This is a genomic window from Isoptericola cucumis (genome assembly GCF_014635665.1).
GTDB lineage: Bacteria > Actinomycetota > Actinomycetes > Actinomycetales > Cellulomonadaceae > Isoptericola > Isoptericola cucumis.
The window spans coordinates 1-115,343 of sequence record NZ_BMDG01000015.1; the positions used below are offsets into that span (position 1 = coordinate 1).

A 115,343-nucleotide genomic window follows, 5' to 3' on the forward strand; every position below is an offset into this window, starting at 1 on the left:
GAAAGCTCCTCAGCTCATCAGTGGTTCGGCCGGCCCCCTACGGCCGATCCGTCGTCCGCGACGACCCTAGCGGGCGCCCCGAGCACTCGTCGATGGGGAGTCCTCCCCATCCGCCGTGATACGTGATCCCGACGACGGGCTCCCAGGAGCCTGGGCCAGGCCGGCGGGGACAGCGAGGGATGCGACGCGCGACGTCCGCTGCGTCGTTCGACGAACTCCCGTAGTGTGCGGGCGTCATCGCCCACGAAGCCCGCTGCCGGGCCGAACGAGGAGAACCACCGATGCCCACGCCCCGGAACGGGTCGAGCCCGGCCCGCAGGAAGAAGATCGAGACCCCGGTCCTGGCCGCCACGCTCGTGTGCCTCGTCCTCGCGGGCGTCGGCGCCGTCGCCGGGTTCGAGGTCCTCGGCGGTCTCGGCCCCGTCCCGGTCCTCATCGTCCTGATCGTGCTGGTGTTCGCCGTCGGGGCCGTGATGACGGTCCGACGGATCACCGCCCTCCGGTCGCCGGCTCCCGGCCCGTCGAAGGACTGAGCAGTCCCGCCGGACGGGACGACAGCAGTCGCCCCGCGTCGCCTCAGCGGCCGGACGAACGCCGGAGCCTCGCGTCCCGACGGGCGGTCAGCTCGGCCCGCCGCGCCTTGCGCTCGCTCGGGCTCAGGTCGGTGACCGACCCGCGCTCGGTGGTCGCCGGCTCGCCGTCGAACCGGCGTCGCCACGCACGGCGACCGAGCACGACGCTCCAGGCGACGAGCGCAGCGGCCACGACCAGCAGCACCACCCGCGCGCCCGCGGGGACGTCGCGCGCCAGGCCCACGAGCGCGAGCAGCCACCCTCCCCCGGCAGGGAGCATCGCCAGGAACATGTGTCCGTCCGGCAGCCAGCCGGACACGTAGAACCGCATGAGGAACCGCGTGACCGCGGACTCCCGGACCGGCTGGAGCGACAGCGCGACCCCGCCGACGGTCGGCAGGCCGATCGTCCGACCCCGGCCCACCCGCGTGGTCCTCGACAGCCGTTCCTGCGCGAACCCCGGGCTCAGCGAGCGCCCCACATAGACGTAGGAGAGCAACGCCAGGGGCCAGCTCGCCGCCGGCAGGTACCACAGGACCCCTGGCCCCCACAGCACCACGACCAGGGGGATCACCAGCAGGAACGCGACCATCTCGGACGGCTGCTCGACGAGGCCCGCCCAGATCCCGCCCAGCTCCATGGTCCCGTCGACGGCGACGAACACGAGGATCCCCGGCCCGAGCCCGAGGACGACGAGCGCGATCACGGTCCAGACGAGGCCGACCAGGAGATACCCGAACGGTCGCAGGACGCGCGCGGCCGTCCCCGGCGGGCGCGGCGTGTCGTCGGCCTTCGCGGGCGCGGAGGTCACATCGCCGCCCGCGCCGGCCCTGCCGCGGGGTCGCCCGCCCCGGGGGCGGCGTCCGCGACCGCCTGCTGCCCCTCCTGCTCCTCGCCGTCCTGCTCCATGAACGTGATCGAGTCGAGGATCTCGTCGAAGAGCGTCGCGAAGGGCTCGGCAGACGGGATGCCCGGGACGTTCACCCGCGCCATCAGGAGCCTCGACCCGTCCGGATAGGGGATGTGGTACTCGAGGCGCATGGTCAGCACGTCGTCACCCTCGCCCGTGCTCCCCTGGGTCATCTCCACCACCCGCGCGACGGGGCCGTTGCGCTGGGGCTCGACCTCACCCGTCGGGAATCCGGCGCGCAACGCCGCCGCGCCGTCACCGGCGGCGCGGGCCTCCGCGGACGCCGCGGGCCACTCCTCGTCCATCGCCAGGATCACCGCGGGGAACGGGACTCCCGGGAGCAGCTCGAGGGACATCAGGTACGTGTGGACGCCCGCCGACATCGCCGCCCGGACGTTCCCCACGACCTCCTGGGTGGCCTCGCGGCGCGCGCGGGCCAGGCGGTCCGCCTTGCCGACCTGACGCCGGACGAGGCGCCGCACGTGCTCGACCGCGGTCTCCTCGTCGTCCAGCGGGATGTTGGCCCAGGTCCCCGGCAGGACGATCCGCATCCTGCCCTCACGGAACCGCACGCTGCGTGTCATGCTGCCTCCAGCTCGACGGTCAGGCCTGCGAGCAGGTCGACGACCGCCTGCGGCATGTCGTCGAACACCGAGACCCCGTTGGCGATCACCGTCACCTCGAGCATGTCCGGGCTGTCGGGCGGAAAGACGCCCAGCGCGACCCGCTCCTCCAGGTGCGCGACACCGTCACCGAGGTCGGGGTCGAGGTGACCGATCATCAGGTGGGCCCCGCGGACGTCGCCCGCCGGCACCGTCGCGTCGAGGGACTGGGCGTAGACGTAGGGCGGGTCGTCCGACTCCGCGACGAGCCGATCGAGGTCCGCGGCGAACGCGTCCGCCGACAGCCCCGCCTGCGCGACGACCGTCAGCATGGCGTCGACGTCACCCGACGACGGCTGCCGCACGAGGAACGCGACCGCGAGCGCGACGATCCCGCTGGCCGACGCGGACTGCGCCACGTCCGCGATCCGCGCGGCGAGGGCCTCGACCGGGTCGGCACCCGGCTCGCCGGCCTCGTCCAGTCCGGGCACCGCGACGGCGTGCTCCGTGCCACCACCCCGGGCGTCCGGGGGCACGAGGGCGTCCGCGGTCTCGCGGGCCCACGCCTCGACGTCGTCCAGGCCGTCCGGAACGAGGAGCCATCCCTCGTCCAGGCTCAGCTCGTACCCGGCCACCCTGCGTGTCACGTCGGTCTCCTTGGTTGAGGCTGCGGACCGCGACCATCCTAGGTGCGCCCCGCGAGGGCCCGGCTCCGCGCCGGGCCGCCGGTCAGCCGGGGTTGGGCACCCCGCCGGCCAGGCTGAGGCCGTTGCCGATGATGTTGCCGTACGGCCCGCCGAGGCCGGACGTCCCCAGGCTGACGGCCGGGCTCGACGCGTCGCCGAAGTCGCCGACCCCCAGCTCGCCCGCGAGCGAGACGCTGTTCCGCACGCCGTTGAACACCGTGATGCCGTGCCCGCCGACGGCGGCGATCGCCGACGTCCCCGCGGTGACACCGTCGATGACCATCGTGCCGTTGATGCCGGGGAGCCGGTTGTCGGCCATGTTCATGAACTTGAACATGTCGGTCACGTCGTCGTTGCCGAAGATCGTGCGCATGCCGGTGCCCGTGAACGGGTTCGGGAACATGGTCTTGAGCCCCTGTCCCACGTTCCCGCCGCGGAACAGGCCGGCGACCTGCTTGTCGGTCGCCGAGCGGATGAACGGCGACTTGAGGACCTCGGTGACCCGCTGGCCGTTCGTCTGCGCGAACACCTTGCGCGTGCTCTTGAGGGTGGCGGTGCCGAAGACGCTCTTGGCGTTCTTGGGCGACATGCGCGACGCCGTCTGCACGACCGTGCGCGCCTTGCTGTACTTCGCGAGCACGCTGATCGCCTTGCCGCCGAAGAGGGTGAGCGCGGCCAGTCCCGCTGCGCCGAGCACGCCCCACCAGGAGCCCTGGCCCCTGGCGGCCTTGAAGACCGCGTCCACGACCGCCAGGATCGCGCCCACCGCGGCGAGCACCAGCAGGATCTGACCGAGGATGGGGACCCACGACAGGAAGATCGCCAGGATGCCGGCGATGTCGCAGATGACCTTGACGACCTTGTAGATGCTGTCCCAGACCTCGCCGGCCTTGTCCCAGAAGCCGTCCTCGAGCCCGTGGACCTTGTCGCCGGACACGACCTCGTCGATCTTGTTCTTGGCGGTGGTCGCGGCGCCGTCCTTGTCGCCCTTCGCCTCGGTCCAGCGGCCCTGCCAGTGGCTCAGGCTCGACTCGAGGCTCGACACGCGTGAGTTGGCCGACGTCAGCGTGCTGTTCGCGCTGTCGGCGTCGCCCTCCGGAGCATCCTTCGGCAGGTCGTCGACGTCGGACTGGGCGTTGCTCGCCGTGGTGCGCGCGGACGCCAGGTCGTCCTCGAGGGACGCGATCTGGTTCGCCGCGGTCTCCGACTCGGAGATCGCCGTGTCCAGGGCCGACGCGTAGTCCACGAGGGCGTCACCGGTGTACCGGTACCGCTCGGTGGCCTTGGAGATGTCCTCCTTGACATCAGAGGCCAGGGACTTCGTCTCGTCCATCGACTCCGCGGTGGTGCTCGCGTCGTCGACGATGGCGTCGAGGGTCGTCGTGGCGCGCTCGATGGCGTCGGCGATCTCCTGGTACTTGTGGCCCTTGCTGCGGACGAGGTCGGCGTTCCCGTCCAGCTTCTGCCACTGCGTGTCACCCATGACGATGAATCCCCCTACTTCGCCTTCTCGGCGGCGTCTTCGAGCGCCTTCGCGAGCTCGGTGTCGACCTCGGTGAACGTGTCCGCGATCTGCTGGACGATGCCCTGCAGCTTCTTGACGTTGCCGGTCATCTCTTCGCGCTTGATCCGCCACTTGTCCGCGAAGTCGTTGACCTTGCCGGCCAGCTCGTCGTGGCCGGTCGCGTCCGCGGCGTCCTCCGCGCGGCCGTCGGCGCCCTCGAACTCGTCCTGGATCGTCTTCAGATCCTTGGCAAGAGTGCGCAGCTCTTCCATGTCGATGGACAGGTCGTACCCGGCCACAGCTCCCCCTCGTCCTCACACAGCTCGTCGTCTCGTCGCCGGGCAGCACCGTAGCCGAGGGCGACCGTGCCGGTCGATGGGGAGGACTCCCCATCGACCGGCACCGGTGCGGCCCGCCGGCTCAGTCCTCCGGCTCAGTCCTCCAGGACCAGGGGCAGCTGGACCCGGCGGTGCTTGCCCCGCGCGATCCACGCGCCCCGGCCGACGGGGAACTCGCCCTTGCCGGCGCGCGGCAGGGACGTCTTGAGGATCGTGTCGCCGTCGAGGTTCTCCGGCTGCAGGATGAGCCCGCGACGGCCGTTCTTCACCTCGCCGAGCAGCGGCCAGGTCGCGCCCCACCCGGCCGTCTCCGCCTCGGCCACGAGCAGGTGGTCGCTGTTGCGGATCGCCTTCGTGAGGTCCTGGATCGGCTTGTCCGCGGGCGACTGCAGGTACTCGTTGATGCCCTCGATGACGACCACGATGCCCGGCTCCACGTCCTCGTCCTGCACGGCGGCGAGCAGGTCGGTGGCGAGTGCCTTGACCTTCTCGACCCCGGTCGCGACGTCGGTCCAGGGCAGCTTGTCCGCGATGGCCGAGCGGCCCTGCGCGAACAGGTAGAGCCGCGCGTCGGGGTTCGCGCGCCGCACGGCCCGCGAGATCGCGACGAGCGCGTTGCTGCGGCCCGACCCGGGCGGGCCGGCCACGACCATCGTGCCGGACGGGTCGAAACCGACCGCGTCCAGCGTGATCCCGTCCAGGCCGAGCACCGGCTGGCCCTCGAGGTGGTCCGGCAGCTCCCGGGCGCCGTACTCCGTGGGCAGCACCTGCACCTCGGGCGCGGGGCGCACCCCCGCGGACAGCATGGACTGGCCGAGCTTCTCGGTCGCCGCGGCCTGTGCGGACACCGAGGTGGTGCCGCCGATGACGGCGACCTGCACCTCGAGCCCGTCGAGGATCGCGCGCCCGTTCGGCGAGTCGGGCGTGATGATGTCGCGCGGCGCGTTGAACGCCAGGTACCCGTCGTCGGTCATCCGCAGCAGCAGGTTGCGCTGCACCATCGAGCGCACGTACGTCGGCACGGCGCCGGAGCGGTCGGCGGTGAAGATCACGTGGATCCCCAGCGCGCGGCCGTCGCTCAGGATGTCGCGGAAGACGTCGAACCACTCGGCCCGGCCCGCGCCGACCTCGAAGTCGTCCCGGAAGCCCGGGAACCCGTCGACCAGCAGCAGGATGCGCGGCACGCCGGCGCGGCCGGTGAGCTGGCGGTACTCCGTGACGCTGGAGGCGGAGACGGCGGCGAACGCCTCCCCGCGGCGCTGCAGCTCCTCGCGCAGCATCCGCATCAGCCCCACGACGCGCTCGACGTCGTCCCCGCGCGCGATCGTGCCCACGTGCGGCAGGGCGGACAGCATCCGCAGCGCGCCGGCCGCGAAGTCCAGGCCGTACACGTGCACGGGGCCGCCGCGCGGGGTGATGCCCGCCGCCGCGGCGATGGTGCGCAGGGCCGTGCTCTTGCCCGCGCCGCCCGTGCCGTACACGCCGAGGTGCCCGTCGGTGTCGGGGTTGAAGTACAGCGGGCGCTGCGCCTGCTGCTCCGGGATGTCCGCGACGCCGACGAGCAGCTCGGTGTCGGTGCGCTGGTGCAGCCGGGTGAGGTCGTAGGCGTCGGCCATGGAGTCCAGCCACGGGCGGCGCGGCACCGGCAGCCGGCCGGCCTCGAACGCCGCCGTGATCCGGGCCACGAGGCGCTGCTGGTCGTTGGGGCCGAGGTCCACGTCCTCGTCGACCGACGCCGCCGGGTCGACCGGCTCCTCCCACTTCTCCTCGCGGCCGAAGTGCAGCCCGGCGACCTCGATCGCGGTGTTCTCCGGTGCGCGGGTGCTCCAGGCGCCCGCGTACCCGGACTGGAAGGCCTGCAGCCGGCCGGGGCCCGTCTTCACGACGCCGCGGCCCGGGATCGCCGGGTCGATGTGCGCGGCGTCCTTGATGTCGACGACGTCGCTGGAGTCGGACTCGTCCGCCATCCGCAGCGCGACGCGCAGGTTGGTGTTGGCGCGCAGGTTGTCCTTGATGACGCCGGCCGGGCGCTGGGTGGCCATGATCAGGTGGATGCCCAGCGAGCGGCCGCGCTGCGCGACGTCGACGACGCCGTCGACGAACTCCGGCACGTCGCCCACGAGGGCGGCGAACTCGTCGATGACGATGACGAGCGCCGGCGGGGTCTCCGGGTCGCCGCGCTTCTCCAGCTCGAGCAGGTCCTTGACCTTCTTGCGGTTGAACAGGTGCTCGCGGTGGTGCAGCTCGGCGCGCAGCGACGTCAGCGCACGCAGCACCAGGTGCTGCGACAGGTCGGTGACCAGGCCGACGCAGTGCGGGAGCTGGACGCAGTCCGCGAACGCGGAGCCGCCCTTGTAGTCGACGAAGAGGAACGTCACGCGGTCGGGGCTGTACTCCGCCGCCATGGCGAGCACCCACGCCTGCAGGAACTCCGACTTGCCGGCACCCGTCGTGCCACCCACCAGGGCGTGCGGGCCCTGGCTGCGCAGGTCGAGGTGCTGGGCGTCGAGGCCCGCCGAGCCGACGATCGCGCGCAGCGTCCCCGCCCGCTTGCGGGGCACCGGGTTGACGCGGTCGTAGACCGACAGGTTCTGCCGCCACCGCTCGAGCACCGCGGAGTGGTCCTCGAACAGGTCGTGGCCCAGCAGCGCCGGCATCGTCACGGAGCGCGGCAGGTCCGAGGAGTCGGCGATGATCGCGCCCGCGTCGAACACCGGGGCGAGGCGGCGCCCGTAGTCCAGCGCCGTCGTCGCGTCGATCTCCTCCAGCTCGAGGTCGTCCACCCAGCGCCCGAGGCGCACCATGCCGACGCGTGGGCCGTGCTCCCCCAGGTCGACGAACGTGCGGCACGCCGCCGGCAGGTACGCCGTGTCGGCGGAGATCCACAGCGGGAAGACGCCGGCGTCCGGGCCGTTCTCCGCGAGCTGCACCAGGCGGGCCCGCTCGACGTCGATGTCGTCCGAGATGATCACGACGACCGCGGGGACGGGGGACTTCGTGCCCGTCTCCGCCTTCTTGCCGCCCACCTCGGCGCCCCGCTCGAGGGCGGCGTCGTCCTCGTCGATCGCCCCGCGGCGCTGCGCACCGCCGCGCTGGGCCTTGAGGCGCGTCGTGACGAGCTCCTCGAGCTCCGCCACGAGCCGTGCCGCGCCGCTCGCGGAGTCGGCGAGGTGGTGCCCCTCGACCGGGCTCTGCGGGGACGACGTGTGCGGGATCCAGGTGAGCCACTGCAGGTGCTTCGTCCAAACGGGGCTGACCATGCCCGTGACCACCAGCTCGGACGGCGAGTGCAGGCCCGTGAGCTGCAGGAGCGTCGCGTTGAGGCTGCCCGCGACCTTCCCGGGCGGCCCGGCGAACCCGAGCGCGCCGGCGTCGTACAGGTTCTCGACCACGGGCACGCCCGAGACGGTCGAGTGCTTGTCGATCACGGCGTCCAGGCGCTCCTGGTACTCCTTGATGAGCTGGCCCTTGCCGGCCGCCTTGACCGTGTTGCGCGACGGCATCGTGCCGATGCCGAACCGCACGTTGAGGAAGCTCCAGTGCTCGGGGCGCCGGGTCCACAGCATCGGCCCGTGGCGCATCGCCTCGGCGAACACGTGCGGCGTCGCGGGCGCCTCGCGCAGGCGGACGGAGCGCTCCGTCTCCTCCTCCCCGGACAGGGCGTCGCGCAGCGCGTCGAGCCGCTCCTCGAAGCGGGCGATGTCGCGCTCCTTGCGCTTGCGGTTCTGCATGTTCCGGGTGAGGAAGTTGCCGACCAGCATGATCGGCGACAGCAGGATGAACATCAGCCCCATGGGCCCGCGGCCCATCGCGAGCATGAACCCGCCCATGAGCACCGGCGCCAGCAGGGCGAGGAACGGGAACGGCTGCGGCTCGGTCTCGCTGGGCACGTCGGGCGACTCGAACTCCTCGCCCGAGTAGCGCGCCTCGACGCGCGGCGAGCGGGTGAACGGCACCGGCCCGGCCTTGGGCGCGACCCCCGTGAGCGTCTGCGGCTTGCGCCGCTCGATCGTCATCACCGTGTCGCCCACCGTCACGCGCTGGCTGCCCTCGACGCGCAGCCGCTGCACGTGGTCGCCGTCGACCAGGAGCCCGTTCGCGGAACCGAGGTCGACGACGTCGACGACGTCCGACACGTCCAGCCGCAGGTGCCGCTTGGACACCAGCGGGTCGTTCAGCACGACGTCGCACCCGGCGGCACGGCCGAGCACCCAGCTGCCCTCCGGCAGGTCGATGCTGCTGCCGTCGACGAAGCGGAGCGTGGCGCGCACGTCGTGCGAGCCGGGGTAGTCGAAGCCCGGCCGGTCGAGGTCGACCATCGCGACCTCGGCCCCCGAGCCGATCCACGCCTCGCCGAGCGCGGCGTCGGCGGGCAGCCGCACGGGCCGGTCCTGGCCGGGGAGCCTGGCCTCGAGCGTCCGCGGGCCGCCGCCCGGGGCCCCCGGGCCGGCCGGGTCCACGCGCGTGAGCGTGGCGGCGACCTCGCCGATGGTCGCGCCGGCGTCCGCCGTGATGACGACGTCGTCGTGCGTGGTGTCGGGGCGCCGGAGCGTCACCTTGACGCGCATCGCTCTCCTCGGTTCGTTCCGTCGGGTTCAGGTGGTGGGGCCGGCCGGTCGGGCCGGCGGGCGGGTGGCGGAGCGGGTCAGTGGCCCCCGCCGCGGCGCGAGAACGCCCCGACGAGTGCCGTGACCCCGGCCCCGAGCGCCGCGCTCAGGCCGACGATCCGCCAGGTCACGGGGTCGGTCAGCCCGCGGCCGACCGCCCGCCAGTAGTCGAGCGGGTCGCCCGTGCCGACGCCGTCGCGCAGCAGGCCCACGGCCATGACGATCACGAACGCGATCGCCGCGGCCGCGACCGCCACGACCACGGTGAGCTGCCACAGCGTGGGGCGCTGCCGGCGGCTCATGCGGGGCTCCCCGCGCCCGGGTCGGGGGCGGCGTCGTCCGTGACGTCGGCGTCGAGCAGCGGCAGGTCCTCCGCCGTGACGAGGCGCGACGCGACGGCGTACTCGACCAGCCGCGCCCGCCGGTTGGTGGCCAGGCCGTTGCCGGACCCGCCGCGCAACCCCTTGACGCCCACCCGGTCGAGCTTCTCGCACACGTTGTCGAGCTTGCGGTTGAACCGCGTCGTCGTCCAGCCGAGCCGGGCGGCGGCCTCCGCCGACGACGGGATCTCGGACAGCCCCGTCCCGTCCCGGCGCAGCATCGGCTCGCACAGGGCGACGACGAGCTGCCGCTGGCTGACGGTGAACGGGATCATGCCGATCGTGGTGGCGCCGCTGTCGGGCTCCTCGGAGCGGATCTCCGCGTACGGGGCGGGGCTGAGCCGGGCCAGCAGCTCGTAGGTGGTGGGCCCGGCCGTGAAGACGATGGACGTGGACGGGAACACGATCGGCAGCGAGTTGCCCGGCGAGAGCCAGGACTGCACCCCGCCGGCCGCGTCGCAGACCGTCGCCGACAGCCGCGCGCCCGTGTTGCCCAGCCACCACAGCCCGGCGGAATGGGTGATCTGCAGGAACCGCCGGTGCAGGTACGGGTTGTCGTCGAGCGCGAGGTCGCCCTCGCGCCCGATCTCGAAGACCCCGGCCGGGTCGGGCCGGAACCACTCGCCCGCGAACTCCACCGCCAGATCGCTCATCAGACGCACGCCGCCTTCGGTTCGATGGAGAACGCGCCGGAGCGCACGACCACGACCTCGACGCAGGTCTCGCCGCCCTTGGCCCGCGGGACCGTGACCGTGGTCTGAGAGACCTGCTGGTAGTGCGCCTCGGTGAGCGCCTGCGGCTCGCGCCAGCCGTACGTGTCGCCGTCCTGCGGGTCGGGGTTGGTCCAGGTGAAGACCACCTTGTCGCCCTTCGCCGTGCCCTGCAGCTCGGTCACGGCGGGCACCAGCCCGCCGAGGTTGTCGGTCGGCGGCTCGGGGTCGCCGCCGCCGCCGGTCACGGCGGACGGGGCGGTGCCGCCCGGGTCCTCGGCGCCGTCGTCCGGCCCCAGGGTGAGCACGAGGACGACCGCGAGCACCACCAGGGCGACCACGCCGACGACGAGACCCACCACCAGCCCTCGCCGGGACGGCGCCTCCGGCTGCGGCGGCGCCGCGGCCGGGGCCTCGGCCGGCGCGGGCGCCGCCGGCGCCATCGACCGGTGCACGGTGTCGCCCAGGTCGTCCTCGACGGCGAGCGTGCCCGTCGTCGACGTCGCCACCGGCGCCGCGGCCACCGGCCCCGCGGCGCGTGCCGGGGCGCCGCCCGCGCCGCCGGCGCCGGCCAGGCCCGCACCGCGGGCCGCGGGACCGCGGGGGTCGACCGACACGACCTCGCGCAGCCGGGTGCCGACCTCGTCCTCGTCGCCGCCGTCCTCGGGCTCGCCCTCGTCGCGCAGGTGACCCTGGTCGTCGAGCAGGTCGATGGGCGTGACCGCGAACGACAGCTCGGTCTGCACGGCCTGCAGCGCCCGCGCGAACGCCAGCGCCGTCGGGTACCGCGACGCCGGGTTCTTCGCCATCGCGGTGCTGAGCACCCGCTCCAGCGAGGCGGGCACGTCCTGCCGCCCCGTCGGCTGCAGCGGGGCCGACTCGATCCGCGCGACCAGGTCCGCGCTCGAGTTCGACCCGCCCGGCACCTCGAACGGCGTCCGCGACGCGAGCAGCGAGTAGGTCGTGGCGGCCAGGCCCCACACGTCGGTCGCGACGCCGGTGGTCGGCGGCTCCGCGAACGACTCCGGCGGCGACCACGGGATCGACATGCCCTCGGCGCGGCCGGCGTCGTCGAGCGTGGAGGAGATGCCGAAGTCCGTGAGCGCCGGGTGCCCGTACTCCGTCACGAGGATGTTCGCGGGCTTGACGTCGCGGTGCAGGATCCCGGCCCGGTGGGCGGTCTCCACCGCGCCGGCGACCTGCACGGCCACGCGCAGCACGTCGGGCACGCTCATCCGCTCGCTGCGGTACCGCGCCCCCATGTTGGGGCGCGAGCAGAACTCCATGGCCAGGTACGGGCGCCCGTCGGCCGCGACGTCCGCCTCGTACATGGTGACGATCGACGGGTGCGTCGACAGGGTCGCCATGAGGTCGGCCTCGGCGTCGAACGCCTCGCGCTGCCCCTCGCCCGTCCACTCGTGCAGCAGGACCTTGACGGCCACCCGGCGACGGGGCCGGCGCTGCTGGTACAGGAAGACGTCCGAGAAGCCTCCCGACCCGATGATGGAGACGTACTCGAAGCCGTCGATCTCCGGCGGCGGTGACGGTGGTCGCTTGCGGCTCATGCTTTCAGAGGATCCCTTCGAACGTCAGCGTCACGCCGTCCCCGAGGTCGACCACGTCCTGGGAGACGACCAGCACCGGCTCGCCCGGGTGCAGGCGCAGCGGCGCCTGCCCGGAACGCAGGAGCGTGGTGCCGTTCGTCGTGCTCATGTCGCTGACCAGCACGTGCCAGCCCTCGAGACGGATCTCGACGTGGGAGCGGGAGATGTCCTGCTCCGGGCTGGGCACGGTGATCAGGCGGGGCAGGTCGTCGCCCGCGGACCGCGGCGACCGCGGCTTGCGCCCGATGACGACGGGCCGGTCGAGCGTCACGCGCGGGCCGCTGGAGACGGCCATCGTGCCCAGCGTGGGGCGCGGCACCTGCCGGGCCTCCCCCACGAGGGCCTGCCCGCAGGTGGCGCAGTCGTCGCGCTGCGGCGGGTTCGGGTGCCCGGAGGTGCACGAGCGCGCGAGGATCATCGGCCGGCCCGGCAGCGGGGCGGCGGCGAACGACGGGCCCGGGGGCGCCGCCGCGGGCTGCGTCCCGGGGGCGCCCGGCCCCGCGGGCGCGCCGACCGGCACCGGGGCGGGCTGCACGTCGGCCGGCCCCGGGTCCGCCGTCACCGCCCGCAGGTCGGCGATCGCCGAGGACATCACCGTGCTGCCGTCGATGTCGTCGTCCGCCTGGGCTGGAGCCGACGGGGCGGCAGCGTCGGGGGCGGGCGTGCCCGGCGCGGCCGGTCCGGCGGTGCCCGAGCCGGGCTCCGCCGGCTCGGCGACGGTGGCCTCCGCCGGCCGGTCGTCGCCGGCCGCCGGCGGCGCCGGGACGGGGCCCGGCTCCGGGGCAGGCGACGGCGCGGCGTCGGCCGGACCCGCGGGCCCGGGGGCCTCCCCGTCCTCGTCCTCGTTCTCCGGCTCCGGGCGCACCGCGGCGGCCTCGACGGCGCGGTGCACCGTCGAGCCCCACAGGTGGCCGTAGCCGGTGGTCTCGTCCACCGGGGCCTCGGGCGCCACGACAGCGGGGTCGGCAGCAGGGTCGGCGGCGTCCTGCCCGTCCGCGCCGCGCGCGGCCAGCGGTCCCCCGGTCGCGACGGGTGCGGGCACGTCGTCGGGCGCGGCGTCCTCGGCGTCACCCGCGGGCCGGGGCACGTCGGCGCCGGTGACCGTCAGGCTCGGCACCATCGTCGCCTCGGGGGCGATCGTCGCCTCCGGCGCCGACGCCGGCACGGACCCGACGAGGTCGACGGGCTCGGCACGGTCGGAGCCCGCGGCGGAGCCCGCGGCAGGCTCGGCCGCGGCAGGCGCGGGGTCCGACTCCCACGGCTCGAGGGCGGGCACCGCGCGCGGCGCCGCGGCGGCCGGCGCCGCGTCGTGCGTCAGGCGCACGCCGACGGACGAGACGAGGACGACGCCCGCGTCCAGCGGCAGCGCCCGCTCGTCGAGCAGGTCCTCCGCCGACTCGGTGACGCCGACCTGCACGGCGAGGTCCACGACGTCGGAGAACGTGCGCTCCGCCCACGTGGTCACGCCCTCGCCGGACACGTGGTCACGCCCGTCCGGGCGCGCCACCGTCACGGACGTCGCCCCGCGGGACGCGACCTGCACGCGGCGGCCGTCGGCCACCGCGATCGCGAACGGCGGCAGCGAGGCCAGGCTCGCGCCGAACGACCCGGTGAGCACCTCCAGCACCGGGACCACCCCGGCCTGCTCCCCGAGGACGGTCCACAGCTCCTCGACCAGCTCCGGGGTCACCTTCTCCGGCAGCACGACCACGGCGCCTCCCCGCACCACGGCGTACGCCGGCCCGATCACATACCGCGACGTCACGACATCGTCCCCTTCCACGGCGACCGCCGGGGCACCGTGTCCTCGTCGTCCTCGTGGCGACCTCGCCCGTCCCGGGGGGCCGTGCTCTCCAGGGCACCCGTCAGCCCTGTGGCGTCCACCACGATGACCGTGATGTTATCCCGACCACCGGCGACGAGTGCCTCGCGCACCAGTCTGTCGGCCGCCACCTGCGGGTCCGGCTCCGTGAGCAGCAGGTGCTCGATGCGCTCGTCGGCCAGCTCCCCGGTCAGCCCGTCCGAGCACACCATCAGCCGGTCGCCCGTGTGCACGGGCAGGAGCCAGAAGTCGCCGTCCGGGTCCTCCGGGGCGCCGAGCGCGCGCGTCACGACGTGCCGGCGGGGGTGCGTGGCCGCCTGCGCGCGGGTGATCTGCCCGGCGTCGACGAGCTCCTGCACCTCGGAGTGGTCGACGCTGACCTGCTCGAGCTCGCCGTCGGCCAGCCGGTAGGTCCGCGAGTCGCCGAGGTTCACCACGAGCCAGTACGGCTCGCCGCCCTGCTCGGTGAGGACGACGCCGGTGAGGGTCGTCCCCGCGCCGCGGCCGGGCGCGGTCTCGATCGCCCGGACGGCGTCGTGCGCCTGCCGCAGCCGGCAGCGCACCGCGTCCGCGCCGATGACGTCCGACCCGACGAGCGGGCGCAGCGCCTCGACGGCGGCCGCGCTGGCCACCTCGCCGGCGTCGTGGCCGCCCATCCCGTCGGCGACGAAGAAGACGGAGCCGCTCGCCAGGTAGGAGTCCTCGTTGAGCGTGCGGCGTGCCCCCTGGTGCGTCGACGCACCCCAGAGCAGCCCGAGGCTCACCTCGACGCTCATGCCGCTCCCTCGCTCATGCGCCGTCCGGGCCGACGACGAGGAGCCGCCGGGCGCCGGCCTGCACCGTCCAGCCGGCCGTGACCCGCGCGGGCGTGCCGGCGACGAGCTCGTGCACCGTCCCGTCGGGGGCGATGACGGCGCTGCCGTTGGTGCTGCCGAGGTCGGTCACGCGCAGGCCGTCCGACTCGGGCAGCAGCTCCAGGTGCGTCTTGGAGACCGACCGCGTCGTGTCCTCGAGCCGCAGCGGCATCGCGGGCGCGCCGGCGTCCTGCTGCGGGTTGCGGCCCACGAGCATGCGGCTCGCCACGGTGACGCGCCGCCCGGGGTCGACCTCGACCACGATCCGCGGCGGGGCGGAACCGTCGCCGGCGGCGCGGCGCGACGACACGCTGAACCGCGTGGCCTCGATGTCCTCGAAGTCCTCGGCCTCCGCCGGGCTCTCGGCGGCCGGGGCCGCGGCCGGCTGGACCGGGGCGACCGGCGGCACCGGGGCCTGCTGCACAGGAGCCGGCTGCACAGGTGCCGGCTGCACCGGGGCCGGCTGGACGGGCGGCTGCTGCGCGACGGGCACGGTCGGCGCACCCTGATCGACGGCGGGGTCGACGGTGGGGTCGACGGCCGGCGTCGGTTGCGCGCCCGGCGCGACGGCCGCGCGGTGGACGGTGTGGGACTCGACCGCGGCGTCGGCGGGCCGCGCGTCGGCCGGCGCGGCCCCGGTGCCCGGCGCGCCGGGCACCCCGGTGATGATGCCGCCGGTGCCGCGCTCCGCGGCCGGGAACGACCACGGGTCCTCGACGGCGGCCGACCCGGCCTCGGCGGGGGCCGCGGACGACCCCTCCTCCGGCGCCGCGGGACGCACGCCGCCCGACGCGGGGGCGAAGCTGCGCGGGGGCGCGCCGCGCACGTCGCGGACCACGCTGCGGGCGGCCTTGTCGTGCCAGCCCTGACGACGCCCCGAGGAGTCGAAGGTCGGCGACACCAGCACGAGCACGGTGCCGATCAGGGGCAGCACCCCGCACAGCGCCAGCACGAGCCAGCGCAGCAGCCCGCGGCCCGCGCCGACAGGGGCGTCGGTGCCGAGCGCCGGGTCGGCGGCGTCGGTGCGGATGCCGAGCAGCCGGTTGCCGAGGGTGCGGCCGGTGAGCCCGTCCGCCAGGCCGAGCCCGACCCAGCCGAGCAGGCTCACGAGGCCCATCGCCCCGTAGACCGTGCCGAGCGCCGCGAACGCCTCGCTCGCGGCGGCCGACGCGCCCATGGCCGTCGACGCCTCGCCGACGGCCGCCATCGCGTCGAAGACGCCCGTGGTCAGCGCGACCACGAGGCCGACGGCGCCGGCCACCAGGGAGACGGCGAGCAGGTCGAGGACGTAGGCCCCCGCCCGCCGGCCGACGCCGGCCAGGGGCGCCGTCGGGGGCGCGGCCGTGGCCGCGTCGCTCGCCGCGCGCAGCATCTGCGCCGACGCCCGCCGGGTGCTCTCGCGCATCTCCGGCTCGGTGGTCATCGCCAGCTGGGGGCTCAGGTCCCCCCGGCGCGAGGTCGCCACCGTGGGCGTGCCGCACACGGCGCAGAACGCCCCGGTCTGCTCGGAGGCGCCGCAGGCGCCGCAGGTCGTGGTCATCGGTCCTCCTGCCGCCGCGCTCGTCGCCCGGCCCTTCGTCCAGCCCCTGGTCCAGCACCTGGTCCAGCCCCTGGTCCAGTGCCCGGCCCGGCGTCTCCCGCGCGCCCCTTGCGGCGCCGCGCGCGCGCCATCCTGTCATGCAGCGGCCGGAGCACGCGGCGTCCGGCCGCGCCGAGCGCCGCCACGGCGGACCGGAACCACCCGGTGACGACGGCCCGCAGCGGCGGGGCGTCGGCGCCGCGCACCGAGCGCAGCGAGAGCCTCGCGGCCATCCGCTTTCGCCACGGCAGCCCCTCGTGCAGGGTGCCGACCAGCGAGTCGACCTCGGCCCAGTACTCCTCGACCTCCGCGTCGGTGGGCTCGCCGGAGCCGAAGACGGTCCGGTCGGCCCGGTGCGCCAGCCCCGTCGTGGTGGGCGTCGCGGCCGACGGCAGCTGGTCCACCAGCAGGCGGGCGCCCTCGCGCCGGGTGGCGCCCCGCGGCACCCCCGCGCCGAGGTCGGTCGCGACGTCGACGACCTCCCGCCAGCCGCCGCTGACCCGGTCCACGGGGGCGGGGGCGGCCCGGCGACGGCCACGACGACGGGACTTGAACAGCAGGAGCAGCAGGATCGGCAGCCCGAGGATGGCGAGCGGCACGGCCACCGTGAACACGATGATCGCGACCTGGCGCCAGTCGATCCCCTCGGAGTCCTCGTCCTGGTCCTCGTCCTCGACGTCGCCGGCCTCGGCCTGCGGCGGCTCCTCCGGCGTCTCCGGGGACTCGAGCACCGGCGGCTTGGGCACCTGCTTGGAGCGCGGCAGCGGCTCCACCTTGTTGTCCTCGTCCGGGATGACGTCGAACGGCACCCAGCCGTAGCCCTCGAACGGCACCTCGACCCAGGCGTGCACGTCGGCACCCGTCACGGTGTACGGCGTGCCGGGCTTCCAGGCGTCCTCCTCGGGGTAGAAGCCCATGACGACGCGGGCCGGGATCCCCGCCTGCTGCGCCATGAGGGAGAACGCGACGGCGAACTGCTCGTCGTCCCCGACCATCTCGTCCTGGGCGAGCAGCGCGTCGATGCGCGCGGCGGAGTGCCCCGGCCGGGACGGCGGCTGGTTCTCCAGGCCGCTCGAGTACACGCCGGTGGCGATCAGCGTGTCGCGGATGTTGACGAGCCGCTCGAACGGTTCGGTGGCGTCGGCCGAGAACTGCTGCGCCTTCGACGGCACGGCGTCGGCCACGTCCTGCGGCTGCGGCACGTCGACGTCGAGGATCGGCACCGAGGCCAGGTCCTCCTCGGCCGGCTCCGGCGCGACGATCGCGTCCAGCTCGTACGAGTCGCCCGGGGCGAGGCCCGCGGTGACGACGCCCGTGCCGGAGGTCGCGTTGTAGTAGGTGGACGCGGCGAGCTCGTCCGCCCGCTCCCCGCCGAACCGGACGCCCGCGAGCTCGCCGACGTCGGGCAGCCAGACGCCGGAGTAGCCGGTGACGGTGACCGTCAGGGGCGTGGCGGTACCGGCGGCGACCGTGTCGATGGTCTCCCCCGCGCGGTTGAACACGCCCGAGGCGCCGCCGGAGCTCGCGTCGTAGACCGTGCCCGCGTACGAGTCGAGCGTCGCGAGCCGCACGCGCGACCCCTCCGGCATGCCCTCGACGGTGAACAGCTCCGTCTCGTCGAGGTCCTTGGTGTACGTGCGGAACCCGACCAGCGGGCTCGTGTACTGGTGCAGGTCCAGGGGCGGGGTGACCAGCTCGCGCAGCACGACCCGCTCCCCCTGCCCGAGCAGCGGGGACACGAGGACCGCGGCGAGACCGCCGACCCCGAGCAGCACCGCGCCGCCGCGCACCCGCTGCGCGCGCAGGCGCCGCGTCGCGGACCGGCTCGCCTCCGACAGCAGCTTGTTCGCGCCCATCCGGGTCTCCGCGGCACGCCACGACGCCCACAGGAGGCCCACGACGGCGACGACCAGGCCCTGCACCAGCGGCAGGGCCGGGACGATCGTGCCGAGCAGCGCCACGGCCGCCAGCGACACCACCACGGGCAGCAGCGCCCACGCCGCGAACCGCGACCGCCAGGCGATCGTGCCGGCGAGCAGCCCGGTGAGCAGCATCAGCAGGTACGGGACGACCGCCAGCTCCTCGAAGGAGGCCAGGGGCGGGACGGTCGTGACGAACGACTTCCACCCGTGCGAGGCGCCCACGGCGAGCTCGGACAGCGTGGTGCCCGTCGGCAGCACGCCCGCGAGCGTCGTGCCCGGCAGCGCCAGCACGCCGCCGAGCAGGAAGTACGCGAGGACGGCCGCCGCCGCCGTGAGCAGCACCGACCAGCGCAGCCACGCGCCCAGCCACGCGACGAGCAGGCCGACCAGCGCGCCGCCCGCGGCGGGCAGCAGGTAGCCCGTGGTCCCCCACGCGGGCGCGAAGCCGACGACGACGGCGCCGAGCAGCGCCGCGAGCACCAGGCCGTCCACCAGCCCGGCGACGGTCACCGCGCGCGGCCGCCCCGAGGGGCGGCCCTTGGCCCGGGTCGTCCCCGCGCGCACGGACGTGCGCGACGTGCCGCCGGTACGGCCGGTGTGCCCGGTGCCGGTGCTCCCCGTGTGCCCGGGGTGCGCGGCGTGCGTCGCGTCGGCCGGGCTGGGCTCCGGGGCGCGGGAGTCAGTCATTCGTCCTCCGCAGGGCGTTCGGCAGGTCAGCGAGCTCGCCGAGCGTCAGCACCTGCATGTCGGCGACGCGGCCGCGGCTCACCGAGCTGCCCGGCGAGCAGCGCATGGCCACGAGGCGCGCGTCGACGGGCAGCCGCACGGCCGCGGCACGCAGGTCGGTGGGCGACACCGTGCTGCCGACGGCGAGCACCACGACCGACGCGTCGGTGACGGTCGCCGAGGCGACCCGGGCGATCTCCGCCAGGCTCCGGCGCGCGGGCGCGAGCTCGAGGCGGGTCAGGTCGTCCAGCAGGCGGGTGCGGTGGTCGCCGCGCACCCGGCCCTGCGGCACGAGCACGGCAAGGCCGCCGTCCTCGCGGATGGCCTGGAGGCCGAGCGAGCCGCACGCGGAGACCGCGAGCTCGAACTCGTCGGGGTCGGCGTAGTCCTCCTCGCGCGTCGACAGGATGACGGCGAGGCGCGATCGACGCGTCTCCTCGAACTGGCGGACCATGAGCTGGCCGGTGCGGGCCGTGGACTTCCAGTGGATGTGCCGGCGGTCGTCGCCGGGCACGTAGTCGCGCAGCGCGTGGAACGACACGTCCGAGTCGGAGATGTCGGGGGTCACGCGGCCCTCGAGGTCGTGCAGCAGACCGGTGGACGAGCCCGACAGCGGCAGCGTGCGCGGGTGCACGAAGAGCTCCTCCGGCTCCGTCCACGTCAGCTCGCGCCGCAGCATGCCCAGCGGGTCGGCGCGCACCGAGCGCACCGGGCCGATGGGGATGACGGCGCGGCGGTGGGTCGGCACGGCGAAGAGCTCCTCGTGCTCGCCCTCCGGCCGCAGGCGCGGCAGCGGGAACGAGGCGATGCCCTGCCCCACCTGGAGCTCCATGACCGCCGGCAGCATGGTGCGGGACGAGTCGTTGCGCACCACGAGCCGGCCGACGGCCCGGTCGCCGACGACGACCCGGCGCGACGCGACGTCGAGCACGACCGTGTACCGCAGCCGGCCCAGCACGAAGACCACCGCGCCCAGCAGGGCGACCGTCGTCGTGACGGCGACGATCGTGGACTCCTGCCAGCGCAGGACGAGCCCGGCCCACCACGCCGCGGCGGCGAGCACCAGCACGGCCCAGCCGAACGGGGACACCACCCCCACCACCGGGGCGAGGCGCGCCCAGGCGTGCACGAGCCCGGCGCCGACGGCCTCGCCGGCCGCGCTCCTGGCGTCGGAGAGCACGCGGCGCAGCCGGCGCCGCGGCGTCGCGGCCGGTGCGGGCGCGGCGTCGTCCTGGGCCGCCTCGGGCGCGGCGGCCTCGGGTGCGGCGTCGGGCGCGTTCTCGCGCTCGGTGGTCGTGGTCATGAGGATGCGCTCCGGTAGGGCGTTCGAGCGGTCAGGCGGTCCGGCGTTCCTGCGGCGCGGGCACGTCGGTGAGCAGGCGCGAGATGGTCCCGTCGGCGGTGGCGCCCGCGAACTCGGCCTCGGCGTCGAGCACGAGGCGGTGGGCCCACACCGGCTGCACGAGGTCCTTGACGTCGTCCGGCAGGACGTAGTTGCGCCCGTGCGCGGCGGCCCAGACCTTCATGCAGCGCACGAGGGCGAGCGCGCCTCGCACGGACACCCCGACGTGCACGTCGGCGGCCTCGCGCGACTCCTGCGCCAGGCGGGAGACGTACTCGAGCACCGCCGGGTCGACGTGGGTGGAGGCCGCGAGGGCCGCCATGTCGACGACGGCCTGGCCGGTGATGACGGGCTGCAGCGCGGCGCTGCGGTCGCGCACGGCCGACCCGGCGAGGATCTCGACGGTCGAGGTGAGGTCCGGGTAGCCGATCGACGTCTTCATGAGGAAGCGGTCGAGCTGGGCCTCGGGGAGCTTGTACGTGCCGGCCTGCTCGATCGGGTTCTGCGTGGCCACCACCATGAACGGCGCGCCCACCGGGTGCGGCACGCCGTCGACCGTGACGCGCGCCTCCTCCATGACCTCCAGGAGCGCGGACTGCGTCTTCGGCGAGGCGCGGTTGATCTCGTCCGCGAGCACGATGTTCGCGAAGACGGGGCCCTCGTGGAACTCGAACGTGCCGGTCTTCTGGTCGTAGATCGTGACGCCCGTGACGTCCGACGGCAGCAGGTCGGGCGTGAACTGGATGCGGTGGTTGGTGCCCTGCACGCTCGCGGCCATCGCACGGGCCAGCATCGTCTTGCCCGTGCCCGGGGCGTCCTCGAGCAGCAGGTGGCCCTCGGCCAGCATGCACGTCAGCGCGAGGCGGATCTGGTCGTCCTTGCCCAGGACGGCGCGCGCCACGTTGCCGACGATGCGGTCGAACGTCTGCGCAAACCAGGAGGCCTGCTCGGGGGTCATGGTGCTCATCTCGTCGTTCCCGTCCGTTCGGTGTGCGCCGGTGGCGCGGTCTGCTCGTTGTCCAGGAGGCTCGCGTGGCTCGATGTCCAAGAGCCCCGGGGCGGCCGTTTGTTACCCGCGACTACCACCAGTCGACCTTGTTGCTGGTGAGGTTGAGACCGTCACTGGTGGTGACCCAGACGGTGCCCGTGGTGCCCGTGTAGCACCACAGGTCGCGCGGGCCTGCGTTGCCGTTGCCGTCCGTGCTCGTGACCCCGGCCCGCTTCCAGTTGGTCCCGGCCGTGTTGAACTTCCGGCCGTCGGAGATGCAGTTGTACTTGAACTGCTGGTTCGGCTTCGCGTCGCGGATCGTGATCCGCAGGTACGCGCAGCCGTCGCTGAAGCAATCCCCGTACTGGGTCTCGCCGACCGCGGTCGAGCCGCGCTCGAGCGTCAGCGTCGGCTTCGGCTCCGCCTCGGTGCTCCCGCTCGCGGAGTCGCTGGAACACCCGGCGCTGTTGCAGGCCTGCACGCTCACGGAGTACGACTTCGAGTACCCCCCGTTGACGTTGACCCGCCCGGTGCCGCTGCCCGAGCCCTTCTGGGACCCGGAGAGGGTCCACTTCACCGTCCCGGAGTCGCCGTTCCAGCTGCCCGGGCCGCTCACGGTGAAGTAGCCGTCCGTCGCCGACGTCTTCGTCCAGCGCACGCTCGGCGCGGACGGGACCCGGTAGGCCTTGACCCCGTTGGACGCCGCGCTCGCGCTCGACGCGCCCGCGGCGTTGTGGGCCGTGACCGTGAAGGTGTAGGTGTTCCCGTCCGGCAGCCCGGTGAACTGGGTGTTGGTACCGCTCACCGACTTCGTGGCGCCGTTGGACGCCCGCACCGTGTAGCTGGAGATCGGCGACCCGTTGGGGTCCGCGGCGCCCCAGGAGATCGACGGCACGCCCTTGTTGTCCGACGCCTTGACCCCTGTCGGGGTGCCCGGCTTGCCGTACGGCGTGACGGCGTTCGACCTCGGGCTGGTCGCCCCCTTGCCGGCCTTGTTCTCCGCGGTGACGGTGAACGAGTAGCTCGACTTGGTGTCGAGGCCCTCGAAGTCGTACGACGTGGCCGACGTCGTCGCGGACTCCACCTTCGAGTCGCCCTTGAACACGGCGACGTGGTAGTCCGAGACGGCGTCGCCGTTGTTCGCCGGCGCCTTCCACGTGACGTGCACCTGGCCGCCCAGCGCGGTGTCGACCCGCGACGCGCTCGGCGCGGCCGGGGCGTCCGGCGGCCCCGCGGGCACCATGGACGTCGACCACGCGCCCCAGTCCGACGGGTCGGGCGCCTGGTTCACGGCCTGCACCCGGACCTTGTAGGCGGTGCCGTTGGTCAGGCCCTCCCACACGATCCGCTCGCCCGTGACGCCGACCTTCTGCGCCTCCCCGTTGGCGGGGGCGGGTGAGATCTCCAGGTTCACCGACTCGATCGGCGACCGGTCGGTGTACGACGCGTTCTTCCACGAGACCTCGAGCGACTCGTCACCGAACTCGAGCTGCGGCGCGGCGGGCGGGTCGGGCTTCTCGTCCGGGCGCGCCTCGGCGGAGGCGGGCGACGCGTCGGACGGCCCCACCGCGTTCTCGGCGACCACGGTGAACGTGTACGTGACGTTGTTGGTCAGCGGCTTCAGCGTGCACGTGGTGGCGGCGCAGCTGAACTCGTCGCCCTGGCTGGACGTCACCGTGTAGCCCGTGATCTCCGAGCCGTTGTTCTGCGGCGGGGTCCACGACAGCACGACCGTGCCGGAACGGACCTCCTCGACCACCGGCGTCGACGGCGCCTCCGGGGCGCCGAGCACGTTGACGGTGATGCGGCCCTCGACCTGGCGGTCCGGGTCCTCGGTGGCGTCCTGCACCAGGTAGCGCACCACCATCGTGCCGACGAAGTCCTCCTTCGGGGAGACGACGACCTGGTCGCCGTCCGCCGTCGCGTCGCCGCGGCCCGTCTCCACGACGGGCTGCCCGACGAGCTCGAGCGGGCCCCGGTCGGCGAACGGGTTGGAGTCGTTCGCGAGCACCGGCACCGAGACGGCCTTGCCCTGGTGGGCGTCGTCCACGACGTCGTCCACGGCGCGCGCGAGCGGGCGCGTGGAGGCGACCACGTCGACGGCGAGCTCGCCGTCGACCGGCGGGTGCTCGTCGTCCGTCACCGTGTACGGCACGGTGAAGGAGCTCCCCTTGGGGATCGAGGGCGTGGCCTCGAGCGTGACCCGCGTGCCGGACATGGTGGCCGACAGCCCCTCGGGCAGCCCGCCGAGCTCGAAGCGCAGGTCGTCGTTGTCGGGGTCCTTCGCGAACCGGCCGAGGTCGACGACGCTCTCCTCGCCCGCGGCGACCTTGCCCGACGGCGAGCCGGGCTCCGGCGGCAGGTTCTCCGGCGGCAGCACCGTGATCGGCATCGTCAGCACCGCCGTGCTGCCCTCCGGGTCGTCCGGGCCGTCGCCGTCGGTGACCTCGAACGTCACCGACGCGGGCCCGTCGTAGTCGTCGCGGGGGGTGTAGGACATGGTGGTCTGGCCGGTGACCTCGACCTCGCCCTCCAGGGCGGTCACCTGGTCGGCCGTGGTGAGGCGCGGGCTGCGGCCCTCGACCACCAGCACGTGCTCGGTGATGTCGATGTCGAGCTTCTCCCCCGCGGCGACCTCGAGCGGCGCCTGGCCGGGCTTGAGGATCGGCTGGGTGGACTCCATCCCCGGCACGACGACGAACGCCTTCGCGCTCTGGCCGTCCATGTCGGTGACCGAGTACGTGATGACCTGGCGGCGCTCGGTGAGCGTGACCTCGAGCTGGCCGTCCTCCGTGACCGCCGCGGTCGTCGCCCCGGTCTCGACGGTGAGGTCGTCGGCGGCGCCGTCCGGGTCCTCGTCGTTGTCGAGCACCGGCACGGTGACGCTGGTCTTGCCCAGCAGGTCGGCCACGGGCACGGAGTCGTCCCGGGCGACCGGCGGCAGCAGGGGCGCGTCGGCCGCGACGGTGACGCTCACGGACGCCGAGGCGCGCGCGGCGTACGTGTCCTCGATCGCGTAGAAGAACGTGTAGGTGCCCTCGTCGGACGGCGTCTGCACGACGACGCGGTCCTCGACGACCTCGGCGTCGAGGTCCTCGTCGCCCTCCAGCGCGCCGGCCACGAGGCCGACCTGGTCGCCGTCGGGGTCGGAGTCGTTCGCCAGCGCGGGCACGGCCACGCGCCGGTCCGGGCGCACCGTGACCTCGTCGTCGGCGGCGACCGGCGGCTGGTTGGTGGCGGGCGGCTGCGCGATGCCGACCCGGACCACGCCCGTGGCGACCTCGCCGCGCGCGTCCTGCACCGTGTAGCGGAAGGTGTCCGCCCCGCTCGCGTTCTCGCCGGCCGCGTAGTCGACGTACCCGTCGACGACCTCGGCGCGGCCCTGCGTCGGCCCGGTGGCCAGGCCGGTGAGCTGGACCGAGTCGCCGTCGGGGTCGATGCCGTCCAGCGGCACCGGGATGCGCACCGTGCCGCCGGACAGCACGCGCGCGTCGACGTCGCGGGGCACCGGGGCGGCGTTCTCGGACCCGCCGCGGATGTGGATCGTGACCTGGGCGGAGTCCTCCTGCCCGTTCGGGTCGCGCACCGTGTAGATCGCGTACGCGGTCCCGGCCTCCGAGCCGGCGCGGAAGCGCAGCCGGTCCTCGGAGACGAAGAGGTCGCCCTGGCCCTCGTCGACCGTCTGCTCGAGCTTCGGGTCGAGGGTCAGCTCCAGGCCGTCCGGGTGCGTGTCGTTCTTCAGCACCGGGATGTTCACGTAGTCACCCGCCCGCACCGTGACCTCGTCGGCGGCGGCATTGGGCGGCTGCAGGCGGTCGGGCGCGGGCACGGGCAGCACCCGCACCTCGCCGGTCGACGTCTCGGTGCCGTTCGACACGGTGTACGTGAGGGTGACGGGCTCGGACATGCGCTTCGTCTCGGTGACGCGCAGCATCTGGTGCGCCAGCACGGCGACGCTGACGCCGGAGTCGTCGGGCACGTCGACCGACTGCACCACGAGCACGCCGCCCGCCGGGTCGGTGTCGTTGGCGAGCACGTCCACCAGCGTCGACCCGCCCGCGGGCAGCAGCGCCGTGTCGGAGACGACGACCGGCGCGCCCTGCGCACTCTCCGGGTCCTGCACGTCGACGCGGACCACACCGGTCGTGGCCTCGGGCCCGTCCGACACCTGGTAGAGCACGTCGTAGGACTTCGGCTCCTGGGCCAGGAAGGTGAACGTCCCCGCGTCGTAGTTGGGGGTGATCTCGGCGGGCGCGGCGTCGCTCACGCTGGTCAGCCGCAGCTCGTCGCCGTTGGGGTCGGAGTCGTTCTTCAGCGGCTCGATCGTCACCGGCTGCCCGGCCGTGACCACGACGTGGTCGCCGACGGCCACGGGCGGCTCGTTGCCGTCGCCCAGGACGTCCACCCACAGCGTGCCCTCGACGACCTCGCCCTGGCCGTCGCCGACCGTGAGCGTGACCTTCTTGCGCCCGGTGGCGGAGCCTCCGTCGCGGAACTCGACCGTGCCGTCCGGGTAGGCGCGCACCTCGTCGCCCTGCACCGTCGCCGCGGCGGTCGCGAGGTAGACGTCGTCGCCGTCCGGGTCCTTGAAGAACGGGAGGACCTTGATCTGGGCGCTCTTGCCCTGCTGGACCCGCAGCACGGGCTCGCCCGACTGCTCCGGGGCGTGGTTCTCGCTCCACGGCACCACGTCGACGTCCACGGTCGCCTGGTCGTGGCCGCCGCGCCCGTCGGTGACGTCGTAGGTGAAGGAGGCGTCGCCGCTCGCGTCCTCGGGCGTCACCGCCTGCAGCGCCTTGCCTCCCAGCACCCGCTGGACGGAGAACGCGTCCGGCTGGTCGCCGTCCAGGCTCGCGGTGATGACGTCGCCGTCCGGGTCGAGGTCGTTCGACAGGACGTCGAGGATGGTCGTGCGACCGGGCCGCACGCCGAAGCTGTCGTCCTGGGCCTTGGGCGGGTCCTGCTTCTCCCGGTCGACGACCGTCTGGTCGACGAGCTCCGGCTTCGCGTCCTCGGCGTCCTCGTCCTGGCCCTCGACCTGCTCCGGGAGCTTGACGTCCCAGTCGTCGACCTTCTCGTACTCGTCGAGCGCCATCCACAGCGTGCCCGACGTGAGGTCGTTGAGGACCACGTTGTTGCGGTTCACGCGGTACTCGAGCTTCGTGCTCTGGTCGATGCCCTCGAGCACACGGTCGACGTCACGGTCCGTGCCCTCGCAGTCGCGCACGATCTGCCCGGTCGTCGACCAGGCGCCGTAGAGGCAGCCGCCGAGCTGCACCGGCGCGCCGGCGGACCCGGACGCCTTGCGCTGCGTCGCCGCGCCGCCGTCCAGCGGCTGCAGCACCAGGGCGCTCGACGTCGCGTAGGCGACGGCGTCCGACGACTCGCCCACCTGCTGCAGGCGGGCGCCCTGGGCGTCCGCGACGTCCACGGTCTCGCCACCGGGCAGCCGCAGCTCGCCGTCGGTGCGGTTCAGGATCACCGGGTCGTCGCCGACCGCGGTGAGGACGACGTCGTCGCCCCCGTCGAGCAGGCCCAGCTCCGTGACCTCGGGCTCCTGGCCCGGCTCGACCGTCCACAGCACGTCCCGGCTCGGCACCACCGCGAACGTGGTGCCCCCCTGCGACACCACGACCTGCGCCGCACCGTCCAGGTCCTGGGTCGGGTCCTCCTCCTCGGTATCGAGGCCGGGGAGCCGCTCGACCGTGGTGACCCACAGGGAGCCCGACTCGTCGTCCACCACGGCGACGCGGCCGCCGCCCATCGCGGTCTCGGCCCCCGCGGGGAGGACGGTGGCCGAGGAGAACTTGAGCCGGGCCACGTCGACGAGGTTCGCCGCGCTGCTCCCGCCGTCGTCCACCAGCACCTGGCTCGCCTGCTGCTCCACGTCGAAGTCGGCGCTGCCCGCCAGCAGCGTGCCGTCGAGCGCCTTCGCCTCCGTGCTGAACCGGCCCACCAGCCCCGCCGACTGCTTCGTCACCCACACGCCGGAGTCGTTGAGGTCGACGTCCGCCGTGGCCTCGCCCTCGTACATCAGTGCCGTCACCACGACGCCGGCGGTCAGCGCGAGCACGACCGACGTCGAGACGGTCGCACGTCGGTCGGTGCGCAGGCGCGTGAACAGACCCAAGATTCCCCCGGTGCCATGGTGGTGACGACCTCCTGGGCGGGCGTGCGCACCCGTGGCCGTCGATGGCTGGAGAGGTCGGATCGCTCGCACAGGATAGCCAGAATTCACCCGCTGGAGGCAACGAATCTCACGTCAGCGCATGGGGAGAGGTCCCCATGCCGCCCCCGTGTCCCTTCCGGCGGGCGGGCGCGTGGCCGTCACCAGGTCGTTCGCCGGTACTCCTTCCCGTCGATCACGACCGCCACCTGGCGGCCGCCGTAGCCGAAGTAGCACTTGAGCTGCTTGCTCCCCTGCTCCGAGAGCGTGACGTCGTAGGCGTGCCCGGGCGCCACGATGTTGCTCCACCCCTGCGCGTCGTCGCCGTAGCACTGCACGCTGTGCGTGCCGGGCTTGAAGTTCTTGGTGTTGACGACGAAGTACGCGCAGTCCGAGCTGGAGCACCCCTTCTGCCCCTGGGCCGAGGCGCCGCGGGTGACCCAGGCGTCCGCCACGAACGCCTTGTCGCTGGCGCACTTCGACGCCGTCTGCCCCGCCGAGTCCCGGACCTTCACGCAGACCTGCTTCGACTGCCCGGGGTCGGCCGAGACCGTCTTCTTGCCGCTGCCCGCGGAGCTGGACACCGCGCCCGTGACGCTGACGTCGATCGACCGGCCGTTGGTGCTGGTCGACCAGCTGAACGTCACCTGGTTGCTGCCGCCGGAGGCGGACACGGACGGCGTCGGCACCGGCCCGTACGGCTTCACGGCGCCGGAGTACGACGTCCAGCCCGAGCAGCCGGCGGCGTTGCACGCCTGCACCCGGAACCGGTAGCTGGTGCCGTTCTTGAGGCCGCCGTAGCTCGTGGACGTGCCGGTCACCTTCTTGCTGCCGCCCTTGTCGGTCGCGACGGTGTACGTCACGGCGTTGCCGTTGTCGTTCGCCGCGCCCCACGAGACGTTCGCCTGCCCGCTCGTGCCGTCCACGGACGCCTTCGGCGTGCCGGGCGCGCCGGGCCTGCCGAACGGCTTCACCGCGTTGGACCGCGCGCTCGCCGGGCCCTTGCCCGCCTTGTTCTGGCCCGCGACGGCGAACGAGTAGCTCGCCTTCTTGTCGAGCCCCTCCAGGTCGAGCGAGGTGCCCGTGGCGGCCCGCGTGTCCACCTTGGACCCGTTCTTGAACACGTCCACGAAGTACTTCTTGACGGTGTCGCCGTTGTCGACCGGCGCGCGCCACGTGACGTGCACCTGCCCGCCCAGCGCGGTGTCGACGCGCGACGCGCTCGGCGCCGCGGGGGCGTCCGGCTTGCCGGCCGGGACCTCGCTGGCCGACCAGGCTCCCCACTCGGACGGGTCGGGCGCCTGGTTGACCGCCTGCAGCCGCACCTTGTAGGCGGTGCCGTTGGTCAGCCCCTCCCAGACCACGCGGTTGGAGGTCACGCCGACCTTCTGCGTCTCGCCGCTGCCGGGCGCGGGCGAGATCTCCAGGTTCGACGACGTGATCGCCGAGCGGTCGGAGTACGACGCGTTCTTCCACGTCACCGTCAGCTTCCCGTCCCCGAACTCGAGCTGCGGCGCCGCGGGCGGGTCGGGCTTCTCGTCGGGCCGGGCCTCGGCCGAGGGCGGCGACTCCTTCGAGGGGCCGACGTCGTTGTTCGCCTTCACCGTGAACGTGTAGGTGACGTTGTTGGTCAGCCCGTCGAGCGTGCAGGTGGTGGTCTCGCACTCGAACGTGTCGCCGCGGCTCGAGGTCACCGTGTACCCGGTGATGTCCGCGCCGTTGTTCGCCGGCGGCGTCCACGACAGCACGACGGTCTTCGAGCGGACCTCCTCGACCTGCGGGGTCGTCGGCGCGTCGGGCGCGCCGAGCACGTTGACGGTGGCCCGGCCCTCGACCTGGCGGTCGGGGTCCTTCGTCGCGTCCTGCACGGTGTAGCGCACCACCATCGTGCCGATGAAGTCCTTGTCCGGCGTCACGACGACATCCTCGCCGTCCACGGTCGCGGTCCCGCGGCCGGTCTCGAGGATCGCGTCGCCCACGATCTCCAGCGGCCCCCGGTCCTCGAACGGGTTGGAGTCGTTCGCCAGCACGGGCACGGAGACCGCCTCGCCCTGGTGGGCGTCGTCCACCGTGTCGTCGACCGCCCGCGCGAGCGGGCGCGTGGAGGCCACGACCTCGACCGACAGCTTGCCGTCGACCGGCGCGTGCTCGTCGTCCGTGACCGTGTACGGCACGGTCAGCACGGTCCCCTTGGCGACGTCCGGCGACGCCTCCAGCGTCACGCGGGACCCGGACACCGTGCCCCCGACGCCCTCCGGCAGCGCGCCGAGCTCGAAGCGCAGCGGGTCGTCGTCCGGGTCCTTCGCGAAGCGCCCGAGGTCGACCACGTTCTCCTCGCCCGCGGCGACCTCGCCCGACGGCGAGCCCGGCTCGGGCGGCAGGTTGTCCGGGGGCAGCACCGTGACGGGCAGGGTGAGCACCGCGGTGTGGCCGTCGGGGTCGTCGGGGCTCTCGCCGTCGGTGACCTCGAACGTCACCGACGCCGGGCCCACGTGGTCGGGGTTCGGCGTGTACGTCATGGTGGTCTGCCCGGTCACCTCGACCCGGCCGTCCACGGCGGTGACCTGGTCGGTCGTGGTGAACCGCGGCGAGCGGCCCTCGACGACCAGCACGTGCTCGGCGATGTCGATGTCGAGCGGCTCGCCGGCCGGCACCTCGAGCGGGGCCTGACCCGGCTTGAGGATCGGCTCGATCGAGGTGAGGCCAGGGACGACGACGAACGCCTTGGCCTGCTGCCCGTCCATGTCGGTCACCGTGTAGGTGATGACCTGGCGCTGCTCGGTGAGCGTCACGTCCAGGGCGCCCTCGGGAGTCACGGTCGCCGTCGAGGCGTCCGTGTCCACGGCGAGGTCGTCGGCCGCACCGTCCGGGTCCTCGTCGTTGTCGAGCACCGGCACGGTGACGCTGGTCTTGCCCATGAGGTCCGCGACGGGGACGGAGTCGTCCCGCGCGACCGGCGGCAGCAGGGGGGCGTCCGCGGCGACCGTGACGCTCACCGACGCGTTCCCGCGTGCGCCGTACGTGTCCTCGATCGCGTAGAAGAACGTGGAGGTGCCCTCCTCGGAGGGCGTCTGCACGACGATGCGGTCCTCGGCCACCTTCGCGTCCAGGTCGTCGTCGCCCTCCAGCGCACCGGCGACCAGCCCGACCTGGTCGCCGTCCGGGTCGGAGTCGTTCTCCAGCGCGGGGATCGCGACCCGTCGGTCGGGGCGCACGGTGATCTCGTCGTCGGCACCCACGGGCGGCTGATTCGTGGCGGGCGGCTGCGCGATGCCGACCCGGACCATGCCGGTGGCCACCTCGCCGCGCGCGTCCTGGACGGTGTAGCGGAAGCTGTCGCCACCGCTCGCGTTCTCGCTCGCCTCGTAGTCGATGAAGCCGTCCGCCACCTCGGCGCGCCCCTGCGTGGGTCCGGTGGCCAGGCCCGTCAGCTGGACCGAGTCACCGTCCGGGTCGATGCCGTCCAGCGGCACGGGGACGCGCACCGTGCCGCCGGACAGCACCCGGGCGTCGACGTCGCGGGGCACGGGCGCCGCGTTCTCCTCGCCCCCGCGGATGTGGATCGTCACCTGGGCGGAGTCCTCCTGCCCGTTCGGGTCGCGCACGGAGTAGATGGCGTACGCGGTGCCCGGCTCGCTCCCGGCGCGGAAGCGCAGCCGGTCCTCGGAGACGAAGAGGTCACCCTGCGCCTGGTCGGCCGACTGCTCCAGCTCGGGGTCCAGGGTGAGCTCGAGCCCGTCCGGGTGCGTGTCGTTGCCCAGCACCGGGATGTTCACGTAGTCGCCCGCCCGGACCGTCACCTCGTCGGCCGTGGCGTTCGGCGGCTGCAGGCGGTCGGGGGCCGGCACCGGCAGCACCCGCACCTCGCCGGTCGACGTCTCGCTCCCGTTCGAGACCGTGTACTCCAGCACGACGGGCTCGGACAGCCGGCGCGTCTCGCTGATCCGCAGCGTCTGGTGACCGAGCACGGCGACGTTCAGGCCGGAGTCCTCCGGCACACGCACCGACTGCACCACGAGCACGCCGCCCGCCGGGTCGGTGTCGTTGGCGAGCACGTCCACCAGCGTCGACCCGCCCGCCGGCAGCATCGCCGTGTCGGAGACCACGACCGGCGCGCCCTGCGCACTCTCCGGGTCCTGCACGTCGACGCGGACCACACCGGTCGTGGCCTCGGGCCCGTCCGACACCTGGTAGAGCACGTCGTAGGACTTCGCCTCGTGCGCGAGGAACGTGAACGTCCCCGCGTCGTAGTTGGGCGTGATCTCCGCCGGCGCCGCCTCGCTGACCGACGCGAGCCGCAGCTCGTCGCCGTTCGGGTCCGTGTCGTTCTTCAGCGGCTCGATCGTGATCGGCTCGCCCGCGGTCGCCTCCACGTGGTCGCCGACCGCGACCGGCGGCTCGTTGCCGTCGCCCAGGACGTCCACCCACAGCGTGCCCTCGACGACCTCGCCCTGCCCGTCGCCCACGGTCAGCGTCACCTTCTTGCGCCCGGTCGCCGACCCGTTGTCGCGGAACTCGACCGTGCCGTCCGGGTACGACCGCACCTCGTCGCCCTGCACCGTCGCCGCGGCCGTCGCGAGGTAGACGTCGTCGCCGTCCGGGTCCTTGAAGTACGGCAGGACCTTGATGCGCGAGGTCTTGCCCTGCTCCACCCGCAGCACCGGCTCGCCCGACTGCTCCGGGGCGGCGTTCTCCTCGGGCGGCACGACCCGCAGCTTCACCTCGGCCTGGTCGGTGCCGCCGCGCCCGTCGCTCACCTGGTACCGGAACGTCACGTCCCCGGTGGCGTCGGGCGGCGCGACCGCCTGCAGGGCCTTGCCGCCCAGCACCTGCTGCACCGAGACCGGCTCCGGCTGGTCGCCCTCGACGCTCGCGGTGATGACGTCGCCGTCCGGGTCGAGGTCGTTCGACAGCACGTCCAGCACCGTGGCCCGGCCGGGGCGGACCCCGAAGCTGTCGTCCTTCGCCTGCGGCGGGTCCTGCTTCTCCCGGTCGACGACCGTCTGGTCGACGAGCTCCGGCTTCGCGTCCTCCGCGTCCTCGTCCTGACCCTCCGTCTGCTCGGGCAGCTGCACGTCCCAGTCGTCGACCTTCTCGAACTCGTCCAGGGCCATCCACAGCGTGCCCGACGTGAGGTCGTTGAGGACGACGTTGTCGCGGTTGGTGCGGTACTCGAGCTCGGTGCTCGGGTCGATCCCCTGGAGGGTCTCGTCCACGTCCCTGTCGGTGCCGTCGCAGTCGCGCACGATCTGGCCCGAGCTCGACCACGCCCCGTACAGGCAGCCCCCGAGCTGCACCGGCGCCGCCGGCGAGCCGGACGCCTGGCGCTGCGTCGCCGCGCCGCCGTCCAGCGGCTGCAGCACCAGCGCGCTCGCCGTCGCGTACGCGACGGCGTCCGACGACTCGCCCACCTGCTGCAGCTGTGCCTCCTGGGCCTCGGCGACGTCCACGACGTCCCCGCTCGGCAGCCGCAGCTCGCCGTCCGTGCGGTCGAGGATCACCGGCTCGTCGCCGACGGCGGTGAGGACCACGTCGTCGGCCTCGTCGAGCAGGCCGAGGTCCGTCGTCGTCGGCTCCTCGCCCGGCTCGACGGTCCACAGCACGTCCCGGCCCGGCACCACCGCGAACGTGGTGCCCCCTTGCGACACCACGACCTGCGCCGCACCGTCCAGCTCGACGGTCGGGTCCTCCTCCTCGAGGTCGAGCGTCGCCATGGTGTCGACGGGCGCCACCCACAGCGCGCCCGCCTCGTCGTCGACCACCGCGACCTGGCCGCCGCCCAAGGCCGACTCCGCACCCGAGGGCAGCTGCGTGGTGGAGCCGAACTTCAGGCGCGCGACGTCGACCACGTTGGCCGCGGCGCTCCCGGCGTCGTCCACCAGCACCTGGCTCGCCTGCTGGTCCACGTCGAAGTCGGCGCTCCCGGCCAGCAGCGTGCCGTCGAGCGCCTTGGCCTCGGTGTTGAAGCGGCCGACGAGGCCGGCGGACTGCTTGGTGACCCACACGCCCGAGTCGTCGAGGTCGACGTCCGCCGTGGCCTCGCCGTCGTACAGCAGTGCCGTGACGGCGACCCCCGCGGACAGGGCGAGGACGACCGACGTCGAGACGGTCGCGCGTCGGTCGGTGCGCAGGCGCGTGAACAAGCCCAAGAATCCTCCGTCGTCTGTGGCGTCGCGGCGTTGCGGCGGCATGGGCCGGCACGAACCGGGCACGATCGGCGCCCACCCTAATCAGAATTCACCCTCGGGATCCATGGATCTGCGGGGGTCGATTCTGATACAGCCCCGGATCGACCGGTCGGTCTCAGCGGGCGAGACGCTCCACCACGGCGCCGTACGTCCGCGGCAGCCGCGCCGCCGCGGGGACCACACCGCGGCGCAGCCGCGACGTCGCCGCGGCGACCAGCCCGCCGGTCAGCAGCCGGTAGTCACGGGTGGCGCGCGACCACGCCCGCTCGTACGCGGCGGCGTCCGTCAGGTGCGCGACGGCGGCCCGCGCCTGCGCCAGTCCGACCCGCAGCCCCTCCCCCGTCAGCGCGTCGACATACCCCGAGGCGTCGCCCACGAGGCGCACCCGACCGCGCGTGCGGGCCGTGCTGCGCACCCGCAGCGGCCCCGCACCGCGGACCGGTCCGTCCGGGGCCGCGCCCGCGAGGCGCACGGCGAGCTCGGGCAGCGTCGCGAGCTCGGTGTCGAAGTCCGTGCCGGGCGGGCCGAGCAGGGCGACCCCGACCAGGTCGTCGGCCACGGGCGTCACGTAGGCCTCGACCCGCGGGCCCCAGTGCACCTCCACCAGGTCGGTCCACGGCGCGACGCGGAAGTGCCGCCGCAGCCCGAACCTGCGGGGCCGGGCCCGGGTACCGCGACCCTGGTCGTCACGTGCCTCGAGCCCCGCTTCTCTGCGCACCCGCGAGTGCAGACCGTCGCAGGCCAGCAGCCAGCGCGCCCGCACCCCGGCGGTGGCGACGCCGTCGGCGTCCTCGACCAGCGGCCCCGCCCGGCGCGGCAGCACCACCGCGCCGGCCGCCGTCGCCGCGTCGTGCAGCGCGGCGTGCAGGAGGGTGCGCCGCACCCCGCGCCCGGGGCCGGCGGCGAAGAGGTGGTCCGCGACCCGGCCGTCCTGCCGGTAGGAGATCCCCCGCAGCGGCCACCCCGGCGCCTCGGCGCCCAGCCGCCGCACCGCGGCGAGGGTGCCCGGCATGAGCCCCTCGCCGCACGCCTTGTCGACCGGTGCCGTGCGCGGCTCCAGCACGACGACGTCGAGTCCCACCAGGCGGGCCTCGATCGCGGCCGCGAGCCCCACCGGGCCGCCCCCGACCACGAGGACGTCGGCGTCGGGCATCAGGCCGTCCCGGCCTCGCGGCCCGGACCGACGGCGAGCCGCAGCGCACGCTCCTCCGCCGGGATCCGGAAGCCGAGCAGCAGCCAGGCGTTCAGGACCGTGAAGGTGACCGCCGTGACCCACGCGGTGTGCACCAGCGGCAGCGCGATCCCCTCGACGACCACGGCCACGTAGTTCGGGTGCGGCAGCCACCGGTACGGCCCGCGGCGCACCAGCGGGAGGCCGGGCACCACGATCACCCGGGTGTTCCACCGCGGGCCCAGCGTGGCGATGCACCACCAGCGCAGGCCCTGGCTGCCCAGCACCAGCGCGAGCATCGGCCAGCCGAGCCAGGGCAGGAACGGCCGGTCGGCGACCACCACCTCGACGACGCACGCCACCAGCAGGCCCGTGTGCAGCGCGACCATGGCCCCGAAATGCCCGCGCCCGGACTCCACGCCGCCGCGCGCGAACGACCAGCGGGCGTTGCGGGCCGAGACGACGAGCTCCGCCAGGCGCTCCAGCCCGGTCGCCAGCACCAGCGCCGCATACGCCAGCACGCCCGCGATCACGCCGCCGCCCCGCGCAGCAGCACGAGCTCGGCGGCCACGCCCGGGCCGAACGCCATCAGCACGGCCCAGCCGCCGGGCGGCGGGTCGCCGTCCGCCACCGTCGCGGCCAGCACGTGCAGCACGGACGACGACGACAGGTTGCCCTGCGCCGCGAGCGTCGCGCGGGTGCGCACCAGCGCGGCCTCGGGGAGCTCGAGCGCGTCGCGGACGGCGTCCACGATCTTCGGCCCGCCGGCGTGCACCACCCACGTGCCGACGTCGTCCGGCTCGAGCCCGTGCGCGGCGAGCAGGTCCTTGACGTCACCCGCGAGGTGCGCGCGCAGCAGACGCGGCAGCTCCGGCGACAGCACGATGCCGAACCCGGTGTCCCGCACGTCCCAGCCGAGGTGGGCGGCCGTGCCGGGGTAGAGCCGGCTGCGCGACCCCACCACCTCCGGCCCGGGCCGGCCCGCCGGCGGCGGGACGGCGTCGCCCGCGACGACCACCGCGGCGGCGCCGTCGCCGAAGAGCCCGGAGGACACGAGGTTCGCGGTCGAGCCGTCGTCGCGCTGGAAGGTGAGCGAGCACAGCTCGACGGACAGCAGCAGCGCGACCCGGTCCGGGTGGCCCGCCAGGTGGTCGTGCAGGAGGGCGAGCCCCGCGGCCCCGCCCGCGCAGCCGAGCCCGAACGACGGGATCCGCCGCACGTCCTGCCGCAGCCCGAGCCGGGACACCAGGCCCGCGTCGATCGACGGCGCCCCGACGCCGGTCACCGACGTGAAGAACACCAGGTCGACGTCCTGCGGCGCGACGCCCGCCGCCGCCAGCGCCCGGGCGCACGCCCGCTCGGCGAGCACGGTGCCCTCGCGGGCGAAGTGCGCGTTGGCGTCCGCGAACCCCGTGAGGCCCGCGTACTGCTCGAGCGGCAGCGCCAGGTGGCGGGTGCGCACCCCCGAGCCGGCGTGCAGGCGACGGGCCAGTGCGCGCCGCGGCCCGGCCGGCGCGAGCAGGGGCGCGATGACGTCGGCGATCTGCTCCTGCGGGTGCGCGTCGCCCGGGAGCACCGGGGCGACGGCGAGGACTCGCGACATGCTTCGCATCGTGGCACCCGGACCACCTCCCCGCGCGGGGGCGCCCTTCCGCCCGACCTGTCGCACCCCTCCCGCCTCACCAGCGGCGCCCTTCCTGCCCGGCCCGTCGCCCGCCCGGCCGACGTCGTGACGACGCTCCCGACCACGCCGACCACCCGTCCGGCGCGTAGGTTGCGGAGGGTGAGCAGGACGACGACGGCGGGCCGGGTGCGCGGGATGCTCGCGGCCACGCACCCCGCCCCCGCGGCCGTCGTCACGGCGCTGGCGCTGGTCTTCGCCGTCGGGGTCGCGCTCCCCGCCGGGCGTGCCGTGCTGGTCACGGCGGCCGTGGCGGCGGGCCAGCTCTCGGTGGGGTGGAGCAACGACTGGCTCGACGCCGCACGCGACCGCAGGGTCGGCCGCGCGGACAAGCCGACCGTGACGGGCGTCGTCACCCCGCGGATGCTGCGCACGGGCGCACTCACCGCCCTCGCGGTGTGCGTGGTCCTGTCGCTCGCGACCGGCGTCGTGGCCGGGCTGCTGCACCTCGCTGCGGTCGCGAGCGCCTGGTCGTACAACGCGTGGCTCAAGGCGACGCCGCTGTCGTGGCTGCCCTACGCCGCGGGCTTCGGGCTGCTGCCCGCCTTCGTCGTGGCGGCAACGGGCGACGGGCGGATGGTGGCGGGCTGGACCGTGGGCGCCGCCGCGCTGCTCGGCGTCGGCGCGCACGTGGCCAACGTGCTGCCGGACCTCGAGGACGACCGCGCCACCGGGATCCGTGGCCTGCCGCACCGGCTCGGGAGACGCGCGTCGAGCGTGCTGGCGCCGCTGGTGCTCGCCGCGGGGTCGGTGGTGATCCTGGCCGGCCCGCCCGGCGCCGTCGCCCCCGTGTCCGCCGGGCTGACGGCCGGCGCGGTCCTGCTGGCGGTCGCCGCGGGCGTCGTGGGCATCCGCCTGACGCACAGCCGGGCGCCGTTCGGCCTCAGCATGGCGGTGGCGGCGCTGTGCGTGGTGCAGCTCGTCCTCGCGGCCGACGCGGTCGCCGTCGTCGGCTGACCGGACCGCCCGGGACGACCGGTCAAGCCGTGCGGTCGGCCAGGGCCTCGGCCAGGTCGCCCAGCGCCTGCCGGACCGACCCCTCGGGCAGCGGCGCGAGCTCGTCCGCAGCCTCCCGCGCCCACCGCCCCGCGAGGTCCCGCGTCTCGGCGAGCACGTCGTGCGCGCGCAGGTCGTCGACGACGGCCGCGAGCGCCGCGTCGTCGGACAGGTCGCCGTCGAGGCGGGCGACGAGCTCCGCGTCGACGGCCGTCCCCTCGCCGCGCGCCACGCGCTGGCGCAGCAGCAGCACGGGCATGGTGGGCACGTGCTCGCGGAGGTCGGTGCCCGGCGTCTTGCCGGACTCGTCGCCGCTGGACGCGATGTCGAGGACGTCGTCGGCGAGCTGGAACGCGACGCCGACCTTCTCCCCGTACGCGGCGACGGCGTCGAGCACGGCGTCGTCGCAGCCGCCGAACATCGCACCGAGGCGCGCCGACGTCGCGAGCAGGGACGCCGTCTTGTCGCTGAGCACTTGCAGGTAGTGCTCGACCGGGTCCTCGCCGTCGCGCGGGCCGATGGTCTCGTGCAGCTGGCCGAGGCACATGCGCTCGAACGTGCGCGACTGCAGCACCACGGCCTCCGGGCCGAGGCCGGCCACGAGCGCGGACGCGCGGGCGAACAGCAGGTCGCCCACGAGGATCGCGACCGAGTTGCCCCACACCGTGTGCGCGGCGGGCGCGCCGCGGCGCAGCGGCGCGGAGTCCATGACGTCGTCGTGGTACAGCGACGCGACCTGCGTCAGCTCGACGACGACGGCGGCGTCCACGAGCTCCGGGCGCGACCCGTCCCCCAGCTCCCCCGCGAGCAGCGTCAGCAGCGGGCGGAACCGCTTGCCGCCGGCGGACACCAGGTGGCGCGAGGCGTCGTCCGCGAGCGCGTCGGCCGAGGCCACCGCGGCTTCGAGCGCGGCGTCGACCCGCTCCATCCGCCCCGCGAGCCGGTCGGCGAGCGCGGGGTCGGTCAACGGGATCGCCGTGGGCAACGGCGAGTGCGGCGGGGGCCCCGACCCGGGGGCCGGCGCGGAAGGTGCACGAGTCACTGTCCGAACCTATCCGGCCGGGCCGGGGAACACGGAACCGAAACCGCCCGCGGGGCGCGTCGGTTCGCTCACGCCCGCAGTCCGGCGAGGTGGCTCGCGAGGACCGCGCGCGCCCGGTCCGGGGGCAGCAGCTCGGGGTGCAGCACCCCGCGCACGGTCAGCCCGTCGACGAGCGCCGACAGGCGCTGCTCCTCCAGGTCGAGGTCCAGCCCGGGCCGCAGCGAGCCGCGGGCGTGGGCGCCGTCGAGGACCCGGCGCACGAGCGCGGAGGTGCCGGCCACCGCCGCCGCTGACCGTTCCCGCAGCTCAGGGCGGGTCCGTGCCGCCGACTCGAAGGCGAGCCACACGGCCGCCTCGTCCCTGCGCTCGGTGTCGAGCGGGAGGAGCTCCGCCAGCAGGTCGACGACGGCGTCGATGGTGGCGGCGCCGGTCAGGTCCCCCCGCTCGAGCGCCGGGACGAGGGCGGAGGCCCGTTCGACCAGCCGCGCCGTCACCCGCTCGACCATCGCGTCGAGGGCGAACGCGACCAGGGCGTCGTGCCCGTCGAAGTAGTGTCGCACCGAGCCGACGGCGAGGCCCGCCTCGTCGGCGACGCGCCGCAGCGAGGCGCCCTCCAGGCCGGCACGGCGGACCACCCGGAACAGGGCGTCCACGACGTTCGCACGGCGACGGTCGGGGTCCACGATCTTCGGCACCCGGCCTTTCTAGCACAACCCTGCTACGTTATTTAGCATGACTGTGCTACAAACCTGGTGGCCCGTGCTCGTGGTCGTCGTCCTGGTGGTCGTCGTCGTGCGCCGGTTCCGCGGAGAGCCCGTCGACCTCAAGGACGCCGTCGTCGCCCCGGCGGTGCTGCTGTTCCTCGGCGGGCGCACCCTCCTGGACCTCGACCTGACGGGTACCGACGTGCTCTGGCTCGCGGTCACCGGCGCGGCCGGCGTCGCGCTGGGCGGGGTGCGCGGCACGACCACCCGGATCAGCGGCCCGCCGGAGCGCCTCGTGCAGCGCTACACGGGGCGCACCCTCGTCGTCTGGGTCGCCTCCCTGGTCGTCGGCGGCACGCTCGGAGGGCTCGCGGCGTTCGCCGGGATGCAGGCCGAGGCGCGTCCCGTCACCCTGAGCATCGGGCTCAGCCTGCTCGGGGAGTCCGCGGTGCTCCTGTGGCGCGCCCACCGGGCCGGCGCCGACGTCGTGGGGCTGCTCCGCCCCGACGACGCCGCGGCCCGGCCCGGCGCACGCTGAGCTCAGAAGCGGAACTGCCCCGCCTGCGCGGCGAGGTCCAGGACCGCCGCCGGGAAGACGCCGAGCAGCAGCACACCGGCGGCGCACAGCGCGATCGCCACGGCCGCCGGACCCCGCGAACCCACCACGGTGACGACCGTGCGCACCACGACGGTGCGCGTCGCGGTCCCGGTGAGCGTCGCCGTCACACCGCTCGGCTCCGCCCCCGCCCCGTCGAGGCCGTCGTCGGGCGCCGCGGTTCCGCCCGACGAGGATCCCGACGACGAACCTGCCGCCGACGCGTCGTCGGCAGGCGGCGTGAGCACCATCAGCACGATGATCCGCACGTAGAAGAAGACCGAGACGGCGGACGCGAGCACGCCCAGCAGCGCGAGCGGCCACGCCCCGGCCTCGACCGCGGCGGAGAAGACCCCGAACTTGGCGATGAACCCGGCGGTCAGCGGGATCCCCGCCATCGACAGCAGGAACAGGCAGAACGCCGCGGTCAGCCACGGCGCACGACGGCCGATGCCCGCCCACTGGGCGAGCCGTGTCGCCTCGCCGAGCACCACGCCGTCGTCGTCGTCGGCCGCACCCTCGCCGGGGCCGCGCGTCACCGTCCGCTCGCGCACGAGCGTCACCACGGCGAACGCCCCGACCGTAGCCAGGCCGTAGGCCAGCAGGTAGAAGACCAGCGCCCGCGAGCTCACCTCGTCGAGGCCGACGGTCCCGACCAGCAGGAAGCCCGCGTGCGCGATCGACGAGTACGCCAGGAGCCGCTTGATGTCCGTCTGCACGGCCCCGGCGACGGTGCCGATCAGCATCGTGAGGATCGCGACCACCCACAGGGCCACCTCGACATCATGCCGCGCGTCGGCGTCCAGCCCGGCCGCGAGCGTGAAGACCACACGCACGAGCGCACCCACCGCGGCCGCCTTGGTGCACGCCGCCATGAACCCCGTGATGGGCGTGGGCGCGCCCTGGTAGACGTCGGGCGTCCACGTGTGGAACGGGGCCGCGCCGACCTTGAACAGCAGCCCGGCCATCACCAGCAGCAGGCCGACCACCACCAGGCCCGGCATCGTCCCGAGCGGGGAGACCGACGGCTCCGCCAGCACGGCCACCACGTTCTCGAGCCGCACCGACCCGGAGAACCCGTAGACCAGCGCCACCCCGAAGATGAACAGCGCGGAGGCGAACGCCCCCAGCACGAAGTACTTGAACGCCGCCTCCTGGCTCAGCAGCCGGCGCCGGCGCGCCGTCGCGCACAGCACGTACAGCGGCAGCGACAGGACCTCCAGCGCCACGAACATCACGATGAGGTCGTCGGTCGCGGGGAAGAGCAGCATTCCGCCGGTCGCGAAGAGCAGCAGGGGGAAGATCTCGGTCTGCTGCAGCCCCGCCCGGCGGGTCTCGTCCTCGTAGACGGTGCCCGGCACCGCGGCCGCGGCGGGCGCGAAGGCGTCCTGTCCGGTGGTGGTGCGCTCGGCGACGACGAGGACGCCCAGCAGCGCGCACAGGGCGACGACGGCCTGGACGCCCAGCCCGAACGGCGTGAGCACGTACGAGCCGTTCACCACGGCGACCGAGCCGTCCTGCACGCGGTCCCACAGGAGGCCGACGGCGACGAGCGACCCGGCCAGCGCGCCGAGGGCGAGCACGAGCTGCGTCGTGCGCCGGACCCGGTCCGGCAGGAACGCCTCGAGGAGCACCCCGAGCACCCCCGCGCCCAGCACGATCAGCACCGGCGAGACGGCGGCCCAGTCGATGACCGGTGCGACGAAGTCGTTCACAGCGCGCTCCCCTCGGTCGTGGCGGCCGCAGGCTCGCCCAGCGTGTCGATCACCGGCGGCGGGTCGGTCTCGTCCACGAGCTCGACCGCCACCTCGCCCGGGGCGCGGACGTAGTCGAGCACCGGCCCGGGCGCGACGCCCAGCACCACGAGCGCGGCGACGAGGACCCCGGCCACGGTCTTCTCGCGGCCGTCGAGGTCGCGCGCCCCGGCCAGCTCGCCGGCGACCGGCCCGGTGAACATCCGCTGGTAGGTCAGCAGCACGTAGACGGCGGCCAGCACGACGGCCGGCACCGCCACGAGCACGGCCACGGGCCAGCGGGCGAACGACCCGAGGAAGACCATGACCTCGGAGACGAACGTCGCCAGACCGGGCAGGGCCGCTGCCGACAGGCCCGCGACGAGGAACGTGCCGCCCAGGACCGGCGCCACCGCACGCAGGCCGCCGAAGTCGGCGATCTCCTGGCTGCGGCGCGGGTGCCGCGCGATCGCGAAGCCGGCGATGAGGAACAGCGCCCCGGTGGAGATGCCGTGGTTGAGCATCATCAGGCCCGAGCCGGCGGTGCCGAGCGACGTGAACGTGAAGATGCCCAGGATGATGAACCCGAAGTGCGACACCGACGTATAGCCGACCAGGCGCAGCAGGTCCTTCTGCCCGATGGCGAGGATCGCCCCGTACAGGATCGAGACCACGGCCAGTACGACGACGAACGGGGCCGCCCACCGGCTCGCCCCCGGGAACAGGGGCAGGCACAGGGTGAGCATCCCGAACGTGCCCACCTTGTCCAGGACGCAGATCAGCAGGGTGGACGTGCCCGGCGTGGCGTTCCCCGCGACGTCCGGCAGCCAGGTGTGCACCGGGAACATGGGCGCCTTGATCGCGAACGCGAGGAAGAACGCGGCGAACATCAGCTTCTCGGCCGTGGGGTCGAGCGCCAGCCCGGTGAGGTTGCTGGTGAGGAACGCGTCGGCGGGGCGCAGGCCCGTGGCGGCGTCGACCGGCACCTGCAGGTACAGGGCCACGACGCCCACCAGCATGACCAGCCCGCCGGCGAGCGAGAACAGCAGGAACTTCACCGCCGCGTACCGGCGCTGCGCGCCCTGCCCGAACCCGCCGATGAGGAAGTAGGCGGGGATGAGCATGGCCTCGAACAGCACGTAGAAGAGGAAGACGTCCCGCGCCGCGAAGACGGCCACCATGAACGCCTCCAGCACGAGCACCGTCGCCAGGTAGCGGCGCAGCTTCGCGTGGTCGCCGCCCTGCTCGCGCCACGCCGCGAGGATCACCAGCGGCACCAGGGCGACCGACAGCGCGACCAACAGCAGCCCCACGCCGTCGACGCCGACGGCGTAGCTGGCACCGAGCGCCGGGATCCAGGCGTGGGTCTCGGTGAGCTGGTGCTCGCCGGCCGCGCCGGTGTCGAAGGCGGCGAACGCCCCGACGAGCAGCGCGACCTCGACCAGCGCGCCGACGAGCGCGACCGTGCGCGCGGCGCCGGCGCCGAACCGCCCTCGGCCGGTGACCGGACCGCCGGCCGGGCGGCCGCGACCCGCCCCGGTGAGCGCCGTCGCGGCGGCCGCCACCAGGGGCCACACGATGAGGACCGTGAGCCAGGGGAACCCTGTGGACATCGTCATCCTTTCCGTCCTCGGCCGATCAGTTCGCCAGCAGCCAGACGACCAGGGCGACCACGCCCAGGCCGCCCAGCATCGTGGCCGCGTAGGAGCGCACGTACCCGTTCTGCAGGCCGCGCAGCCTGGTGCCCAGCCGCCCGATGGCGCCGGCCAGGCCGAGCCAGCCGGCGTCGACCACCGTGCGGTCGCCGTACACCAGCGAGCGCGTGAGGTACTGCCCCGGCCGCATGACCACGGCCTCGTTGACGTCGTCCTGGTGCAGGTCGACGCGCGCGGCACGCACGAGGACGGACGCCGGCGGCGGCGTCACGGGCACGGCCGCGACGGCGTACTGCCGGAACGCGAGCACCACGCCGAGGGCGACCAGCAGCAGCGTCAGCGTGATCAGCAGCCAGACCGGCAGCACCGGTTCGTGGTGCTCCACGTGCCCGGTGACCGGCTCCAGCCAGGTGACGAAGCCGTCCCCGACGGCGAGCAGCCCGCCGAGCGCCACCGACCCCACCGCGAGCACGATCATCGGCCACGTCATCAGCGCCGGGGACTCGTGCGGGTGGCGCACGGGTGCGCCGTCGTCACGCTGCCGGTCGTCGGGCCCGCCGTCACGCCAGCGTCGCCGGCCCATGAACGTCATGAAGAACAGCCGCGACATGTAGTACGCGGTGATCCCGGCGCCGAGCAGGGCCACCGTCCCGAAGACCCACGGCCGCCAGCCCTCGCCGACGAACGCGGCCTCGATGATCTTGTCCTTCGACCAGAACCCGGAGAACGGCGGGACCCCGAGGATCGCCAGCCAGCCCAGGCCCATGGTGATCGCCGTGACCGGCAGCAGCCGGGCGAGCCCGCCGAAGCGGCGCATGTTCACGTCGTCGTCCATCGCGTGCATCACCGAGCCGGCACCCAGGAACAGCCCCGCCTTGAAGAACCCGTGCGTGAGCAGGTGGAAGATCGCGAACGCGTACCCGACCGGTCCCAGCCCGGCGGCGAGCATCATGTAGCCGATCTGCGACATGGTGGAGGCGGCGAGCGCCTTCTTGATGTCGTCCTTGGCGGTACCGACGACGGCCCCGAACAGCAGGGTCAGCGCGCCGACGATCGCGACGACGAGCTGGGCGTCGGGCGCCGCCTCGAGCAGCGGGCCGGAGCGCACCAGCAGGTACACGCCGGCGGTGACCATCGTGGCCGCGTGGATGAGCGCCGACACCGGTGTGGGGCCTGCCATCGCGTCGCCGAGCCACGCCTGCAGCGGCAGCTGGGCGCTCTTGCCGCACGCCGCCAGCAGCAGCATCAGCCCGATCGCCGTCATCGTGCCCTGGCTGACGCCCGCCGCGGACCCGTCGCCCGCCGCACCGAGCACGGTGGAGAAGTCGACGGCGCCGAAGGTGGCGAGCATGAGCATCATCGCGACGATGAGCCCCATGTCGCCGACCCGGTTCATGACGAACGCCTTCTTGCCGGCCACCGCGTTCTCGCGCCTGCCGTCCCAGAAGCCGATGAGCAGGAACGAGGCGAGGCCCACGCCCTCCCAGCCCACGAAGAGCAGCAGGTAGGAGTCCGCGAGCACCAGCAGCAGCATGGCCGCGACGAACAGGTTGAGGTAGGCGAAGAACCGGCGCCGGTCGACGTCGTGGTCCATGTACGCCACGGAGTACACGTGGATGAGCGTGCCGACGAACGTCACGAGCATGACGAACGTCATCGACAGCGGGTCCACCTGGAAGCCGAGGTCCACGTGCAGCGGGCCGGCGTCGAGCCAGGTGCCCACCGTGTGCTGCGCGACGCGGGCGTCCGCCGGGGTGCCCAGCATGTCGAGCAGCATCACGAGGCCGACGACGAAGGTCGCGGCGCTGGCGAGGACGCCTAGCCAGTGGCCCCAGCGGTCGCTGCGGCGCCCGGCGAGCAGCAGCACGGCCGCCCCGAGCATCGGGGTCGCGACCAGCCAGGGGGCGAGGGAGAGGGTCTGCATCGTCATCGAAGTCGTGGGCCTCTCAGCTCTGCAGCAGGTTGACGTCGTCGACCGAGGCCGACCGGCGGGCACGGAAGATCATGATGATGATCGCGAGGCCGACCACGACCTCCGCGGCGGCCACCACCATGACGAAGAAGGCGAGCACCTGCCCCGTGAGGTCTCCGTGCATCCGGGCGAACGTGACGAACGCCAGGTTGGTGGCGTTGAGCATGAGCTCCACGCCCATGAACACGATGATCGCGTTGCGACGCAGCAGCACCGTCGCCGCCCCCAGGGCGAACAGGATCACCGCCAGCCCGAGGTAGTTGGTGATCTCCATCAGCGCCCCTCCTCGTCGGTGGCCGGGCCGTCTGGGGCCGGGCCGTCACTGTCCGGGCCGTCACTGTCCAGGCCCGTCGAGGTGCCCGACGAGGTGCCCGGCGGGTCGGCCTCGGCGGTGAGCAGGCCGGCCTCGGCGAGCTCGCGGCCGACGAGCGTCTCCTCGGCGGCGAGCACCGCGGTGGCCGACCGCTGCTGGCCGCGGATGCGCAGCACCCGTGGGACGGAGTGCTCCAGCGGCCGCCCGTCGGGCCCCAGCGCCGGCGTGTCCATGGCGTTGTTCTGGGCGTAGACGCCGGGCGCGGGCAGGGGCGTGATCGTCTTCCCCTCGGGCAGCGCCGCCACCTTCGCGGCCGCGAGCGCACGCTGCGTCGGCCGGGAGCTGAGCCGGCGCCGGTGGGTGAGCACCAGCCCCGCGAGCGCCGCGGTGACCAGCAGCACGCCGACCACCTCCATGGCCAGCACGTACTCCGAGAACATCAGGCGGGCGAGGGCGACCGGGTTGGTCACCGCGTTCGCCTCCGCCAGCCCGACGGCGGGCGGGAAGGCGGCGCGGGAGATCACCCCGAGCAGCACCACCGCGAGCCCGACGCCGAGCAGCACCCCGATCCACCGCTGGCCGCGGATGGTCTCGGTGAGCGAGTCGGCGGCGTCGATGCCCACGAGCATCAGCACGAAGAGGAACAGCATCATGACGGCGCCCGTGTAGACGACGACCTGCACGACGCCGAGGAACGGCGCCTCCTGCGCGACGTACAGGATCGCGAGGCAGACCATCACGAACATCACGCAGATCGCGGCGTGCACGGCCTTGCGTGCCACGAGCAGCCCCAGCGACGCCAGGACCATCAGCGGCGCCAGCACCCAGAACAGGGCGGCCTCGCCGCCCGTCGCGGTCACCGGTCACCCCCGACGTGCCCGCCGGTCGCGGCCTCCCGGGTGGCGACGGCGGCCTTGGTGGCGCTGCCGCGCAGCCGGTGCCGGCTCGGCACCGGCTCCGGCGCGTCGCCCGAGACCACCCGCACGGCCGAGTCGAGCGTGGGGTCGTCCTCGCGGTGCTCGCGGACCCAGTCGACCTGCGCCTGCGTCGGCGCGGCCACCTCGCCGCGGTAGTACTCCGTGTCGGTGGTCCCCTCGACCATCGGGTGCGGGGCGGCGAGCATGCCCTCGGCCAGCGGAGCGAGCAGGTCGGTCTTCTCGTAGATCATCCCGGCGCGGTCCGGCCCGGCGAGCTCGTAGTCGTTCGTCATCGTCAGCGCCCGCGTGGGGCACGCCTCGATGCAGAGCCCGCAGAAGATGCAGCGCAGGTAGTTGATCTGGTAGACGCGGCCGTACCGCTCCCCCGGCGACATGTGGCCGCCGTCGGGCAGGTCGGCGTTGTCGGCGCCCTCGACGTAGATCGCGTCGGCCGGGCACGCCCAGGCGCACAGCTCGCAGCCGATGCACTTCTCGAGCCCGTCGGCGTACCGGTTGAGCTGGTGGCGCCCGTGGTAGCGCCGCTGCGGCGCGGTCTTCTTGCGCGGGTACTGCTCGGTCACCGTGGGCCGGAACATCGACGAGAACGTCACGCCGAAGCCCGCCACGGGGGCGAACAGCTCGCCGAGCGGTCCCTTCTTCGGACGGAGCGGCTCGTACGGCTTGTCGGTCATCGCGTCTCCTCGGGTCGGTCGACGGCGGTGCTGTGGACGTGGCGGCGGGCGCGCGGCGACGGCGGCAGGGACTGGCCCGGCAGCGGCGGCACGGGGAAGCCGGCGGCGAACGCGTCGACGACCCCCGGTGCGGCGGGGTCGGCGTCCAGGGCCTCGGCGCGGCCGGCCTTCGCGCCCGCGTCCTTGCTGGGCCAGAACCACACCAGGGCGATGACCACCGCCGCGGCGACCAGCACGCCCACGACCAGCTGGGTGCGGGTCACGCCCGACAGGCCGAGGTACTGGAACACGCTCAGCACCACGACCCACCCGAGGGCGACCGGGATGAGCACCTTCCAGCCGAACTTCATGAACTGGTCGTAGCGCAGCCGCAGCAGGGTGCCGCGCACCCACACGAACACGAACATGACCGCCCAGAGCTTCACCAGGAACCACAGCACGGGCCACCAGCCCGTGTTGAGGGCGCCGTCGGCGATCGCGGACAGCGGCCACGGCGCGCGCCAGCCGCCGAGGAACAGGGTCGTGGCGACGGCCGAGACGTTGAGCATGTTGATGTACTCGGCCAGGAAGAACCAGGCGAACTTCATCGACGAGTACTCGGTCATGTACCCCGAGACCAGCTCGCCCTCCGCCTCCGGCAGGTCGAACGGCAGCCGGTTGGTCTCGCCGATCATCGAGATCACGTAGACCACGAACGCGGGCAGCAGCGGCAGGAACCACCAGATGCCGGCCTGCGAGGCCACGATCTGCGACGTCGACATCGAGCCCGCCATGATGAAGACGCTCACCAGCGAGAGGCCCATCGCCAGCTCGTAGGAGATGACCTGGGCCGTCGAGCGCACCGACCCCAGCAGCGGGTACGTGGAGCCGGAGGACCAGCCGCCCAGCACGATGCCGTAAACGCCCAGCGACGCGCAGGCCAGCACGTACAGCACGGCGACCGGGAAGTCGGTGAGCTGCGCCGGGGTCGTGTAGTCGGTGAAAGGGATCGTCACCTCGGGCCCGAACGGGATGACCGCGAAGACCAGCAGCGCGCAGAACACGGAGATCATCGGCGCCAGCAGGTAGACGACCTTGTCCGCCCGGGTGACGTTCACGTCCTCCTTGAGCAGCAGCTTCATCGCGTCCGCGAGCGACTGGAGCAGACCGAACGGGCCGTGCCAGTTGGGGCCCGGGCGCACCTGCATGCGCGCCACGACCTTGCGCTCGAACCAGATCGCGAACAGCACGCTGGTCAGCAGGAAGACGACGATGAGCACGGCCTTGATCGCCGACACCCAGAGCCAGTCGTTGCTGAAGTCGGCGGCGACCCCGGGGATCATGCGGCACCTCCGTCGTCGCTCGCGGCGGCCGCCGGGGCGACGCGCACCAGGTCGCCCGCGGCGGCGCCGAGGGCGTCGTGCACCCGGCTGCCGCGCGAGGCCAGCGGCAGCCACACCACGTGGTCGACCATCTCGGTGATCGCCACCGGGACGGTGATCGTGCCGCGGTCGGTGGACACGGCGACGCGGTCGCCGTCGTACACGTCGACGGCGGCGGCCGTGGCCGCCGACATCCGGGCGACCGGCTGCTTGGCCGTGCCGGCGAGGAACTGCTCGCCGTCCTGCAGCGCGCCGTCGTCGAGCAGCAGGTGCCAGGTCGCCAGGACGGCGGAGCCGGCCGGGACCTCGGGCGGCTCCACGGTCCCGTCGTCGGGCGCCGGGCCGCGCGCCCCGCCCCACGCGGGCAGGGCCGCGACGGCGCGGTGCGCGGCGAGCGGCTCGCCGGCGCCGAGGTCGACGTCGAGCTGGGCGGCGAGCGCGTCGAGCACGCGGTGGTCCGGCAGCGCCGCGGACTCCAGAGCCTGCCCGAACGACCGCACCCGGCCCTCCCAGTTCCAGTACGACCCGGCACGCTCGACGGGCGGCGCCACGGGGAGCACGACGTCGGCGAGCTCGGTCGCCTCGGTGCTGCGCACCTCCAGGGCGACGACGAACCCGGCCGCGGCGAGGGCACGCCGCGCGTGGTCGGGGTCGGGCAGGTCGGCGAGCTCCACCCCGCCGACGACCGCTCCCTCGAGCTGACCCAACCACAGCGCGTCGAGGATCTCGCCGGTGTCCCGGCCCGGCTCGGCCGGCAGGGCGTCGGGCTCGAGGCCCCACGCGGCCGCGACCTCGGCGCGTGCCGCGGCGTCGTCGACCGGCCGGCCGCCGGGCAGCAGCCCGGGAAGCAGCCCCGCCTCGACGCCGCCGCGCTCGCCCGCGCGGCGCGGGACCCAGGCCAGCCGTGCCCCGGTGGCGTCCGCCAGCCGCACGGCCGCGGCGTACGCGCCGGGCGAGGACGCGAGCCGCTCGCCCACCAGGACGACGGCGCCCGGCTGCCCGAGCGCCTCGGCCACGTCGCCGACGGTCTCGGCGTCCGCGGCAGCGGCGACGAGGTTCCCGACCGCGCGGTCGGCGAGCGTGCCGAGCCACTCGGCCTCGGTGCCGGGCGCAGCCGGCAGCAGGGTGCCGTCCAGCCGGGCCAGGCCGCGGCTCGCGAACGGCGCCACCGCGAAGACCCGCTGGCCGTGGGCGCGGACGGCCTTGCGCAGCCGCAGGAAGGTGACGCCCGCCTCCTCCTCGGCCTCGAGGCCCGCCAGCAGCACCGCGGGCGCAGCCTCCAGGTCGCCGAAGGTGACCCCGATCCCCGACCCCGCGACGGTGTGCGCGAGGAACGCCGCCTCCTGGGCCGAGTGGACCCGCGCCCGCTGGTCGACGTCGTGGGTGTGCAGCACGGCCCGGGCGAACCGCGACCACGCGAACGCGTCCTCGACGGTGAGCCGGCCACCGGGCAGCAGCCCGACGCCGGCGCCGTCGCGCGCCGCGGCCAGGCCCTCGGCCGCGAGCTCCAGCGCCTCGACCCACGACGCGGGCCGCAGCTCCCCGCGGGCCACGACGTTGCCGTCCTCGTCGAACCGGCGGTCGCGCACCAGCGGCGTCGTGATCCGGTCGGGGGCGGTCTGCCAGGTGAAGGCGAACCGGTCCTTGTCGGTGATCCACTCCTCGTTGACCGCCGCGTCCTCGCCGGACAGGCGCCGCAGGACGACGCCGCGCCGGTGGTCGACCCGGATCGCCGACCCGCAGGAGTCGTGCTCCGCGACGCCGGGCGTCGAGACCAGGTCGAAGGGGCGCGAGCGGAAGCGGTAGGCCGCGCTGGTGAGCGCCCCGACCGGGCAGATCTGCACCGTGTTGCCCGAGTAGTACGACGAGAACGGCTGCCCGGACGTGTCGGGCAGGGCCGTGCCGGCGGTGGGCTCGCCGGGCGCCGACGGCGGCGGCGCGAAGTCGAGCACCGACTCGTCGAAGCGGCCGATCTGCTGGCCGGCCCCCCGCTCCTGCAGCGCGATGAACGCGTCGCCCGCGATCTCCTCGCTGAAGCGGGTGCAGCGCTGGCACAGGATGCAGCGCTCCCGGTCCAGCAGGATCTGGGTGGACACCGCGATCGGCTTGGGGAACGTGCGCTTGACGTCCTCGAAGCGGGTCTCCGCGCGCCCGTTGCTCATCGCCTGGTTCTGCAGGGGGCACTCGCCGCCCTTGTCGCACACCGGGCAGTCGAGCGGGTGGTTCATGAGCAGCAGCTCCATGACCCCGTGCTGCGCCTTGTCCGCCACGGCCGACGTGCGCTGCGTCTTGACGACCATGCCCGGCGTGACCGTCATGGTGCACGACGCCTGCGGCTTCGGCATCGGCCGCACGTTGCCCTCGCGGTCGGGCATCGCGACCTCGACCAGGCACTGGCGGCACGCGCCGGCGGGCTCGAGGAGCGGGTGGTCGCAGAACCGGGGGATCTGGATGCCCACCTGCTCGGCCGCGCGGATGATCAGCGTGCCCTTCGGCACGGTGACCTCGACCTCGTCGATGGTCAGCGTGACCGTCTCGACGGGCTTGTCGACGCTGCCGCCCGCGGCCGGCCTGTCGGTGGTCGCCGTCATCAGTGACCTCCCACTCCGGCGAGCGCCGGGGTGTGCTTGGGGGTGTACGGGAACAGGGCGCTCGCGCTCGGGTCGAACGGGCAGCCCCGCCCGTCGATGTGCGCCTGGTACTCGTCGCGGAAGAGCTGGATGCTCGACGTCACGGGAGACGTCGCTCCGTCGCCCAGCGCGCAGAACGCGCGGCCGAGGATGTTGTCGCACAGGTCGAGCAGGAGGTCGATGTCGCGCTCCTCGCCCTGACCCGCCTCGATGCGGTGCAGCACCTGCTTGAGCCAGTACGTGCCCTCGCGGCACGGGGTGCACTTGCCGCAGGACTCGTGCGCGTAGAAGTCGGTCCACCGGCTCACCGCCCGCACGACGCACGTCGAGTCGTCGAAGATCTGCAGCGCGCGCGTGCCGAGCATCGACCCGGCCGCGCCGACGGACTCGTAGTCCAGCGGCGTGTCGAGGTGGTCGGCCGTGAAGATCGGGGTCGAGGACCCGCCGGGCGTCCAGAACTTCAGCTGGTGGCCCGCCCGCACGCCGCCCGCGAGGTCGAGCAGCTCGCGCAGCGTGATGCCGAGCGGGGCCTCGTACTGCCCCGGCCGGGTCACGTGCCCGGACAGCGAGAACAGCCCGTGGCCCTGCGACTTCGCCGTGCCCATGCCCGCGAACCAGTCGACGCCGCGGTCGAGGATCCCCGGCACGGACGCGATGGACTCCACGTTGTTGACCACCGTCGGTCGCGCGTACAGGCCCGCGACGGCGGGGAACGGCGGCTTCAGCCGCGGCTGGCCGCGCTTGCCCTCCAGCGAGTCGAGCAGAGCCGTCTCCTCCCCGCAGATGTACGCGCCGGCTCCCGCGTGCACGGTGACCTCGAGGTCGAAGCCCGACCCGCGGACGTCCTTGCCCAGGTAGCCGGCGTCGTAGGCCTCCTGCACGGCCGCCATGACCCGGCGGTAGACGTGCAGCACCTCCCCGCGGACGTAGATGAACGCGTGGTGGCAGCCGATGGCGTAGCTGGTGATGATCACGCCCTCGACGAGGTGCTGCGGACTCGCCATCATGAGCGGGATGTCCTTGCAGGTCCCCGGCTCCGACTCGTCCGCGTTGACCACGAGGTAGCGCGGCCCGCCGTCGGGCGGGGGCAGGAAGCCCCACTTCATCCCCGTCGGGAAGCCTGCGCCGCCGCGGCCGCGCAGGCCCGAGTCCTTGACCGCCTGCACGACGTCGCCCGGTTCCATCGCGAGCGCCTTGGTGAGGCCCGCGTAGCCTCCGGCGGCCTCGTACGCGGCGAGCGTCCACGAGCGTTCGGCGTCCCACGTGTCCGTGAGCACGGGCAGCAGCTCAGTCATCGACCTCGCCCTCCTTCTCCGGCTCGGGCTTCTTCTCCGGCTCGGGCTTCGCCGGTCCGCCGGACGGCGAGCGTCCCGGTGCGGCGTCGCCCGGCGCGGCCGGCTTGCGCTCGGCGCTCGACTGCGCGGTCCCCGTCTCGGGCGGCACCTCCGCGGGCTTCCCGCCACCGTCAGCGGGTGCGGGGCGCCGGCCGTCCTCCGGGCCGGCGGCGCCGTCCACCGAGGCGGCGGCCCGCGCCAGGCGCAGCCCCGCGAGGGTCGGTTCCCCCGCGCCCACGCCCTCGTCGGCGCGGCCGTCGGTGAAGCCCGCGAGCACCCGGCTCATCTGCTTGAACGAGCACACCGACGCCGCACCCCGCGTCGGGGCGACGTCCTGCCCGGCACGCAGCCGGTCGGCGAGCTCCGTGGCGGAGCCGGGCGTCTGGTTGTCGAAGAACTCCCAGTTGACCATCACGACGGGCGCGTAGTCGCAGGCGGCGTTGCACTCGACCCGCTCGAGCGTGATCGCGCCGTCGTCGGTGGTCTCGTCGTGCCCGACGCCGAGGTGGTCGCTCAGCTCGTCGAAGATCGCGTCGCCGCCCATGACGGCGCACAGCGTGTTGGTGCACACGCCGACCGTGTAGGTGCCGTTCGGGTGGCGCTTGTACTGGGTGTAGAAGGTCGCGACGGCGCTGACCTCCGCGGGCGTGAGCCCCAGCTGCTCGGCGCAGAACATGATCCCGTCGCGGCTCACGTAACCGTCCACGGACTGCACCAGGTGGAGCATCGGCAGCAGCCCGGAGCGCGGGTCGGGGTAGCGCGCCGTGATCGCGGCGGCGTCGGCGGTCAGGGACGCCAGCGTCTCGGCGTCGTACCGCGCCTGCGAGCGGGCGCTCGTCGGTTCTGCGGTCATCGGTCGACCCCTCCCAGCACCGGGTCCAGGGACGCGACCGCCACGACGACGTCCGCCACCTGGCCGCCCTCGCACATCATCGACACCGCCTGGAGGTTGTTGAACGACGGGTCGCGGAAGTGCGCCCGGTACGGCTTGGTGCCGCCGTCGGACACCGCGTGCACGCCGAGCTCCCCGCGCGGGTGCTCGACCGTCTGCCAGACCTGGCCGGCGGGGACCCGGAAGCCCTCGGTGACCAGCTTGAAGTGGTGGATCAGGGCCTCCATCGAGGTGCCCATGATGTGGCGGATGTGGTCCAGCGAGTTGCCCTGCCCGTCGGCGCCGACGGCGAGCTGCGCCGGCCACGCGATCTTCTTGTCCGCGACCATCACGGGAGCGCCCGCGGTGTCGCGCAGCCGCACGAGGCACTGCTCGACGATCCGCAGCGACTGGTAGCACTCCTCCAGCCGCAGCACCACGCGGGAGAAGCAGTCGGCGTCCGTCGACGTCGGGACGTCGAAGTCGTACGTCTCGTAGCCGGAGTACGGGAACGCCTTGCGCACGTCGTACGGCAGGCCGGCGGAGCGCAGCACCGGGCCGGTGACGCCGAGCGCCATGCAGCCGGCGAGGCTGAGCGCCCCCACCTCGGTGAGCCGCGCCTTGAAGATCGGGTTGGCGAGCATGAGGTCGCCGAGCTGACCGAGGTAGTGGCGGATCTTCGGCAGCGCGGCCCTGACCTGGTCCTCGAAGTCGTCGGGCACGTCCTGCGCCACGCCGCCGGGGCGCACGTACGCGTGGTTCATGCGCAGCCCCGTCACCGCCTCGAAGAGCCGCAGGATCTCCTCGCGCCCCGTGAACCCGACCGTCATGACCGTGGTCGCGCCCATCTCGTTGCCGCCCGTGCCGAGGCACACCAGGTGGGAGGCGACGCGGTTGAGCTCCATCATGAGGACGCGGATGATCGACGCCCGCTCGGGCACGTCGTCGGTGACGCCGAGCAGCCGCTCCGTCGCCAGGCAGAACGCCGTCTCCTGGAACAGGGGCGCGAGGTAGTCCATCCGGGTGCAGAACGTGGTGCCCTGCGTCCAGGTGCGAAACTCCATGTTCTTCTCGATGCCGGTGTGCAGGTAGCCGATGCCGCAGCGGGCCTCGGTGACCGTCTCGCCGTCGATCTCGAGCATGAGGCGCAGCACGCCGTGCGTGGACGGGTGCTGGGGGCCCATGTTGACGACGATGCGCTCCTCGCCGACGGCCTCGCGCGCGATCTCGTCCCAGTCGCCGCCGGACGCCTCGAACCCCGGGATCCCGGGGTCGAAGTCGTCGGTCGGCGGCCTCGTGGCGGTGAAGGCGGGTGCAGTCATGAGTACTGCCTCCTCGTGTCCGGCGGCGGCACCGTGGCGCCCTTGTACTCCACGGGGATGCCGCCGAGCGGGTAGTCCTTGCGCTGCGGGTGGCCGGGCCAGTCGTCCGGCATCTCGATCCGCGCGAGCCCGGGGTGGTCGTCGAAGACGATCCCGAAGAAGTCCCACGTCTCGCGCTCGTGCCAGTCGTTGGTGGGGTACACCGACGTCGTCGACGGCACGTGCGGGTCGGCGTCGGGGACGGCGACCTCGAGGCGCACCCGGCGCCCGTGGGTGACGGACGTCAGGTGGTAGACGGCGTGCAGCTCGCGGCCGACGTCCTGCGGGTAGTGCACGCCCGACACGCCGAGGCTGAGCTCGAAGCGCAGGTCCTGGTCGTCGCGCAGGGCCCGGCTCACCGCGACCAGGTGCTCGCGCGCCACGACCAGGGTGAGCTCGGCGTGCTCGTGCGGCGGGTCGGTCTGCGGGTCGACGACGACGCGCTCGACGGCGTCGTCGAACGCGACCCCCGCCTCGCCCAGCACCTCCGCGAGCACGTCCACCGCCTCGTCGAACCAGCCGCCGTAGGGCCGCGACGCGGCGCCCGGCAGCGCGACGGGCTGCACGAGCCCGCCGTAGCCCGAGGTGTCGCCCGAGCCGTCCACGCCGAACATCCCGCGGCGCACGTCGACCACCTCGGGGCCGTGGCCGGCCCGGCCGGCCTGGTCGCTGCCGGACACGACCTCGTCGGCCCGGGGACCGGCGACCTCCGCCGGCTGCGGCACGGGCCTGTCCGCGCCCGCGCCGCCCGTCGTGCCGTCCGTCATCGCAGCAGCCCCTTGAGCTCGAACGTCGGCGTGGCCTCCAGCGCGGCCGCCTCGGCGGCCGCGGCCGCCTCCCTGCGGTTCACGCCCAGCGGCGCGTCCTGGATCTGCTGGTGCAGCGCCAGGATCGCGTTGATGAGCATCTCGGGACGGGGCGGGCAGCCGGGCAGGTAGATGTCCACCGGCAGGATGTGGTCGACGCCCTGCACGATCGCGTAGTTGTTGAACATCCCGCCGCTCGACGCGCACACGCCCATCGAGAGCACCCACTTGGGCTCGCTCATCTGGTCGTAGACCTGCCGCACGACCGGGGCCATCTTCTGGCTCACGCGCCCCGCGACGATCATGAGGTCCGCCTGACGCGGCGACGCGCGGAAGACCTCCATGCCGAACCGGGACAGGTCGAACCGCGACGCACCGGCCGCCATCATCTCGATCGCACAGCACGCCAGGCCGAACGTGACCGGCCAGACCGACGCCTTGCGCAGGTAGCCGGCCAGGTCTTCGATCGTCGTCAGCAGGAAACCCGAAGGCGACTCCTCGAGCCCCATGTTCCCTCCTCCCTGTCCAGGAGGTGCCGGTCGTGCCGGCACCGTTGCCGTCCTTACCGTTCGGTCCCCGCCGTCGGCGGGGGGGGTGGGTCGTCAGACCCAGTCGAAGCCGCCGCGCCTCCACTCGTAGACGAACGGGACCGTGATGAGAGCCAGGAACGCCAGCATCGCCACCAGCCCGAACCCGGCGAGCACCGTGAAGTCCACGGCCCACGGGTAGAGGAAGACCACCTCGATGTCGAAGACGATGAACGTCATCGCGACCAGGTAGTACTTGATGGGCAGCCGCCCGCCGCCGTCGGCGAGCGGCGTCGGCTCGATGCCGCACTCGTAGGCGTCGAGCTTGGCCCGGTTGTACCGCCGGGGCCCGATGACGGCGCTGGCCGCCACGCCCCCGAGGGCGAGGACGGCGGCGATCCCCATGAGGACCAGCACCGGGACGTACGGATTGGTCATCGTCCCCTCCTGACCTGCGCTCGCATTCCGACCACTTCCTTGTGCTCGTCGTGACTCATGCTCCGCCGCTTCCGCCCGATCGCTGCGGTGCCTCGCTCCGGCACATCTCGTCCCTCGACGTACCTCCGCGGGGGCTCCTCACGCTCATGCAGCTGGCACCACCCTCGTGAGCCCCGCGATGACCCGGTCGACCCAGTCACCGCCCCGCGGCTCGTAGGAGTCGGACAGCAGCTTGAGGACGAACCGCATGACGACGGGCCGCGGGAGCCCGTACCGGACGGCGGCCCGCATCACCTGCGGGTGCTCGATCAGCCGCACGAACCACCGGCCCAGCGTGTAGTAGCCGCCCAGGTCGGCGCGCATGCGGTCGGCGTAGGTGCCGAGCGTGCGCTCGCGGGAGTCGTCGGTGGCGCGGGTGCGGGCCTGGGCGATCGCGTCGGCGGCGACCCGGCCGGCCTGCAGCGCGTAGGCGATGCCCTCGCCGTTGAACGGGCTGACCATGCCCGCCGAGTCGCCCACCAGCACCGCGCCCCGCGAGTACAGCGGGCTGCGGTTGAAGCCCATCGGCAGCGCCGCACCGCGGACGGGGCCGGTCTGGTTCTCGGCGGTGAACCCCCACTCGGCCGGGCTGTTGCGCACCCAGGTGTCGAGGATCGCCCGGTAGTCGTTGCCGGCGGCGGACTGCCGCGCGGGCGTCGAGCTCACGGCGCCGAGGCCGACGTTGGCCGTGCCGTCGCCCAGGGCGAAGATCCAGCCGTAGCCGGGCAGGAGGGTCGACGCGCCCGGGGCGCCGTCCCACAGCTCCAGGTGGGACTCCATCCACGGGTCCTCGTGCCGGGGGGTGCCCTCGGTGCGGAAGTACGTGCGCACCGCGGTGCCCAGCGGCCGGTCGTCGCGACGGGTGATGTCGAGCGCCGTCGCGAACCGGGAGGAGACGCCGTCGGCCGCGACGACGACGGGTGCCCGGAACGTCGTGGCGGCGCCGTCCGCACGACCGCGGGCGTCGAGCGGCTGCGCGGTGACGCCCACGACGCGGCCGGAGCGCTCGTCGAGCAGCGGGCCGGTCACCTTGGTGCGCTCCAGCAGCTTGGCGCCGCTGGCCTGCGCGTGCTGGGCGAGGCGCTGGTCGAGCGTCATGCGGGCGCGGGCCATGCCGTAGCCGGGGTAGGACGCGAGGTCGGGCCAGGGCAGCTCCCACGACCGGCCGCCGGCCACGACCCGCAGCCCGCGGTTGCGGATCCAGCCGTCCTCGGCCTGCGTGCCGACGCCCATCCGGGCGAGCTCGGCGACCGCGCGAGGCGTGAGGCCGTCGCCGCACACCTTGTCCCGGGGGAAAGCCGCCTTCTCGAGCAGGAGCACGTCGAGGCCGGCGCTCGCGCACCAGTGCGCCGTCGACGCACCGGCCGGCCCGGCGCCCACGACGATGACGTCGGCGACGTCCTCGCGGCCTGCCCGCACCTGCTCCACCTCCGCTCTCCGAGCGCCCCCGGCGACGGTGCCGGAGTCGACTTGTGAACCTCATCACAACTCTTGCGTGCACTCTAGTCACGTTCGCCCCGCGATGTGTAGGAAGGTTTGCCTTCCTTCGCCGCCGCGGGCCTGACCTCGCGTGTCGCAGCGTGCGCCCGGGCCGTGCGGCGCCTAGCGTCGGCGACCACGGCACTCGTCGCGGCACCTGCCACGACGCCCGCGGAGTCATCCACCACACATCAGGAGGCGCACGGCATGAAGGCTGGACCGGCATTCGTCATCGGGGCCACGCTCGGGTACCTGGTCGGCACCGAGAAGGGCCGCCAGCAGCTCGACCGCGCCAAGGGCTGGGCCACCGAGACGTGGAACGACCCGCGCGTCCAGGCCAAGGTCTCCGACCTCTCGGCGACCGTGACCGACTTCGCCAAGGAGCGCTCCGCCGGAGCCTGACGCCCCGCCGCCCCGGCACCCCGGCGAGGTCGGCACGCCCTCAGGCGGGGCGGGTGCCCCGGTGCAGCGCGACGATGCCGCCGCTGAGGTTGCGGTAGGCGACGTGCTCCCAGCCGGCGTCGAGCATGCGGCGGGCGAGCGCCGGCTGGTCCGGCCACGCGCGGATCGACTCGGCGAGATAGTCGTACGAGCCGCGGTCGCGGGTCACGGCGCCCGCGATCACGGGCAGCGCGCGCATCAGGTACTCCTGGTACACCACCCGGAACGGCTCCCAGGTGGGCGTCGAGAACTCGCAGACGACCAGCCGCCCGCCCTGCCGCACGACCCGCAGCATCTCGCGCAGCGCCGCGTCGGTGTCGACGACGTTGCGCAGCCCGAAGCTGATCGTCACGGCGTCGAAGCTCGCGTCCGCGAACGGCAGACGTGTCGCGTCGCCCGCGACGAACGACAGGTCCGGCCGCCGCTGCTTGCCGACCTGCAGCATCCCGAGGCTGAAGTCGGAGGGCACGACGAGCGCGCCGTCGTCCGCGAACGGCTCGCTTGAGGTGCCCGTGCCGGCCGCGAGGTCGAGCACGCGCTCCCCCGGCAGGGCCGCGACCGCGTCGACGGTGGCCCGGCGCCAGCGCCGGTCCTGCCAGAGCGAGGCGATGTCGTTGACCAGGTCGTAGCGCGTGGCGATGCCGTCGAACATCGATGCGACCTCGGCGGGTTGCTTCTCCAGGCTGGCGCGGGACATGGGCGTCATCGTCCCACGCGGACGCCGGCGGCCGGCCTCCCGACGGTCGTCCCCGGGGTCGTCCCGACGGTTGTCCCGGACGGCGGAGCGGGCTAGCGTCGGCGGTCGACGACGGCGTCCGCCGTCGGTCCCTGGATCGGCAGACAGGCCCACTGAGCCGGCGCACGCGGCGCCGCACGGCCTGGGTCCGTCGGCAGGAGTCGCCATGAGTCGGCACGGGCCGGCCGGCACCGGCGCCGCCAGGAGGCACCGATGACCACGACCTGGATCCGCAACCCGCTGGGCGTCTTCACCGCCGACGACGCGCCCGACGCCCCCGACGCGCGTGGCGGCCTCGTCGTGACCGACGGGGTGATCACCGAGCTGGTGGCCGCCGGCGGGCGGCCCGCCACTGCGCCGGACGAGACCGTGGACGCGTCCGAGCACGTCGTCACGCCCGGCCTGATCAACACCCACCATCACTTCTACCAGACGCTCACCCGCGCCTGGGCGCCCGTGACGGACGCCCCGCTGTTCGGCTGGCTGCAGCGCCTGTACCCGGTGTGGGCACGCCTGACGCCGCGCGACCTGGAGCTCGCGACGTCGGTCGCGCTCACCGAGCTGCTGCTGTCCGGGTGCACCACGGCCGCCGACCACCACTACGTCTACCCGTCGGGCCTCGAGGAGGCCGTCGACGTGCAGGTGGACGTGGTGCGCCGCCTCGGGGTGCGCGCCACGCTCACCCGCGGGTCGATGTCCCTGGGCCCGGACGACGGCGGCCTGCCGCCGCAGTCGGTGGTGCAGGACGCGGACGTCATCGCCGCCGACTGCCGGCGCGTGGTGGAGAGGTACCACGAGCGCGGCGCCGGCGCACAGGTGCAGGTGGCCCTGGCACCCTGCTCCCCGTTCTCGGTGACGACCGAGGGCATGCGGGAGGCGGCCGAGCTCGCCGAGGAGCTGGACGTGCGGCTGCACACCCACCTCGCCGAGACGATCGACGAGGAGGAGTTCTGCCGTGAGCGCTTCGGGATGCGCACGGTGGACTACCTGGAGTCGGTGGGCTGGCTGACGGACCGGACGTGGCTCGCGCACGGCGTCCACTTCGACGACGGCGAGGTGGCACGGCTGGGCGCCGCCGGCACCGGGGTGGCGCACTGCCCGACGTCGAACATGCGGCTCGCCTCGGGCACCGCGCGCGGCGTGGAGCTGGAGGACGCGGGCGTGGCGCTCGGCCTGGGGGTGGACGGGTCGGCGTCGAACGACGGGTCGAACCTGGCCCTCGAGGCGCGCCAGGCCCTGTACCTGCAGCGGCTGCGCTACGGCGCGCAGCTGCCGGTGACCCGCGCCCTGGGCTGGGCCACGCGGGGGTCGGCGCGCGCGCTGGGCCGGGACGACGTCGGGGTCCTCGCCGTCGGCAAGCAGGCCGACCTCGTGATGTGGCGCCTGGACGAGGCCCGGTTCTCCGGGGCGCACGACCCGGTGGCCGCGCTGCTGCTGTGCGGCGCCGACCGCGCGGACCGGGTGATGGTCGGCGGCGAGTGGCGCGTGCGGGACGGCGAGGTCGTGGGGCTGGACGTGCCCGCGCTGCTCGTCGAGCACCGGGAGGCGGCACGCAGGCTCGTCGCGGGCTGAGCGGCGGCGGTCGAGGGTTGACACACGTCACGCTTGCCGGTCGAATAGTGGAACTCTTCTTCCGAAGCGCGAAATGCCATCGAAGAACGCCAGCGAACAAGGAGGTCCGCTATGGCCAGGTCGGACAGACGTGCGACGACGACCCCGGCACGCCCCGAGGACGAACGGCTGCCCCTCGGGGCCACGTTCGGCTACGGCTTCCAGCACGTGCTCACGATGTACGGCGGGATCATCGCCCCGCCCCTGATCGTCGGCGGGGCGGCCGGCCTCACGGCCGCCGAGATCGGCACCCTCGTGGCCGCCTCCCTGTTCGTCGGCGGGCTCGCGACGATCCTGCAGACGGTCGGCATCCGGTTCTTCGGCTCCCAGCTGCCGCTGGTGCAGGGCGTGTCGTTCGCCGGCGTGTCGACGATGGTGGCCATCGTCGGCGGGGGCGGCGGCATCCCGGCGATCCTGGGCGCCGTCATCGTCGCGTCGGCCGTGGGGTTCCTCATCACCCCGTTCTTCGCCCAGATCATCCGCTTCTTCCCGCCGGTGGTGACCGGCGTCGTCATCACGACGATCGGGCTCACCCTCATGCCCGTCGCGGCCAACTGGGCGATGGGCGGCGCGGAGGACGCCCCCGACTACGGCTCGGTGGGCAACGTCGGCCTCGCGTTCGGAACGTTCGCGATCGTCATCCTCCTGTCCAAGGTCGGCTCGGGGGCGGTCTCGCGCCTGTCGATCCTCATCGCGATCGTCGCCGGCACCCTGATCTCGATCCCCCTCGGGATGGCGGACTTCGCCGGTGTGGGCGACGGGCCGATCTTCGCGTTCCCGACCCCGCTGGCGTTCGGGGCCCCGACGTTCGAGGCCGCGGCGATCGTCTCCATGCTCATCGTGATCCTGGTGACGCTGACCGAGACGACGGCGGACATCATCGCGGTCGGGGAGATCGTCGACACCAAGGTGGACCGCAAGCGCATCGCGAACGGCCTGCGCGCGGACATGGCGTCGTCGTTCGTCTCGCCGTTCTTCGGCTCGTTCACCCAGTCGGCGTTCGCGCAGAACGTCGGCCTCGTGGCGATCACGGGGATCAAGTCGCGCTTCGTGGTCTCCGCCGGCGGCCTCATCCTCGTCGTGCTCGGCCTGCTGCCCGTGCTGGGGCGCGTCGTCGCGGCCGTGCCGACCCCCGTGCTCGGCGGCGCCGGCGTGGTGCTGTTCGGCTCCGTCGCGGCGTCCGGCATCCGCACGCTGGCCAAGGTCGACTACGCCAACTCGATGAACCTCGTCATCGTGGCGGCGTCGATCTCGTTCGGCATGATCCCGATCGCCAAGCCGGACTTCTACGACCAGTTCCCCACGTGGTTCGCCACCATCTTCCACTCGGGGATCAGCTCGGCCGCGCTCATGGCCATCCTGTTGAACATCCTGTTCAACCACATCAAGGCGGGCACGCCGGAGAACCCGTCGGTCTTCGCCAAGGGCACGGGCCGCACGGCCGTCGGCGACGACGACCTCGCGGACCTCGCCGACGACGGCGTCCTCAACCGCTCGGTCGGGCGGGTCGCCGCTCCCGCCGCCGAGAGCGACACCCCCGCGGCCGACGCCGAGCGGCCACGCTGACCCGGCGGGGGCGTGGCGGCCCGTCGGCGTACGCTTGAGCCGATGTCCGCCACGCCCCTGCCGGCGCCACGCCCCCTCCCGGGCGCACCCGCCGGCCACGCTCCACTCCCGCTCGTCGTCCGCAGCACGCGGATCGACGACCTCCCGGGCGGCCTCACCGCACTCGTGGACCTGCTGCCGGACACCCGGCCGCTGAGCTGGGTGCGCCGCGGCGGCGGCATCGTCGGCTGGGGCGAGGCGCTGCGGTTCGACACGTTCGGCCCCGGCCGGTTCGCGGACGCCGAGTCCGCCTGGCAGGCCACCCTGGAGCGAGCCGTCGTCCACGACGACGTCCGGCTGCCCGGCACCGGCCCCGTCGCGTTCGGCACCTTCGCGTTCGACGACTCGGGCCCCGACGACCAGGCGGACACCGCCGACAGCCCGGCCCGCCCGGACGGCACCCTGGTGGTCCCGCGGGTCGTGGTCGGGCGCCGGGGCGGCGTCACGTGGATGACGACCGTCTCGACGACCGGCACCCTCGACGCCGTCCCCGGGTCGGTCGCCCTGCGCGGCACGCACGTCGCGCCCGTCACCGCGCCGGGCCGCGTCACCGCCACCGACGGCGCGGTCGCGGCCGAGGACTGGCCCGCCGTCGTCTGCGAGGGCGTCGCCCGCATCCAGTCCGGCGAGCTGGAGAAGGTCGTGCTGGCGCGCGACGTCGTCGCCACCGCCGAGCGTCCCGTCGACCCCCGCTGGCTGCTGGGCCGCCTGGCCGACCGCTACCAGGCCTGCTGGACCTTCTCGGTCGCGGGGATGGTCGGCGCCACGCCCGAGCTCCTCGTGCGCAGCGAGAAGGGGCTCGTGACCTCCCGCGTGCTGGCGGGCACGATCCGCCGCGAGCCCGGGATGTCGGACGACGACGCCCTGCTGCACGCGGCCCAGCTCGCGCGCTCCTCCAAGGACCTCGAGGAGCACGAGTACGCGGTGCGCTCGGTCGCCGCCGCGCTCGAGCCGTTCTGCACCTCCATGAACGTGCCGGACGCCCCGTTCGTGCTCCACCTGCCCAACGTCATGCACCTGGCCAGCGACGTCACCGGAGTCCTCGACCGGGCCGTCGGGCCGGTGCGGGCGCCGTCGTCGCTCACGCTGGCGGCCGCGCTGCACCCGTCCGCGGCCGTGTGCGGCACGCCGACGGTCGTGGCCCGCGACCTCATCCGCGAGATCGAGGGGATGGACCGGTCGCGCTACGCCGGGCCGGTCGGCTGGGTGGGCGCCGACGGCGACGGCGAGTGGGGCATCGCGCTGCGCTCGGCCGAGCTGTCCGAGTCCGACCCGCGGCACGTGCGGCTCTTCGCCGGCTGCGGCATCGTCGCCGCGTCCGACCCGCAGGCGGAGCTGGCGGAGTCCGAGGCCAAGCTCGAGCCCATGCGCTGGGCCCTGCGCGACGACTGATATGTAGGCCTGTTCTGTCAAGTGGCAGGGTGAAGCACCCGCCTCGGACTGGTTGTTCGGGGCGGGTGCTTCTCTTGTGATCGCGCCCGTTGTGCTGGTGCAGCGTGTCGTTGTCGACGCGTGGTCAAGACTGATATGCGCGGGTTGGTTACCGCATGACGGGGTTTCGGCAGGAGCGGGACCATCGGGTGTCTGAGGTCGAGCGTGGCCCCTGTGCTGGGGCTGCTCACAGCCGTTTCGTGGGTCGCTCCTCGCGCTGCGCACGAGCGTCGGGGCGTGATGACAAGTCTGGTTGCCACCCCCATGGAAAAAAGAGGGGGTGCTTCAGGGGTGTTTCAGTCCTCGAGGGTGGCCAGTGACCAGCACCAGCCGGCGATCTCGCGGGCGATCGCGGTGGTGGCCACGGTGTGCTTCTTGCCGCGGGCGTCGAACTGGGTCCAGCGGTGGTGCAGGCGCCGGTTGGCGAGGTCGGCGCGTTCGCGCGCGGCGGGCGGGGCGGTGTTCCAGCGTTCTTGCAGGACTCTGCCCACGACGTAGCGCGGCTTGTGCAGCCAGGCGGACTCGACCAGGAGGCGGCGGGCGTGGGTGTTGCCGGCCTTGGTGATCCCGCCCTGGCGGCGGGTGCCGCCGGAGGAGTGCTCGGACGGGGTCAGGCCGCAGAAGGCTCCGATGCTCGAGCCGGTGAAGCGGGTCCAGTCCCCGATCTCGACCGCCAACGCGAACCCGGTCAGGGTCGCGATCCCGCGCAGGCAGCACAACCGCCTCACCACGGGCGTGAACGAGCAGTCCGCGGCCAGGAGCCCGATCTGCGCATCGAGGCGGTCGCGTCGGGCTTGCAGGTGGGTGACGAGCTCGCGGGACTCGGCGAACGCGATACGGGTGCCAGAGTGGGTGAACCGGATGCTGTTCATCCACTGCTCGTGCGCGCCGGTCCACGCGCGCCCGCCGGCATAGACGTGCCCGTGGCGCAGCAGCAGCTTGCCCAGCCGGTGACGGGCCGACATCAGGTCGGATCGGTTGTCGAACCGGAGACGGACCAGATCACGGGCCGACTCCTGCTCGATCGTGGGCACGACCACGCCGGCCAGGTCATCGACCCTCAGCAGGCGAGCGAGCAGGCGCGCATCCCGGGCGTCGGTCTTGACCCGGTCCCCAGGCGCCCGGTTGATCTTCGACGGCGCCGCGACCACACACCTGATGCCCGCACCGGCCAGGCTGCGGGCCAGGCCGAACCCGGTCGGGCCGGCCTCGTAGGTCACCGCGACCGGGCCGGGCAGCCGAGCGATCCAGTCCATGACCGGCCGGTAGTCCTCACCCGGGCTCAAAGTCTGCTCGAACAACTCGCCCGTGGCCGTGTCGATCGCGCTCGCCCGCACAGATCGTGCGTGCACGTCCAGGCCGACACTCGTACGCTCGGTGAACACGGGGCCTCCTATGAATGTGGATAGGCCGGGCAGGGCAATCTGCTCGACAACCCACGACTTTCATAGCGAGGCCCCGCCCGCGCGACCCGGGACCACCCCGGGACGCACTCATACCGTCTGAGGCGGAGGTGCAGCGCAGGGTGGGGGCCGAGGGACGAGGCACCCGCCCGCAGCGGAACCGCAGACTCAGGCGTCAGACAGCACGACTGAGGCGGAGGTGCAGCGCAGGGTGGGGGCCGAGGGACGAGGCACTCGCCCGCAGCGGAACCGCAGACTCAGGCGTCAGACAGCTCGACTGAGGACCCGAGCACGAGAAGGGCGTCGCCCGTTCCGGCGACGCCCTTCACTGCCTGGCCCGTGCTGCGCGGGGGGCTACTCCTGCCAGACCTGCTCGCGGAAGTCGGACCAGACCTGGACGTCCGACGTCGCGCCCATGAGCCCGATCCGGGCGTCGACCAGGGCCAGCAGGATCTCGACGAGCGACGCGCCGTCGGCGATCTGCCCCCCCAGGTCCGCGAAGTCCTCCCCGTCGGGGAGGTTCGCGTGGATGGAGGAGATGTACATCTGGGCGTTGCCCTCCATCGACACGTAGTCGGCGTTCGTCACCGTGCCGCCGAGCGTCTCGCCGCCGAGGGCGTAGGTCTTGAGCCAGAACCCCGGGACCTTCACCGAGTCCACGGAGATCTTGAGGGCGTCACGCCGCGGGCCGTCGGTCGAGACCGGGACGTTCACCACGCTGATCCCGTTGAGGCCCGTGAGCGGCAGCTGCAGGTCGCGCGTCTCGAGCTCGCCGTCGAGCGAGAAGACGTTCTCGTCCTCCGGCACGCCGCAGTCGCCCGGGAGGCTGATGTTGATGTCGAACTCGCCGCCGAAGGTGATCCGCGCGCACGGGCCGAGCTCGAGCGTGGCGGCCTCCTTCACATCCTCGCGGGCCTCCTTCTGGGTCGTCGGCCCGTCGCCGTCCTTGCCCTTCTCGCCCTTGTCCTTCTCGCCTGGGTCCGTCCCGTCCTTCTCGTCGCCGCCGGCGTCCTTGCCGTCGGTCGTGCCGTCGTCTCCCGGCTCGAGGATCCCGTCGTCGGCGCTGCCCGCGGCGTCGTCACCCGCTCCGGCGTCACCGGCACCGTCGCCCGTGCCTGCGTCCTCGCCGCCCGCGTCGGCGGGGTCGTCCGTCGCCGACGGCGACGGGCTGGGCTCGGCCTCGTCGCCCTCGCACGTGACCGACTCGATCCAGTCGAGCGGGTCCCAGCAGACGTCCGAGGCCAGCGAGCCCGCCTGCGGGGCGCCGGCGGCGGGGGCCGCCGGCAGCGCCGGGGTCACGAGGGCGAACGCCGCGACGACGGCCACGGCCGCCGAGCGACGGGCCGGAGTCTGGTCGCCGGACCGGGGGCGGACGTCCTCGGCACCGTTCTCGGGCTCGTGCTCGTCGCCGAACGGCAGCAGCTCGTCGAACGCCCCCGAGAGCGCGGGGTTGTCGGCCCGCGGCTCTCCCTCGGGGCGCTCGGCCGGGTCGGCGGCGGAGGCCGCCGCGTCCCGGGGCATCCAGGAGACGGCGAGGATGCCGCCGACGACGCCCAGGACCATCCCGATCCCGAACCCACCGAGGTTGACGCCGAGCAACGAGTAGACCGAGATCGCGAGCGTGATGACGCCGTAGAACACCCGGAACTGCGGCTGCACGATCAGCAGCACGCCCAGGGCGACGAGCGCCACGGGCAGCAGCGTCGACTGCATGCCCTCGATGCCGAGCTGGATCTCGAAGCTGTCGAGCTCCAGGCGGCCCGAGAAGTACAGCACCAGGCCGGACAGCACCGCCAGGACGCCGCCGGCGAACGGGCGTTCGCGCCGCCACGCGGCGAACCGCGCGCGACGCGTGGGCCCGGCGGCCGTCGCGGTGCCGGCCTCCGGCACCTCGACCTCGGGCACCTCGGCCGCGGGGACGTCGGCCGCGGGGACGTCGGCCGCGGGCGGGTCGGCAGCCCGCGGCCCCTCGGCGTCGGGCTGCCCGGAGGCGGACCCCGGCGGCGGGGTGTTCTCGTGGCTCACGTGGGGTCTCCCGTACTGCTCAGAAGCACTCGGTGCCGTCGGAGATCTGCAGGTGCAGGTCCGTCAGCTTGAACACCGCCGCGGACGTGCTCGACGAGACCTGCTTGAGGTTCTGGATGTCGATCGCGTCCGAGTCCATGGCGAAGTCGCCCTCGCTGCCGTGCGCCTTGGTGTTCACCGTCGAGGCGTCGACACCGATGCGGATGTCGCCGAAGGTGGCGGTGCCGCGCAGGTCGCTCATGCCGATCTGCAGGTCCGTGGCCTTGACGGGGTTCTCCGGGTCGGTGCCCGCGGAGATGAGCAGGCCGAGCGGCATGCCCGGGACCTTCACGGACTGGCACAGGTTGTTCAGCGTCGCGTCCTTGATGTTCGCGATCGCGACGGGGTGCACCTTGCCCTGGGCGTCCTTCGCCTCGCCGGCGTACTGCGAGAACCCGGTGCCCTCGAGCGAGTCGGCCGCGATCTTGAACTGCTGCCCCGAGATCGCCATCGACACGGGAACGGCCCCCTGGGCCACCCCACCCATCAGGACGCCGATGACAGCCACGGTCGGGACCGCGGCGAGCGCGGCACGACCGCGCCGCGTGCGCGTCAGTGCGCTGAGCTTCATTTCCCCTCCACAGTCGAACGGGCGACCCCTGCGTCGCCGATGCGTGGCGACGGTACGCCCGTTACTGAGGCAACGTCAATAGGAGTCCAGGGCGCGTCGGTCGACCAGGGCAACATGCCTGGTGGCGTGCCGAACGGGCCATATGCTCGGCACATGGCAGCCGCGCGACGCACCCGGATGAGCCCCGACGAGCGCAAGCAGCAGCTCGTCGCCCTGGGGGTCGCGGCGCTGGCCGACCGCCCGCTGGAGGCCGTCACCGTCGAGGACCTCGCCGCGCAGGCCGGCGTCTCCCCCGGGCTGGTGCACTACCACTTCGGCAGCCGCCAGGGGCTGCACTCGGAGATCGTCCGCACGGCCCGCGACGCGATGCTCCACGCGACCGAGCCCCGCGCCGACCTGCCGCCCCGCGAGCGGCTGCGCGACACCCTCGACCGGTTCGTCGTCTTCGTGGCCGCGCACGACGCGACCTTCTACTCCCTGGTGCGCGGCGCCGCGAGCGGGGACGAGCGCGTGCGCGCCACCATCCAGCACGCGCGCGACGTCCTCGCCGGCCACCTGCGCGACGCGTTCCAGGAGATCGGCGTCGCACCCACCCCGCTGCTCGAGGTCGGCCTGCACGCCTGGATCTCGTTCGCCGAGCAGGCGCTCGTCGAGGCCGCCACGGACCCGCGCGTCCCGCCGGAGGAGCTGGCCGACTTCCTGGAGCGCAGCGCCCTGGGCGTGGTCGCCGCGCTGCACTCCGCCCCGCGCCCCGGCACCGGCTCCTGACCGGCCCGGCTCCTGACCGGCCCGGGCGCACGAGGGCCCCGCCGGAAAGAACTCCGGCGGGGCCCTCGTCCGGTCAGTTGCCGCTGCCCTCGCCCTGGAGCAGGTCCTCGAGCCAGCCCGGGAGGTTGTCCGGCTGCGACGGGTCGGAACCCTGCGAACCGTCCTGGTCCTGGCCCTCCTGACCCTGGCCCTGCCCCTGGCCCTCCTGGCCCTGGCCGGCCGTCTCCGGCTCCTCGCGGACCGCGAGGGTGACGTCGACCGTGCTCGTCTCGTCGCCTCGGACGTAGGTGAGCCGGACCTTCTGGGAGGCGTCCTTCTCCCGCACGTGAGCCGTGAGCGACTCGGCGCCGTTCACCGAGTCGTCGTCGATCGCCACGATGACGTCGCCCGGCTTCAGCCCCGCCTCGGCGGCCGGCGACCCGGGCGTGACCTCCACGACCTCCGCGCCCCGGCGGGTGACGCCGTCCGACGTCGCGGTCCCGTCCGTCATCGACACACCCAGGAAGGCGTGCTCGGCCGTGCCGTCCGCGATGAGCTGGTCGGCGATGTTCGCCGCCAGGTCGACCGGGATCGCGAAGCCCAGACCGATCGACCCCGACTGGCCGCCCATCCCGCCCGACAGGGTGGCGATCGACGACGTGATGCCGATGACCTGCCCCTGGGAGTTGAACAGCGGACCGCCCGAGTTGCCCGGGTTGATGGCCGCGTCGATCTGGATCGCGTTGGTCACCACCGCGGTGCTGCCGTCCTCGCCCGACGCCGACACGGGGCGGTCGAGGGCCGACACGATGCCCGTGGTCGCCGTGTTCGCGAGCCCGAGCGGGTTGCCCACCGCGAGCACCGGGTCGCCGACCACGACGTCCTCGGACGTGCCGAACGACGCGGGCTTGAGGTCGTCCGGCGCCTCCTTGATCTGGACCACGGCGAGGTCCGTCGTGGGGTCCGTCCCGACGATCGTCGCCTCGAACAGCCGGCCGTCGGCGAGCGACACCTGCACGACGTCGTTCTCGGCGCCGGCGACGACGTGGTTGTTGGTGAGCACGTGGCCCTTGTCGTCGAGGACGACGCCGGAACCTTCGGAGTTCTGCGTCTGGATCGCGACGACCGACGGCGCGACGGCGTCCGTCACGGCCTCCCAGTCCGGGGCGCCGTCCGACGAGCTCGACACCGGCGCCTCGTCCGTCTCGCGGTCGCCGCCCACGTCGGCGAGCGACGACGGGCTCGAGTCGTCGAACGCGCCCGTGGCGGCGGCCGTGCCGAGGCTCGCGAGCAGCGCCGCGCCGAGCGCGGCGGCGGTCACCGGCACCCAGACGGAGCGCTGACGGCGCTCGGCCGCCGGCGCCGCGCCGGCGGGCGAGCCGTGCTGGCCGGGGCCGCCCGGGCCGGGCGCGTACGGGTTCTGCGGGTGCTGCCCGTGCTGGGCCTGCTGTCCGTGCTGGGCCTGCTGTCCGTGCTGGGCCTGCTGCCCGTACGGCTGGCCGTAGGCGCCGTGGCCGTACGGGGGCTGGCCCTGCTGTCCGTACTGCTGGCCGTGCTGCTGGCCGGGCTGCTGGCCGGGCTGGTGCCCGTACGACTGGCCGTAGCCGCCCTGGCCGTGCTGGCCCTGCTGCCCGTAGGGCTGGCCGGCCCCGGCGTACGGGGCCGCGGGCGCCGCCTGCCCGTACCGGGGCTGGGGTGCCTGCGAGGACGTCGCCTGCGGCGCAGCGGGCTGCGGCGCCGTCTGCCGGGTGTCGTCCGGCCCGGTCGCCGGGAGCTGCTGCGTGGCCTGCTCCTGCGGGTGCGGGGTACGGCCCGGCTCCTGGCGCAGCTCGATCCGCTGCGTCGGCTGCTCGGCGCGCGCGTCGTCCGCACGGCTGTCGGGGGTCGCCGCGTCGTGGCCCTCGGCGCGCTCCGGGGTGCGGTCTGCCTGCTGGTCGGGTCGGTCCGCGCCCGACGGCTGCTGCGGTGCGCCCGTGTTGTCGGTGCTCATGGTGCCCTCCTCGTACCCTCTCGAAGTGTGGCTCCACCTCATCACGCCACCCTGGTGCACGCCTTGGCCGAACCTGTGAAGTCCCTGGGCGGCGCGTTCGCGCTGGTCCGACGGGGTGCGCCGGGGCCGGGCCGGCCGCACGTCCACGACATCCGTCGCCGGCTGCACCACAATGACCCTGCATCAGGACGAGGGCACGACGGCCGACGGTCGGCGGCCGCGAGGGAGGGGCCGAGTGGGCACCACGGGCAAGCGACCGATCCTGCGAGACATCGCCGCGCGGGTCGGGGTCTCCGAGACCGCCGCGTCGTTCGCGCTGAACGGCCGGCCGGGGATCTCCGACGAGACCCGCCGGCGCGTGCTCGAGGTCGTCGAGGAGATGGGCTGGCGGCCCAGCTATGCCGCCCGCGTCCTGTCCGGCGCCCGGTCCCGGACCATCGGGATGGTCCTGACGCGCACGGCGGCCACGGCGGACTCCGACCTTTTCTTCATGCGCCTCATGACCGGGATGCAGTCGGTGCTGCGTCGCGCCCAGTACGGGCTGCTGATCCAGGTGGCGGAGACCCCGGAGGAGGAGGTCGAGGTCTACCGCACCTGGCAGGCCGAGCGTCGGGTGGACGGCGTGGTCCTGGTCGACCTGCGCGCCGACGACCCCCGGCCGCGCGCGGTCGTGGACCTCGACCTGCCAGCCGTGCTGGCCGGCGGGCCGGACCCGGACGCGCTGGTCCCGTCCGTGTCCATCGACGACACCGCGGCGATGACCCTGGTGCTGGACCATGTCCGCGAGCTGGGCCACCGCCGGGTCGCCTACGTGTGCGGACCGCAGGACCTGCTGCACGTGCAGCGCCGTGTGGAGGCGTTCGACGAGGCCGTCCGGCACCACCGGCTCCAGCAGGGCAGCGTGCTCGGCACCGACTTCACGTCCCGCTCGGCCGCGGCTGCGACCCGTGCCGTCCTCGACGACCCGGCTCCCCCGACGGCGATCATCTGCGACAACGAGGTCCTGGCGGTCTCGGTGGTCGCGACCCTTCGTGCGCTCGGCCGGAGCATCCCGGGCGACGTGGCGGTGATCTCCTGCGAGGACACCCCCGTCTGCACCGCGATGCAGCCGGCGCTCACCGCCCTGCACCGTGACACGCCCGGGTTCGGCGCGGACGTCGCCGCGCACCTGCTGGGCCGGCTCGACGGCGAGGCGCCGGCGGACAGCCAGGAGCAGACGCCCGAGCTGGTCGTGCGCGGCAGCACCGTTCCCGCGCCCGCCTGAGCCGCGCCCCGGGCCCGCCCGACAGGGCGCCGCGACGTCCCGTCCCTCGCCGCCACCTGGGCCGTTGACTCTGTGAACCGCCGCACACTAGTGTCCCTCAACTAAAGGGCATTAGTTCCCGACGGACGAGCCACAGGAGACCCGTGCACACCCAGCCCCAGCTGACCCTCGACCGGCTCGAGCGCGTGCTCCGCGAGCGCATCCGCCCGCACGTCCACGAGCGCCTCGACGGCGTCTCGCTGCACGCGTGGCAGGTGGACGGCGACGGCGAGCCCGTCCCGGCCGCGCACGCCATCGGCCTCGCCCCCCTGCCCGGCCGGGAGACCCCCCGGTACGAGCCCTTCGAGCTCGGGTCGACGTGGGGCCCGGCGTGGAGCACCACGTGGTTCCGCGTCGAGGGCCGCGTCCCCGCACACGCCCCGGACGTCGTCGAGCTGTGCGTCGACCTGGGCTGGGAGGACCACTCCGTCGGCGGGCACGGCGAGGCGCTCGTCCACCGGCCCGACGGGTCGCTCGTCAAGGCCCTGCACCCACGCCACGGCTGGCTCCGGCTGCGCGGCCCCGGAGCTCCCGAGCGCCTCCTCGAGGCGGACGGCACCTTCACCCTGTACGTCGAGGCGGCGGCCAACCCCCTCGTCCTCGGCCTCCCGCCGTTCGAGGTCACCGACGTCGGCGACAAGGACACCGCGGCCAGCTTCGCCCCCTACGTGCTGCGCACCGCCGAGCTGGCGGAGTTCCGCACCGAGGTCTGGGAGCTGGTGCGCGACCTGGAGGTCGTCGGCGGGCTGGCCGCCGAGGTCCCCACCGACGAGCCGCGCTACTGGCGGCTGCTGGACGCGCTCGAGCGCTCGCTCGACGCCTACGACCACCGCGACCCCGCCACCGCCGTCGCCGCCCGCGCCGCGCTGGCCGACGTCCTGTCCCGCCCGGCGCACGCGAGCGCGCACCGCGTCACCGCCGTCGGGCACGCGCACATCGACTCCGCCTGGCTGTGGCCCCTGCGGGAGACCCGGCGCAAGGTGGCCCGGACGGTCTCCAACGTCCTGGCGCTGATGGACGGCGACCCGGACCTCGTCTACGCCATGTCCTCCGCCCAGCAGTTCGCGTGGCTCCAGGAGGACCAGCCCGAGCTCTTCGCGCGGGTCCTGGAGCGGGTGCGCGAGGGCCGGTTCGTGCCGGTCGGCGGCATGTGGGTCGAGTCCGACGCCGTGATGCCCACGGGCGAGTCGATCGTCCGGCAGCTCACCTACGGCTCGCGCTACTTCGCCCAGCAGCTGGGCGTGGTGGCCGACGGGATGTGGCTGCCCGACAGCTTCGGCTACTCCGGCGCCCTGCCGCAGATCGCCCGCCGGGCCGGGTTCCGGTGGTTCCTCACCCAGAAGATCTCCTGGAACGACACCAACACCTTCCCGCACCACAGCTTCTCCTGGGAGGGCATCGACGGGACGCGGATCTTCACGCACTTCCCGCCCGTCGACACGTACGCCGCGGAGCTCTCGGCGGCCGAGCTGCACCACGCGTCGTCGAACTTCCGCGACAAGGCGCGCTCGTCGCACTCGCTCGTCCCCTTCGGCTACGGCGACGGCGGCGGCGGCCCGACCCGCGAGATGCTCGGCCGCGCACGGCGCTTCGCCGACCTGGAGGGCGCACCCCGCGTCGAGGTCCGCGGGCCCTCGGAGTTCTTCGCCGAGGCAGAGGCCGAGTACGTCGCCGCCGGCGGGCCGCCCGTCTGGCACGGCGAGCTCTACCTCGAGCTGCACCGCGGCACCCTCACCTCGCAGCTCGCGATGAAGCAGGGCAACCGGCGGGCCGAGGCCATGCTGCGCACCGTCGAGCACCTGGCCGCGATCGCCGCGCTGCGCGGCGCCGACTACCCGCGCGCCGAGCTCGACGACATCTGGCAGACGGTGCTGCTGCACCAGTTCCACGACATCCTGCCCGGCTCGTCCATCGCCTGGGTGCACCGGGAGGCGCGCGAGACCTACCGGAGCCTCGACCAGCGCCTGCGGGCGCTCGCCGCCCGGGTCGCCGACGCGCTCGGTGCCGGCGGCGCCACGGCGCCCGCGAGGATCGCGCCCACGGCGCACGGGACGTGGAGCGTCGAGCGCCCCGCCCCCGCGACGCCCGTGACGGTGGAGCAGGGCGAGGCGACCGTGCTCGACAACGGCCGGCTGCGCGCCCTCGTCGACGCGTCGGGCCACGTCGTCTCGCTGCACGACCTGGCCGCCGACCGCGAGCTCGTCCCCGCCGGCGGGCGGCTCGGCGCGCTGACCCTGTTCCCGGACGTCCCGATCCGCTGGGACGCCTGGGACGTCGACCGGCACACGCTCCGGCTCGGCTCCGACCTGGCGGAGGTCGAGAGCCTCGAGGCCTCGACGGACGACGACGGGGCCGGCCGCGTGCGGGTCGTGCGCACCCGGGGCGGGTCCCGGTTCACCCTCACCTACGTGCTGCGCCCGGGCAGCGACGCGCTCGACATGACCTGCGACGTGGACTGGCAGGAGCGCGAGCACCTGCTCAAGGTCGCCCTGCCGCTCGACGTCCGGGCCACGACCGCCCGCTTCGAGACGCAGTACGGCTACGTCGAGCGCCCGGTCAGCTCGAACACCTCCTGGGACGAGGCCCGGTACGAGGTCAACCAGCACCGGTACCTGCACGTCGCCGAGCCCGGCTACGGCGTCGGCGTCGTCAACGACTCCAGCCACGGCTGCGACGTCACCCGGCTCGACGACGGCGGCACGCTCGTGCGGCTGTCCCTGCTGCGCGCCGCCCGCTACCCGGACCCGGGCGCCGACCTGGGCACCCACCGGATGGCCTGGTCCGTCGTCGCGGCCGACCAGCCCGCGACCGTCACCGCCGCCTACGCGCTCAACGCCCCCGTCCTGGACGCCGTGGCCGACGTCGAGCCCCTGGTCGCCCTCGACGTCGCCGAGGGCGCGGCCGTCGTCGACTGGGTCAAGCTCGCCGACGACGGCAGCGGCGACGTCGTCGCCCGCGTCGCCGAGGTGGCGGGCGGCCGCGCCCGCGCCGCCCTCGTCCCCGGGGTCGACCTGCGGGGGGCGACCGTCGTCGAGACCGACCTGCACGAGCGGCCGGTGGACCCCGCGGCCGACGGGCTCGGCCACGCGACGGACCACCCCGGCTCCCCGGCCCCCGCGGACGGCGCCGCGCTGCGGCTCGGTCCCTTCCAGCTCACCACCCTGCGGATCCGCCCCGGATCCTCGACGACGAAGGAGTAATCCCATGCGCAGGTCCTTCCCCAGGCGCGCCGCGCTCGGCGGCACGGCTGCCGCGACCGTCCTCGCCCTCGGCGCGTGCGGCATCGCCGGCGGCTCCGGCGGCACGGACGACGCCGCGGCAGCCGACGGCGAGGTCACGGGCGAGATCACGTTCCAGACCTGGAACCTCAAGGGCGGTTACGAGGACTACTTCACGGACCTCATCGCCGCCTTCGAGGAAGAGCACCCGGGGGCCACCGTGAAGTGGGTCGACCAGCCGGCGGAGGGCTACGAGGACTCCCTCTCGGCCGACGCCGCCGCCGGGAACCTGCCCGACGTCGTGGACATGGGGCCGGAGGCCGCGTACACGCTCGCCTCCGCCGACATGCTCCTGGACGTCGCCGCCGCGGACCCCGAGGCGAAGGCCGGCTACCTGCCGCAGGCGTGGGACGCCATGACCTTCGACGGCCTGGGCGGCGGCACCTACGGGTTCCCCTGGTACCTCAACACCGGCCCGTCGTTCTTCAACACCGAGCTCCTCGAGAAGTGCGGCCTGGACGCCGACAACCTGCCCAGCACCTACGACGAGCTGTTCGACCAGGCGACGACCATGGCCGCCGAGTGCGACGACGCGACCATGATCGGCCGCCTGCCGGAGATGGAGGTCTTCGGCTCCTTCGGGTCGCAGCTGATGAACGACGACCAGTCCGCGTTCACCTTCAACGACGCCAAGGGTGTCGAGCTCGTGCAGCGGTACGCCGACCTGTACGCCGAGGGCGGGTTCACCGCGGAGGCGGTGAACGCGCTGCAGACCGAGGAGCTCGAGGCCTTCAAGGCCGGCCAGGTGGCCTGGCTGCCCGGCAGCTCGTACACGCTCAAGGAGCTGAAGGACACGGCGCCCGAGGTGTACAAGAACGTCGAGGTCGTCCCCGCCATCGCGAACACCGCGCCGAACATGTACCTCGAGTCGCTCGCGGTGAGCTCGCAGTCCGACAACACGCCCACCGCGATCGCCTTCGCGCGGTTCGTCACGGGTGCCGAGAACCAGATGTCGTTCGCCAAGGAGGCCTCCGTGTTCCCGTCCGCGGAGGGGAGCCTGGACGACCCGTTCTTCACCGAGGACGACGGCACGGACGACGCCCGGGTGCGGGTCCAGGCGGCGAAGCAGGTCGGCGAGGCGCAGGTGTGGGTCCCGCCCACGTTCTCGGAGGCGAGCAGCGTCTTCCTGCACGAGCAGATCGCGCAGGCCGTCCTGGGCAAGAAGACGGCGCAGGAGGCGCTCGACGCCACCGTGGCCTACTCCGACGAGCGGATCGCCGGCTCCGAGTGAGCCGCCCCGCCGGTGCCCGCCCGTCCCCCGGGCGGCACCGGCGGACCGCCGCCCGCCCTCCGGACACGAGACGAAGAAGGCCATGAGCACCGTCACCACCACCTCACAGACCCCCCGGGCACGGTCGGCGCCCTCGCCGCAGGGACGCCGGCGCACCCGTCACTGGTCGCAGCCACGCTGGTACGTGCCCTACCTGTTCGCGGGTGGCGCGCTGGCGCTCGTGCTCGTCATGACGCTGTTCCCGTTCCTCAACACGCTGGCGCTGTCGTTCACCGACGCCACGATGCTCAAGGGCGGCCAGTTCGTCGGCCTCGACAACTTCCGGGCTCTGCTGGACGACGCGCGGTTCACGACCGCGCTGCTCAACTCCACCCTGTACGTGGTGTGCGTCGTGCCGTTCATGGTGCTGCTGCCGCTGGTGCTCGCCACCCTGGCCGCCGGCCGCGGTCGGCTGCTGGGCTTCTTCCGCACCGCCTACTACCTGCCCGTCGTGATGGGGGCCGTCGCGTCGGGCCTGGTGTGGACCAGCCTGCTCGAGTCGCGGGGCCTGGTGAACTCCCTGCTGAGCTGGCTGCACGTCGTCGGGGCGCCCGTCCCGTTCCTCACCGACCGGTGGCTGCTGCTGGTCAGCGCCATGATCGTGACGGTCTGGATGGGCATGGGCTACTACATGGTCATCTACCTGGCCGCCCTCGCCAACATCGACCCGGCGCTGTACGACGCCGCCGCCGTGGACGGCGCGGGCCCCGTCCGGCAGTTCCGCTCCGTGACCATGCCCGGGGTGCGCAACACCATGGCGCTCATCGCGATGTTCTCGTCGGTGGCCGCGTTCCGCGTGTTCAGCGAGGTCTACATCCTCACGGGCGGCACCGGAGGGCCCGGGGGCAGCGTGACCACCATGACCATGCTCATCCAGCGGGAGGGCACCGGGCTGCAGGCCCAGACCGGCTACGCGGGCGCGATCAGCCTCGTGATGTTCGTGGTCCTCGCCGCGCTCCTCGTGCTGCAGCTCGTGGTGCAGAACCGACAGGGGAAGAACTGATGACCGCCGCCGACACCACCACCGCCGCGCCCCGAGCGGTCGCGGCCCGGCCCCGGGCCCGCCACCGGGTGCGCCCGGCCACCGTGGGCAGGTACGCGATCCTGGTGCTGATGCTCGTGCTGCTCGCCGGGCCGCTGCTGTGGCAGCTCTCGCTGGCGCTCAAGGGCCCCGGCGACGACCTCTACGCCGTGCCGCCGCAGCTGCTGCCCGCCGACCCCACCCTGGACAACTTCGCCGGGGTGATCGACCGGATCCCGGTGCTGCGCTTCGTGCTCAACTCCGTGGTGGTCGCGGCGCTCGTGGTGGGCGGCAACATCGTGCTGGCCACGCTGGCCGGCTTCGCGCTGGGCCGCCTCCGGTGGCGGTTGCGCCCGGTGGCGACCGCGGTGTTCGTGGCCGCGCTCCTCGTGCCCCTGGAGGCGATCATCATCGCCCAGTTCCTCCTGGTGCGTTCCGCGAACCTCACCGACACCCTCCTCGGGGTGGCCCTGCCGATGCTCGTCGCCCCGCTGAACGTCCTGCTGATGCGCAACGCCTTCCTCGGGATCCCCGACGAGCTCGAGGAGGCGGCCGTCATCGACGGCGCGAACGTCTGGCAGCGCTTCCGGCGGATCTGCCTGCCGCAGGTCAAGGGTGTCGTGAGCGTCGTGGCGATCTTCGCGTTCGTCGGCGCCTGGAACGACTTCCTGTGGCCCCTCGTGGTGCTCTCCAGCGAGAACAGCTACACCCTCACCGTCGGTCTCAACTACCTGCGCGGGACGTTCTACGACGACCCCCGGCTCATCGCGGCCGGGACGATCGTCGCCCTCGTGCCGGTCATCGTGTTCTTCGCGGCCCTGCAGCGCTACTTCATGCGGGGCCTCGAGCAAGGAGGAATCAAGGGATGAACGTGCAGTCGGACACGCCGAGGTTCGGCGTCAACTACGTGCCTCGCCAGGGCTGGTTCTACTCCTGGCTGGAGCCGGACTGGGACGAGGTCCGCCGCGACCTCGAGGCGATCGCCTCGCTCGGCCTGGACCACGTGCGGGTGTTCCCGTTCTGGCCCGTGCTGCAGCCCAACCGCACGCTCATCCGGCCCCGCGCGGTCGCCGACGTCCGGCGGGTCGTGCAGATCGCCGGCGAGGCGGGGCTGGACGCCTCGGTCGACGTCATCCAGGGGCACATGTCCAGCTACGACTTCGTGCCCGCGTGGCTCACGTCGTGGCACGCCACCAACATGTTCACCGACCCCGGGGCGCTGGCCGCGCAGGCGGGCCTCGCGCGCAGCCTGCACGACGCGCTCGCCGACCTGCCGAACTACCTGGGGCTGACGCTCGGCAACGAGGTCAACCAGTTCTCCGGCGACCCGCACCCGACCCCGATGCGGGCCACCCCCGCGGAGGCGGAGCACTGGGTGCGGACCCTGCTGGACGCCGTCCCCGCGGACGGCGACCGGCTGCGGCTGCACGCCGAGTACGACGCCGTCTGGTATCTCGACGACCACCCGTTCCTGCCCACCCACGCCGCGCGGCTGGGCGACGTGACGGCCATCCACTCGTGGATCTTCAACGGCACCGCGCAGCGCTACGGCGGGACGTCCACGGAGAGCCTGCGGCACGGCGAGTACCTGGTGGAGCTGTCCCGGGCCTTCGCGACCGACCCGGCACGGCCGGTCTGGCTGCAGGAGATCGGCGCGCCGCTGAACTGCCTCGACGAGGCGGACGTGCCCGCCTTCTGCGAGCAGGCCGTGCGGCACGCGGCGGACAGCCCCGCGCTGTGGGGCGTCACGTGGTGGTGCTCCCACGACGTGCACCGCTCCCTCGCGGACTTCCCCGACCTGGAGTACTCCCTCGGCCTCTTCGACGCCGACGGGAACGTCAAGCCGATCGGCCGCGCCTTCGCGGCCGTCGCGGCGGACCTGCGCGAGCGGGCCACGGTCCCGGCGGCCCGCACCGACGCCGTCGTCGTCGAGGTCGACGCCGACGACGTGCCGCTGCGGCGCGCGGACCTCGCGCCGGGCGGCGCCGTCTTCACGGCGTGGATGGACCTGGCCCGCGACGGCCGACGGCCGACCGTCGTGACGTCGCGGACGGCGGCCTCCCCCACCGACCTCGCCGCGCGCGGCGTCACGACCTCCCACCAGCCCGCCGCGAGCGGCGCCAGCGCATACTCCGCGGTCAGCGACGCCGAGGCGCTGGCCGTGGGCGGTGCCCCGTGACGCCACGCGTGGCGGCCCTCCTCGCCGGGATGACGACCCGCGAGAAGGTGGGACAGGTCAACCAGCGGCTCCTCGGGTGGCGGGCCGTGGAACGGACCCCCGGCGGGTTCCGCGTGACCGACGAGGCGCGGGCGGAGATCGACCGCTGGGGCGGGCTCGGCGCCCTGTACGGCCTGTTCCGGGCCGACGCGTGGTCCGGCAGGTCGTGGGCGGACGGCATCCGGCCCGAGGAGCGCGCCGAGGCGGCGCAGGTCGTGCAGGACGCGGTGGCCTCCGCCGACCGGCACGGCGTCGGGGCGCTGCTGGTCGAGGAGGCGCCGCACGGGCACCAGGCGCTCGGCGGCACGCTGCTTCCGGTCAACCTCGCCGTGGCCGCGGGGTGGCGGCCCGAGCGGCTCGCCGACGCGGCCCGCGCCGTCGCCGCGGAGCTGGCGGCGAGCGGCGTGCACGTGGCGCTCGTCTCCGCGCTCGACGTGCTGCGCGACCCGCGCTGGGGCCGGAGCGAGGAGACGTTCGGCGAGGACCCGCTGCTCGCCGCCGAGCTCACCCGCGCGCTCGTCGAGGGCATGCAGGGCCCGGCCCGTTCCCGGGTCGGGGACGACGGCGTCGCCGTCGTGCTCAAGCACCTGGCCGCTCAGGGCGAGGCCGTGGGCGGCCGCAACGGCCAGTCCGCCCATCTGGGGCCGCACGACCTCGCCGAGCTCCACCTGCCCCCGGTCGAGGCGGGGCTGGCCGCCGGGGCGCTCGGGTTCATGGCCGCCTACAACGACATCGACGGCGTGCCGTGCTGCGCCAGCCCCGAGCTCCTGACGACGTACCTGCGGCGCGAGCGCGGCTTCGACGGTGTCGTCATGGCGGACGGCCACGCCGTGGACCGTCTGGAGGGCATGACCGGCAGCCTGCCGGCGGCGGCCCGCGCGGCGCTCCTGGCGGGGGTCGACCTGTCGCTGTGGGACACGGCCTACACGACGCTCGCCGACCTGGCCGCGGACGACGCCGAGGTCGCGGGGGCGCTCGACGTCGCCGCGGGCCGCGTCCTCGCGCTGAAGGAACGGCTCGGCCTGCTGGGCGAGGCGGGCGTCCCCGTCGCCCTCGACGCCGGGCGCTCCGTGGTGCGCCTCGAGCGGGCCCGCGAGGACGCCGCTGCGGCGTCGCAGCGGCTGGCCGCCGACTCGCTCGTCCTGCTCAGCAACCGCGGCGCGCTGCCGTGGCGCGCCGACCTGCGCCGCGTCGCCGTCGTGGGCCCGTGGGCGCACGACGTCCCCGCCCTCCTCGGCGACTACGTCCCGCCGCTTCCCGCCGGCTCCGCCGCGAGCATCGCGGACGCGCTGCGCGCCGCGCTTCCCGACGCCGAGCTCACGGTCGCGGAGGCCCTGGCCGGGCCGGACGACCACGCCGGCGCGGGGGGCCGGGTGGAGGCGTCGACGATCCGCGACGCCGATGCCGTCGTGGTCGTGGTCGGCGGCACCAGCCACCGGTCCTACGACGACGCGTTCGCCGACAACGGCGCCATCGCCGGGCGGGCCGGCCAGGCCACGGGCGGCGAGGGCGTCGACCTCGCCGACGTCTCGCTCCCGGCCGGCCAGGACGAGCTCGTCCGCGCGGTGCGGGACGCCACCGACGCCCCGCTGGTCGCGGTCGTGGTCTCCGGGCGCCCGCACGTCCTGACCGACGTCCTGGAGGTCGCCGACGCCGTGCTGTGGGCCGGCTACCCCGGCCCGTGGGGCGGTGAGGCGGTGGCCGACGTCCTCACGGGCCGCGCCGAGCCCACCGGCCACCTGCCGATGACCCTCCCTCGGCACCCCGGCGTCGTCCCCGTGCGCCACAACGACCGGCAGACGGCCCAGGACGTCTATCGCGACGTCCCCGACCCGGTGCTCCTGCCGTTCGGGCACGGGCTGCGCTACCGGGACGTCGCCGTCACCGGCCTCGAGGCGGTCCCCGGGGCGCACGGGGTGCGCGTCACCGCCACGGTGACCAGCCGTGACGACGAGCCCGCCGACGCCCTGGTCCGCGTCCTGGCGCACCGGACGGGCGGCACGCGCGCGCCCCGGCTGCGCGAGCTCGTCGCGTTCGGCCGCGTGGACGTCGCCCCCGGCGCCACCGCCGACATCACGTGGGACGTCCCCGCCGCGCGCGTCTTCGCGGACCCGGCGTCGTCCCTGTGCACGACGGAGCTGCACGTCGACGGGCTGACCCGGACGGTGCGCCCGCACGTTCCCTGACCCGGCTGCCGCCGGCGACCATCACTCACGAAGGAGAGAGACGTATGGCCAGGCCACGACCATCCCGCCGCGCCCCCGGGGCGCGCGCCGGCACGACGCTCGCCGCCGCCCTCGCGGTCACCCTCGCCGGGGCGGGGGCGGCCGCCGCGAGCGACACCCTCCCGTGGGAGGGCGACAGCGCGAAGGGCGCGAACCAGCCCGCCCAGCACGGGTACAACCCGGACGCGCTGCTGGCCTGGGACCCGGCCACCGACCCCGGGGCCGAGCTGCTGCGGGCCCGCGTTCCGTTGCAGGAGCGCGCGGACGCCGACCCCTCCACCCAGCGCGACCCGTCCCTCCCTGCCGAGACGCAGGCGCTCACGCTGGCCGGCGACTACGGCAACGCGTTCTTCGAGTCGCACCCGTACACGAACGAGTTCAGCCAGCACCTGTTCAGCTTCTGGCAGTACACGGACGTCTACGCCTCCTGGCACGGGATGGCGTCGGGCGGCGTGCCGGAGGAGCTGTACGACCCCGAGGCGGAGTGGACCCAGCGCTGGTTCGAGTTCGGCGCGGTGAACCTGCCCAACCCGGGCTACACGAACGCGGCGCACCGCAACGGCGTCCGCTCCCTGGGCGGCATCTTCTTCTCCGACAACGACCGCGGCTCCCAGGACTACCGCGAGCTGCTGGTGCGCGACGAGGACGGCGAGTTCCCCGCCGCGCGCAAGCTCGCCGAGGTCGCCGAGTACTTCGGCTTCGACGGGTACTTCGTCAACCAGGAGCAGAGCAAGGTCGCCGCCGAGGACGTCGCCGTCTACCAGGACTTCCTCGCCCAGCTGCGCGCGGAGGGCCTGTACGTCCAGTGGTACGACTCCGTGGACGCGGACACGGGCGACAAGCTGTACGAGAACGAGTTCACGCCCCGCAACAGCCCGTTCGTGCGCGACGCGGACAAGGGCGACCTGGCCGACTCGATCTTCCTCAACTACTGGTGGGACCACGACAAGCTCACGGCCTCGGCCGAGCACGCCCGGTCGCTGGGCCTGGACCCGCGCGAGACCGTCTTCGCGGGCGTCGAGGCGGGCATGTACCAGTTCGACCAGCCGTACGACCTGCAGGACAACCTCGGCGCGGACGGCGCGCCGATGAACGCGGTCGCGACGCTCGGCGCCGACTTCGTGCACGCCGACTTCGCCGACAAGACCGACGACGCCGCGCAGGCGCAGGTCTTCGACCGCGAGCGCCGGTGGTGGACCGGCTCGCCCACGGGCACGGACGCCACGGCCCCCGCCGACGGCGAGTGGCAGGGCATGTCGTCCTACGTCGCCGAGCGCACCGCGATCACGGGCACCACCTTCGCGACGAGCTTCAACACCGGCCACGGCCTCGGCTACTGGCACGACGGCGAGCTCTCCTCCGACGCGGAGTGGGGCAACATCGGGGTGCAGGACCTGCCGGTCACGTGGCAGTGGTGGACGGAGGCGGCCGGCGACGAGGACCCGCTGCAGGCTGACTACGACTACGGCCCCGACTACGCCGCCGCCGACCGGTTCGGCTACGAGAAGCTCGGCGCGTACGAGGGCGGCAGCTCGCTGGCCGTCTCGGGCGACCTGGCCTCCGACAACCTCGTGCGCCTGTTCAAGTCGGACCTCGACGTCACCGGCGGCACCAGCGTCGAGCTCACGTACGCGAAGCCGGCGGACGACGACACGCAGCTCACGCTCGCGCTCGTGCTCGCCTCCGACCCGGACGAGGTCGTCGAGGTCCCGGTCGAGGGGTCCGGCGCCGCGACCGGCGGCTGGCGCACCGTGCAGGTCGACCTCTCGCAGTACGCGGGCGAGACGATCTCGACGCTCGGCCTCGGGGTGCGCGCGGGCGACCAGCCCGTCGAGGACTACCAGGTCAACGTCGGGAAGATCGCCGTGACCGACGGCGTCGACCGGACGCCGGAGCGCCCGCGCGGCTTCGTGATCGACCGCGCGCTCCCGTCGTCCGACGAGCTGTTCCTGCGGTGGGACCTCGACGACTACGACGACGTCGCCCGCTACGACGTCTACGCCGACGGCGAGTACCTGGGTGGCGTGTACGACGACGTCCTGTACGCCAAGCACTTCACCGGCACGCGCGGCACGCTCGAGCTGGTCGCGGTGGGTCACGACGGCAGCGAGAGCGCGCCGGCGACGGTGCGGTACGACCTCACCCGGGGTCCGGGCGACGTCACCGCGACGGCGGGGAAGGACGGTTCGGTGACCGTGTCGTGGGACGAGCCCGCCCGCTCGCGCACGGTCGTCACGGTCGCGGCCGACGACGCCGGCAACGACGGGTACGCCCGGCGCACGGCCGTGCGGCCCGGGGCGACCGAGGCGACGTTCGACGGTGCGCCCACGGGCGGCGGCGACCTCGTCGCCACGGTGAGCCCGGCGGCCGGCACCCCGGTGTCGGCGACGGCCGAGCTCGCCGACACCGAGGTGGCGCCGTACCCCGCCTCGGCGGCCACGCTGGACGGCACGTCCCTGAGGCTCACCCGTCCGGCGCTGGCGGACTGGCACACCCTCACCGTGACGGAGGACGGCGAGCCGGTCTCGTTCGACACCACCTACGACCAGGGTGAGCGGCCGCAGATGATCCGTGGCCGCACGACGCTGGCCGCCCTGGACGTGACGCTGGCGTCCGGCGACAGCCGCGTGGTCGCGGTGCTCGAGGACTACGCGGGCAACCAGGCCCGCACGGTGCTGCGCGCCGGCTGACGGTCCGCGTGCACGGTCCGCACCCACGGTGCGCGACGCGGGGGCGGGACGGAGTCCTGCCCCCGCGTCGTGTCGTCCCGGTCAGGTCACAGGTCAGGTCACAGGGCAGGTCACAGGGCAGGTCACAGGGCAGCGCGCACCGCGGCGGCGACCCGGCCGGCGAGGTCGCGCGTCTCGGCGAGCCGGTCGGCGCGCGGCACGCGCACCTCGATCACCTGCACCCCGCGCGAGGGCGCCTGCAGCGCGTGCCGCAGCGAGCCGACATCGCCCACCAGCTGGTGGTCGACGCCGTAGCCGGCGCACAGCTGCGCGAGGGTGGCGCCGTGCGGCGTGCCGAAGACCCGCTCGAAGGTGCTCGCCCCGGCCGGCGAGGCCGCGGCCAGCTCGCCGTGCTCCAGCGTCGCGAAGATCGACCCGCCGTCGTCGTTCACGACGACGATCTCCAGGTCCACGGACGGCTCGTCGGGTCCGCGCAGCAGCCCGCCGACGTCGTGCAGGAAGGTGAGGTCGCCGACGAGCGCCCGCGTGCGCCGGCCGAGGCGGGCCGCGGAGTGCGCGACGCCCAACGCGGTCGACACGGTGCCGTCGATGCCGGCCAGGCCCCGGTTCGCGACGACGTCGGGCAGGTCGCCGGCCTGCGGGTGGTCGAGCCCGAGCACCAGGTCCAGGTCGCGCACGGGGTTGGAGGAGCCCACGACCAGGAGGTCGTTCGGGCCGAGCACGGAGGCCACGGCGCGCGCCACGGCCAGCGGTGCGTGCGCGGCGTCGACGAGCTCGCCCGCGACGGCGTCGTCGGCCGTGGCCTCGTCGACGACGGCCGCCGCGGCCCGGCCGGCGGCACGCCAGCGGGCGAGGAACTCCCCGGGCCCGCCGCCCGGGGAGCCCTCGTGCGGCGCCGGCGCGGACCAGCTCTCGGCCAGGGACGTCACGACCCGCTCGGCGTGGCGCGCGGCGTCCGGCCACGGCCCCCCGCCGGGCGCGACGACGGTCACCGTGACGTCGGGCCGGCCGAGCAGGCGCTGCACCGGCCGCGACAGCGTCGGCCGGCCGAGGACGACGACCTGCTCGACGTCGCGGGTCAGCTCGTCGACCGCCAGCACGCAGCGGTAGGCCGCGACCGCGTTCGGGCCGCCGCAGGCGCCGGACGACGGTTCGGCGAGCAGCGGCCAGCCCTGCGCCTCGGCGATCGTGCGGGCGCCGGGGCCGGCGCCGTCGCCCGCGACGACGAGCGTCCGGGCCGGGTCGCCGCCCAGGGCGGGGTCGGCGCCCGGCCCGGGGGCGGGCGGGACCACGACGGTGCGCCGGAACCCGTCGGGCCACGTCTCCTGCGGCGGCGGCGGCTCGAGCACGGCGGCCGGGTGCAGCGGGTCGCGGAACGCGAGGTTCACGTGCACGGGGCCGGGGTGGCGGTCGCGCAGCCCCTGCGCGGCGGCGAGCGCCCGGCCGGTCGTGGCGAGCAGGTCGCGCAGCTCACCCTCGCGCCCGTCGGGGGCGGGCACGTCGACGGCGTACCGCACCGCCGGGCCGAAGATCCCCACCTGGTCGGTGGTCTGGGAGGCGCCGGTGCCGCGCAGCTCGTGCGGGCGGTCGGCGGTGAGCAGCACCAGCGGCACGCCGGCGTGGTGGGCCTCGAGCACCGCCGGGTGCAGGTTCGCGACGGCGGTGCCGGAGGTCGTGACGACGGCGACGGGCCGCGGCAGGTGGACCGGGCCGTCGCCCGGGCCGCCGTCGACCGGCTCGCTCGCGCGGGCCAGGCCGAGCGCGAGGAACCCTGCCGACCGCTCGTCGACGCGCACGTGGAGGGTGAGGCGCCCCGCGTCCGCGGCCTCGGCCAGCGCGTACGCGAGCGGGGCGGAGCGGGAGCCGGGGGCGAGCACGACGTCGCGCACGCCCCGCCCGGCGAGGTCGACGACGAGCGCCCGCGCCGCCGCGACCGACGGCGGCACCCCGGCGCTCATGCGGGCACCTGCGCCAGCAGCGCCGTCAGCCGCCCGTGCCGGGCGAGCCACCGGTCCCGGGTCCCCTCGTCGGGGGCGGCGGCGGCGCACGCCTCGGCGTCGGGCTCCCGGCGGCGCACGTCGAGGGCACCGTCGGTGGGCAGCAGCGGGTCGGCGACGACGTCGCGCTCCAGGAGCTGGGCCGTCGCCAGGCCGCACGCGTACGGCAGGTCGGGCAGGGCGGCGGCCAGCGCGACGCCGGCGGCGAGCCCCACGGACGACTCCAGCGCCGACGACACCACCACGGGCAGCCCCACCTGCTCGGCGAGCTCGAGGCACGCGCGCACGCCGCCGAGGGGCTGCACCTTGAGCACGACGACGTCGGCGGCGTCCTCGCGCACCACCCGCAGCGGGTCGGCGGCACGCCGGATGGACTCGTCGGCGGCCACGGGCACGGCCACGGACAGCCCGCGGCGCACGGCGGCCAGCTCGGCGACGGTCGCGCACGGCTGCTCGACGTACTCCAGCCCGCGCGCCTCGGCGTCCAGCACGGGGATGCGGGCCAGTGCCTCGGTGAGCGTCCACGCCCCGTTGGCGTCCACCCGGACCGCGCCGGTGCCCGGCCCGTACAGCTCGTCGAACGCCGCCCGCACCGCCGCGACCCGCTCCGCCTCGGCGGCCAGCGGCTCGACCTCGCCCGGTCGTCCCTGGCGCGCGGGCCCGCGCTGGGCCACCTTGACCTTGGCGGTGCGGCAGCCCCCGGAGCGGAGGACGATCTCGCGCGCCCGCTGCGGACCGACCGCGGGCACGGTCACGTTGACGGGCACCCGCTCGCGCACCGGGTCGGGGAACCCGACGTCCGCCGCCTCCCGGGCCGCGCGGAGCCAGGTCACCGACTCCGCGTCGTCGTAGTCCCAGAACGGCGAGAGCTCGCCCCAGCCCGCGTCGCCCCGCAGCAGGACGCCGTCGCGGACGTCGAGGCCGCGGAAGCGCGAGCGCAGCGGGGTCGACCAGACCAGGGGTGCGAGCATCGAGGGCTGCGGTGACGACACGCCCTCAGCCTAGGCCGCGCCCGGGTCAGATCGTGGAGACGCCGTCGCCGATCATCTTGGCGCCGATGACCAGCAGCAGGACCGCCATGATCACGGCGTTGTTCTGCCCCGGCGCCCTGACCGCCCGGCGAGGAAGGCGGCCGCGTCGGCCTTCGCACGCCGGCTGACGACCATGAGCACCACCGCCACGATCGGCAGCGGGCTGATGAGCACGCCCACCGCGACGGGCAGCGACTGGCCGACTGCTGCACCCATGCGCCGCTCCTCCACCCTCGGGTACCGGCCGCGCTCGGGCCGCCGGCTCAGAGCATTCTCTTGTCGACTGAGTCGGCGGTTCCGCTTCAGTCGACGAACTCGGTGAGGTCCGGCTCGTACGCGAGCGGGCTGGGCGCCGGCCGGCCGCCGAGGCGCTGGGCGGCGCGGCGGACCGTCTCCGCGTCGTACACGAAGATCTCGTGCGCGACGTCCTCCGGGTCCACCACCTCGTCGCCGGCTGCTGGCGTGGTCATGCCTTCATCGTGCGCCCGCACCCGCCGTTCGGGCGGGAACGGCGCCGGGCGTGCCGTCGCCCGGGCTTGCCCGCGACGTGCGGGTGGTCCACAGCGTTTGCACAGGGGGGCCGGGTGCGAGACCGTCGGTCCCCGTCCCACCTGGGTCACGAGGAGCTGACGTCAAAGACACGGACGGGGTCACGCAGTGAACGAGCAATCGGGCAAGGTCGAACAGCGTGGCGCGCGGCGGCACGCGCACGACGCGGCCGACAGGGTCGGGCGCGCGCTCAGGTCGCCCACCGCCGAGGTGGTGCCACACCCGGCCCTGGACTACCCGATCGGGGTCGACGAGCACCGGCGCAGCCCGGTGGACTGGACCGTCTTCGGGGTCACCGCTGCCGTGGCCGTCGCCTTCCTCGTCTGGGGCTTCGTCGACACCGACGGCCTGGCCAGCGCCTCCAGCACGGCCCTGGGCTGGGTGACCACGAACATGGGCTGGCTCTTCGTGCTGACCGCCAGCCTGTTCGTCGTGTACAGCCTGTGGCTGGCGATCAGCAAGTTCGGCGCCATCCCCCTCGGTGCCGACGGCGAGGCGCCCGAGTTCCGCACGGTGTCCTGGGTGGCGATGATGTTCTCCGCCGGTATGGGCATCGGGCTGATCTTCTGGGGGGTCGCCGAGCCGCTCGCCCACTACGTGGACCCGCCGCCGGGCACCGTCGACGCCGGCAACCCCGAGGCCGTCCAGCACGCGATGTCCACCACGATGTTCCACTGGACGTTGCACCCCTGGGCGATCTACGCCGTGGTCGGGCTGGCGATCGCCTACAGCGCCTACCGCAAGGGCCGCAAGCAGCTGATCTCCTCGGTGTTCGAGCCGCTGCTGGGCCGGCGTGCGCACGGCCCGGTCGGGAAGGTCATCGACATGCTCGCGATCTTCGCGACGCTGTTCGGGTCGGCCGCCTCGCTCGGGCTGGGTGCGCTGCAGATCAAGAGCGGCCTGCAGGTCGTCGGCTGGGCCGGCGACGTCGGCAACGGCGTCCTGGTCGTGATCATCGCGGTGCTCACGGCCTGCTTCGTGCTCTCGGCGGTCTCGGGCGTCGCCCGCGGCATCCAGTGGCTGTCGAACATCAACATGGTGCTGGCCCTGGCGCTGGCGGTGTTCGTCTTCGTGGTCGGGCCGACGGTGTTCATCCTGAACCTCATCCCGAACTCGATCGGCACCTACGTCCAGGACCTGGCGATGATGGCGGCCCGGACCGGCGCCGACAGCTCCACCACCCCCGGCGGTGTCTCCACCAGCGACTGGCTGGCGCAGTGGACCGTCTTCTACTGGGCCTGGTGGATCTCCTGGACGCCCTTCGTCGGCATGTTCATCGCCCGGATCTCCCGCGGCCGGACGATCCGCCAGTTCGTCGGCGGTGTCCTCCTGGTGCCGAGCCTGGTCACCGTCGTGTGGTTCTGCGTCTTCGGTGGCGCGAGCATCTTCCTCCAGAAGGGCGGCACCGACATCGCCGGCGCCGGGGAGACGGAGGCGCAGCTGTTCGGGATGCTCGGCGAGTACCCGTGGCAGTCGCTCACCACCGTGATCGTGATGATCCTGGTCGGGATCTTCTTCGTCTCCGGCGCGGACGCCGCCTCCATCGTCATGGGCACGCTGTCGCAGCGCGGCAGCGCCGAACCGAGTCGTCCCAACGTCATCTTCTGGGGTGTCGCGACGGGTGCGGTCGCCGCGGTGATGCTGCTCGTGGGCGGGAACGACGCGCTCACCGGGCTCCAGAACCTCACCATCCTGGTCGCCCTGCCGTTCGTGGTCGTGATGGTGCTGCTGATGGTCTCGCTGACCCGGGACCTCAACTCCGACCCGATGATCGTCCGGCAGAAGTACGCCCGGGAGGCCGTCAAGCAGGCGGTCATCGCCGGCGTCACCGAGCACGGGGACGAGTTCGCGCTCGCGGTCGAGCCCGCCGACCGGCCGATCACGCCCGAGGGCGTCGACGTGCCCGACGAGGTCGACCTTCCTGGCGACGTGACGGCCGCCCGCGCGGAGACCGCCGACGGGACCGGCCGCGACCCCGACCGCGACACCGAGTAGGGGCGCGCGGCGGTCAGTCGGTGGCGTGCCGCACCCGGGCCGCGGACAGCGCGTCGTGCAGCTCGCGGGCGGCGGGGACCGCCACCACGATCCGCGCGCCGCGCGACGTGCGGACCTCGACCCCGGGTCCGGGCCCCCACAGGAGACCCGTGACCTTGCCCGGCATCCGGCGCAGCCCGACGCCGCCGAGGCGGGCCGGGTCCACCCGGTCCACGAGCTCGACGGACTCGATCTCCGCGGTCTCGACGACGGCCCGGTGCAGCGGGCGGAACGCGAAGACCGCGAAGTCGTCCGCGACCGTGACCGAGATCCGGCAGACCATGAGCGCCCAGGCGACGAGCGCCCCGACGGCGATCGGTACGAGCGTGGCGACCAGGAGCCCGGGGTCGCCGCGCAGCGCCGTCACCGCCCAGCCGATCGCGACAGCCTCGACCACAGCGATGCCGACGCCGAGGCCCCGCATCCCTCCCGGCGTGGGCGCGGTGAACAGTTCGGCGGGGACGGGGCCTCGCGAGTCCGGCGCACCGCTCACGGCGAGGGCACCCGCGCAGCCGCACGGTGAGCGACGACGCCGGCGATCACGGCGAGGACGCCCTCCGCCAGGACCAGGGTGATGCCCACCATCTCGAGCGCGGTGGGCTCGAGGAACCCACCGAGCACCACGACGAGGGCAGCGACCACGACCGCCAGACCGCCCCAGGTCACCAGCGGCAACGCCGCACGGTGAGCCGCGACCCAGGCTTCCTGTGAGCGCTGGGTGGCGGGCGTGCGGATGCCGATCGCGCCGTTGGCGCCGATGCGCCCGCGGGCCGCCGCCACGGTCATCAGCCACACCCCGACCGCAAGCACCATCGCCACCACCAGCAACGCCATCAGGCCACTCCTTCGTCGGATCGGACGTCGACGGCCTGGTCACCGTCGTCGTCGGGGATGAACAGCTCGTCCACGCGGGTGCCGAGCGCCCGCGCGAGGCGGAACGCCAGCGGGAGGCTGGGGTCGAAGCGGCCCTGCTCGATCGAGATGATCGTGCGCCGCGACACCGCGACCCGTGCGGCCAGGTCCGCCTGCGTCAGGCCCGCGGCCGAGCGCAGCTCCCGTACCCGGCTACGCACCGTCGCCCACCTGCCGGCGCCACCCGCGCCGCACGCGGACCCCGAGGTCGGCCAGGACGACGGCGAGGCCGGCGAGCGGTAGCCAGCGGAGCAACGGGCCCTCGGCCCACAGCCCCAGCAACGCGACCAGGACCAGAACGCTCACGGCGTCGACGAACGTCGCGGAGCTGGCCGCCACCCAGACCCGGCGCTCGACGGAGTCCTCGGCCGCCTCTGGCGACGACGCCTCGACGCCCCGGCCGGCCGCGGACCGCACGAGCAGGTGCACCCCGACCGCCAAGGCGACCGCGAGCCCCAGCAGCGCGCCGTCGAGACCGCCGGCGCCCGGGTCACGGCCGAGGACCGCACCGAGCAGGCCACCCACCGCGGCCAGGATCACGGCTGTCGCCACCAGGGTGCGCGTCACGCGGGTCAGCATGACGACGAGTGAAGCACACTTCACTCTCGATGTGAAGCAAGCTACACACGACCGGCGGCGCCCTCCGCGGCCGACCGCAGGATCTCGACGACGCGCGGGACGGGCGCCCCCTGCACGCGGGCCGCGCCGACGACGACGCCCCAGGTCGCGGGGTGCGCCGACGTGCTGGACAGCGGCTCGGCCGGGATGCCGGCGGCGCGCAGCGCGGACACCGCCCGCGCCTCGCCGTCGCCGTCCGGCAGCCGCACGACGAGGTGCAGGCCCGCGGCGACGCCCTCGACGGGGAGGTGCGGCGCGGCGCGCGCGATCGCGTCGAGCAGCACCCCCCGGCGGCGCCTGTACTCCAGGCGGGCGCGGCGCAGGTGCCGCGCGTACGCGCCGTCGGCGATCAGCCGGGCGAACGCGGCCTGCTCCGGCACCGAGCAGCCGAGGTCGGCGCGGCGCTTGGTGTCGACGAGCGCCTCCCGCACCCCGGCCGGCGCGACCACCCAGCCCAGCCGCAGCGCCGGGGACAGCAGCTTGGACACCGAGCCGAGCAGCGCGACGTGGTCCGGGTCCAGGCCCCGCAGTGCGCCGACCGGCTGCCGGTCGTACCGGAGCTCGGCGTCGTAGTCGTCCTCCAGCAGCAGGCGGCCGCCGTCCCGGGCCCAGGCGACCAGCTCGCGCCGGCGGTCCGGGGCCAGCACGACGCCCAGCGGGAACTGGTGGGCGGGCGTCACCACGGCCGCCGCGGCGTCGGGCAGGGCGTCGGTCCGGAGCCCGCGGCCGTCGACCGGCACCGGGACGACCTCCAGCCCGGCGCCGCGCAGCTGCCCGACGACGCCGGGCGACGCGGGGTCCTCGACGACCACCCGCCGGCCGCCCAGCCCGCCGGCGAGCACCTCGCCGAGCAGCGCCAGCCCCTGCGCCACGCCGCTCACGACCACCACGTCCTCGGCCTCGACCGGGGCGGCGCGCGCGGTCCGCAGGTGGGCGGCGAGCGCCTCGCGCAGCCCGAGCAGCCCCTGCGGGTCCGGGTAGCCCAGCTCGGCGTCGGGCAGCTCGCGCATCGCGTCCCGCACGGCGCGCGCCCAGGCGGCGCGCGGGAAGAGCGCCGGGTCGGGTGCCCCGACGCTGGCCGGACGCTCCGCCGCGGCGCCGGGGCGGGCGGGCCCGGGCGCCGTCCCCCGCGGGCGCCGGTCGAGGTCGGCGACGACGACGCCCGAGCGCGGGCGGCTCTCGAGCACCCCCTCTCCCACGAGCTCGTCGACCGCCGCCGCCACGGTGCCCCGCGCGACGCCCAGGCCCGCCGCCGCCGACCGCGACGACGGCAGCGTCGCGCCCGCCTCCAGCCGACCCGCCGCGACGGCGTCCCGGAGGCCGTCGCGCAGCCAGGCTCCGACCTCGGCCCGCGGGCGGGCACCCAGCACGAGGAGCAGGTCCTCCGGCTGCAGCCGCCTCATCGCGTCACGCTCCCCTTCCGGCCGCGCACCGACACGCTCGTCCTCATCTGGCCCAGTGAACCAGGAGCGAACTGGCCCTGCCCACCGGTCCAGCCCGCTCGTAGCGTCGTCGGCATGACGTCCACGACACGCGCCGTCGACCCCGGCTACCCGACCTCACCCCGGGTTCGACAGGCTCGACCACCGGAAGCCGCGTACGTCCTCTGCGCCGCCGCGATGGCGCTCGTCGGCGCGTCGTTCACCGCCTCCGCGGCACTCGTCGACTACCCCCTGGCGGGCGGGCAGGCGGTGCGGTACGCGGTCGCCGCGCTGTGCCTGCTCGCCGTCATGGTGTGGCGGCGAGAGCGCCTCGTCCTGCCGAGCCTGCGCCAGGCCGGGCGCCTCACCGCCCTGGCCGCGACGGGGCTGACCGGGTTCAGCGTGCTCGTCGTGCTCGCCACCTCTCGCGCCGACCCCTCCCTCGTCGGTGCGGTGGTGGGCGCCACGCCCGTGGTGCTCGCCGTCACGCAGGCCGTGCGCGAGCGCCACCTGGCCCTCCGGACCCTCGCGGCGGCGGTCGTCGTGACGGCCGGGGTGGTGCTCGTCGAGGGCCTCGGGTCGGCCGACCCGCTCGGCCTGGTGCTCGCGGTCGGGGCGCTCGCGTGCGAGGCGGCGTTCTCGCTGCTCGCCGTGCCGCTGCTGCCGACGCTCGGGCCGCTGCGCGTGTCGGCGTACGCGTGCTGCGCGGCCGTCCCGCAGCTGGTGCTGCTCGGCCTGCTCGCGCCGGGACCGTTCCTCGCCGTGCCGGACGGCGGCGAGCTCGTGGCGCTGGCCTACCTCTCCGTCGTCCTCACCGCGGTCGCGTTCCTGCTCTGGTACACCGGCCTCGCCCGCGTCGGCCCCGCCCGCGCCGGCCTGTTCGCCGGGCTGGTGCCCGTCGCGGCGCTCGCGGCGTCGCTGGCCCTCGGCGCCGAGACGGCGAGCCCGCACGCCGTCGCCGGCGCGCTCGTCGTCGGCCTGGGCCTGGTGCTCGGCCTGGCACCGGGTCGACGAAGCAGTCGACGGACCGGTCGACGAACTAGGGTGACGGCGTGAGCAGCGCAACGCTTCCCCGGCCCGTGTCCGAGACGTTCGACCCCGTCCGCTGGCGTGACGTCGCAGGTTTCGACGACCTCACCGACATGACCTACCACCGGGGCGTCGAGCGCGACGGCGCCGGCCGGGTCGTGCGCGACCTGCCCGTCGTGCGCGTGGCGTTCGACCGCCCCCAGGTGCGCAACGCGTTCCGCCCGCACACGGTCGACGAGCTGTACCGCGTGCTCGACCACGCCCGCATGACGTCCGACGTCGGCACCGTCCTGCTCACGGGCAACGGCCCGTCGGCCAAGGACGGCGGGTGGGCGTTCTGCTCCGGCGGCGACCAGCGCATCCGCGGGCGGTCGGGCTACCAGTACACGACGGCCGACGACGGCGGGGGCGCCGGCGAGACCGCGGACGCCGTCGACCCCGCGCGGGCCGGGAGGCTGCACATCCTCGAGGTGCAGCGGCTGATCCGCACCATGCCGAAGGTCGTCGTGGCCGTGGTGGACGGCTGGGCCGCGGGCGGCGGACACTCGCTGCACGTGGTCGCCGACCTGACGATCGCCTGCCGCGAGCACGGGAGGTTCAAGCAGACCGACGCCGACGTGGGTTCGTTCGACGGCGGCTACGGGTCGGCGTACCTGGCCCGGCAGGTCGGCCAGAAGCGGGCCCGCGAGATCTTCTTCCTCGCCCGCGAGTACTCGGCCGACGACGCCGAGCGGTGGGGCGCGGTCAACGAGGTCGCCGAGCACGACGACCTCGAGGGGCTCGCGATCGAGTACGCGCGGACCGTCGCGGGCAAGTCCCCGCAGGCGGTGCGGATGCTGAAGTTCGCGTTCAACCTCGCCGACGACGGCCTGATGGGCCAGCAGGTGTTCGCCGGGGAGGCGACGCGCCTGGCCTACCTGACCGACGAGGCCGTCGAGGGACGCGACGCCTTCCTCGCCAAGCGCGACCCCGACTGGTCGGCGTTCCCGTACGCCTTCTGAGCGGGCACGCTCAGCGCGTCGTCCAGCTCCCGGACTTCTTCGGCACCAGCTCGACCCAGGTGCTGCCGGGGTCGAGCTCGACGGGCTCCCCGCCCCGGGTGAGCTCGACCGGCGACGCCACGTCCTTCTTGGACCACTCCACCGCGACGACCTTCCCGCCGGAGGCGAGCACGCCCTTGCCGGAGCCGACCAGCTTCGTCTCCGGCACGGGCGCGCCGGACGGGTCCTTGTACCGGGTGTCGACCACGTCGGCCGAGAGCGCCAGCACGTTGGCCGCGGCCAGCCGGTCCCCCGAGGTCGAGACCGCCTCCGTGGACCCGTCGCTGCGCAGCCAGGCGTCCTGCTTGCCGGACCAGTCCCAGACGCTGCGCTGCGCCGGGCTCAGCTCGACGTCGAACGTGCCGGCCTTCTTCCCGTCCGTCGCGGCGGTGCCCTCGCCGGCCTCGTCGGCGTAGGCGAACTGGGCGGGCGGCGGCGCGGTGCGCTCGTCGTCGGCCTGGTCGAGGAAGGCGTGCATGTCGCCGATCACGTTGTGCGGCGCGGACCGCTCCGGGTCCCGGCTGAAGCCGGCGTCGCCGCGGTCCATGATCACGGACTGGGTGCCCGACTTCTCGACCGCCTCGATGAACGGGGGCTGCGCGCCCGAGTAGGCGAGGATGCCGTCCAGCGGGGCCACGATCGCCGGGTCCATGGGCCGCACCGAGCGCACCGGCTCCACCGTGTCCGGGATCGTCGAGTGGTACACCGCCACGAACCGGGTGATGCCGCCCTCCACGACCTCCTCCCAGACGATGTCCGCCGCCTCCAGCCCGGTCTGCGGGCGAGCCTCGGGGGCGTTCTCGACCTTCACCGCGAGGGCGGGGCGCTGCGCGACGTCGTCGGACGGGACCCCGGTGAGCGGCCACGCCGGCACCTCGTCGGGCGCGGGCGGCCCGCTCTTGTCCGCCGACGGCGTCACGGTGGGCTCAGGGTCGCCGCCGGAGGTGCAGGCCGTCAGCGCGAGGACGACGACGGCGACGCAGGCCGCCGCGGGCCGGCTGCGGATCGGGGTCGTGCGGGGCATCGCGCCTCCCGTGCGGGTGTGGGCTGGCTCACGTTCGTGCTCACCCTACGACGCGTACCCTCACGGCAGCCGCCACGACCCGTCCCCGCGTGGCACGAGCTCGACCCACAGGTTGCCGGGGTTCAGGAGCACCGGGTCGCCGCCGCCCGTGCGCAGCCGCACCGGCTCGCGCTCGCTCTTCTTCTTCCAGGTCACGGGGATCGCCCGGCCGGCGGAGAGCAGCACCCCCTTGCCCTTGCCGACCATCTGGGTCTTCGGCACGGGCGCGCCGCCCGGGTCGCGGTAGCCGGTGTTGACCACCCGGGTGGACATCAGCAGCACGTTGCGCGCCGCCACCCGCCTGCCCGACGAGACGGACGGCGTGCCGCCGTCGCTGCGGGCGTACTTCTTCGCGGTGGCGCTCCAGGTCCAGACGGTGCGCTGCGCGGCGGAGAGGCGCACGTCGGCGGTCCTGACCTTGCGCCCCTCGGACGTGGACCCCTTCCCGTAGGAGCGGGCGTAGTGGAACTGCGCCGCCGGCGGCTTGGCACGGCCCTTGCCCGCCTGCGCGGCGAAGGTGCGAACGTTCCCGTACACGTTGTGGGGCGCGAGCCGGGCGCCGCTGCGGTGGAACCCGGGCGACCCCCGGTCCATGAGGACCGACTGCACGTTGGCCTCGGTCACCGCGCGGATGAACGGCGGCTGCCCGCCGGTGTAGGCCAGGATCCCGCGCATCGGCGCCACGATCGCCGGGTCCATGGGGCGCACGGACCGGACCGGGCCCACGGCCTTCGGCAGGTCCGAGTGGTAGACGGCGACGAACCGGCTGATGCCGCCCTCGACCACCTGCTCCCACACGATGTCCGCGCGGTGCAGCCCGGTGTGCGGTCGCGACACGGGCGAGTTCTCGATCTTCACCGCGACCGACGCGCGGCGCGGCACCTTCTTCGTCCCGGTCTTCCCTCCGGTCAGCGGCCACACCACGGGCTTCGGCTTGGGCTTCGGCGGGGGCACCGGCTCGGGGGGCGCAGACTTCGGCACCGCCGGGTCGGGCGCGACCGTCACGGTGGGGGCCTGGTCGGCCCCCGGGCTGCACCCCGCCGTCGCGAGCAGGGCGAGCGCCGCCGCCACGGCGACGGCTCCGCGCGCGCGCAGGGTGCCACGACGGGCGGCACGACGGGCGTGCGGTGCGGGCATCAGGTCCTCCTCGACTGGCTCGCCCGGCGACGGACCGCGCGTCCGGCCGGAGCCGCCCACGATACGAGGTGCCCCGTACCCGGCGGCAACCCTGCAGCATCCCGGCCCGGCGGGCGTGCCTACCCTGGGCCGGTGCAGCCCGACACCCCCCACGTCCCCGACCTGACCGCCGCCGTGCGCAGGGCGCTCGACGGCGGCCCCGCCGTCGTCCCGCTGCCGCGCGTCACCGCGGCCCCGCTCCCCGCGGGCACCGCCCTCGTGGTCCGCACCTCGGGGTCGACCGGGGTGCCGAAGGAGGTCGCCCTGTCGGCGGCGGCGCTGCGCGCGTCGGCCACCGCGACCCACGAGCGCCTCGGCGGGCCGGGGCGCTGGGTGCTCACGCTGCCGCCGACGCACGTCGCGGGGCTGCAGGTCGTGGTGCGCTCGGTGCTCGCCGGCACGCCGCTCACGGCGGCCGGGGGCCCCGGCACGTTCACCCCCGACGGCTTCGCGGACCTGCTCGAGCCCGCGCTGCGCCACGGCGACGACCCGGTGTACGCGTCGCTGGTGCCCACCCAGCTGCACCGGCTGGTGGCCGCGGCGGACGACGGCGCCCCGCGCGGGCTGCGCGCGCTGGCCCGCTGCGCGGGCGTCCTGCTCGGCGGCGCCGCGACGCCGCCGCGCCTGCTGCAGCAGGCCCGCGACGCCGGCGTCCGCGTCGTGCGGACCTACGGGATGTCGGAGACCGCCGGGGGGTGCGTGTACGACGGCGTCCCCCTGCGCGGCGTGCGGGTGCGCCTCGCCTCCCCCGACGCGGCCTCCCCCGACGCGGGGGTGGGTGCGGGGGTCGGGGTGGTCGAGCTCGGCGGGCCCGTGCTCGCCACCGGGTACGTCGGCGACGACGCCGCGACGGCCGCCGCGTTCCGGACCGAGCCCGCCGCGGATGCCCCGCCGGCGGGCGGCGACGGCGCCCGGTGGTTCCGCACCAGCGACCTCGGCCGGCTGGACGCCGACGGCACGCTCCGGGTGCTCGGCCGGGCCGACGACGTCGTCGTCACCGGCGGCCAGAACGTCGCCCCCGCCCCGGTGGAGGCGCTGCTGGGCGAGCTGCTCGGCGGGGAGGCGTGCGTCGTCGGCGTCCCCGACCCCGAGTGGGGGCAGGCGCTCGTCGCCGTCGTCACCACCTCGACCCCGGGCGAGTTGTCAGAACGACGTGCGGGTATACCGGCGCCTGGTTCTGACAACTCGAGGCGGGGAGGGATCCGCGCCCTCGGTGAGGAGGAGCTGGCGCAGGTGCGGGCCGCCGCCAGGACTAGGCTGGGCCCGCCGTCCGCGCCCCGCCGCGTGTACCGCACGCCCGCGCTCCCCCTGCGCGGGCCCGGCAAGGTGGACCGCAGCGGCGTCGTCGCCCTCGTCCGCGAGCACGAGGCGCACGCCTGACCCGCTCGCACGAGACCGCCCGCACGACACGACGGAGGACCATGGCCACGACGAGCGAGTGGGTCGCCGGCGCCCGACCCCGGACGCTGCCCGCGGCGGCCGCGCCGGTCCTGATCGGCTCCGGCGCCGCCGCACAGGTCGACGCGTTCGGCTGGCTGCCCGCCGTGCTCGCGCTCGGCGTCGCGCTCGCCCTGCAGGTGGGCGTCAACTACGCGAACGACTACTCCGACGGCGTGCGCGGCACCGACCTCGACCGCGTGGGCCCGATGCGGCTCACGGCCTCCGGCGCCGCCCCGCCCGGGCGGGTGAAGGCGGCCGCGTTCGGCTCGTTCGGTGTCGCGGGCGTGCTCGGGCTCGCGCTGTGCGCCGTGAGCGGCCACTGGTGGCTGCTGGCCGTGGGTGTCGTGTGCGTGCTGGCCGCCTGGTTCTACACCGGCGGCAAGCACCCGTACGGGTACGCGGGCCTCGGAGAGGTCGGGGTCTTCGTCTTCTTCGGGCTGGTCGCGACCCTCGGCACCACGTACACGCAGGCCGACCGCGTCACCTGGCCGTCCGTGCTCGGCGCCGTCGGGGTGGGGCTCATCGCCTGCGGGCTGCTCATGATCAACAACGTGCGCGACATCCCCACCGACGTGGTCGCGGGCAAGCGCACGCTCGCCGTGCGGATGGGCGACCACCGGGCACGGCGCGCGTACGCCGCCTGCATCCTGGTGCCCGTGGTCCTCGCCATGGTGTGCGCGGCCTGGGCGCCGTGGGCGCTGCTGGTCATGCTCCTGCTGCTGCCCGCCTGGCTGCTCGTGGTGCCCGTGGTCGCCGGCGCCCAGGGGCGCCTGCTGGTGCCCGTCCTCGCCGGGACGGGGATGTTCGAGCTCGCCTACGGCGCGCTGCTCGGCCTCGGCCTCGCGCTCTGAGGAGGGCCGGTCGCCGGAAGGTCAGTCGCCGTCCTTCGACCCCCGGGGCTCCTGGTCGACGACCGAGTCCTCGAAGTCGGAGTCGGCGTCCTTGGTGACCCGGGGCGCCGCCTTGCGCCGCTCGGCGCGCTCCGCGAGCCAGCGGGCGGCGGCGTCCCGCGGCCCGGACAGTGCCAGGTACGAGACGGCGAACGCCACGATCAGGGCCACGAGCAGCAGCAGCCAGCTGCGCAGGCCGAGGAGGTAGCCGGCGCCGAGAGCGCCGACGAACAACAGGATCCGCCAGGCGGAGTACTTCACGAGGGGCACCCGTCAAGAATAGGCGCGATTCCTGGGCTCCCCCGCCGGCGGAATAGGCTGGGGGCATGTTCGTCCGTGTGGTCCTGCCGCTCCTCGTGCTGGGGCTCGCCCTGTACGCGCTCCTCGATCTCTCCGCGTCGAAGGAGGAGGACCGCGGGGGCCTGCCGCGGTGGCTGTGGGTCGTGATCATCGTGCTGCTGCCGGTGTTCGGCGCGCTGGCGTGGATCGTCGTGAAGCACTCGAGCCGGCGCGCCCCGGGCAGCCGTGGCGGGTCGGGTCGGCCCGGTCGCCCGGGCGGCGGGCCGCGACGCCCGTCCGGCCCCATCGCCCCCGACGACGACCCCGACTTCCTGTGGAAGCTCGAGCAGGACCGGCGTCGCCGCGAGCGCGGCTCCGGCAGCCCGCGCCCGGACGACGGCAACGGCACCAACGGCACCAGCCCCTGACGCCGGCGTCCGGCCGACCACGACGACGGCGACGGTCCCGCCCCGGGACCGTCGCCGTTGTCGTACCGCCGCCGTGAGCCGTCAGCCGGCGGTGGTGCCCGCGTCGAGGCCCGAGTACGAGTGCTTGCCGTTGAAGATGAGGTTCACGCCGGTGAAGTTGAACAGCACGCACGCGTAGCCGACGACGACGAACCACGCCGCCCGGCGCCCGTCCCAGCCGCGCGTCGTGCGGGCGTGCAGGTACGCGGCGTAGACGACCCACACGACGAAGCTCCAGACCTCCTTGGGGTCCCAGCCCCAGTAGCGGCCCCAGGCGTGCTCGGCCCAGATGGCGCCGCCGATGATCGTGAAGGTCCACAGCACGAACGCCACGGCGTTGAGCCGGAACGACAGCGCCTCCAGCGACATGGGGGCCGGCACGCGGTCGAGCCAGCGGAAGCCGGGGCGCTGCAGGTACGGCGCGCCGGAGTCGCGGCTGTCGCGCAGCAGCTGCAGCACGGACGCCACGAACGCCACGGTGAAGATGCCCGTCGCGCTGATCGCCACGCCGACGTGGATGACGAGCCAGTAGTTCTGCAGGGCGGGCTGGACGCCGGTGGCCGCCACGTAGAACACGTTGAGCCCGAGCACGAGGAACAGCACCGACAGGCCGGCGACGAACGGCCCGAGGAACCGCACGTCCCGGCGCACGTTCAGCCCGAGGAAGACCGCCAGGGCCATGAAGGTGCCCACCAGCGTGAACTCGTACATGTTCGCCCACGGCGTCCGGCCGGCGGCCAGCCCGCGGAGCACGATCGCGACCAGCAGCAGGGCCGTGCCCAGCCAGGTGGTCGACATGGCGATGCCGGCGGCGCGCCGGCGCGGGGCGGCCGGCTCGGCCGCGGGCGCCCCGGGCGCCGGGCCCGACGACGACGCGGCTCCGACGGCGACGGGCGTGCGCGCCTCGGCGTGCGCCTCCGCGCGGGCCTCGACCCGCTCCTCCGTGCGGCGACCCAGGTCGACCGCGAACGCGACGAGCGCGATGGTCAGGGCGGTGGCGGCAGCCCAGACGAGCAGCACGCTCAGCTCGGCGATCTGCATGGTCAGTCCTCCGTGGCGGTGGTGGTGCCGGTGGTGCGGCGTGGTGTGGAGCTGTGGTCCTGGCCCGGGTCCGGGCCCGGGTCGGTCTCACCGAGGATCGCGGCGAGCACCGCGTCGACCTCGCGCTGCAGCCCGGCGTCGTCGCCGCGGGCCAGCCCCGCGAGCTCGACGCGGGTCACCGGACGACCGTCGTCGTCGGTGGTCTCCCATGATCGCACCCAGACGCGCCGTCGGGGCGTGAAGAGCGAGATCGCGAGGCCGCCGAGGGCCAGCAGGGAGAAGGTCAGCACGAAGGTCAGCGACGGGTCGTGGCGCAGGTCGAGCGCCACGTAGCGCGGCACGTCCTCGCCGAGCTCCACCGTCCCGAGCCCGTCGGGCAGCTCGACGCTCTCGCCCGGGCGCACGAGCAGCTTGATGGTCTCGCCGTCCTCGTCGACCGACGGCGTGAGGTTCGCGGTGTCGAGGTTGTAGACGTTCTGCGGCACGCCCTCGTCCAGGCCCAGGTCGCCCCGGTACACCTCGAGCACCATCAGCGGGTTGTCCGGCTGCGGGAAGACGGAGCGCGCGGAGCCGTCCTCCTCCACCACCGCGGAGGGCAGGAAGTAGCCGATCATCCCGACCTGCTCCTGCCCCGGCGAGACGTCCGGCACCTTGACGACGCCGCGCGAGGTGTACATCTGGTCCTCGGGCAGGAACGGCACCCGGCCGGCGAAGGCGACCTGGCCCTCGGAGTCCGTCACGGTGAGCTCCGGGGCGAACCCGTTGCCCTGCAGGTAGATCTTGGCGCCGTCGACCGTCAGCGGGTGGTTGACCTTGATCTCCTCCGGGTGGCTGCTGCCGTCCGGCTCGGTCACGGTGACGTCCGCGGTGAAGTCGCGGGCCTGCGCGAACGCGACCGTGTCCGACGCGAACTCGGAGTGGAAGTCGTCGAGCGTCATCGAGAACGGCACGAGGGACGACGGCTGGAACCAGGCGCCCTTGTCGAAGGTGTCGTAGTCCACGACGGCGTTGGCGAAGCCCCGGCCCTCGGTGACGATCGCCTGGCCGCGGTAGTGCAGCAGCTGCCCGAGCGCGACGGAGATCAGCAGGCCGAGCAGGGCCAGGTGGAACAGCAGGTTGCCCGTCTCGCGGAGGTAGCCCCGCTCGGCCGCGACCGTGCGGGTGGCGGGGCGGCCCAGCCGCGGCTCCTCGGAGCCGGTGTCCACGCGGAACGTGGGCAGCCGGCGGAACCGGCCGCGCAAGTGGGTGGCGGCCGCCTCGACGACGGCGTCCGGGCTCGCGGTCGTCGTCGCCGACGCGGTGGCGGGGAACCGGCCGAAGCGGACCGGCGTCTTCGGCGGGCGGTTGCGCAGCGCCCGCGCGTGCGACAGCGTGCGGGGCACGATGCAGCCGACCAGCGAGACGAACAGCAGCAGGTAGATGGCGGAGAACCACGCCGAGCTGTACACCTCGAAGAAGCCGAACCGGTCGAGCCACTCGCCCAGGGTCGGGTTGTCGCCGAGGTACTCCAGCACGGCGGCCGGGTCCTGGCTGCGCTGCGGCAGCACGGACCCCGGCACGGCGGCGACGGCGAGCAGCATCAGCAGCATCAGGGCGACGCGCATGCTCGTGAGCTGCCGCCACGTCCAGCGCAGCATCCCGCGCCAGCCCAGCGCCGGGGGCGTCGGGCGTCGGGCCGCCGTGTCCGCGGGCCGGTCCGCCGGGGTCCCGCCCTCGGTGAAGGCGTCGTGGATGCCCTCGGGACGGTACGTCGTCTTGTCGCTCATCACACCACCGTCACGAATCCGCCGATCCAGCCCTGCAGCTGGCTCGTCCACGTCGCCCACAGGCCGGTGACGAGCGCGAGGCCCACCAGCACCAGCAGGCCGCCACCCGCGCGCTGGATCACCAGGCGGTGGCGGCGCAGGAAGCCGAGCATGCGCTGCGAGGACTGCAGCCCCAGGGCCACGAGCAGGAACGGTACGCCCAGGCCGAGGCAGTACGCGATGCCGAGCGCGATCCCGCGGCCCGCCGAGGCCTCGTCGAGCGAGAGCGCCTGCACCGCCGCGAGCGTCGGGCCGATGCACGGCGTCCAGCCGAGGCCGAAGACGACGCCGAGCAGCGGCGCGCCCCACAGGCCGGCCCGCGGGCTCAGGTGCAGCCGCGCCTCGCGCTGCAGGAAGGGCACCATGCCGATGAAGCCGAGCCCCAGCAGGATCACGACCACGCCCAGCACGCGCATGATCAGGTCCTCCCAGCGGACCAGGTACCCGCCCAGCGCGCCCGCGGCAGCCATGAGCGCCACGAAGACGACGGTGAACCCCAGGACGAACAGGCCGACCCCTGCGACGACCCGGCGCCTGCCGGGCGCGGCGCGCGTCGCGCCGCCCGTCGACGGCCCGGCCTGCGCCGCCGCCATGCCGCTGACGTAGCCGACGTAGCCCGGCACCAGCGGCAGCACGCACGGCGACGCGAACGACACGAGTCCCGCGATCAGCGCCACCGGCAGCGCCAGCAGCATCGAGCCGCTGAACGCCGTGGTCGCGAAGGTCTCACCCATCACGCGTCCTCGGTGCCCTCGGAGCTGTCATCCTCGGCGAGGAGCTCGTCGACGATGGCCTCCAGCGTGGAGCCGTCCGCCTGCCCGATGACGCGGGCGGCCACCCGGCCCTCGGCGTCCAGCACGACGGTGGAGGGCACGGCCTGCAGCGGCACGACGCCGGACAGGCCGGCCACGACCTGGCCGCTGCGGTCCTCGATCGACGGGTACGGCACCTCGAAGGTGCGCTGGAACGCCTCGGCCGCCCCCGCCTCGTCCTCGGTGTTGATGCCGAGCACCCGCACGCCGTCGGCCTCGCGCTCGTTGGCGAGGTCGACGAGCTCGGGCGCCTCGGCCCGGCACGGGGCGCACCCGGCGTACCAGGTGTTGACGACGACGACGTCGCCCAGCCAGTCGGCGGTGCTCACCTCGTCGCCCTCGAAGGCGGTGCCCTCGACGGTCACCGGGTCCTCGCGGTCGGCCGGGTCCCACTGCTTGACCGAGCCGTCGCCCGACACGAACCCCTGGCCCACGACGTCGCCCGCGCCGGACTCCTCGGGCCCGCACGCGGCGAGGAGGGGCGCGGCCACCAGGGCAGCGAGCGCGGCCGCGGCGACGCGGCGGGTCCGGGTGCGCATCATGCCCCCGGGACCGGGTCGGCGCCCGCGAGCAGGCCGGCCGCGGGCTCGGTGTAGTGCAGGCCGACGAACCGGTCGTCGTCGAAGCGCAGCGACGTGAGGGAGGCCAGGGAGCACTCGCGGCGGCGCGGGTCGTGCGCCAGCGCGCGGTCCTCGAACGACCGGCGCGTCACCCACACCGGGAGCTGGTGGCTGACGAGCACGACCTCGTGCCCGGCGTAGGCGCGCCGCGCGTCGTCGACGGCCGCGCGCATGCGCGCCACCTGGTCGGCGTACGGCTCTCCCCAGGACGGGCGCATCGGGTTCCACAGGTACCGCCAGTAGCGGGGGTGGGCGAGCTGGCCGGGGTTCGACCCGATCGTGCTGCCCTCGAAGCGGTTGCCCGCCTCGATGAGGCGCTCGTCCGTGGCGAGGTCCAGGTCGAACGCCCGGGCGACGGGTGCCGCGGTCTCCTGTGCGCGCTGGAGCGGCGAGGCGACGACGGCGACGACGTCACGGCCGGCGCCCGACAGGTGCTCGGCGACGCGTTCGGCCATCGCCTGGCCGCGGTCGGACAGCCGGTACCCGGGGATGCGCCCGTAGAGGACCCTGCCCGGGTTGTGGACCTCGCCATGCCGCAGGAGATGGACGGTGGTGGTGGCCATGGCTCCCAGTGTCCCAGACCGCCGGAGCACCCAGGTCCCGTCCAGCGGCCGTCCCGCGCGGCGTGACGAGCCTCACCCCGCGCCCGTCCCGCGCCGCCCGGGCGGGGCTACGCCCCCGTCCGGGCCGCGTGCGCGACCTTCGCCATCGCGCGCCCCAGCGTGGTGAGCTCGTCGGCGTCCAGCACGTCGACCAGCAGCCGCCGGACGGCGGTCACGTGCGCAGGGGCCGCGGCGACGAGCACCGCGTAGCCGGCGTCGGTCATGACGCAGTGCACGCCCCGTCGGTCGCCCGGTGCCGGACGCCGTGTCACCAGCCCGCGCTTCTCCATCCGGGCCACGGTGTGCGTGAGCCGGCTGCGCGACAGCGCGAGGAAGTCGGCGAGCGCCGACATCCGCAGCGTCCAGTCGGGCGCCTCGGAGAGCTGGACCAGCAGGTGGTACTCGCCGAGGGAGACCTGGATGTCGTCCTCGTGCGCGTCGCCGAGCGCCTCGAAGAAGCGCGACGTGCCCTCCAGGAACCGGCGCCACGCCCACTGCTGGTCCGTGTCGAGCCAGCGCACCTGTTCGGCCTCGCCCACGGCGGTGCCCGCTCCGGCGCTGTCCGCGGCGGCCACGTCGTCCCGCACCTTCTTCTCCGTACGCACGGGAATAGGTTACGAGACCGGTGCGTTACGACCCACGACCGGATAGTTGATGGCTCAACTATTTTGGACTTCCGGTCCGACACGCACCGCACGTCCCCGAACGAGGAGATACCTATGACCGCGCTTCCCGCTGGCCTCGTCGCCGGTTCCTACACCATCGACGCCTCCCACTCCACCGCGTCCTTCTCCGTCCGCCACGCGGGCATCGCCAAGGTCCGCGGCACCATCGGCATCGCGGACGGGACCATCACCGTCGGCGAGGACCTCGAGTCGGCGGCCGTACGCGCCGAGCTCGACGCGACCTCGGTCAACACCGGCGACGAGAACCGCGACGCGCACCTCAAGAGCGCGGACTTCTGGCACGCCGAGGAGAACCCGGCCTGGACGTTCGTCTCGCAGAAGGTCACCACGGACGGTGAGGACTACGCCATCGTCGGCGAGCTGACCATCAACGGCGTGACCAACACCGTCGAGCTGCCGACCGAGTTCACCGGCACCGCCACCGACCCGTTCGGCAACCCGCGCGCCGGCTTCGAGGCCGAGCTCGAGATCTCCCGCAAGGACTTCGGCCTGACCTGGAACGCCGCCCTCGAGACCGGCGGCGTCCTGGTGGGCGACAAGGTCAAGATCGCCCTCGACGTCTCCGCGATCAAGGCCGACTGACCGGCCGGACCGAGGAGCCGAGCCGAGAGGCCGGACCGAACGAGGAAGGGACGGACCGCAGCCCGCGGTCCGTCCCTTCCTCGCGTCTCCCCTCGGCGTCCCGGCGCGCTACCGCGGGGCGCTCGGCGTGCCGTTGGTGGCCGCGCGGGCGGCGGCGTGGAACGCGAGGATCTGCAGCTCGCCGGCCACGTCCACCGAGCGCACGACGACGTCCTCGGGCAGCTGCAGGGCCACCGGCGCGAAGGAGAGGATCTCCCGCACGCCGCACGCGACGACCCGCTCGGCGAGCCCCTGCGCGACCGGCCCCGGCGTCGCGAGCACCACCATCGACACGCCGCACCGCTCGAGCACCTCCTCGAGCGCGTCCACGTGCTCGATCGCGATCCCGGCCGCCGAGCGCCCGACCACCTGCGGGTCGGCGTCGAGCAGCGCCACCACCTGGAAGCCGCGCGCGGCGTAGCCCGAGTAGTTCGCCAGGGCGTGCCCCAGGTTGCCGATGCCGACGATGGCCAGCTTGTGCTCCGACCCCAGCCCCAGGGCCGCGGCGATGTACGACGCGAGCGACTGCACGTCGTAGCCCACGCCGCGCGTGCCGAAGGACCCCAGGTACGACAGGTCCTTGCGCAGCTGCGCCGACCCCACGCCGGACCGTTCCGCCAGCTCCGAGGACGACGTCGTCGTCACCCCCGCGTCCGCCAGGTCGCGCAGTGCGCGCAGATAGTAGGGCAGCCGCGCCACCGTCGCGGCCGGCACCGTCGCCTCACCGAGCTCGATCACGTCCGAATTCCTCCCCAGGTCACCCGGCCAGCCGTCGCGCGAGCCGCGCGCCGTCCACCCGCCAGAAACCCTGCTGCACGCCGTCCACCTCGACGACGGGCACGTAGTCCCCGTATCGCGCCACCAGGTCCCCCGCCGTACCGCCGGCGCCGGCCCTGCTGTCGAGCCCGGCGTCGGTGCCGGCCTCGATGTCCACCTCGCGCCACTGCTCGCCCGCTGCCGCGCAGACCTCGGCCACCACCACCCGTGCGTCCTCGCACAGGTGGCAGCCCTGCCGGGTGTACAGCACGACCCGAGGTACGTCGACGGATCCTGGCGGCCTGCTCACGAGCACAGCGTAGCCGCGCCGATACAGTTGTCCGCATGCCGTCGTCCGTCGTGCCCCCCGAACCTCCGGCCCGGGCCGCGGCGTTCTTCGACGTCGACAACACGATCATCCGCGGGGCCAGCGCCTTCCACCTCGCCCGCGCCCTGTACCAGCGGCGCTTCTTCGGCACGATGGACCTGGTGCGCTTCGCGCTCATCCAGGCGAAGTACCTGCTCTTCGGCGAGTCGCGCACCCAGATCGAGTCGGTGCGCAGCAGGGCCCTGTCGCTCATCGCCGGCCGGTCGGTCGCGGAGATCACCGCCGTCGGCGAGGAGGTCTACGACACCGTCCTCGAGCTGCGCATCTTCCCGGGCACCAAGCGCCTGCTCGACGAGCACCTGGCCGCGGGCGACCAGGTCTGGCTCGTGACGGCGACCCCGGTCGAGGTGGGCGGGCTCATCGCCCGCCGGCTGGGCGCCACCGGCTGCCTCGGCACCATCGCGGAGCACTCGGGCGGCTTCTACACGGGCCGGCTGGTCGGCGACCTCATGCACGGCGAGGCCAAGGGGGCGGCCGTGCGGGAGCTGGCCGACCGGGAGGGCCTCGACCTCTCCGCCTCGTACGCCTACGGCGACTCGCTCAACGACCTGCCGATGATGCGCTCGGTGGGCCACCCCTGCCCGATCAACCCCGACGTGCGGCTGCGCCGGCACGCCAAGGACATCGGGTGGCCGATCCGGGAGTTCCGCGGTCGCGGGCGACGCGTGGCCGGCCGTGGCATGAAGACCGCGTCGTGGGCGGGCGCGGCCTGGGTGGCGGGCCTGGTGCTGCGCGCGATCAGCCGGCGGCTGCGGGGCCTCTGACCACGCCCGGCGACTGACCACGCCCGGCGACGACCGCGCCCGAGACGCGTCGAGCCCGGCACCCTCGCGAGGAGGGTCCGGGCTCGTTGCGTACCCCGCCGGTCGGCGGGGGCGGCGTCACTTCTTGTTGCGGCGCTGGTGACGCGTCCTGCGAAGCAGCTTGCGGTGCTTCTTCTTCGCCATGCGCTTGCGGCGCTTCTTGATGACGGAGCCCATGAGGTCCTCACAATGCTGGTCGGGTGGTGGAGCACGGTTGGTCCCACGAGCCCTGTGACCAGGTGCAGCCGACCAACGCGGAAAAGTCCGTCCCTCAGACTACCCGATGCTTCTTCGTGCCAGGAACGCCGGCCCCGCCCCCGCCGGCAGAAAAAAGCCGTCCCGGCTTTGCGCGCCACCTTGCATGCAACCTAGAGTGCAACGCATGCCTGCCCCCTCCGGCGCCGCCGAGCGCGCCTACGAGCACACCAAGACGAGGATCCTGTCCGGCGAGATCCCCGGCGGCCGGCTCCTGTCCGAGGGCGAGGTGGCCGCCGAGCTCGGCATCAGCCGCACCCCGGTCCACGAGGCGTTCCTGCGCCTGGACGCCGAGCACCTCCTCGCCGTGTCCTCCCGGCGCGGCGCCGCCGTCGTGCCGATGGCGCCCGACGAGGCCCGCGACGTGCTGGAGATGCGCGAGGCGATCGAGCTCTCCACCGCGCGTCGGGCGCTGGCGCACGGCGCCCCGCCCGTCGAGACCCTCGACGCGATGCGCGCCAGCCTGCAGGACCAGCGGGAGGCCGCCGCGGCCGGCGACGTCGAGGCGTTCGTCGAGGCGGACGGCCGGTTCCACACGGTCCTCGTGGTCGCGTCGCGCAACCAGACCGCCCAGCAGTTCCACGGCCTGCTGCGCGACCGGCAGCAGCGGCTGCGCCGCCAGCTCCTGCACGTCGGCCCGCAACAGGTCGCATCGTCCCTGGGCGACCACGAGGCGATGCTCGCCGCCGCCGAGCAGGGCGACGTCGAGGAGTTCTGCCGCCTGGTCGGCGAGCACGTGCGCCGGCACCGCGGCATCCTCTGATGGCCCGGGGGACGCAGGGCTGGAAGGGCGTCTTCGGCGCCCTCTTCGTGTGCTCCTGGGCGGGCAACCAGTTCAGCCCGATGCTGCTCATGTACGAGGACGTGCACGGCTACGGCGACACCACGGTCAACACCTTCCTCGGCGTGTACGTGCTGGGGCTCGCGCCGGCGCTGCTGGTGGCGGGCGCCCTGTCCGACCGGCACGGCCGGCGGCCGGTGATGTTCGCGGGCACCCTCCTCGCCATGGCCGCGAGCGCCGTGCTCGCCTTCGGCGCGCTCGGCCCGGCACCCATCTACGTGGGCCGGCTGCTGGCGGGCCTGACGGTGGGCACCGCGATGGCCGTCGGCACGAGCTGGCTCAAGGAGCTGTCGCAGGTCCCCTACGACCGGACCGCCGACGCCGGGTCGGGCGCGCGCCGCGCGTCGCTCGCCTTCACGCTCGGGTCCGGGCTGGGCGCGCTGGTCGCGGGGTCGCTCGGGCAGTGGGGCCCCTGGCCCGAGGAGCTGCCCTACCTGGTGCACCTGGTGGTCACCGTGCCGTTCGCCGTGTGGGTGCTCCGCGTCCCGGAGACGAGCACGGGCGGCGGCGTGCCGGGGCCGCTGCGCGCGCAGCTGCGGGTCCCGGCCGCCGGGCACCGGCGCTTCACGCGGGTCGTGCTCGTCGTCGCGCCCTGGATCTTCGCGGTGGCCGCCCTCGCCTACGGGTACACGCCCGTCCTGCTGCGCGCGCAGGCCGGCGACCTGGGCGTGGCGTACGCGACGCTGCTGACGGTCGTGTGCCTCGGCGTCGCCGCCGTGGTGCAGCCGGCCGCGAAGCGGCTGGACGCGGCCGACAGCGCGCGCGGCCTCACGGTGGCCGTCGTGGTCCTGGTGGCGGCCGTGGGCGCCGTCGGCGCGGCGGTCGCGGCCTCCTCGCCCGGGTGGGGCGTCGCCGCCGCGGTGGTGGCCGGCGTCGGCATCGGCATCGGGCTCTCGTCGGGCCTGATGGAGGTGCAGCGCATCGCCGGCCCGCGCGACCTCGCCGGCCTCACGGGCGTGTTCTACGCTGTCGCCTACGCGGGCTTCCTGCTGCCCGCGGCGATGGCGGCGGTCACGCCCCCGTTCACGACGACGGCGCTCTTCGGCGTCCTGCTCGTGCTCGGCGGGGTGTCCGTCGCGGTCGTCGTGGCGGGCTACCGCCGGCACCTGCCCGGCACCGTGCCGGGTGGGCTCCCCTGAGCGCCGGTCCCCTGGACGGCTGGCGGGTCAGGCCGGGCGCTCGTCGAGGACCCGGTCGAGCGCCGCCCGGCCCGCCGGGCCCCAGGCCGGCTTGCCGCCGGGCAGGCCGCGGTCCCCGTTCTGGCCCATCAGCATGAGGAAGAGGCTCTTCAGCGCGGCCAGCCCGCGGGCGCGCCGGACCGTCGCCTCGTCGGCCCCCGCGTACGCGGCGAAGAAGCGCGCGGCCGCACCCGCCGGCAGCAGCACCCACGCGGCCGCGAGGTCCAGGGCCGGGTCGCCGGCGAACAGGTCGCCGAAGTCGACGACGCCCGCCAGCGTCCCGTCCGCGACGACCACGTTCGCGGGGTGCAGGTCGCCGTGCACCCACACCGGCGGGCCCTCCCACGCGGGGGCCGCGGCGGCGTCGGCCCAGACGCGCCGGACGCCGGCGAGGTCCCCGACCGCTGCGGCGTCGACGGCACCGAGGAACTGCTCGAAGCCGTCCGTGCTGTCCCGCGGGTGCGCGCCGCGGACCGGGTCGACCGGGGCGTCGGCGGGCGCCGCCACGTGCAGCGCCCGCAGGAACCCCGCCAGGGTCTCGGCCGCGTGCGCGCCTCGGGTGATCGACCCGCGGTCCAGCGGCAGGCCCGGCACCCACGTCACGACCGTCCAGATCTTGTCGAACCGCTCGGAGGGGGTGCCGCTGCGCACCGGGACCGGGATCGGCAGCGGCAGGCGCGGCGCGAGCAGCGGGAGCCACCGCCGCTCCCTGAGCTGCTGGTCGGGACCCGGGTCCATGCGCTGGACCCGCACGGCCAGGTCGTCCCCCAGGCGCCACATCTGGTTGCCCCAGCCGCCCTCCACCTCGCGCAGGGGCAGGTCGGCGAGGTCCGGGTGCTGGTCGCGCAGCAGGTCCCGGAGCAGGTCGGCGGTGATCGCGGCGTCCGTCGGCATGGCACGCGACCGTACCGCCCGGCCAGGACGTCCGTCGTGAGGCCGGCCGGCGCCCTGGTCTCCACCCCCGGCATCGTGGTCAGCGGCGCGGCCGTGGCGCTCACCGGGGGCGCGCTGGCCCGGTCGTGGCACCGGCCGGCGTGGTGGTGGCTCGCGGCGGTCGGCGCCGTCGGCCTGGTCGCGGGTGCCCTGCTGGTCGTGCGCCTCGACGTGCGGTGGGGCGGCCTGCTCGAGCGGGTGGCGCTGTGGCCGTCGTTCGCCGCGTGCACGCTCGTCGCCGTCGCCCTGCTGGTGCGCGCCCGGCGCGGGGCGGCGCCCCGGGCGGTTCAGTCCCGGTAGGGGTCGAGGCCCCACGTGGGGAAGACGTGCCGGCGCGTGGCCAGGATCGCGCGGTCGACGTCGTCGGACGGGTCGTAGCCGTCGGACCACGGGCGCCACTCGGCCTCGCCCGTGCCGAGCCGTTCCGCGGGGTCGAGCCCCGACAGCTCCTCGACCTCGTGCCGCCACGCCGCGGGCAGCTGCAGCCCCGGCGGCAGCGGCACGTGCGCCGCCTCCGCGACGAGGCTCGCCCACACCAGCGGCACGACGTCGACGACCGCGTACCCGCCGCCGCCGAGCGCCACCCAGCGACCGCGGGCGACCTCGTGCGCCAGGTCGTGCACCCACCGCGCCGCGGTGCGCTGCGCGTCGACGCTCACGTCCAGGTCCGTCAGCGGGTCGTTGCCGTGCGCGTCGCACCCGTGCTGCGAGACGATCGCCTGCGGACCGAACTCGCGCACCACCGCGGGCACGACGGCGTCCAGGGCGCGCAGCCAGCGGCCGCCGTCGGTCCGGGGCGGGAGGGCGACGTTGACGGCCGTGCCCTGGGCCGCCGTCCCGCCGATGTCCGCCGGGTTGCCGGTGCCGGGGAACAGCGTGTGCCCGTCCTGGTGCACGGAGACGGTGAGCACGCGCGGGTCGTCCCAGAAGATCGACTCGACCCCGTCGCCGTGGTGCGCGTCGAGGTCCACGTACGCGACGCGGTCGGCGCCCAGGTCCAGCAGCCGCTGCACCGCCGCGGCGGCGTCGTTGTAGATGCAGAAGCCGGACGCCGCGCCGCGCCGCGCGTGGTGCATCCCGCCGGCCACGTTCACCGCGTGCGCCACGCGCCCGGACCACACGGACTCGGCGGCGTCCACCGACGCCGCCACCAGCCGGGCACCCGCCTCGTGCATGGTGGCGAAGACCGGATCGTCCTCCGTGCCGAGCCCGCGGGCCGGGTCCGACTGACCGGTGGTCGCCGCGCGCCGCACCGCGGCGACGTACTCGGGGTCGTGCACCGTCTGCACGACGGCGTCGTCGGCCGGGTCGACGTCGCCCACCTCCAGCGAGGGCGCCTCGAGCAGGCCGAGCTCGGCGACCAGGCGCATCGTGAGGTCGAGACGGGCCGGCGCCATCGGGTGCCCGGGACCGAAGTCGTACCGCAGCAGCTCGGGGCTCCACAGCAGCCGGGCGACGCACATCCCGTCACGGTAGCCCACGGCGTGGCAGGCTGGGGCCGCGTGGTCCGTCACCGAGACGGGCCACGCGCTGGCGCGGCGCGTGGTGGGAAGGGAGTCGGGTGGCGACGACGTGGGGCAGCCGCATGCTGTCGCTGCGCGGCTGGGTGGACCAGGCTGCACGGGAGTACCCCGCGCGGCTCGCGATGACGGTCTTCGCGGCCGTCATCACCCTGTTCACCCTGCTGCTCCTGCCGCCGTGGGCGACCGCCTCGGGCCGCGGGGCGTCGCTGGTCGACGCGCTGTTCACGGCGACGTCGGCCGTCTGCGTGACCGGCCTGGTCGTGGTCGACACCGCGAGCTACTGGTCGGAGTACGGGCAGGTCGTCATCCTGCTGGGCATCAAGATCGGCGGCCTCGGCGTGATGACGCTCGCGTCGCTGCTCGGGCTGGCGGTGTCGCGGCGTCTCGGCCTCACCCAGAAGCTGCTCACCGCCTCGGAGACCAAGACCGAGCGGCTCGGCGAGGTCGGCGCCCTGCTGCGCACGATCATCATCACCGCCACCTCGATCGAGATGGCGATCGCGCTGATGCTGTTCCCGCGGTTCCTCGCGCTGGGCGACCCCGCCGGGCAGGCGGCCTGGCACTCCCTGTTCTACGGGATCTCGTCGTTCAACAACGCAGGGTTCGTGCCGACCGAGCACGGGCTGCTGCCCTTCGCGTCGGACTGGTTCGTGCTGCTGCCGATCGCCCTCGGGGTGTTCATCGGCTCGCTGGGCTTCCCCGTGATCCTCAACATCATGACCCACCGGCGGCGTCGTCATCACTGGATCCGGTCGCTGTCCCTGCACACCAAGCTCACCGTCACGACGAGCCTGGCGCTGCTGGGCGGCGGCGCGGTGCTCATCGGGGTGCTGGAGTGGACGAACCCCGCGACCCTCGGGGCCCAGGACACCGGCACCCGCATCCTGTCGTCGATCTTCGCCTCGGTGATGCCCCGCTCGGGCGGGTTCAGCAGCGTCAACGTGCACGAGATGCACCAGGAGACCTGGCTGGTCACCGACGCGCTGATGTTCGTGGGCGGCGGCTCGGCGTCGACCGCCGGCGGCATCAAGGTCACGACGCTCGCCGTCATGCTGCTCGCCATCCTCTCGGAGGCGCGCGGTGACAAGGACACGGACGCCTTCGGGCGCCGCATCCCCCGCGACACGATCCGGCTGGCGATCGCGGTGGTCTTCATGGGGGCGACGGCGGTGCTCGTGTCGTGCCTCGCGCTGCTGCGCATGACCCCGTTCAGCCTCTCGGAGGTGCTGTACGAGGTGATCTCGGCGTTCGCGACCGTGGGCCTGTCCACCGGCATCACGGCCGACCTGCCCGACCCGGCCAAGTTCTGGCTGAGCGGGCTGATGTTCGTCGGGCGCGTGGGCGTGATCTCGCTCATGGGCGCGCTGGCCCTGCGCGACCGGCGGCGCATCGTACGCTTCCCCGAGGAACGTCCGATCGTCGGGTGAGTCGGAGGTGCCGCGGAGGGTGAGGGCCGAGGAACGAGGCACTCGCCCGAAGCAGAACCGCAGACTCACCCGACCACGAGAATCGTGGGCTGACGGTCGACGCTCCGCCCTGACGTCGAGAGGAACCTCGTGCCCGAGAAGAAGACCCGCGAGCGAGAGCGGGACGCCGGCGTGCTCGTGGTGGGGCTGGGTCGGTTCGGCTCGGCCATCGCCGGGACCCTGGACCGCCTCGGCCAGGACGTCCTGGCCGTCGAGCGCGACGAGCGCCTGGTCGCGCAGTGGTCCGGCCGCCTGCCGCTCGTGGAGGCGGACGCGTCCAACCCGGAGGCGCTGGAGCAGCTCGGCGCGCGGGACTTCGGCGTCGCGGTGGTCGGCGTCGGCACCGAGCTGGAGGCGTCGGTGCTCATCACCGGCAACCTCGTCGACATGGGCACGCCGCAGATCTGGGCCAAGGCGATCTCCGCCGAGCACGGGCGCATCCTCACGCGCATCGGGGCGCACCACGTGGTCTTCCCGGAGTCGGACGCCGGGTCGCGCGTGGCCCACCTCGTCAGCGGCAAGATGCTCGACTACATCGAGGTGGAGGACGGGTTCACCATCGTCAAGATGCGCCCGCCGAAGGAGATGCAGGGGTTCACGCTCGCCCAGTCGGACATCCGCAAGAAGTACGGCGTCACGGTCATCG

At 74.3% G+C, this 115,343-nt stretch carries 94 protein-coding genes (1 of these 94 running past the window's edge); 29 read left to right on the forward strand and 65 right to left on the reverse strand.

The window, feature by feature from the left end:
- Positions 1–281 precede the first annotated feature (281 nt).
- Positions 282–533: a hypothetical protein gene (locus tag IEW03_RS18175; RefSeq protein WP_188525131.1), complete on the forward strand. Its 252-nt coding sequence runs from the start codon at positions 282–284 to the stop codon at positions 531–533.
- A gap of 43 nt (positions 534–576) precedes the next feature.
- Here IEW03_RS18175 and IEW03_RS18180 read toward each other — a convergent pair whose 3' ends face one another.
- The 20 genes from IEW03_RS18180 to IEW03_RS18275 form a co-directional block, all read right to left on the reverse strand.
- Positions 577–1,383, reverse strand: coding sequence for a hypothetical protein (locus IEW03_RS18180; RefSeq protein ID WP_188525132.1), 807 nt, complete (start codon positions 1,381–1,383; stop codon positions 577–579).
- Positions 1,380–2,066, reverse strand: coding sequence for a hypothetical protein (locus IEW03_RS18185; RefSeq protein ID WP_188525133.1), 687 nt, complete (start codon positions 2,064–2,066; stop codon positions 1,380–1,382). Before IEW03_RS18185 ends, IEW03_RS18180 begins: the two co-directional genes overlap by 4 nt.
- Entirely contained in the window at positions 2,063–2,731 is a 669-nt protein-coding gene (locus IEW03_RS18190; protein ID WP_188525134.1) for a hypothetical protein, read from the reverse strand. The genes IEW03_RS18185 and IEW03_RS18190 overlap by 4 nt, the downstream gene beginning before the upstream one ends.
- 82 nt (positions 2,732–2,813) lie before the next feature.
- Entirely contained in the window at positions 2,814–4,253 is a 1,440-nt protein-coding gene (locus tag IEW03_RS18195) for a hypothetical protein (RefSeq protein WP_188525135.1), read from the reverse strand.
- A 14-nt stretch (positions 4,254–4,267) separates the two neighbouring features.
- Positions 4,268–4,573 (reverse strand): DUF6317 family protein, encoded by a 306-nt coding sequence (locus IEW03_RS18200; RefSeq protein WP_188525136.1) that lies wholly within the window; start codon positions 4,571–4,573, stop codon positions 4,268–4,270.
- Between the two features lie 134 nt (positions 4,574–4,707).
- Positions 4,708–9,180: a type VII secretion EssC family protein gene (locus IEW03_RS18205; RefSeq protein WP_188525137.1), complete on the reverse strand. Its 4,473-nt coding sequence runs from the start codon at positions 9,178–9,180 to the stop codon at positions 4,708–4,710.
- Between the two features lie 77 nt (positions 9,181–9,257).
- On the reverse strand, positions 9,258–9,521 hold the full coding sequence (locus IEW03_RS18210) for a hypothetical protein (RefSeq protein ID WP_188525138.1): 264 nt from the start codon (positions 9,519–9,521) through the stop codon (positions 9,258–9,260).
- Positions 9,518–10,252 carry a hypothetical protein gene (locus tag IEW03_RS18215; protein ID WP_188525139.1) on the reverse strand — a complete coding sequence of 245 codons (735 nt, stop codon included), beginning with the start codon at positions 10,250–10,252 and terminating at the stop codon, positions 9,518–9,520. Before IEW03_RS18215 ends, IEW03_RS18210 begins: the two co-directional genes overlap by 4 nt.
- Positions 10,252–11,874, reverse strand: a complete 1,623-nt coding sequence (locus tag IEW03_RS18220; RefSeq protein WP_188525140.1) for a serine/threonine-protein kinase — start codon at positions 11,872–11,874, stop codon at positions 10,252–10,254. Before IEW03_RS18220 ends, IEW03_RS18215 begins: the two co-directional genes overlap by 1 nt.
- 4 nt (positions 11,875–11,878) lie before the next feature.
- On the reverse strand, positions 11,879–13,678 hold the full coding sequence (locus IEW03_RS18225; protein WP_188525141.1) for an FHA domain-containing protein: 1,800 nt from the start codon (positions 13,676–13,678) through the stop codon (positions 11,879–11,881).
- Positions 13,675–14,511: a PP2C family protein-serine/threonine phosphatase gene (locus tag IEW03_RS18230; protein WP_188525142.1), complete on the reverse strand. Its 837-nt coding sequence runs from the start codon at positions 14,509–14,511 to the stop codon at positions 13,675–13,677. The genes IEW03_RS18225 and IEW03_RS18230 overlap by 4 nt, the downstream gene beginning before the upstream one ends.
- A 13-nt stretch (positions 14,512–14,524) precedes the next feature.
- Positions 14,525–16,129, reverse strand: a complete 1,605-nt coding sequence (locus IEW03_RS18235) for an RDD family protein (RefSeq protein WP_188525143.1) — start codon at positions 16,127–16,129, stop codon at positions 14,525–14,527.
- Complete coding sequence (locus IEW03_RS18240; protein ID WP_188525144.1) at positions 16,126–18,777, reverse strand: transglutaminase-like domain-containing protein; 2,652 nt, start codon at positions 18,775–18,777, stop codon at positions 16,126–16,128. The genes IEW03_RS18235 and IEW03_RS18240 overlap by 4 nt, the downstream gene beginning before the upstream one ends.
- Entirely contained in the window at positions 18,770–20,119 is a 1,350-nt protein-coding gene (locus tag IEW03_RS18245) for a DUF58 domain-containing protein (RefSeq protein ID WP_188525145.1), read from the reverse strand. Before IEW03_RS18245 ends, IEW03_RS18240 begins: the two co-directional genes overlap by 8 nt.
- Before the next feature lie 31 nt (positions 20,120–20,150).
- Positions 20,151–21,125: an AAA family ATPase gene (locus tag IEW03_RS18250; RefSeq protein ID WP_188525146.1), complete on the reverse strand. Its 975-nt coding sequence runs from the start codon at positions 21,123–21,125 to the stop codon at positions 20,151–20,153.
- A gap of 112 nt (positions 21,126–21,237) precedes the next feature.
- Positions 21,238–27,276 carry an Ig-like domain-containing protein gene (locus IEW03_RS18255; protein ID WP_229738423.1) on the reverse strand — a complete coding sequence of 2,013 codons (6,039 nt, stop codon included), beginning with the start codon at positions 27,274–27,276 and terminating at the stop codon, positions 21,238–21,240.
- A 197-nt stretch (positions 27,277–27,473) separates the two neighbouring features.
- Complete coding sequence (locus tag IEW03_RS18260; protein ID WP_229738424.1) at positions 27,474–33,455, reverse strand: Ig-like domain-containing protein; 5,982 nt, start codon at positions 33,453–33,455, stop codon at positions 27,474–27,476.
- A gap of 160 nt (positions 33,456–33,615) precedes the next feature.
- Positions 33,616–34,653 carry an NAD(P)/FAD-dependent oxidoreductase gene (locus tag IEW03_RS18265; RefSeq protein ID WP_188525148.1) on the reverse strand — a complete coding sequence of 346 codons (1,038 nt, stop codon included), beginning with the start codon at positions 34,651–34,653 and terminating at the stop codon, positions 33,616–33,618.
- Entirely contained in the window at positions 34,653–35,192 is a 540-nt protein-coding gene (locus tag IEW03_RS18270) for an isoprenylcysteine carboxyl methyltransferase family protein (protein ID WP_188525149.1), read from the reverse strand. Before IEW03_RS18270 ends, IEW03_RS18265 begins: the two co-directional genes overlap by 1 nt.
- Before the next feature lie 8 nt (positions 35,193–35,200).
- Positions 35,201–36,274: a type III polyketide synthase gene (locus IEW03_RS18275; protein ID WP_188525150.1), complete on the reverse strand. Its 1,074-nt coding sequence runs from the start codon at positions 36,272–36,274 to the stop codon at positions 35,201–35,203.
- 180 nt (positions 36,275–36,454) lie between these two features.
- On the opposite strand from IEW03_RS18275, the gene IEW03_RS18280 reads away from it, so the two are divergent.
- A complete protein-coding gene (locus IEW03_RS18280; protein ID WP_229738425.1) occupies positions 36,455–37,309 on the forward strand; it encodes a UbiA family prenyltransferase in 855 nt (284 codons plus the stop codon).
- 22 nt (positions 37,310–37,331) lie between these two features.
- On the opposite strand, the gene IEW03_RS18285 is transcribed toward IEW03_RS18280, so the two are convergent.
- The gene (locus IEW03_RS18285; protein ID WP_188525216.1) at positions 37,332–38,276 is read right to left on the reverse strand and encodes a polyprenyl synthetase family protein; all 945 of its coding nucleotides are present in this window, start codon (positions 38,274–38,276) and stop codon (positions 37,332–37,334) included.
- A 182-nt stretch (positions 38,277–38,458) separates the two neighbouring features.
- A complete protein-coding gene (locus tag IEW03_RS18290; protein WP_188525151.1) occupies positions 38,459–39,085 on the reverse strand; it encodes a TetR/AcrR family transcriptional regulator in 627 nt (208 codons plus the stop codon).
- Between the two features lie 37 nt (positions 39,086–39,122).
- Here IEW03_RS18290 and IEW03_RS18295 point away from each other — a divergent pair, with 37 nt between their 5' ends.
- Positions 39,123–39,632 carry a DUF1453 domain-containing protein gene (locus IEW03_RS18295; protein WP_188525152.1) on the forward strand — a complete coding sequence of 170 codons (510 nt, stop codon included), beginning with the start codon at positions 39,123–39,125 and terminating at the stop codon, positions 39,630–39,632.
- A 2-nt stretch (positions 39,633–39,634) separates the two neighbouring features.
- Here IEW03_RS18295 and nuoN read toward each other — a convergent pair whose 3' ends face one another.
- From nuoN to IEW03_RS18370, 15 genes are all read right to left on the reverse strand, one after another.
- Positions 39,635–41,404 carry an NADH-quinone oxidoreductase subunit NuoN gene (gene nuoN, locus IEW03_RS18300; protein WP_188525153.1) on the reverse strand — a complete coding sequence of 590 codons (1,770 nt, stop codon included), beginning with the start codon at positions 41,402–41,404 and terminating at the stop codon, positions 39,635–39,637.
- A complete protein-coding gene (locus tag IEW03_RS18305) occupies positions 41,401–43,035 on the reverse strand; it encodes an NADH-quinone oxidoreductase subunit M (protein WP_188525217.1) in 1,635 nt (544 codons plus the stop codon). Before IEW03_RS18305 ends, nuoN begins: the two co-directional genes overlap by 4 nt.
- A 25-nt stretch (positions 43,036–43,060) precedes the next feature.
- Positions 43,061–45,001: an NADH-quinone oxidoreductase subunit L gene (gene nuoL, locus IEW03_RS18310; protein WP_188525218.1), complete on the reverse strand. Its 1,941-nt coding sequence runs from the start codon at positions 44,999–45,001 to the stop codon at positions 43,061–43,063.
- 22 nt (positions 45,002–45,023) lie between these two features.
- Positions 45,024–45,323, reverse strand: a complete 300-nt coding sequence (nuoK, locus tag IEW03_RS18315; protein ID WP_188525154.1) for an NADH-quinone oxidoreductase subunit NuoK — start codon at positions 45,321–45,323, stop codon at positions 45,024–45,026.
- The gene (locus IEW03_RS18320; RefSeq protein WP_188525155.1) at positions 45,323–46,222 is read right to left on the reverse strand and encodes an NADH-quinone oxidoreductase subunit J; all 900 of its coding nucleotides are present in this window, start codon (positions 46,220–46,222) and stop codon (positions 45,323–45,325) included. The genes nuoK and IEW03_RS18320 overlap by 1 nt, the downstream gene beginning before the upstream one ends.
- Positions 46,219–46,971, reverse strand: coding sequence for an NADH-quinone oxidoreductase subunit NuoI (gene nuoI / locus IEW03_RS18325; RefSeq protein WP_188525156.1), 753 nt, complete (start codon positions 46,969–46,971; stop codon positions 46,219–46,221). Before nuoI ends, IEW03_RS18320 begins: the two co-directional genes overlap by 4 nt.
- Entirely contained in the window at positions 46,968–48,293 is a 1,326-nt protein-coding gene (nuoH, locus tag IEW03_RS18330) for an NADH-quinone oxidoreductase subunit NuoH (RefSeq protein ID WP_188525157.1), read from the reverse strand. The genes nuoI and nuoH overlap by 4 nt, the downstream gene beginning before the upstream one ends.
- Positions 48,290–50,923, reverse strand: coding sequence for an NADH-quinone oxidoreductase subunit G (locus IEW03_RS18335; protein ID WP_188525158.1), 2,634 nt, complete (start codon positions 50,921–50,923; stop codon positions 48,290–48,292). Before IEW03_RS18335 ends, nuoH begins: the two co-directional genes overlap by 4 nt.
- Complete coding sequence (gene nuoF, locus IEW03_RS18340) at positions 50,923–52,257, reverse strand: NADH-quinone oxidoreductase subunit NuoF (protein ID WP_188525159.1); 1,335 nt, start codon at positions 52,255–52,257, stop codon at positions 50,923–50,925. The genes IEW03_RS18335 and nuoF overlap by 1 nt, the downstream gene beginning before the upstream one ends.
- Positions 52,250–53,149 carry an NADH-quinone oxidoreductase subunit NuoE gene (gene nuoE, locus IEW03_RS18345; RefSeq protein WP_188525160.1) on the reverse strand — a complete coding sequence of 300 codons (900 nt, stop codon included), beginning with the start codon at positions 53,147–53,149 and terminating at the stop codon, positions 52,250–52,252. The genes nuoF and nuoE overlap by 8 nt, the downstream gene beginning before the upstream one ends.
- On the reverse strand, positions 53,146–54,489 hold the full coding sequence (locus tag IEW03_RS18350) for an NADH-quinone oxidoreductase subunit D (RefSeq protein ID WP_188525161.1): 1,344 nt from the start codon (positions 54,487–54,489) through the stop codon (positions 53,146–53,148). Before IEW03_RS18350 ends, nuoE begins: the two co-directional genes overlap by 4 nt.
- Positions 54,486–55,295, reverse strand: a complete 810-nt coding sequence (locus IEW03_RS18355; RefSeq protein WP_188525162.1) for an NADH-quinone oxidoreductase subunit C — start codon at positions 55,293–55,295, stop codon at positions 54,486–54,488. The genes IEW03_RS18350 and IEW03_RS18355 overlap by 4 nt, the downstream gene beginning before the upstream one ends.
- Positions 55,292–55,843 (reverse strand): NuoB/complex I 20 kDa subunit family protein, encoded by a 552-nt coding sequence (locus tag IEW03_RS18360; protein ID WP_188525163.1) that lies wholly within the window; start codon positions 55,841–55,843, stop codon positions 55,292–55,294. Before IEW03_RS18360 ends, IEW03_RS18355 begins: the two co-directional genes overlap by 4 nt.
- 93 nt (positions 55,844–55,936) lie before the next feature.
- Positions 55,937–56,299: an NADH-quinone oxidoreductase subunit A gene (locus IEW03_RS18365; RefSeq protein ID WP_188525164.1), complete on the reverse strand. Its 363-nt coding sequence runs from the start codon at positions 56,297–56,299 to the stop codon at positions 55,937–55,939.
- Between the two features lie 144 nt (positions 56,300–56,443).
- Positions 56,444–57,757, reverse strand: coding sequence for a geranylgeranyl reductase family protein (locus IEW03_RS18370; protein WP_188525165.1), 1,314 nt, complete (start codon positions 57,755–57,757; stop codon positions 56,444–56,446).
- Between the two features lie 267 nt (positions 57,758–58,024).
- Between IEW03_RS18370 and IEW03_RS18375 the strand changes: the two genes are divergently transcribed.
- A complete protein-coding gene (locus IEW03_RS18375) occupies positions 58,025–58,219 on the forward strand; it encodes a hypothetical protein (protein ID WP_188525166.1) in 195 nt (64 codons plus the stop codon).
- A gap of 40 nt (positions 58,220–58,259) precedes the next feature.
- Here IEW03_RS18375 and IEW03_RS18380 read toward each other — a convergent pair whose 3' ends face one another.
- Entirely contained in the window at positions 58,260–58,955 is a 696-nt protein-coding gene (locus IEW03_RS18380) for a demethylmenaquinone methyltransferase (protein WP_188525167.1), read from the reverse strand.
- 252 nt (positions 58,956–59,207) lie between these two features.
- On the opposite strand from IEW03_RS18380, the gene IEW03_RS18385 reads away from it, so the two are divergent.
- The 3 genes from IEW03_RS18385 (at position 59,208) to IEW03_RS18395 (ending at position 63,602) form a co-directional block, all read left to right on the forward strand.
- Positions 59,208–60,566 carry an 8-oxoguanine deaminase gene (locus tag IEW03_RS18385; RefSeq protein WP_188525168.1) on the forward strand — a complete coding sequence of 453 codons (1,359 nt, stop codon included), beginning with the start codon at positions 59,208–59,210 and terminating at the stop codon, positions 60,564–60,566.
- Between the two features lie 111 nt (positions 60,567–60,677).
- Positions 60,678–62,171, forward strand: a complete 1,494-nt coding sequence (locus tag IEW03_RS18390) for a nucleobase:cation symporter-2 family protein (RefSeq protein ID WP_188525169.1) — start codon at positions 60,678–60,680, stop codon at positions 62,169–62,171.
- A gap of 42 nt (positions 62,172–62,213) precedes the next feature.
- The gene (locus tag IEW03_RS18395) at positions 62,214–63,602 is read left to right on the forward strand and encodes an isochorismate synthase (protein WP_188525170.1); all 1,389 of its coding nucleotides are present in this window, start codon (positions 62,214–62,216) and stop codon (positions 63,600–63,602) included.
- 335 nt (positions 63,603–63,937) lie between these two features.
- Here IEW03_RS18395 and IEW03_RS18400 read toward each other — a convergent pair whose 3' ends face one another.
- From IEW03_RS18400 to IEW03_RS18410, 3 genes are all read right to left on the reverse strand, one after another.
- Positions 63,938–65,026 (reverse strand): IS110 family RNA-guided transposase, encoded by a 1,089-nt coding sequence (locus IEW03_RS18400; protein ID WP_188525171.1) that lies wholly within the window; start codon positions 65,024–65,026, stop codon positions 63,938–63,940.
- Positions 65,027–65,398: 372 nt separating this feature from the next.
- Entirely contained in the window at positions 65,399–67,069 is a 1,671-nt protein-coding gene (locus tag IEW03_RS18405; RefSeq protein ID WP_188525172.1) for a DUF6114 domain-containing protein, read from the reverse strand.
- A gap of 19 nt (positions 67,070–67,088) precedes the next feature.
- Positions 67,089–67,679 carry a DUF6230 family protein gene (locus IEW03_RS18410; RefSeq protein WP_188525173.1) on the reverse strand — a complete coding sequence of 197 codons (591 nt, stop codon included), beginning with the start codon at positions 67,677–67,679 and terminating at the stop codon, positions 67,089–67,091.
- Between the two features lie 153 nt (positions 67,680–67,832).
- Here IEW03_RS18410 and IEW03_RS18415 point away from each other — a divergent pair, with 153 nt between their 5' ends.
- A complete protein-coding gene (locus IEW03_RS18415) occupies positions 67,833–68,447 on the forward strand; it encodes a TetR/AcrR family transcriptional regulator (protein ID WP_188525174.1) in 615 nt (204 codons plus the stop codon).
- A gap of 73 nt (positions 68,448–68,520) precedes the next feature.
- Here IEW03_RS18415 and IEW03_RS18420 read toward each other — a convergent pair whose 3' ends face one another.
- Positions 68,521–70,416 (reverse strand): S1C family serine protease, encoded by a 1,896-nt coding sequence (locus IEW03_RS18420; protein ID WP_188525175.1) that lies wholly within the window; start codon positions 70,414–70,416, stop codon positions 68,521–68,523.
- A 235-nt stretch (positions 70,417–70,651) separates the two neighbouring features.
- Between IEW03_RS18420 and IEW03_RS18425 the strand changes: the two genes are divergently transcribed.
- The 8 genes from IEW03_RS18425 (at position 70,652) to IEW03_RS18460 (ending at position 84,421) form a co-directional block, all read left to right on the forward strand.
- On the forward strand, positions 70,652–71,680 hold the full coding sequence (locus IEW03_RS18425) for a LacI family DNA-binding transcriptional regulator (protein WP_188525176.1): 1,029 nt from the start codon (positions 70,652–70,654) through the stop codon (positions 71,678–71,680).
- Between the two features lie 143 nt (positions 71,681–71,823).
- The gene (locus tag IEW03_RS18430; protein WP_188525177.1) at positions 71,824–74,919 is read left to right on the forward strand and encodes an alpha-mannosidase; all 3,096 of its coding nucleotides are present in this window, start codon (positions 71,824–71,826) and stop codon (positions 74,917–74,919) included.
- Positions 74,920–74,923: 4 nt separating this feature from the next.
- Positions 74,924–76,228 carry an ABC transporter substrate-binding protein gene (locus tag IEW03_RS18435; RefSeq protein ID WP_188525178.1) on the forward strand — a complete coding sequence of 435 codons (1,305 nt, stop codon included), beginning with the start codon at positions 74,924–74,926 and terminating at the stop codon, positions 76,226–76,228.
- Positions 76,229–76,310: 82 nt separating this feature from the next.
- Complete coding sequence (locus IEW03_RS18440; RefSeq protein ID WP_188525179.1) at positions 76,311–77,270, forward strand: carbohydrate ABC transporter permease; 960 nt, start codon at positions 76,311–76,313, stop codon at positions 77,268–77,270.
- Positions 77,270–78,157, forward strand: a complete 888-nt coding sequence (locus IEW03_RS18445) for a carbohydrate ABC transporter permease (protein ID WP_188525180.1) — start codon at positions 77,270–77,272, stop codon at positions 78,155–78,157. Before IEW03_RS18440 ends, IEW03_RS18445 begins: the two co-directional genes overlap by 1 nt.
- Positions 78,154–79,467, forward strand: coding sequence for a glycoside hydrolase 5 family protein (locus IEW03_RS18450; RefSeq protein ID WP_188525181.1), 1,314 nt, complete (start codon positions 78,154–78,156; stop codon positions 79,465–79,467). The genes IEW03_RS18445 and IEW03_RS18450 overlap by 4 nt, the downstream gene beginning before the upstream one ends.
- Positions 79,464–81,692: a glycoside hydrolase family 3 N-terminal domain-containing protein gene (locus tag IEW03_RS18455; protein WP_188525182.1), complete on the forward strand. Its 2,229-nt coding sequence runs from the start codon at positions 79,464–79,466 to the stop codon at positions 81,690–81,692. The genes IEW03_RS18450 and IEW03_RS18455 overlap by 4 nt, the downstream gene beginning before the upstream one ends.
- A gap of 44 nt (positions 81,693–81,736) precedes the next feature.
- Positions 81,737–84,421: an endo-beta-N-acetylglucosaminidase gene (locus IEW03_RS18460; protein ID WP_188525183.1), complete on the forward strand. Its 2,685-nt coding sequence runs from the start codon at positions 81,737–81,739 to the stop codon at positions 84,419–84,421.
- A gap of 122 nt (positions 84,422–84,543) precedes the next feature.
- Here IEW03_RS18460 and menD read toward each other — a convergent pair whose 3' ends face one another.
- The 4 genes from menD to IEW03_RS18480 all read right to left on the reverse strand — a co-directional run bounded on the left by menD (position 84,544) and on the right by IEW03_RS18480 (position 87,919).
- On the reverse strand, positions 84,544–86,379 hold the full coding sequence (menD, locus tag IEW03_RS18465; RefSeq protein ID WP_188525184.1) for a 2-succinyl-5-enolpyruvyl-6-hydroxy-3-cyclohexene-1-carboxylic-acid synthase: 1,836 nt from the start codon (positions 86,377–86,379) through the stop codon (positions 84,544–84,546).
- A complete protein-coding gene (locus IEW03_RS18470; protein ID WP_188525219.1) occupies positions 86,376–87,389 on the reverse strand; it encodes an o-succinylbenzoate synthase in 1,014 nt (337 codons plus the stop codon). Before IEW03_RS18470 ends, menD begins: the two co-directional genes overlap by 4 nt.
- Positions 87,390–87,500: 111 nt before the next feature.
- The gene (locus IEW03_RS18475) at positions 87,501–87,665 is read right to left on the reverse strand and encodes a hypothetical protein (RefSeq protein WP_188525185.1); all 165 of its coding nucleotides are present in this window, start codon (positions 87,663–87,665) and stop codon (positions 87,501–87,503) included.
- A gap of 86 nt (positions 87,666–87,751) precedes the next feature.
- On the reverse strand, positions 87,752–87,919 hold the full coding sequence (locus tag IEW03_RS18480) for a hypothetical protein (protein WP_188525186.1): 168 nt from the start codon (positions 87,917–87,919) through the stop codon (positions 87,752–87,754).
- Positions 87,920–88,208: 289 nt separating this feature from the next.
- Here IEW03_RS18480 and IEW03_RS18485 point away from each other — a divergent pair, with 289 nt between their 5' ends.
- Complete coding sequence (locus IEW03_RS18485) at positions 88,209–89,993, forward strand: BCCT family transporter (RefSeq protein WP_371870641.1); 1,785 nt, start codon at positions 88,209–88,211, stop codon at positions 89,991–89,993.
- A gap of 13 nt (positions 89,994–90,006) precedes the next feature.
- On the opposite strand, the gene IEW03_RS18490 is transcribed toward IEW03_RS18485, so the two are convergent.
- From IEW03_RS18490 to pdxR, 5 genes are read right to left on the reverse strand one after another with little or no spacing between them, the layout of a single operon-like run.
- Positions 90,007–90,525: a hypothetical protein gene (locus IEW03_RS18490; protein WP_188525188.1), complete on the reverse strand. Its 519-nt coding sequence runs from the start codon at positions 90,523–90,525 to the stop codon at positions 90,007–90,009.
- Positions 90,522–90,866, reverse strand: coding sequence for an SdpI family protein (locus IEW03_RS18495; RefSeq protein ID WP_188525189.1), 345 nt, complete (start codon positions 90,864–90,866; stop codon positions 90,522–90,524). The genes IEW03_RS18490 and IEW03_RS18495 overlap by 4 nt, the downstream gene beginning before the upstream one ends.
- A complete protein-coding gene (locus tag IEW03_RS18500) occupies positions 90,866–91,105 on the reverse strand; it encodes a helix-turn-helix transcriptional regulator (protein ID WP_188525190.1) in 240 nt (79 codons plus the stop codon). Before IEW03_RS18500 ends, IEW03_RS18495 begins: the two co-directional genes overlap by 1 nt.
- Entirely contained in the window at positions 91,098–91,511 is a 414-nt protein-coding gene (locus tag IEW03_RS18505) for a hypothetical protein (protein ID WP_188525191.1), read from the reverse strand. The genes IEW03_RS18500 and IEW03_RS18505 overlap by 8 nt, the downstream gene beginning before the upstream one ends.
- Before the next feature lie 53 nt (positions 91,512–91,564).
- Positions 91,565–92,965 carry a MocR-like pyridoxine biosynthesis transcription factor PdxR gene (gene pdxR, locus IEW03_RS18510; RefSeq protein ID WP_188525192.1) on the reverse strand — a complete coding sequence of 467 codons (1,401 nt, stop codon included), beginning with the start codon at positions 92,963–92,965 and terminating at the stop codon, positions 91,565–91,567.
- 114 nt (positions 92,966–93,079) lie between these two features.
- On the opposite strand from pdxR, the gene IEW03_RS18515 reads away from it, so the two are divergent.
- Entirely contained in the window at positions 93,080–94,039 is a 960-nt protein-coding gene (locus IEW03_RS18515) for a DMT family transporter (RefSeq protein WP_229738426.1), read from the forward strand.
- Positions 94,036–95,013, forward strand: a complete 978-nt coding sequence (locus IEW03_RS18520; RefSeq protein WP_188525193.1) for a 1,4-dihydroxy-2-naphthoyl-CoA synthase — start codon at positions 94,036–94,038, stop codon at positions 95,011–95,013. The genes IEW03_RS18515 and IEW03_RS18520 overlap by 4 nt, the downstream gene beginning before the upstream one ends.
- Positions 95,014–95,023: 10 nt before the next feature.
- On the opposite strand, the gene IEW03_RS18525 is transcribed toward IEW03_RS18520, so the two are convergent.
- Positions 95,024–96,076 carry a DUF3048 domain-containing protein gene (locus IEW03_RS18525; RefSeq protein WP_188525194.1) on the reverse strand — a complete coding sequence of 351 codons (1,053 nt, stop codon included), beginning with the start codon at positions 96,074–96,076 and terminating at the stop codon, positions 95,024–95,026.
- A gap of 60 nt (positions 96,077–96,136) precedes the next feature.
- Positions 96,137–97,252: a DUF3048 domain-containing protein gene (locus IEW03_RS18530; RefSeq protein WP_188525195.1), complete on the reverse strand. Its 1,116-nt coding sequence runs from the start codon at positions 97,250–97,252 to the stop codon at positions 96,137–96,139.
- 132 nt (positions 97,253–97,384) lie between these two features.
- On the opposite strand from IEW03_RS18530, the gene IEW03_RS18535 reads away from it, so the two are divergent.
- Together IEW03_RS18535 and IEW03_RS18540 are read left to right on the forward strand one after the other, a co-directional pair.
- Positions 97,385–98,671, forward strand: coding sequence for an AMP-binding protein (locus IEW03_RS18535; RefSeq protein WP_188525196.1), 1,287 nt, complete (start codon positions 97,385–97,387; stop codon positions 98,669–98,671).
- Between the two features lie 41 nt (positions 98,672–98,712).
- Entirely contained in the window at positions 98,713–99,582 is an 870-nt protein-coding gene (locus IEW03_RS18540) for a 1,4-dihydroxy-2-naphthoate polyprenyltransferase (protein ID WP_188525197.1), read from the forward strand.
- Positions 99,583–99,603: 21 nt separating this feature from the next.
- On the opposite strand, the gene IEW03_RS18545 is transcribed toward IEW03_RS18540, so the two are convergent.
- Positions 99,604–99,891 (reverse strand): DUF4229 domain-containing protein, encoded by a 288-nt coding sequence (locus IEW03_RS18545; RefSeq protein ID WP_188525198.1) that lies wholly within the window; start codon positions 99,889–99,891, stop codon positions 99,604–99,606.
- 56 nt (positions 99,892–99,947) lie between these two features.
- Between IEW03_RS18545 and IEW03_RS18550 the strand changes: the two genes are divergently transcribed.
- Complete coding sequence (locus IEW03_RS18550; protein WP_188525199.1) at positions 99,948–100,328, forward strand: PLD nuclease N-terminal domain-containing protein; 381 nt, start codon at positions 99,948–99,950, stop codon at positions 100,326–100,328.
- Positions 100,329–100,409: 81 nt separating this feature from the next.
- Here IEW03_RS18550 and ccsB read toward each other — a convergent pair whose 3' ends face one another.
- From ccsB to IEW03_RS18580, 6 genes are all read right to left on the reverse strand, one after another.
- Positions 100,410–101,408 (reverse strand): c-type cytochrome biogenesis protein CcsB, encoded by a 999-nt coding sequence (gene ccsB, locus IEW03_RS18555; protein ID WP_188525200.1) that lies wholly within the window; start codon positions 101,406–101,408, stop codon positions 100,410–100,412.
- Between the two features lie 2 nt (positions 101,409–101,410).
- Positions 101,411–103,174 (reverse strand): cytochrome c biogenesis protein ResB, encoded by a 1,764-nt coding sequence (gene resB, locus IEW03_RS18560; protein WP_188525201.1) that lies wholly within the window; start codon positions 103,172–103,174, stop codon positions 101,411–101,413.
- Positions 103,174–103,947 carry a cytochrome c biogenesis CcdA family protein gene (locus tag IEW03_RS18565; protein WP_188525202.1) on the reverse strand — a complete coding sequence of 258 codons (774 nt, stop codon included), beginning with the start codon at positions 103,945–103,947 and terminating at the stop codon, positions 103,174–103,176. Before IEW03_RS18565 ends, resB begins: the two co-directional genes overlap by 1 nt.
- Positions 103,947–104,567 carry a TlpA family protein disulfide reductase gene (locus IEW03_RS18570; protein ID WP_308808256.1) on the reverse strand — a complete coding sequence of 207 codons (621 nt, stop codon included), beginning with the start codon at positions 104,565–104,567 and terminating at the stop codon, positions 103,947–103,949. The genes IEW03_RS18565 and IEW03_RS18570 overlap by 1 nt, the downstream gene beginning before the upstream one ends.
- Positions 104,564–105,208, reverse strand: coding sequence for a histidine phosphatase family protein (locus IEW03_RS18575; RefSeq protein WP_188525203.1), 645 nt, complete (start codon positions 105,206–105,208; stop codon positions 104,564–104,566). Before IEW03_RS18575 ends, IEW03_RS18570 begins: the two co-directional genes overlap by 4 nt.
- 107 nt (positions 105,209–105,315) lie before the next feature.
- Positions 105,316–105,852: a MarR family winged helix-turn-helix transcriptional regulator gene (locus IEW03_RS18580; protein ID WP_308808257.1), complete on the reverse strand. Its 537-nt coding sequence runs from the start codon at positions 105,850–105,852 to the stop codon at positions 105,316–105,318.
- A 114-nt stretch (positions 105,853–105,966) separates the two neighbouring features.
- Between IEW03_RS18580 and IEW03_RS18585 the strand changes: the two genes are divergently transcribed.
- Positions 105,967–106,515 carry a YceI family protein gene (locus tag IEW03_RS18585; RefSeq protein WP_188525204.1) on the forward strand — a complete coding sequence of 183 codons (549 nt, stop codon included), beginning with the start codon at positions 105,967–105,969 and terminating at the stop codon, positions 106,513–106,515.
- A gap of 108 nt (positions 106,516–106,623) precedes the next feature.
- Here the strand turns inward: IEW03_RS18585 and IEW03_RS18590 are convergent, their stop codons facing one another.
- Both IEW03_RS18590 and IEW03_RS18595 read right to left on the reverse strand, forming a co-directional pair.
- Positions 106,624–107,292, reverse strand: coding sequence for a redox-sensing transcriptional repressor Rex (locus tag IEW03_RS18590; protein ID WP_188525205.1), 669 nt, complete (start codon positions 107,290–107,292; stop codon positions 106,624–106,626).
- Positions 107,293–107,311: 19 nt separating this feature from the next.
- The gene (locus tag IEW03_RS18595) at positions 107,312–107,620 is read right to left on the reverse strand and encodes a glutaredoxin family protein (protein ID WP_229738427.1); all 309 of its coding nucleotides are present in this window, start codon (positions 107,618–107,620) and stop codon (positions 107,312–107,314) included.
- Between the two features lie 35 nt (positions 107,621–107,655).
- On the opposite strand from IEW03_RS18595, the gene IEW03_RS18600 reads away from it, so the two are divergent.
- On the forward strand, positions 107,656–108,462 hold the full coding sequence (locus IEW03_RS18600) for an HAD family hydrolase (RefSeq protein ID WP_188525206.1): 807 nt from the start codon (positions 107,656–107,658) through the stop codon (positions 108,460–108,462).
- Between the two features lie 117 nt (positions 108,463–108,579).
- On the opposite strand, the gene IEW03_RS18605 is transcribed toward IEW03_RS18600, so the two are convergent.
- Positions 108,580–108,678, reverse strand: a complete 99-nt coding sequence (locus IEW03_RS18605) for a 30S ribosomal protein bS22 (RefSeq protein WP_012085056.1) — start codon at positions 108,676–108,678, stop codon at positions 108,580–108,582.
- A gap of 205 nt (positions 108,679–108,883) precedes the next feature.
- Between IEW03_RS18605 and IEW03_RS18610 the strand changes: the two genes are divergently transcribed.
- Together IEW03_RS18610 and IEW03_RS18615 are read left to right on the forward strand one after the other, a co-directional pair.
- Positions 108,884–109,519: a GntR family transcriptional regulator gene (locus IEW03_RS18610; protein ID WP_188525207.1), complete on the forward strand. Its 636-nt coding sequence runs from the start codon at positions 108,884–108,886 to the stop codon at positions 109,517–109,519.
- Positions 109,519–110,736, forward strand: a complete 1,218-nt coding sequence (locus IEW03_RS18615; RefSeq protein WP_188525208.1) for an MFS transporter — start codon at positions 109,519–109,521, stop codon at positions 110,734–110,736. Before IEW03_RS18610 ends, IEW03_RS18615 begins: the two co-directional genes overlap by 1 nt.
- 27 nt (positions 110,737–110,763) lie before the next feature.
- Here IEW03_RS18615 and IEW03_RS18620 read toward each other — a convergent pair whose 3' ends face one another.
- Positions 110,764–111,669 (reverse strand): phosphotransferase, encoded by a 906-nt coding sequence (locus IEW03_RS18620; RefSeq protein ID WP_188525209.1) that lies wholly within the window; start codon positions 111,667–111,669, stop codon positions 110,764–110,766.
- 36 nt (positions 111,670–111,705) lie between these two features.
- Between IEW03_RS18620 and IEW03_RS18625 the strand changes: the two genes are divergently transcribed.
- A complete protein-coding gene (locus tag IEW03_RS18625) occupies positions 111,706–112,008 on the forward strand; it encodes a hypothetical protein (RefSeq protein WP_188525210.1) in 303 nt (100 codons plus the stop codon).
- Here IEW03_RS18625 and IEW03_RS18630 read toward each other — a convergent pair.
- Complete coding sequence (locus tag IEW03_RS18630; RefSeq protein WP_188525211.1) at positions 111,996–113,171, reverse strand: acetoin utilization protein AcuC; 1,176 nt, start codon at positions 113,169–113,171, stop codon at positions 111,996–111,998. The two genes, IEW03_RS18625 and IEW03_RS18630, sit on opposite strands and share 13 nt — an antisense overlap.
- Positions 113,172–113,293: 122 nt before the next feature.
- On the opposite strand from IEW03_RS18630, the gene IEW03_RS18635 reads away from it, so the two are divergent.
- A complete protein-coding gene (locus IEW03_RS18635; RefSeq protein ID WP_188525224.1) occupies positions 113,294–114,658 on the forward strand; it encodes a TrkH family potassium uptake protein in 1,365 nt (454 codons plus the stop codon).
- A gap of 129 nt (positions 114,659–114,787) precedes the next feature.
- On the forward strand, positions 114,788–115,343 hold the 5' portion of the coding sequence (locus IEW03_RS18640) for a potassium channel family protein (RefSeq protein ID WP_188525212.1). 122 nt of this gene lie beyond the right edge of the window; the window shows 556 of its 678 coding nt (coding positions 1–556); it begins with the start codon at positions 114,788–114,790; its stop codon lies off the right edge, out of view.

Excerpts from the sequence above, each read along its gene's own strand:
- IEW03_RS18515 (WP_229738426.1), top strand. The coding sequence starts at position 93,080 with ATGACGTCCACGACACGCGCCGTCGACCCCGGCTACCCGACCTCACCC.
- IEW03_RS18355 (WP_188525162.1), bottom strand. The coding sequence starts at position 55,295 with ATGACGGACGGCACGACGGGCGGCGCGGGCGCGGACAGGCCCGTGCCG.
- IEW03_RS18415 (WP_188525174.1), top strand. The coding sequence starts at position 67,833 with ATGGCAGCCGCGCGACGCACCCGGATGAGCCCCGACGAGCGCAAGCAG.
- IEW03_RS18380 (WP_188525167.1), bottom strand. The coding sequence starts at position 58,955 with ATGTCCCGCGCCAGCCTGGAGAAGCAACCCGCCGAGGTCGCATCGATG.
- IEW03_RS18205 (WP_188525137.1), bottom strand. The coding sequence starts at position 9,180 with ATGCGCGTCAAGGTGACGCTCCGGCGCCCCGACACCACGCACGACGAC.
- IEW03_RS18335 (WP_188525158.1), bottom strand. The coding sequence starts at position 50,923 with ATGACGGCGACCACCGACAGGCCGGCCGCGGGCGGCAGCGTCGACAAG.
- IEW03_RS18570 (WP_308808256.1), bottom strand. The coding sequence starts at position 104,567 with ATGATGCGCACCCGGACCCGCCGCGTCGCCGCGGCCGCGCTCGCTGCC.
- pdxR (WP_188525192.1), bottom strand. The coding sequence starts at position 92,965 with ATGAGGCGGCTGCAGCCGGAGGACCTGCTCCTCGTGCTGGGTGCCCGC.
- IEW03_RS18450 (WP_188525181.1), top strand. The coding sequence starts at position 78,154 with ATGAACGTGCAGTCGGACACGCCGAGGTTCGGCGTCAACTACGTGCCT.
- IEW03_RS18250 (WP_188525146.1), bottom strand. The coding sequence starts at position 21,125 with ATGAGCACCATGACCCCCGAGCAGGCCTCCTGGTTTGCGCAGACGTTC.
- IEW03_RS18230 (WP_188525142.1), bottom strand. The coding sequence starts at position 14,511 with ATGAGCGTCGAGGTGAGCCTCGGGCTGCTCTGGGGTGCGTCGACGCAC.
- nuoI (WP_188525156.1), bottom strand. The coding sequence starts at position 46,971 with ATGACCGACAAGCCGTACGAGCCGCTCCGTCCGAAGAAGGGACCGCTC.
- IEW03_RS18210 (WP_188525138.1), bottom strand. The coding sequence starts at position 9,521 with ATGAGCCGCCGGCAGCGCCCCACGCTGTGGCAGCTCACCGTGGTCGTG.
- IEW03_RS18630 (WP_188525211.1), bottom strand. The coding sequence starts at position 113,171 with ATGTGCGTCGCCCGGCTGCTGTGGAGCCCCGAGCTGCTGCGGTACGAC.
- IEW03_RS18460 (WP_188525183.1), top strand. The coding sequence starts at position 81,737 with ATGGCCAGGCCACGACCATCCCGCCGCGCCCCCGGGGCGCGCGCCGGC.
- IEW03_RS18475 (WP_188525185.1), bottom strand. The coding sequence starts at position 87,665 with ATGGGTGCAGCAGTCGGCCAGTCGCTGCCCGTCGCGGTGGGCGTGCTC.
- nuoE (WP_188525160.1), bottom strand. The coding sequence starts at position 53,149 with ATGACCGCAGAACCGACGAGCGCCCGCTCGCAGGCGCGGTACGACGCC.
- IEW03_RS18185 (WP_188525133.1), bottom strand. The coding sequence starts at position 2,066 with ATGACACGCAGCGTGCGGTTCCGTGAGGGCAGGATGCGGATCGTCCTG.
- IEW03_RS18295 (WP_188525152.1), top strand. The coding sequence starts at position 39,123 with ATGACTGTGCTACAAACCTGGTGGCCCGTGCTCGTGGTCGTCGTCCTG.
- IEW03_RS18265 (WP_188525148.1), bottom strand. The coding sequence starts at position 34,653 with ATGCCCGACGCCGACGTCCTCGTGGTCGGGGGCGGCCCGGTGGGGCTC.
- nuoL (WP_188525218.1), bottom strand. The coding sequence starts at position 45,001 with ATGCAGACCCTCTCCCTCGCCCCCTGGCTGGTCGCGACCCCGATGCTC.
- IEW03_RS18565 (WP_188525202.1), bottom strand. The coding sequence starts at position 103,947 with ATGGGTGAGACCTTCGCGACCACGGCGTTCAGCGGCTCGATGCTGCTG.
- IEW03_RS18620 (WP_188525209.1), bottom strand. The coding sequence starts at position 111,669 with ATGCCGACGGACGCCGCGATCACCGCCGACCTGCTCCGGGACCTGCTG.
- IEW03_RS18275 (WP_188525150.1), bottom strand. The coding sequence starts at position 36,274 with ATGTCGCGAGTCCTCGCCGTCGCCCCGGTGCTCCCGGGCGACGCGCAC.
- IEW03_RS18530 (WP_188525195.1), bottom strand. The coding sequence starts at position 97,252 with ATGCCCGCACCGCACGCCCGTCGTGCCGCCCGTCGTGGCACCCTGCGC.
- IEW03_RS18420 (WP_188525175.1), bottom strand. The coding sequence starts at position 70,416 with ATGAGCACCGACAACACGGGCGCACCGCAGCAGCCGTCGGGCGCGGAC.
- IEW03_RS18440 (WP_188525179.1), top strand. The coding sequence starts at position 76,311 with ATGAGCACCGTCACCACCACCTCACAGACCCCCCGGGCACGGTCGGCG.
- IEW03_RS18575 (WP_188525203.1), bottom strand. The coding sequence starts at position 105,208 with ATGGCCACCACCACCGTCCATCTCCTGCGGCATGGCGAGGTCCACAAC.
- IEW03_RS18235 (WP_188525143.1), bottom strand. The coding sequence starts at position 16,129 with ATGACCACGACCTGCGGCGCCTGCGGCGCCTCCGAGCAGACCGGGGCG.
- IEW03_RS18175 (WP_188525131.1), top strand. The coding sequence starts at position 282 with ATGCCCACGCCCCGGAACGGGTCGAGCCCGGCCCGCAGGAAGAAGATC.
- IEW03_RS18245 (WP_188525145.1), bottom strand. The coding sequence starts at position 20,119 with ATGACCACGACCACCGAGCGCGAGAACGCGCCCGACGCCGCACCCGAG.
- IEW03_RS18375 (WP_188525166.1), top strand. The coding sequence starts at position 58,025 with ATGAAGGCTGGACCGGCATTCGTCATCGGGGCCACGCTCGGGTACCTG.
- IEW03_RS18445 (WP_188525180.1), top strand. The coding sequence starts at position 77,270 with ATGACCGCCGCCGACACCACCACCGCCGCGCCCCGAGCGGTCGCGGCC.
- IEW03_RS18305 (WP_188525217.1), bottom strand. The coding sequence starts at position 43,035 with ATGTCCACAGGGTTCCCCTGGCTCACGGTCCTCATCGTGTGGCCCCTG.
- IEW03_RS18195 (WP_188525135.1), bottom strand. The coding sequence starts at position 4,253 with ATGGGTGACACGCAGTGGCAGAAGCTGGACGGGAACGCCGACCTCGTC.
- IEW03_RS18365 (WP_188525164.1), bottom strand. The coding sequence starts at position 56,299 with ATGACCAATCCGTACGTCCCGGTGCTGGTCCTCATGGGGATCGCCGCC.
- IEW03_RS18600 (WP_188525206.1), top strand. The coding sequence starts at position 107,656 with ATGCCGTCGTCCGTCGTGCCCCCCGAACCTCCGGCCCGGGCCGCGGCG.
- IEW03_RS18285 (WP_188525216.1), bottom strand. The coding sequence starts at position 38,276 with ATGGAGCGGGTCGACGCCGCGCTCGAAGCCGCGGTGGCCTCGGCCGAC.
- IEW03_RS18585 (WP_188525204.1), top strand. The coding sequence starts at position 105,967 with ATGACCGCGCTTCCCGCTGGCCTCGTCGCCGGTTCCTACACCATCGAC.
- IEW03_RS18525 (WP_188525194.1), bottom strand. The coding sequence starts at position 96,076 with ATGCCCCGCACGACCCCGATCCGCAGCCGGCCCGCGGCGGCCTGCGTC.
- IEW03_RS18605 (WP_012085056.1), bottom strand. The coding sequence starts at position 108,678 with ATGGGCTCCGTCATCAAGAAGCGCCGCAAGCGCATGGCGAAGAAGAAG.
- IEW03_RS18495 (WP_188525189.1), bottom strand. The coding sequence starts at position 90,866 with ATGGCGTTGCTGGTGGTGGCGATGGTGCTTGCGGTCGGGGTGTGGCTG.
- IEW03_RS18615 (WP_188525208.1), top strand. The coding sequence starts at position 109,519 with ATGGCCCGGGGGACGCAGGGCTGGAAGGGCGTCTTCGGCGCCCTCTTC.
- IEW03_RS18635 (WP_188525224.1), top strand. The coding sequence starts at position 113,294 with ATGCTGTCGCTGCGCGGCTGGGTGGACCAGGCTGCACGGGAGTACCCC.
- IEW03_RS18240 (WP_188525144.1), bottom strand. The coding sequence starts at position 18,777 with ATGACTGACTCCCGCGCCCCGGAGCCCAGCCCGGCCGACGCGACGCAC.
- menD (WP_188525184.1), bottom strand. The coding sequence starts at position 86,379 with ATGAGCGCCGGGGTGCCGCCGTCGGTCGCGGCGGCGCGGGCGCTCGTC.
- resB (WP_188525201.1), bottom strand. The coding sequence starts at position 103,174 with ATGAGCGACAAGACGACGTACCGTCCCGAGGGCATCCACGACGCCTTC.
- IEW03_RS18220 (WP_188525140.1), bottom strand. The coding sequence starts at position 11,874 with ATGAGCCGCAAGCGACCACCGTCACCGCCGCCGGAGATCGACGGCTTC.
- IEW03_RS18480 (WP_188525186.1), bottom strand. The coding sequence starts at position 87,919 with ATGACCACGCCAGCAGCCGGCGACGAGGTGGTGGACCCGGAGGACGTC.
- nuoF (WP_188525159.1), bottom strand. The coding sequence starts at position 52,257 with ATGACTGAGCTGCTGCCCGTGCTCACGGACACGTGGGACGCCGAACGC.
- IEW03_RS18360 (WP_188525163.1), bottom strand. The coding sequence starts at position 55,843 with ATGGGGCTCGAGGAGTCGCCTTCGGGTTTCCTGCTGACGACGATCGAA.
- IEW03_RS18350 (WP_188525161.1), bottom strand. The coding sequence starts at position 54,489 with ATGACTGCACCCGCCTTCACCGCCACGAGGCCGCCGACCGACGACTTC.
- IEW03_RS18435 (WP_188525178.1), top strand. The coding sequence starts at position 74,924 with ATGCGCAGGTCCTTCCCCAGGCGCGCCGCGCTCGGCGGCACGGCTGCC.
- IEW03_RS18470 (WP_188525219.1), bottom strand. The coding sequence starts at position 87,389 with ATGCTCGCACCCCTGGTCTGGTCGACCCCGCTGCGCTCGCGCTTCCGC.
- IEW03_RS18610 (WP_188525207.1), top strand. The coding sequence starts at position 108,884 with ATGCCTGCCCCCTCCGGCGCCGCCGAGCGCGCCTACGAGCACACCAAG.
- IEW03_RS18395 (WP_188525170.1), top strand. The coding sequence starts at position 62,214 with ATGTCCGCCACGCCCCTGCCGGCGCCACGCCCCCTCCCGGGCGCACCC.
- nuoK (WP_188525154.1), bottom strand. The coding sequence starts at position 45,323 with ATGGAGATCACCAACTACCTCGGGCTGGCGGTGATCCTGTTCGCCCTG.
- IEW03_RS18385 (WP_188525168.1), top strand. The coding sequence starts at position 59,208 with ATGACCACGACCTGGATCCGCAACCCGCTGGGCGTCTTCACCGCCGAC.
- ccsB (WP_188525200.1), bottom strand. The coding sequence starts at position 101,408 with ATGCAGATCGCCGAGCTGAGCGTGCTGCTCGTCTGGGCTGCCGCCACC.
- nuoH (WP_188525157.1), bottom strand. The coding sequence starts at position 48,293 with ATGATCCCCGGGGTCGCCGCCGACTTCAGCAACGACTGGCTCTGGGTG.
- IEW03_RS18540 (WP_188525197.1), top strand. The coding sequence starts at position 98,713 with ATGGCCACGACGAGCGAGTGGGTCGCCGGCGCCCGACCCCGGACGCTG.
- IEW03_RS18215 (WP_188525139.1), bottom strand. The coding sequence starts at position 10,252 with ATGAGCGATCTGGCGGTGGAGTTCGCGGGCGAGTGGTTCCGGCCCGAC.
- IEW03_RS18550 (WP_188525199.1), top strand. The coding sequence starts at position 99,948 with ATGTTCGTCCGTGTGGTCCTGCCGCTCCTCGTGCTGGGGCTCGCCCTG.
- IEW03_RS18390 (WP_188525169.1), top strand. The coding sequence starts at position 60,678 with ATGGCCAGGTCGGACAGACGTGCGACGACGACCCCGGCACGCCCCGAG.
- IEW03_RS18410 (WP_188525173.1), bottom strand. The coding sequence starts at position 67,679 with ATGAAGCTCAGCGCACTGACGCGCACGCGGCGCGGTCGTGCCGCGCTC.